At 60.9% G+C, this 98,184-nt stretch carries 62 protein-coding genes and 1 rRNA gene (1 of these 63 cut by a window edge); 21 read left to right on the forward strand and 42 right to left on the reverse strand.

Annotated elements, in window-relative coordinates:
• The 5 genes in view from PseuLF5_RS20260 to PseuLF5_RS20280 are tightly spaced (at most 28 nt apart) and all read left to right on the forward strand, a layout consistent with a single transcriptional unit that may run on beyond the window.
• Nucleotides 1-1,209, forward strand: the 3' portion of a protein-coding gene (locus PseuLF5_RS20260) for a type I restriction-modification system subunit M (RefSeq protein WP_340134545.1). Its footprint begins 315 nt before the window's first position; only the last 1,209 of its 1,524 coding nucleotides appear in the window; the start codon falls outside the window, past its left edge; its stop codon occupies nt 1,207-1,209.
• Nucleotides 1,199-2,431 carry a restriction endonuclease subunit S gene (locus PseuLF5_RS20265; RefSeq protein ID WP_340134547.1) on the forward strand — a complete coding sequence of 411 codons (1,233 nt, stop codon included), beginning with the start codon at nt 1,199-1,201 and terminating at the stop codon, nt 2,429-2,431. The genes PseuLF5_RS20260 and PseuLF5_RS20265 overlap by 11 nt, the downstream gene beginning before the upstream one ends.
• The gene (locus tag PseuLF5_RS20270; protein WP_340134549.1) at nt 2,432-3,436 is read left to right on the forward strand and encodes a virulence RhuM family protein; all 1,005 of its coding nucleotides are present in this window, start codon (nt 2,432-2,434) and stop codon (nt 3,434-3,436) included.
• Between the two features lie 28 nt (nt 3,437-3,464).
• A complete protein-coding gene (locus PseuLF5_RS20275; RefSeq protein ID WP_340134551.1) occupies nt 3,465-6,740 on the forward strand; it encodes a type I restriction endonuclease subunit R in 3,276 nt (1,091 codons plus the stop codon).
• Complete coding sequence (locus PseuLF5_RS20280; RefSeq protein WP_340134553.1) at nt 6,737-7,531, forward strand: M48 family metallopeptidase; 795 nt, start codon at nt 6,737-6,739, stop codon at nt 7,529-7,531. The genes PseuLF5_RS20275 and PseuLF5_RS20280 overlap by 4 nt, the downstream gene beginning before the upstream one ends.
• 266 nt (nt 7,532-7,797) lie before the next feature.
• Here PseuLF5_RS20280 and PseuLF5_RS20285 read toward each other — a convergent pair whose 3' ends face one another.
• The 5 genes from PseuLF5_RS20285 to PseuLF5_RS20305 form a co-directional block, all read right to left on the reverse strand.
• Nucleotides 7,798-8,070: a hypothetical protein gene (locus tag PseuLF5_RS20285; RefSeq protein ID WP_340134555.1), complete on the reverse strand. Its 273-nt coding sequence runs from the start codon at nt 8,068-8,070 to the stop codon at nt 7,798-7,800.
• A 20-nt stretch (nt 8,071-8,090) separates the two neighbouring features.
• On the reverse strand, nt 8,091-8,687 hold the full coding sequence (locus tag PseuLF5_RS20290) for a hypothetical protein (protein ID WP_340134556.1): 597 nt from the start codon (nt 8,685-8,687) through the stop codon (nt 8,091-8,093).
• Nucleotides 8,684-9,265: an RNA polymerase sigma factor gene (locus PseuLF5_RS20295; RefSeq protein WP_340134612.1), complete on the reverse strand. Its 582-nt coding sequence runs from the start codon at nt 9,263-9,265 to the stop codon at nt 8,684-8,686. The genes PseuLF5_RS20290 and PseuLF5_RS20295 overlap by 4 nt, the downstream gene beginning before the upstream one ends.
• Before the next feature lie 29 nt (nt 9,266-9,294).
• The gene (locus PseuLF5_RS20300; protein ID WP_340134557.1) at nt 9,295-10,974 is read right to left on the reverse strand and encodes a vWA domain-containing protein; all 1,680 of its coding nucleotides are present in this window, start codon (nt 10,972-10,974) and stop codon (nt 9,295-9,297) included.
• A gap of 86 nt (nt 10,975-11,060) precedes the next feature.
• Nucleotides 11,061-11,621, reverse strand: coding sequence for a YbhB/YbcL family Raf kinase inhibitor-like protein (locus PseuLF5_RS20305; protein WP_340134558.1), 561 nt, complete (start codon nt 11,619-11,621; stop codon nt 11,061-11,063).
• 139 nt (nt 11,622-11,760) lie between these two features.
• Here PseuLF5_RS20305 and PseuLF5_RS20310 point away from each other — a divergent pair, with 139 nt between their 5' ends.
• The gene (locus PseuLF5_RS20310; RefSeq protein WP_340134560.1) at nt 11,761-13,284 is read left to right on the forward strand and encodes an FAD-dependent oxidoreductase; all 1,524 of its coding nucleotides are present in this window, start codon (nt 11,761-11,763) and stop codon (nt 13,282-13,284) included.
• 66 nt (nt 13,285-13,350) lie between these two features.
• Here PseuLF5_RS20310 and pgaD read toward each other — a convergent pair whose 3' ends face one another.
• The 13 genes from pgaD to PseuLF5_RS20375 all read right to left on the reverse strand — a co-directional run bounded on the left by pgaD (nt 13,351) and on the right by PseuLF5_RS20375 (nt 28,547).
• Nucleotides 13,351-13,884 carry a poly-beta-1,6-N-acetyl-D-glucosamine biosynthesis protein PgaD gene (pgaD, locus tag PseuLF5_RS20315; protein ID WP_123470414.1) on the reverse strand — a complete coding sequence of 178 codons (534 nt, stop codon included), beginning with the start codon at nt 13,882-13,884 and terminating at the stop codon, nt 13,351-13,353.
• Complete coding sequence (gene pgaC / locus PseuLF5_RS20320; protein ID WP_123470412.1) at nt 13,881-15,236, reverse strand: poly-beta-1,6-N-acetyl-D-glucosamine synthase; 1,356 nt, start codon at nt 15,234-15,236, stop codon at nt 13,881-13,883. The genes pgaD and pgaC overlap by 4 nt, the downstream gene beginning before the upstream one ends.
• A gap of 1 nt (nt 15,237) precedes the next feature.
• Nucleotides 15,238-17,235, reverse strand: a complete 1,998-nt coding sequence (gene pgaB, locus PseuLF5_RS20325) for a poly-beta-1,6-N-acetyl-D-glucosamine N-deacetylase PgaB (RefSeq protein ID WP_123470411.1) — start codon at nt 17,233-17,235, stop codon at nt 15,238-15,240.
• 12 nt (nt 17,236-17,247) lie between these two features.
• The gene (gene pgaA, locus PseuLF5_RS20330; protein ID WP_222833922.1) at nt 17,248-19,728 is read right to left on the reverse strand and encodes a poly-beta-1,6 N-acetyl-D-glucosamine export porin PgaA; all 2,481 of its coding nucleotides are present in this window, start codon (nt 19,726-19,728) and stop codon (nt 17,248-17,250) included.
• Between the two features lie 257 nt (nt 19,729-19,985).
• On the reverse strand, nt 19,986-21,491 hold the full coding sequence (locus PseuLF5_RS20335; protein ID WP_123470406.1) for a YdgA family protein: 1,506 nt from the start codon (nt 21,489-21,491) through the stop codon (nt 19,986-19,988).
• 317 nt (nt 21,492-21,808) lie between these two features.
• On the reverse strand, nt 21,809-22,444 hold the full coding sequence (locus PseuLF5_RS20340; protein ID WP_123470404.1) for an NADH:ubiquinone oxidoreductase subunit N: 636 nt from the start codon (nt 22,442-22,444) through the stop codon (nt 21,809-21,811).
• Between the two features lie 93 nt (nt 22,445-22,537).
• A complete protein-coding gene (locus PseuLF5_RS20345; RefSeq protein WP_123470401.1) occupies nt 22,538-23,980 on the reverse strand; it encodes an efflux transporter outer membrane subunit in 1,443 nt (480 codons plus the stop codon).
• Nucleotides 23,977-24,864 (reverse strand): efflux RND transporter periplasmic adaptor subunit, encoded by an 888-nt coding sequence (locus PseuLF5_RS20350; RefSeq protein WP_123470399.1) that lies wholly within the window; start codon nt 24,862-24,864, stop codon nt 23,977-23,979. Before PseuLF5_RS20350 ends, PseuLF5_RS20345 begins: the two co-directional genes overlap by 4 nt.
• Entirely contained in the window at nt 24,861-25,070 is a 210-nt protein-coding gene (locus PseuLF5_RS20355; RefSeq protein ID WP_027611129.1) for a DUF1656 domain-containing protein, read from the reverse strand. Before PseuLF5_RS20355 ends, PseuLF5_RS20350 begins: the two co-directional genes overlap by 4 nt.
• Nucleotides 25,067-27,130 (reverse strand): FUSC family protein, encoded by a 2,064-nt coding sequence (locus PseuLF5_RS20360; protein WP_123470397.1) that lies wholly within the window; start codon nt 27,128-27,130, stop codon nt 25,067-25,069. Before PseuLF5_RS20360 ends, PseuLF5_RS20355 begins: the two co-directional genes overlap by 4 nt.
• The gene (locus PseuLF5_RS20365; RefSeq protein ID WP_177490613.1) at nt 27,127-27,555 is read right to left on the reverse strand and encodes a MarR family winged helix-turn-helix transcriptional regulator; all 429 of its coding nucleotides are present in this window, start codon (nt 27,553-27,555) and stop codon (nt 27,127-27,129) included. Before PseuLF5_RS20365 ends, PseuLF5_RS20360 begins: the two co-directional genes overlap by 4 nt.
• Nucleotides 27,556-27,686: 131 nt before the next feature.
• Nucleotides 27,687-27,932, reverse strand: a complete 246-nt coding sequence (locus tag PseuLF5_RS20370; RefSeq protein WP_123470395.1) for a DUF2789 domain-containing protein — start codon at nt 27,930-27,932, stop codon at nt 27,687-27,689.
• Between the two features lie 153 nt (nt 27,933-28,085).
• Nucleotides 28,086-28,547, reverse strand: a complete 462-nt coding sequence (locus PseuLF5_RS20375; protein WP_123470393.1) for an aminoacyl-tRNA deacylase — start codon at nt 28,545-28,547, stop codon at nt 28,086-28,088.
• Nucleotides 28,548-28,721: 174 nt separating this feature from the next.
• Here PseuLF5_RS20375 and PseuLF5_RS20380 point away from each other — a divergent pair, with 174 nt between their 5' ends.
• Together PseuLF5_RS20380 and PseuLF5_RS20385 are read left to right on the forward strand one after the other, a co-directional pair.
• Entirely contained in the window at nt 28,722-29,252 is a 531-nt protein-coding gene (locus tag PseuLF5_RS20380) for an NfeD family protein (RefSeq protein WP_340134567.1), read from the forward strand.
• A gap of 2 nt (nt 29,253-29,254) precedes the next feature.
• On the forward strand, nt 29,255-30,013 hold the full coding sequence (locus PseuLF5_RS20385) for a slipin family protein (RefSeq protein ID WP_003220464.1): 759 nt from the start codon (nt 29,255-29,257) through the stop codon (nt 30,011-30,013).
• Nucleotides 30,014-30,079: 66 nt separating this feature from the next.
• Here the strand turns inward: PseuLF5_RS20385 and PseuLF5_RS20390 are convergent, their stop codons facing one another.
• The 6 genes from PseuLF5_RS20390 to PseuLF5_RS20415 all read right to left on the reverse strand — a co-directional run bounded on the left by PseuLF5_RS20390 (nt 30,080) and on the right by PseuLF5_RS20415 (nt 42,402).
• The gene (locus PseuLF5_RS20390) at nt 30,080-31,024 is read right to left on the reverse strand and encodes a sulfotransferase family protein (RefSeq protein ID WP_128615441.1); all 945 of its coding nucleotides are present in this window, start codon (nt 31,022-31,024) and stop codon (nt 30,080-30,082) included.
• Nucleotides 31,012-31,797: an aspartyl/asparaginyl beta-hydroxylase domain-containing protein gene (locus PseuLF5_RS20395; protein ID WP_340134570.1), complete on the reverse strand. Its 786-nt coding sequence runs from the start codon at nt 31,795-31,797 to the stop codon at nt 31,012-31,014. The genes PseuLF5_RS20390 and PseuLF5_RS20395 overlap by 13 nt, the downstream gene beginning before the upstream one ends.
• A gap of 15 nt (nt 31,798-31,812) precedes the next feature.
• Nucleotides 31,813-33,333 (reverse strand): TolC family protein, encoded by a 1,521-nt coding sequence (locus PseuLF5_RS20400; RefSeq protein ID WP_123470385.1) that lies wholly within the window; start codon nt 33,331-33,333, stop codon nt 31,813-31,815.
• Between the two features lie 46 nt (nt 33,334-33,379).
• On the reverse strand, nt 33,380-39,769 hold the full coding sequence (locus PseuLF5_RS20405) for an Ig-like domain-containing protein (protein WP_340134572.1): 6,390 nt from the start codon (nt 39,767-39,769) through the stop codon (nt 33,380-33,382).
• Nucleotides 39,770-39,825: 56 nt separating this feature from the next.
• Nucleotides 39,826-40,671, reverse strand: coding sequence for a sulfotransferase family protein (locus tag PseuLF5_RS20410; RefSeq protein WP_123470381.1), 846 nt, complete (start codon nt 40,669-40,671; stop codon nt 39,826-39,828).
• 150 nt (nt 40,672-40,821) lie between these two features.
• Entirely contained in the window at nt 40,822-42,402 is a 1,581-nt protein-coding gene (locus PseuLF5_RS20415; protein WP_340134575.1) for a glycosyltransferase family 39 protein, read from the reverse strand.
• Nucleotides 42,403-42,640: 238 nt separating this feature from the next.
• On the opposite strand from PseuLF5_RS20415, the gene PseuLF5_RS20420 reads away from it, so the two are divergent.
• The 6 genes from PseuLF5_RS20420 (at nt 42,641) to PseuLF5_RS20445 (ending at nt 49,681) form a co-directional block, all read left to right on the forward strand.
• Nucleotides 42,641-43,228, forward strand: coding sequence for a phage tail protein (locus tag PseuLF5_RS20420; RefSeq protein ID WP_186748088.1), 588 nt, complete (start codon nt 42,641-42,643; stop codon nt 43,226-43,228).
• A gap of 53 nt (nt 43,229-43,281) precedes the next feature.
• The gene (locus PseuLF5_RS20425) at nt 43,282-43,593 is read left to right on the forward strand and encodes a DUF6916 family protein (RefSeq protein ID WP_340134578.1); all 312 of its coding nucleotides are present in this window, start codon (nt 43,282-43,284) and stop codon (nt 43,591-43,593) included.
• 201 nt (nt 43,594-43,794) lie between these two features.
• Entirely contained in the window at nt 43,795-45,861 is a 2,067-nt protein-coding gene (locus PseuLF5_RS20430) for a type VI secretion system Vgr family protein (RefSeq protein ID WP_340134580.1), read from the forward strand.
• Nucleotides 45,858-46,715 carry a DUF4123 domain-containing protein gene (locus PseuLF5_RS20435; protein ID WP_340134582.1) on the forward strand — a complete coding sequence of 286 codons (858 nt, stop codon included), beginning with the start codon at nt 45,858-45,860 and terminating at the stop codon, nt 46,713-46,715. Before PseuLF5_RS20430 ends, PseuLF5_RS20435 begins: the two co-directional genes overlap by 4 nt.
• A 35-nt stretch (nt 46,716-46,750) precedes the next feature.
• A complete protein-coding gene (locus PseuLF5_RS20440) occupies nt 46,751-47,485 on the forward strand; it encodes a hypothetical protein (RefSeq protein WP_340134584.1) in 735 nt (244 codons plus the stop codon).
• A 12-nt stretch (nt 47,486-47,497) separates the two neighbouring features.
• Nucleotides 47,498-49,681 carry a lipase family protein gene (locus PseuLF5_RS20445; protein ID WP_340134586.1) on the forward strand — a complete coding sequence of 728 codons (2,184 nt, stop codon included), beginning with the start codon at nt 47,498-47,500 and terminating at the stop codon, nt 49,679-49,681.
• A gap of 138 nt (nt 49,682-49,819) precedes the next feature.
• Here the strand turns inward: PseuLF5_RS20445 and PseuLF5_RS20450 are convergent, their stop codons facing one another.
• The 14 genes from PseuLF5_RS20450 to PseuLF5_RS20515 form a co-directional block, all read right to left on the reverse strand.
• Complete coding sequence (locus PseuLF5_RS20450; protein ID WP_123470361.1) at nt 49,820-50,317, reverse strand: GNAT family N-acetyltransferase; 498 nt, start codon at nt 50,315-50,317, stop codon at nt 49,820-49,822.
• A gap of 11 nt (nt 50,318-50,328) precedes the next feature.
• Entirely contained in the window at nt 50,329-52,425 is a 2,097-nt protein-coding gene (locus PseuLF5_RS20455; protein WP_186748083.1) for an efflux RND transporter periplasmic adaptor subunit, read from the reverse strand.
• The gene (locus tag PseuLF5_RS20460; protein WP_340134589.1) at nt 52,426-53,745 is read right to left on the reverse strand and encodes an efflux RND transporter periplasmic adaptor subunit; all 1,320 of its coding nucleotides are present in this window, start codon (nt 53,743-53,745) and stop codon (nt 52,426-52,428) included.
• Nucleotides 53,742-54,518, reverse strand: coding sequence for an efflux RND transporter periplasmic adaptor subunit (locus tag PseuLF5_RS20465; RefSeq protein WP_123470355.1), 777 nt, complete (start codon nt 54,516-54,518; stop codon nt 53,742-53,744). Before PseuLF5_RS20465 ends, PseuLF5_RS20460 begins: the two co-directional genes overlap by 4 nt.
• Nucleotides 54,519-54,794: 276 nt before the next feature.
• Nucleotides 54,795-56,357 (reverse strand): efflux transporter outer membrane subunit, encoded by a 1,563-nt coding sequence (locus PseuLF5_RS20470; protein WP_340134591.1) that lies wholly within the window; start codon nt 56,355-56,357, stop codon nt 54,795-54,797.
• Nucleotides 56,354-57,424, reverse strand: coding sequence for an HlyD family secretion protein (locus tag PseuLF5_RS20475; RefSeq protein ID WP_222833937.1), 1,071 nt, complete (start codon nt 57,422-57,424; stop codon nt 56,354-56,356). The genes PseuLF5_RS20470 and PseuLF5_RS20475 overlap by 4 nt, the downstream gene beginning before the upstream one ends.
• A gap of 26 nt (nt 57,425-57,450) precedes the next feature.
• On the reverse strand, nt 57,451-58,989 hold the full coding sequence (locus PseuLF5_RS20480; RefSeq protein WP_340134593.1) for an MFS transporter: 1,539 nt from the start codon (nt 58,987-58,989) through the stop codon (nt 57,451-57,453).
• Between the two features lie 219 nt (nt 58,990-59,208).
• Nucleotides 59,209-60,126, reverse strand: a complete 918-nt coding sequence (locus tag PseuLF5_RS20485) for a LysR family transcriptional regulator (protein WP_186748078.1) — start codon at nt 60,124-60,126, stop codon at nt 59,209-59,211.
• Between the two features lie 199 nt (nt 60,127-60,325).
• The gene (locus PseuLF5_RS20490; protein WP_128615455.1) at nt 60,326-61,192 is read right to left on the reverse strand and encodes an ABC transporter permease; all 867 of its coding nucleotides are present in this window, start codon (nt 61,190-61,192) and stop codon (nt 60,326-60,328) included.
• A gap of 20 nt (nt 61,193-61,212) precedes the next feature.
• Nucleotides 61,213-62,073 (reverse strand): ABC transporter ATP-binding protein, encoded by an 861-nt coding sequence (locus PseuLF5_RS20495; RefSeq protein WP_340134596.1) that lies wholly within the window; start codon nt 62,071-62,073, stop codon nt 61,213-61,215.
• Between the two features lie 22 nt (nt 62,074-62,095).
• On the reverse strand, nt 62,096-62,992 hold the full coding sequence (locus tag PseuLF5_RS20500; RefSeq protein WP_123470344.1) for a TauD/TfdA dioxygenase family protein: 897 nt from the start codon (nt 62,990-62,992) through the stop codon (nt 62,096-62,098).
• Nucleotides 62,993-63,362: 370 nt separating this feature from the next.
• Nucleotides 63,363-64,730, reverse strand: a complete 1,368-nt coding sequence (locus PseuLF5_RS20505; RefSeq protein WP_123470341.1) for an HlyD family type I secretion periplasmic adaptor subunit — start codon at nt 64,728-64,730, stop codon at nt 63,363-63,365.
• A complete protein-coding gene (locus PseuLF5_RS20510; RefSeq protein ID WP_123470339.1) occupies nt 64,720-66,876 on the reverse strand; it encodes a type I secretion system permease/ATPase in 2,157 nt (718 codons plus the stop codon). Before PseuLF5_RS20510 ends, PseuLF5_RS20505 begins: the two co-directional genes overlap by 11 nt.
• Before the next feature lie 34 nt (nt 66,877-66,910).
• Nucleotides 66,911-68,263: a TolC family outer membrane protein gene (locus PseuLF5_RS20515; RefSeq protein ID WP_123470337.1), complete on the reverse strand. Its 1,353-nt coding sequence runs from the start codon at nt 68,261-68,263 to the stop codon at nt 66,911-66,913.
• Between the two features lie 357 nt (nt 68,264-68,620).
• On the opposite strand from PseuLF5_RS20515, the gene PseuLF5_RS20520 reads away from it, so the two are divergent.
• Nucleotides 68,621-85,159 (forward strand): LapA family giant adhesin, encoded by a 16,539-nt coding sequence (locus tag PseuLF5_RS20520; RefSeq protein ID WP_340134599.1) that lies wholly within the window; start codon nt 68,621-68,623, stop codon nt 85,157-85,159.
• A gap of 147 nt (nt 85,160-85,306) precedes the next feature.
• Nucleotides 85,307-85,645 (forward strand): hypothetical protein, encoded by a 339-nt coding sequence (locus PseuLF5_RS20525; RefSeq protein WP_038369138.1) that lies wholly within the window; start codon nt 85,307-85,309, stop codon nt 85,643-85,645.
• 155 nt (nt 85,646-85,800) lie between these two features.
• Here the strand turns inward: PseuLF5_RS20525 and lapD are convergent, their stop codons facing one another.
• Both lapD and lapG read right to left on the reverse strand, forming a co-directional pair.
• Nucleotides 85,801-87,747, reverse strand: a complete 1,947-nt coding sequence (gene lapD, locus PseuLF5_RS20530; protein WP_123470332.1) for a cyclic di-GMP receptor LapD — start codon at nt 87,745-87,747, stop codon at nt 85,801-85,803.
• Between the two features lie 14 nt (nt 87,748-87,761).
• Nucleotides 87,762-88,454, reverse strand: a complete 693-nt coding sequence (gene lapG, locus PseuLF5_RS20535) for a cysteine protease LapG (RefSeq protein WP_064117407.1) — start codon at nt 88,452-88,454, stop codon at nt 87,762-87,764.
• 197 nt (nt 88,455-88,651) lie between these two features.
• Here lapG and PseuLF5_RS20540 point away from each other — a divergent pair, with 197 nt between their 5' ends.
• The 5 genes from PseuLF5_RS20540 to PseuLF5_RS20560 all read left to right on the forward strand — a co-directional run bounded on the left by PseuLF5_RS20540 (nt 88,652) and on the right by PseuLF5_RS20560 (nt 95,704).
• On the forward strand, nt 88,652-89,362 hold the full coding sequence (locus tag PseuLF5_RS20540; protein ID WP_123470331.1) for a GntR family transcriptional regulator: 711 nt from the start codon (nt 88,652-88,654) through the stop codon (nt 89,360-89,362).
• 743 nt (nt 89,363-90,105) lie between these two features.
• On the forward strand, nt 90,106-90,882 hold the full coding sequence (locus tag PseuLF5_RS20545) for a DUF3050 domain-containing protein (protein WP_123470329.1): 777 nt from the start codon (nt 90,106-90,108) through the stop codon (nt 90,880-90,882).
• Nucleotides 90,879-91,808 carry a diiron oxygenase gene (locus PseuLF5_RS20550; protein WP_128616474.1) on the forward strand — a complete coding sequence of 310 codons (930 nt, stop codon included), beginning with the start codon at nt 90,879-90,881 and terminating at the stop codon, nt 91,806-91,808. The genes PseuLF5_RS20545 and PseuLF5_RS20550 overlap by 4 nt, the downstream gene beginning before the upstream one ends.
• Nucleotides 91,809-91,821: 13 nt before the next feature.
• A complete protein-coding gene (locus PseuLF5_RS20555; RefSeq protein ID WP_340134606.1) occupies nt 91,822-95,214 on the forward strand; it encodes an amino acid adenylation domain-containing protein in 3,393 nt (1,130 codons plus the stop codon).
• Nucleotides 95,215-95,236: 22 nt separating this feature from the next.
• The gene (locus tag PseuLF5_RS20560) at nt 95,237-95,704 is read left to right on the forward strand and encodes an SRPBCC family protein (RefSeq protein WP_222833946.1); all 468 of its coding nucleotides are present in this window, start codon (nt 95,237-95,239) and stop codon (nt 95,702-95,704) included.
• Nucleotides 95,705-95,852: 148 nt separating this feature from the next.
• Here PseuLF5_RS20560 and PseuLF5_RS20565 read toward each other — a convergent pair whose 3' ends face one another.
• Nucleotides 95,853-97,733 (reverse strand): methyl-accepting chemotaxis protein, encoded by a 1,881-nt coding sequence (locus PseuLF5_RS20565; RefSeq protein ID WP_123470324.1) that lies wholly within the window; start codon nt 97,731-97,733, stop codon nt 95,853-95,855.
• 330 nt (nt 97,734-98,063) lie between these two features.
• Nucleotides 98,064-98,179 (reverse strand): 5S ribosomal RNA (gene rrf / locus PseuLF5_RS20570).
• Nucleotides 98,180-98,184 lie beyond the last annotated feature (5 nt).

Here is a 98,184-nt window from a genome sequence, read left to right on the forward strand (position 1 = left end):
GAAGAAGCCAACGGCACCAAGCTCAAGGACGCTGGCAAAAGCGTGTTCCAAGACATCTCCTTCAACACTGATCGTCTCGGAGAGGAGAAGCAGAAGAACACCATTCTGCGCGACCTACTTCAGGAGTTCGCCAAGCCTGAACTCAATCTCAAACCGTCTCGCGTCGGCAGTCTCGATGTGATCGGTAATGCTTACGAATACCTGATCAAGAATTTCGCAACCAACGGCGGACAAAAAGCGGGTGAGTTCTACACCCCGCCAGAGGTTTCCGAGTTGATTGCCGAACTGCTTGATCCGCAACCGGGTGATACCATTTGCGATCCGGCCTGCGGTTCTGCCTCGCTTCTCATGAAGTGCGGACGAAAAGTACGCGAACACCACAACAGCAAGAACTACGCCCTCTATGGACAAGAAGCCATTGGTTCCACCTGGTCCATGGCCAAGATGAACATGTTTTTGCATGGCGAAGACAACCACAAGATCGAGTGGGGCGACACGCTGCGTAACCCAAAATTGCTCGACCCAAATGGGCAGTTGCTTAAATTCGATATCGTTACTGCCAACCCACCATTCTCTTTGGATAAGTGGGGACATGACACCGCAGAGCACGATAAATTCGCTCGATTCGATCGTGGTATTCCACCGAAGACCAAGGGCGACTATGCATTCATCTTGCATATGATCGAAACACTAAAGCCTAAAACCGGACGCATGGCAGTTATCGTTCCTCATGGGGTGCTATTCCGAGGATCAACCGAAGGCAAAATCCGCCAAAAATTAATTGATGAAAATCTGCTTGACGCAGTTATTGGACTTCCGGAAAAACTATTTTATGGAACAGGCATCCCAGCCGCAATTCTGATTTTCAACAAGGGCAAAGTTGACGAAACTGTATTGTTTATCGATGCAAGCCTAGAGTTTAAATCCGGAAAAAACCAAAACCTCTTGGACAAAGAGCACATCAGCAATATTTTAACAACTTATCGCCACCGCATTAATTCAGAAAAGTATAGTTACCGTGCAAATTTAAAAGAGATCCAAGCCAACGACTACAACCTTAATATCCCTCGATACGTTGATACTTTCGAGAAAGATGCTGAGATAGATTTGGTCGCGGTGCATGAAGAACGGAAAAAAATTTCAACAAAACTTGCCGAACTTGAAATAACAATGGAAAAATACTTGAAGGAGCTTGGGTATGGTGCCTGAAGGCTGGATTAAAGCTCCTCTAAAATCCCTTGTTGAAATAAAACATGGATTTGCGTTCAAAAGCGAAAATTTTTCAGATCGGGGTCATCACATACTTATGACACCAGGTCATTTCCATGAGAAAGGAGGGTTTCGACCTCAAGGATCCAAAACCAAACATTATGTAGGAGAAATACCGAAAGGTTACATCCTTAGTAAGGGGGATGTAGTTGTAGCGATGACAGAGCAGGCAGCGGGCCTTCTAGGCAGCGCAGCTTTCGTCCCCGATGATGGAAAATATTTGCATAATCAAAGACTTGGACTAGTAAAAGCCGTCGACGAGTCTGTCACAGACATAAATTTCATCTATTGGCTTTATAACTCAAAAGAAGTCAGAAAGCAGATATCAGAGCAAGCTTCCGGAACTAAGGTAAAGCATACCTCGCCCGAGAGATTGGTGAGTGTAGTCGCTCTGCTTCCACCTATACTTGAGCAGAAAAAAATCTGCGAAATATTATCCGTATGGGACAAGGCAATCACTACAACCGAAGAGCTCCTGAGAAACAGCAAGGATCAAAAACAAGCATTAACGCAAAAGCTTCTTACGGGAGCAATTCGACACCCTGAATTCAATAGCGACTGGAAAACATTAAAGATTAGCGAGCTATTTTCTCGAGTTACGACCAAAAACAATAAAACAAGCACCAATGTATTAACAATTTCTGCGCAGCTCGGCCTAATACGCCAACAGGATTTTTTTAATAAGACAGTAGCTTCGGAGATACTCGACAACTACTACCTTCTAAAAAAAGGCCAATTTGCATATAACAAAAGCTACTCTCATGGCTACCCAATGGGTGCTATAAAACGCCTAAACAATCATGACGACGGCGTAGTGACCACACTTTATATATGTTTTGAACTACGAAACAAAAATATCTGCTGCCCGGAATTCTTTGAGCACTTTTTCGAAGCAGGGCTATTGAATCAGGGGTTGACCAAAGTAGCTAACGAGGGTGGACGTGCTCACGGCCTTTTAAATGTAAAGTCTTCAGATTTCTTTGGATTAGAGATAACCATACCTTGCCTAGAAGAGCAGAAAAACATTACTAAAGTTCTTTCTGCAGCTGACCAAAAAATCAACATGCTTTATCAGAAGTTAACTTGCTTAGAGCTAGAGAAGGAAGCCCTGATGCAAAAACTCCTCTCCGGCAAACTCCGAGTCAAGGTCGAGGCCGCATAAATGACTATCAATGACCTGATCCTCTACAGCACTGAAGACGGTTTGGCGCAGTTCACGCTGCGTGAAATGAACGGTCAGGTCTGGCTCACTCAACTCGAGCTTGCCGAGCTGTATCAGTCCAGCAAGCAGAACATAAGCAAGCACATTCAGGCGGTTTTGGCCGATGGCGAGCTGGCCGAACCGGCAGTTGTCAACTCTAAGTTGACAACTGCCGCTGACGGCAAGGAATACCTGACGCAGCTCTACGCTCTGCCTATGATCATCGCTATTGGCTACCGAGTCCGTTCAAGTCGCGGCTCGCAATTTCGCCAATGGGCCACGCGAACCCTGAGCGAGTACATGCTAAAAGGCTTCGTGATGGACGACGCCCGTCTGAAGGAGCCCCGCTGGGACTACTTCGATGAACTGCTGGAACGCATCCGCGACATACGGTCGTCGGAGAAGCGTTTCTATCAGAAGGTTCGTGATCTGTTCTGCCTGGCCGAGGACTATCGCGCCAATGAGCAAGACACTGCACGGTTGTTCGCCGAAGTGCAGAACAAACTGTTTTTTGCCGTGACCGGACATACCGCAGCCGAACTGATCGTACGCCGCGCCGATGCCAGCGTGCCTAACATGAACTTGCTCAGTTTCAAGGGTGACCGCGTACGCAAAGCGGATGTGGTGGTCGCCAAGAATTACCTGAACGGCGAAGAACTGGATCAGCTCAATCGCTTGGTCAGCATGTTCCTGGACTTCGCTGAACTGCGTGCCAAGCAGCGCCAACACCTGAAACTGGAAAACTGGCGACAGTACATCGACAGCTTTATGGCGTTCAACGAGCAGCCGCTGTTACGTACAGCGGGCACAGTTAGCCACGAACACATGAAACAAGTCGTGCATGAGCGCTACGAAGATTTCGATCAGAAGCGCCGAAAAATAGAAGCCATAGCAGTCGACACTCAGGAACTTCAAGAACTGGAAGACCTGGAAAAACGCTTGCGTAGCAGCAAGAAGCCCCAATGAAGTCAGTGCCACACAAGGAATTTGCCCGATGATTAGCGGCCCGAAATTTCAGGAAGAATACAGCGCGAAATTGCCTGCGCTGACCCTGCTCAGCAACCTGGGCTGGGACTTTCTGTCGCCAGAACAGGCGCTGGCCGCTCGATCCGGCAAAACCGATGAAGTGGTACTGCGTGACCGTCTTCGCGAACAACTGAGTAAACGTCGATTCACGTTTGCGGGTAACGAATACCCGTTGTCGACCAAGTCCATTGATAACCTCGTCAGTGAGGTCTGCAGTCCAGCGCTCAATGAAGGACTGCAAGCGGCCAATGAAAAGCTCTACAACCACTTGCTGTATGGCATTTCGGTGACAGAGTTCGTTGACGGTAAACGGGCGAATCCGACCATTGCGCTGATTGACTGGCAGGATCTGTCCAACAACAGTTTTGTCTTCACCGAAGAGTTCCGCGTGCTGCGCAGCGGTGGAGTGGATACTCGGCGGCCGGATATCGTTTGCTTTGTTAACGGTATCCCGTTGGTGGTGATTGAAGCCAAGCGCCCGGATGGTCACGCCAAAAAAGGCCCGACCATTGATGCCGGGATATCACAAAGCCTGCGCAACCAGCGCCACGATGAAATTCCACGACTGTTTGCCTACAGCCAACTGCTGCTCTCAATCAATGGCAGTGACGGCCGCTATGCAACGTGCGGAACCGATCAGAAGTTTTGGGCAGCCTGGCGCGATGAAGATCTCGGCACAGCCAAACAGCACGCCATCAAGAATCAGCCGCTGAGCGCTGAACAGAAAAACGCACTGTTTTCCCATCGCAATCCCGATGACCTTACTTGGTATGAAGGCTTACTGGCGGGTGGAGAGCTGGCAGTGACGGGACAGGATCAATTGTTGATTGGTCTGCTCTCCCCTACCCGCTTGTTGGAGATGACGCGTTACTTCACGTTGTTCGACCAAAAGGCCGGCAAGATCGTCGCGCGCTATCAACAGGTTTTCGGTATCAAGCGATTGATTGAACGCGTGCGCCTTAAGCGCAAGGACGGCGGCCGTGAGGGTGGGGTGATCTGGCACACCACGGGTTCAGGCAAGTCCTTCACCATGGTGTTCCTGAGCAAGGCGTTGATACTTCACGACGACCTTAAACAGTGCCGAATCGTGGTGGTGACCGACCGTATCGACCTGGAAAACCAGTTGAGCAAAACCTTCGCCTCAAGTGGTGAGCTCTCCGGCAAAAGAGACTGGGTGTCTGCCATGGCGACCTCAGGCACTCGCCTCGCCGAACAGATCGGTCGCGGTCATGAGCGCATCATTTTTTCGCTGATCCAGAAATTCAATAGCGCCACCAAACTGCCGGAGTGCATCAATACCAGCTCCGACATTATTGTGTTGATCGACGAAGGTCACCGCAGCCAGGGCGGTGAGAACAACATCCGCATGAAACAAGCGCTGCCGAATGCAGCGTTCGTGGCGTTCACCGGCACGCCCCTGTTGAAAAAAGACAAAACCACCAACAAGTTCGGCCCCATTGTTCATGCCTACACCATGCAGCGAGCGGTGGAAGACAAAGCGGTAACGCCACTTCTCTATGAAGAGCGTAAACCTGATCTGGATGTAAACGACCGAGCGATAGACAGCTGGTTTGCACGTATTACCGAAGGTCTGACGGAAGAACAGAAGACAGATCTGAAGCGCAAATTTGCCAAAAAACAGCGCATCTACTCCGCTGAAGACCGTATTCGGCTGATTGCTTTGGACATCGCCAACCACTTTGTAAAAAACGTCGACAACGGTCTCAAAGGGCAACTCGCCTGTGAAAGCAAGGCTGAGGCCGTCAAGTACAAGAAGTATCTGGACGAGGCCGGTTTATTCGAAAGCGCTCTCGTGATGAGCCCGCCGGACAGCCGTGAGGGCAATCTGGAGGTCGACGAGTCCAACATTCCGGAAGTGACCCAATGGTGGAACAAGAACGTTGGTAGCACTAACGAGCAGACCTATACCAAGCAGGTAATCGAACGCTTCGAAAAGGATGACTCGCTCAAACTATTGATCGTTGTAGACAAACTGCTGACAGGATTCGATGAACCAAAGAACAGCGTTTTGTACATCGACAAGCCGCTTAAAGAGCACAACCTGATTCAAGCCATTGCCCGCGTAAACCGGTTGCACCCACTGAAGAAGTTCGGCTTGCTGATTGACTATCGCGGCATCCTCACCGAACTCGACACCACGATTCAGAAGTATCAGGACTTGGCATCCCGCACCCAGGGTGGCTATGACATCAATGACATTGCCGGTCTCTACGATCCGATGAGCAGTGAGTACAAACGCCTGCCCTCTCTCTACAAAAATCTATGGGCAATCTTTGCCAACGTTAAAAACAAAGGTGATATCGAGCAACTGCGTCATGTGCTGGTGCCGAGGATGCAAGAGCTTGATGGTGAGTTCGTGGATATCAACCTCAAGGTTCGCGAGGATTTCTACGACGCACTGACCGAGTTCGCGTCTTGCTTGAAGGTAGCGCTGCAATCGGCTTCGTTTTTCGAAGACAGCAGCTTCAGCGAGGCGGATCGAACGCACTACAAGGAAACCCTTCAGCAGCTATCCAGCTTGAGAATGCTGGCCAAGCAAGACGCGGGCGAAACCATCAGCTACGACGAATACGCCGAACGGGTGCGTAAGCTGCTGGATAAACATGTGGTCGGTGTAGAGGTGCGAGAGCCCAAAGGCACATATGAAGTCGGCAGAATGGGGCAGAAGCAGCCTGAGGACTGGCCTGAGGAAAAAACCCGAAACGAGACTGACATCATCAAGACTCGGGTGAGCAAGATGATTGAGCAGGATCTTAAAGACGATCCCTATGCTCAAGAGGCCTTTTCCAAACTACTGCGACAGGCTATCGAGGAAGCAGAGAAGCTCTTCGATCACCCACTCAAGCAGTACATGTTGTTTCACGAGTTCGAACAACAGGTGCAGTCGCGCAAACTGGATGAGCTACCGGATGCGTTTTCGGGTAACAAGCATGCGCAGGCCTACTACGGCGTGTTCAAGAAGACTCTGCCTGATACGTTTGCGGCACTGGATGCACAAGCTCAAGACATGTGGGTCAAGCTAGCCTTCAGCCTTGAGGAAATGGTCACCGCGTCCGTCGCCGAACATTCGATTAATCCACAAAACATTGAAGCGGATATTCGCAAGAAACTGCTGCCGCTGATGTTCAAGGAGTGCAAGGCAATCGGTGCCGGAATGGATCAAGCAAAAGTCATCGTTGAAACGGTGGTTCAGATCACTCGCGTAGGACTGGGAGCTGCATGAGCGTTCCCATCCTTCTGCCGGAAGCTCATGGACGCGCTGCAAAACACTGGCTTAGCTTTCACTACGCCGACGAACTCATTGTCGTGGAGCGCGCACCCAAAGCACGACAAGTGCCGCGTCTGTTGATCAAGGTCGACCCAGACTGTCGAGTATCCGTGCAGGCACCTGCCAGCGCAAACGATGAGGAAGTGCTGCAAGCGTTGAAGAAACGCGGGCGTTGGATCTACCAACAATTGCGGCAATTCCGAGCCAATTCGGCTCACGTGACCCCACGCCAATACATCAGCGGAGAAAGCCATTACTACTTGGGCAAACAACACGTGCTCAAAGTGATAGAGGCCCCTGCTGCTGTGCCGCAAGTACGCTTGCTGAGGGGAAAGCTGGAAATCTCTGTCAGACAGAAGAAGGCCGAGACTGTGCGTGAGCATCTCAGAGCCTGGTACAGGGTCAGGGCTCGTGACGTGTTCAGTCGGCGCCTACAAGCTGTACTTGAGCAAACGCTATGGGTCGTGGACGAGCCGCCCTTACGTATTCAGACGATGCAGACTCAGTGGGGCAGTTGCTCACCCAATGGTCGGATCACCTTGAATCCTCACCTGGTTAAAACGCCGCGTGAGTGCATTGACTACGTGATTCTCCACGAGCTTTGCCATATCGCAGAACACAATCACAGCGAGCGGTTTTATCGACTGATGAGGCAGGTCATGCCGCATTGGGAAAAGGTCAAAGCTCGGCTGGATGGGATGGCCGCGCTTGTACTTAGCGACTTAGCAACAGTTGAACAAAAATAACCGTATGCATTCATGACCTAAAGCCACGCCTGCGGCTATCACTGATGCTCAGGCTCTCAAGCGATGCTCAACAGGGCAACTATGAAGTAAAACTTGACGCTTCGATCAGCTAACTTGAGTGGGGTCGAGAGCTTTCTTGGGTAGTTTTCTTGGGTAGTTTTTTTCTTGGGTAGTCCAAGAAAAATCGACTGATATTCGTCCAGCATCAACATCCAACCACTTTAGCACTCGTTCATTTGAAGGTGATGGCGCTCCACGAACAACCATCACTCTGTCGTCCAATCAAACTCATCGTAATCCTCATCCTCGGCGTCTTCCTCCTCAACCTCCTCCTCAAAGACGTCCTCTTCCTCAAGTACATCCTCTTCCTGCTGGTTCAGCAGAAACTCCTTGCGAGCTTCGGTAATCGCGCGCCGCATCTCCTCACCCTTCTGTGGGCAGTTGAGGAGTTGGGCGATGCGGTCGATTTTTGGTGCCACGGTGTTCTCCAGCGCTTCAGCTATGGCCCGATAGTGCGCGTTTTTGCGGGTCGATGCCAAATGGCTGAGAGAACACGCGGTCAGTTCTTGCGGATTTGTTCGAGGCGGATGTCGAGATCCACGTCGGGATAACGTTTGTGCAGGTTGTTGAACAGGCTGTCGGCGGCTTGGGATTGACCGGATTCGCGCAGGCGCAGGACTTCGCGCAGTTGTGTATCGAGGCCGTTGGCCGGGGCGGCGGCGCGTTTGCTGACTTTGGCTTCGTCGGTGCTGATCGCGTCGCTTTGCATCGGCGCCGCCATTTCCATCATCGGCGCCGGTGCCGGCATGCCGCCAGCAGGGGCTGCCAGCGACTGCGCTTCAGGGGCTTGTTTGCGCGCCAATGGTGCGGCGGGCTTGGCGGCTGGGGCGAAGTCGAACCGGGGCTGCGGCTCGGGCGCACGTTGCACCAGTGACAGCATCAGTGCCACACCGACCAGGCTGGCGAAGGCGACCTGCCAACGCGGCTTCTGGCAGGCTTGCAGCCAGCGTTGCCACAGGCTTGTTTTCGGTACCGGGGCGTTGTGGCGGGCAGCCGAGAGAATCGACGAATCGAGGTGCGCCGGTGGTTCGGCGTCGTGTTGCTCGCGATAGTGCTTGAGCAGTTGCTCTTCGGGTGTCTGGCGGGCGTCAGTCATGTCAGTACCTCCTCGGCCAGCAGCCGACGCAGTTTTTGCTGGGCGTAGCGCAAGCGGCTTTTGACGGTTTCCAGCGGTGTGTCGGTGAGGCTGGCGATTTGCGCCAGGTCGAGGTCGCCGTGGGCACGCAGCAGGAACACTTCGCGCTGGTCGGCGGGCAAGGCTTGCAGGGCGCTTTCCAGGCGCTGGCTGTCGCGGCTGAGGTTCAGCAATTGTTCGGGATCGTTGGTCTCGTCGCCAACCGCATGCAGCTGTTCGTCGTAGCTGTCGTGCAGCGGCTGGTGAGCGCCGTGTTTGCGCCAGTGATCGATCAAGCGATTGCGGGCAATCTGGAACAGCCACGTACGAAAGGTCGCCCGGCCTTGTGGCTGACTGGCGCTGCGGATCAGGCTCAGCCAGGTCTCCTGAAAGACTTCGTCAGCCAGTTCCGGTTTACCGCTCAAGCCGAGCAGAAACCGATACAAACCCTGGCGATGGCGGGCGTACAGGATTTCGAACGCCGCGCCGTCGCCCTCGCGGTAACGCGCCAGCAACGCGTCATCGCTGCTGGCGCTTGAACGGTCTGGCGCAGCAAACAGCTGACTGATGAAGCCTTTCAGACGACTCACTATTCAATCCGTCGCTCAGTGGCCAGCGTATTGGATGCGGTCGAGGTGCGCAGGCTTTGCGCCAGTTCGACCAGTTGCACAAACTCGCTACGCAGGCCGAAGCGGTCGTCACCCCGTGCGCCACGGGCCAGGGCTTCGGTGTCTTTGAGGCTGAAATCGCCGGTGTAGCGGCCGTCCTTGAGTTGCTGGGAAAACGCCGCAACCGCAGCAGCAAATCGCAGGTCCTCACTGGCCGGTGCGACCTGATTGGCAATCGGCCGCTCGATCAGCAGACTTTTCCCACCTTGGGGCGGTTGATAACGCACACGCAGCATCGCCAATTCCCCATTCTTCTCGGAAACCGCTGGCGCCGATTTAGCGTAACGCAACGGCTCGAGCCAGCCCTTCTCACCCGCCGGGACAATTTCATACAGCGCCGTCACGGTGTGTCCTGCGCCGATCTCGCCGGCATCGACCTTGTCATTGCTGAAGTCCTCACGCTTCAACGCGCGGTTTTCGTAGCCGAGCAGGCGATATTCACTGACCTGCGCAGGGTTGAACTCCACCTGCAATTTGACGTTTTGCGCCACCACGGCGAGGGTCGAACTCAACTGATCCACCAACACCTTGCGCGCCTCGCGCAGGTTGTCGATGTAGGCGTAGTTACCGTCACCGGCGTCGGCCAGTTGTTCCATCAAGTGTTCATTGTAGTTATCCACACCAAAACCCAGGGTGGTCAGGGAAATCCCGGTTTTGCGTTTATCCACAGCCATTTGCTTGAGGCTGTCGAAGTCGCTGATGCCGACATTGAAGTCACCGTCGGTGGCCAACAGGATGCGATTGATGCCCTTGGGGATAAACGCCTGCTGCGCCATTTGATAGGCCAGTTCAATGCCCGACGCGCCAGCGGTGGAGCCGCCTGCGGTCAATTGCTCGATGGCTGTACGAATTTTCGCTTTCTCGCGTCCGGAAGTCGGCTCCAGCACCACTCTGGATTCGCCGGCATACACCACCAGTGACACCCGGTCCTGCTCGCGCAACTGATCGACCAACAACTTCAGCGTGCTTTTGACCAGCGGCAGGCCTTCGCGGCGATCCATCGAGCCGGACACGTCCACCAGAAACACCAGATTGGCCGGGGCCAGTTCCGCCACGGCATGGTCAGAGGCCTTGATGCCGATGCGCAGCAAACGCGTGTGCGGGTTCCACGGCGAGGCCGCCAGTTCGGTGGTCACACCGAAAGGCGAGCCATCGCTGGGCAACGCGTAGTCATAAGGGAAGTAATTGACCATTTCCTCCAGTCGCACCGCACCCTCCGGTGGCAGTCGGCCTTGATTGAGCAAACGGCGGACATTGGCGTACGCACCCGTGTCGACATCAGCGCTGAAGGTTGAAACCGGGGTTTCGGCGACACTGTGGATCGGGTTGTCGGCCAGCGCCTGATACTGCTCGCGCGACTCATCGCGATAGCCCTGTGGATAACTGTCTGCGCCGGGCATCGCGGCGAAACTGGCGATCGGCGCCGGCCGGGCCATACGCTTGGCCATCGCCCCACCCGCCATCGCGGCTTCCTGCTGAACCAGCACTTCAGGCTGTGCCGCCGGTGGTACCGCAGCGGAATCGGGTGTGGGCGAAGCACCGCAACCGGCGAGCGCCAGCAGCACACCGACCGCAACAGGACGCAAAAGAGAATGAGACATGGGGGCTGACCTCGGGATGAAAGTGATCATTCATCCCCTGAGACGGGCAGCCCGTTCAGTTCGGGTTAAACGCCGCAAAAAAATCTTCAGCGGTGATAACGCCGCACCGCACTGCTGTTGCGCAGCACATGGCCTTTGATTTTTTCCATCAGCTCGGCGCGGGTCAGACCGGCCGGTAGTGCATCCGGCGCCAGATCCAGGGCGTAGATCTGGATGATGTAGTGGTGCGCACTGTCGCCCACTGGCGGGCACGGCCCCATGTAATGGGTGTTGCCCTTGCTGTTGGTGCCGCCAACGCCTTCCAGCGCGGATTTGGCACCGACGCCTGCCGCAATCTGGTGCGTGGTGGACTTGATGCCGTAATGAATCCAGTGATCGACGCCCAGGCCTTTCTGGCCATCCGGATCGTGCATGACGATCGCATAGCTCTGGGTACCGGCAGGGCCGGCGTTCCAACTCAGGGCTGGCGACTGGTTCTTGCCGCCGCAACCGGGCGCATCGCTGGCCGCCGCCGAGGTGAACAGCCGGTTATCGGAAACACCCGGGATGTTCAGGGTAAAGCGCTCCTGGGCCTGCGCCGTAAACTGCACGCAAAGGGTGACGGCGAGGGCCGCCAGCCATGGGTTGAGAGAGGTCAATCGGGTCATTCCGGGAGCACCTTGTGCAGTTGGGCCGTCGTCGGCCTGCAAACTATAGCTGTACCGTTCGTGCCGTGGCAGTAGCAAATGGCTGAACCTCGCACTGATGCGCAAACTCGTAAGAGAAATGCCTGCGAGGAAGCCGAACATGTCCCTGCACCGTGTCGCCCGTATCGCCGATGTCCCTGAAGACCGTGGCCTGCCCGTCGAAATCGGCGACTGCAAGATCGTCCTGCTGCGCGCCAGCGGCCAGCTCCGCGCCTTTCAGGGCGAATGCCCGCATGCCGGGGCGCCGCTGGCTGACGGTGCGTTGTGTCACGGACGCCTGATCTGCCCATGGCACAAGGCCGCTTTTCGCGCCGAGGACGGCGCGCTGTGCGAGCCGCCGGCGCTCGACAGCCTCAAACGTTATCCGCTGGAGGTGCGCGGCGACGAGGTGTGGGTCGATGACCAGCCGCTGGCAGATCCACACACGCCCCCGGCCGATGACCCGCGCCTGTTCGTGGTTGTCGGCGCAGGGGCCGCCGGCACAGCCTGTGCGGCGGCGCTGCGGGAGAAAGGCTTTGGTGGCCGGATCATCCTGATCGACCGCGAACCGGACGCCGGTTACGACCGTACGGTGCTGAGCAAGTTTGTCCTCGCCGGGGAAACGCCGGCAGCAGAAACCCCGGCGTTGCGCGATGAAGTTTTCTATAAAGAGCAGCGCATCGAACGCCTGCACAGCGAAATCACCGCACTGGACGCCCAGGCCAAAACCCTGCAGCTCAACGATGGCCAGACCCTGAACTATGACGCCGCCGTACTGGCCACGGGTGGCGAACCCAACCCGCTGAAGTTACCCGGCGCTGAACTGCCCCACGTGTTCGTCCTGCGCTCAAAAGCCCAGGCCGAACAGATCATGCGCACTGCCAGAGCGGATCAGCGCGTCGTCATCATCGGCGACAGTTTCATCGCTCTCGAATGCGCCTCGGCCTTGCGCCAGCACGGCCTCGACGTCACGGTACTCGCGCGCCACGCCATCCCTTTCGCGGCCCAGTTCGGCGAGGCCGTAGGCCTGGCCATCCGCGCACTGCACGAACAGAACGGGGTGAAATTCATCACCGAGCACACCGCCACCGAGATCATCGGCGATGGCAAGGTCGAAGCCGTATTGCTGGACAATGGCCTGCGTCTTTCGGCAGATCTGGTGCTGGCCGGGGTCGGCGTGCACCCGGCCACCGAGGCGTTCGCGTCATTGCCGAAAGAAAAAGATCAGTCATTGCGCGTTGATGGCGGCATGCGCGTCACCGAAGGGCTGTGGGCCATCGGCGACATCGCCACGTTTCCGCTGAACGGCCAGTTGCAACGCATCGAACACTGGCGCCTGGCCCAGCAACACGCACGCATCGCCGCTGCCAATATGCTCGGCGGTGAAGAGCATTACCTCGACGTGCCGTTTTTCTGGACCTGGCATTTCGGCAAGAATTACGACTACCTTGGCCACGCCGAACAGTGGGATGAGGTCGAGTTCATGGGCGAACCCGAACAGCCACCCTTTATCGGCCTGTTCGCAAAGAATGGCGTGGTGGTGGCGGCCGTGGCCTGCGAAAAAGAGCGGGCGATGGCGTTACTGGCGGAGCGGATGAAGCAGCCGCTGCCCATTGCGGAGGCCTGGACCCTGATCCGCGATTAACCTCGTCAACGCTCCCTGCGTGGGACGATCACCCCCTTCGGCAGCGCCTGCAGGGGTATTTCCAGCTCAGGTCAGGCGGCTCACCGGTTCGCGATTATCGTCATCTTCAGCATGCAGGAAGATCACCCGCGGGTGCTCCAGCGGTGCCAGCGGCGGTGGCAAATCCTGCTGCTGAACCGGCCAGAAATGCGTCACCACATGGCTGATGTCCCCTTCCTGATCGTTATGGATGGTCATGACCCCAGGGGTACGCAGCTTCTGCAAGCGGTCATCGCACAGACGAAAACTCTTGGTCAGCCCTTCATCATCGACCACCGGCGCGGGCAAGCGGCGCTGGGCGAAGCTTCTGCTCTTGCGCTGCTGATAACGCGCCCAACCGATCAGAATCACCGCGTTGACCAGCGCCACCCACAGATAAATCTGCAAAGTGCCCAGCGCTTCGAACGCCGAATTGTCGATGCGTGGCCCGCCCGCATGAGTTTCGATCAGCGGCCACAGTCCGCGTATCAGCAAGAACAGCAGCCCCACCCACGCCACCACAGTAAGAATCACATCGACCACGACCAGAAAAGGCCGCTGGCGGGTCCGGATGATTTTCATTTGATGACCTCCTCTTCGTCGTCCCCGATCGGTTTGATGCCGCGGTCAGGGCTGACCCAACGCGCCCGTTTCTGATGCTGGCCGAACAACACTTTGGGGAAGCTGACCAGCGTCGTCAGCAGGCTGACCAGCCAGAATGCAATCGGATACCAGACCACCCAGAACATGGTCTTGCCCAACCCCGGCTCGTAGCGCCGGTCGATGATGATGCTGACCGCGAACTGCACCAGACAGACGAACGCCAGCAACAGCCCGGTAAACGCCGGCGGCATCAGGTGATGCACGGCAATCGACTCTGGCATGACCACAAACTTGCCGACGCCCCAGAAAATCACCGACAACAGGAAAGTAAACGCCCAACCGGTCGACAGGCAGTATTCGAACAGCAGCGGCCACAGATAACGGTGACGGTACTGCCAGATGCCGCGGATGTTCTTGAACAGCACTTCGGCACCACCCTGGGCCCAGCGCAGGCGCTGCTTCCACAGACCGCCGAGGGTTTCCGGCATGAGAATCCAGCACAGCGCGCGCGGCTCGTAGAAGATGCTCCAGTGATCGAGTTGCAGCTTCCAGCTGATGTCGATGTCTTCGGTGATCATGTCCGGGCTCCAGTAGCCCACCCGATTCAGCGCCGTACGGCGGAATGCGACAATCACCCCCGACACGGTAAAGATCCGTCCGAACACCCGTTGCGTACGTTTGATCAAGCCGATGATCGAGGAGAACTCGCCGACCTGAACCCGCCCGACCAGCGTCGAGCGCGTACGAATTCGCGGGTTGCCGGTCACCGCGCCAAGGCGTGCGTTATCCAGCATCGGCGCGACCAGATAGGCCGCCGTATTCGGCGCCAGCAACGCATCACCGTCGATGCACACCAGATATTCACTGCGCGCGGCAATCGCGCCCATGCGCAGGGCGACCGCCTTGCCCTGGTTTTCCGCCAGATGCAGCACGCGCAGGCGTGGGTCTTCCTTGGCCAGGCGGTCTAGGACTTCGGCGGTGTTGTCCTTGGAGCCGTCGTTGATCGCGATGACTTCGATGTTCGGGTAATGCTGGGCCAGCGCCGCGTGGATCGTATCGGCGGCGTTGTCACCTTCGTTGTAGCAAGGGATCAGGATCGAGATCAGCGGTTCGCCCGCCAGGGGCGGTGGCAGGGTGTCGTCCTTCCACGGCCAGTGGCGTTCCCAGTGCAGCCAGAAATACAGGCCGCCGGCAATCCACAACCCGGACATGAACAACGGGTAGAAAAACACGAAGTCCATCAGGAACTGCCCGGTGACCAGGAAGATCAGTCCCAGCGGCACGCCGAGGACGAGCGCCAGAACAAGCAGGGCTAACAGTCTATCCAGCATGTCATGGGTTCCATTTGTTGGAGAGTGCAGGCCTTACGGTTTTCAGGTCCGGCAGGTTGTCGAGGAAGTTGTCCGGGTAGTAACCGAAACTGGTCGCGCCCTGACGCTTGAGGCGGCCCATCCAGTCGGCGAGGTGCGCACCGTCGATGTCGGCCTGATCTTTTTTCGTCCAGTCGCGGGCCTGCAACTCGAACACCGTGCGGTTCAGGGCACCGGGGCGCTTGCTGACGGTTTGCACCAGGGTTTCCAGCCACGGGCCGGACTCGGCCTGGGTCTGTTTTTCCATCAATGGCATGGCCATCGGCGCGGTCCAGTCGTAGGTCTGCAAGAAGTCGTCGAGGTTCTGCGCGTACCAGGCTTCGCTGTCGGGATTGAGCATCGGCTCGGCGAAAATATTGCGCGCGGTCAGCACCTGCGGGCCCCGAATGGCGCGGACTTTGGCGGTCAGCTCGTTGGTGAAGTCGATCAGGTAGCGGCTCTTGAACCGCGTCCAGCGCTGCATTGCCGCCGGATCATCGCGCAGGGCGGCAATCGAACCTGGCAAACCGTGGGCGACGTAGGCTTTCAACGCCTCGGGGCCGGCATCCTCGAAGTCCGACAGAATCGCGTCGTCGTGATAAAGGATGCCGTTGACCGACGTCAGCCGTGCCACGTCTTCATAGATTTCGCCGATGATCCGTCGCACTTCCGGATCGAACGGCGACAAGCGTTGGTACTGATCCGGATCCACCGAGGTGATGCCGGTTTTCGGGTCCCACCGGGTCACGCGCGGCAGTTTCGAGTCGAGACCAAAACTCAGCACCGGCATCCACGCAAAGACCTTCACGTTAGCGCGGGTACGTAGTTGCCAGGCGACGCGGTTAAAAATATCCGCACGTACCGGCAAGTGACGGTTGGGGAAGTACAGCGAGTGCACCAGACCATCGCCCTTCGGGTCGGCAAAGGCTTGCAGGAACACCGTGTTGGCGCCCATGTCGGCCATGCGCTGCACCAGTTTGCCGAGGTTGATGTCCTGTTGTGCCGGGTCCGGGTCGTAGACGTTGTCCAGATCGACGTGCACCACACGCATGACGAAATCCGACTGCACGTCGACGATGCTATTGGAGAACACCTCGCCATCGGGATCGGAGGAAACCAGGAAGCGCGGGCTGCTCATCAGGTTGTCGAGGGCATCGAGACCGTCGTCGAGGGTCAGGGCCATTTCGTAGCCCTGGTCGCCGATCACCGCCAGCGAAGTACCGTCCGCCGCGCCGTAAGGCCAGACCCAGATGCGCGGCTTGTAGCCCGTGACCTTGCGAATCTTTTCCGAAATGGTCGCGACGTCGTTGCGGATCCGTGCACGGAAATCCTCTTCGGACTCGTAGCGTTTGGTCACCGGATCGTAGCGTCGGGTGGCCGCTGCCGGCTGCATGTTGCCCTGCGGGTTGGCGAGGATGCCTTTGTGACTGGCGTCGGTGTGGGCGGCGATTTCCACCAGACCGGATTGCGAGATTTCGCGGATCTGATCCCAGGTCAGGAAATCGGAACGCGCGCGCGGGGCGCCAGCGAAGTCCACCGGTTGATTGAGCGGCGTGTCGATCCAGACGCCGACCGGGGCCAGCAAGGCGTGCCAGTTGTAGGCGCGCAGCACCGGCAGCACGCGGGTATAAAAGCTCGAATAACCGTCGTCGAAACTGAGCAGGATCGCTTTCGCCGGCAGCTCCGGGCCGCCCTTGCGCGCGGCCATGATCTGGTCGACCGTCACCGGTTTGTAGCCATTCTCGCGCAACCAGGCGAGCTGCTCGATCATGCGCTCGGTGCGCACCGCCACCACCGCCTGATCAGGGTCGCGGTCTTCGACGTCGTGATAAGCAATGCCGAGCACGTGATTTTTCGGCCACGGTTTTTCACTGGCCGCCAGCGGGCGTTCGGCCGGTGGTGCGAAGGCCGGGGCTTGCTGGGCGCAGGCGCTGACCAGCAGCACTCCCAGCAGAAGGATGAAACGCGAAATCAAAGGCATCTTCAAACTCTTCTAGAAGCGGAAAGTGAGGTCGACGAGCAGACGCAGATCAGTTTCCCGATCACCGTCGTAGGGCCGGTTGATCACACTGAACAAGCCGCCCACCTCGAACACGTCGTTCCAGGCATAACGCTGGCCGTAACCGAGCAGCGCCATGCCGCCGGTGCCGTGATCACGCTGGCTGTACGTGCCCGCACCGGCCTGGAACTGCTGGCTCCAGGAGGTTTCGTAGCGGTGGTAGAGCACGTGATTGACGTTGACCAGCGGCATCACGCTGAAGTCGGATTTCGGGTTGAAGTACGGCACATCCTCGGAATTGGAGTTGTGGCTGGTGCCGACTTCCAGGCCGGCGTCGACCTGCACGTTCGGTGCGCTGTAGACGCCCTCGCGCCCGGTGAGCAAGGCCTCGACGCGGTTGTTGCCGTCGCTGAAGTGCGACGGACTCACCGACAGGCGCCACTCGCGGCTTTCGTTGGCGCGCCAGCGAATGAAACCGCTGCCACCGTTGGCCTTGATATCGCTGTTGAGCGCGCGCAGCGGTGTCTCGGCCGACAGGTATTCGAGGCTGCCGCCGTATTGCCAGTGGTCATTGATGTCGCGGGCGATCGCCAGTCGTGCGCCCTGCTTGTCACCAAAACCGTAGGAATGGTTGGAGACTTCCGCTTCGAGGGTCATGTCGCGGGTACGCCGCTCCAGGCCCACACGCTGGAAACGGTGGTTGCCGGTGCCTTCAGCAAAATCGCCAGTGGCGTAGCCGACGCCGGCGAACACCCGCCAGTCTTCGTCGATCGGCGGGCTGTACAGGGTGCTCTGAATGCCAAAATCGCGGCTGCCACTGACGGCTCCTGCGTCGCCACTGCCGCCACCGTTGGCCTTGCCGCCGTAGGCTTCGACGCGCAGTTCGGACATGTCATGCACTTCGCGCTCACGCGCTGCACGCTGGACCTGACGGTTATCAGGGAATCGCGCGACCACGTCATCGGTCAGCGCATCCATCTGCCGCCATTCCTGCAGCGTCATCGCCGTGCGCGCCTGCGCGACTTCCAGGCCCATGTTGCGCGGCACCATGCTCTCGGTTTCCTTGAGCTGGATTTCCGCACGGCGTGGCCATTGCCGCGCCAGATACAGGTCGGCCTGGGCCAGACGCAGGCCGACATTGCCGGGGGCCTGATCGACCAGCGTCTGCAGGCGTTCTTCGCTGTGGGGCAAGTCGGAACCATAGGTGCCGGCCTGCGCGGCCAACTGCTGGGCGTCCATCCATTCATGGTTGGGGTTGCCGATCGGCAAGCCCTTGAGTTCGATGCGCGGACGCTGGGTCTTGGCCAAGTCTTCGGCGACCTTGCGGGCCTCTTCGGCGCGGTCGCTTTCCAGCAACGAGTAATACAGCGCGGTGGAATCTTCGAGGCGATCACCGACATCCGCGTCGGGTGCCGACAGCACTTGGCGATAGAGGTCGGTGGCGATTTCCGGCTCACGCTGGTCCAGATACGCCGCCGCCACCCAGCGCAGGGCATAGGTCGGAATGTTCACGCCTTCGGCGTGCAGCTTTTGATATTCAGCGATGACGTCGGCGGTGCGCGCCCGGGCCTTGAGCGCGCCCATGCGGTCGATGCGCCAGCGGATCACGTCATCGTGTGCAGTCGCGTCGGGCGTCCAGGTAGCGAGGAGTTTGTCGTAGTCGGCCAGCGCCCGGTCGGCGATGACGTAGTGCTCTTTCTCACTGCGGGTGGCGAGCTCGGCGAGGCGCACGCGTTCGGCGGCCAGATCGCCTTCGAGGCGACGCAGGATGACCGGATCGATCAGCCCAGGGCGTTGATTGGCCAGGCGCAACGCCGGCTCCGGCAGACGCGCCTTTTGCAGGGCGACCACGTATTCTCGGGCAACTTCCGGCTTGCTGCCGGCGCGGATGAAGGCCTGATCGTATTCGAACAAAGCGTCGTAGGGTTTGTTGTCACGGGTCAGGGCGTACCCCAGTGCCAGACGACGCGCAGGGTCATCGGGTCTGGCCGCCACCAGCGCTTTGGCGCGGGTCACCGCTTCGTCGGGTTTGCCGGCGTCGGCCTGAGTCAAGGCCAGACCGAGTTGCAGATCAGCGTTATCCGGCTCCAGCGCCAGGGCCTTGTTATAGACCTGAGTGGCTTGATCCCAGCGCTTGAGGTTGCGGTAGGCGCGCGCCGTGGCGGTCAGCGCCTGAACCGGCAGGACGCGGTCGCGGCCCTGGGTCTCATAAACCTGCACCACTTCGGCATCGAGACCGGCCCAGCTGGCGATTTGCAGGTGATCGCTGACCTGCCCGGTCGTCGACTGGCCGGGAGGCACCTGACGCAATACCGTCAGTGCAGGCGTGTACTGCCCGGCACGGGCGTCGCGCACCATTTGATCGTAGGGTGTGTCGGCAAACGCCAGTGCCGGCCAGAGCAATTGGCTGCACAGCGCGACACGAAACAATGGGCGTAAACCACGATGTAATACGGGAACATCAATACGCGGCATTCGTCAGCATCCTTACATGGCTAGCCGGGTCGCAATGCCCTCCTTGCCCATTCGTAACGATGGCCGCGATCAACCATCCACGGCCAAGCTTAGTCAGGCAGTCTTGCACGCAAGCGTAGACCAGGATCCGCAACGCAATAATTGTTCAGAATCGTGCCGGCGATTCCATCGTGGCACCGAAACCCCGAACGCCAGACAGCAAAACGCCCGGCGTCTGCGCAATGCAGAGGCCGGGCGTTTTCATTTAGCGCGCAGTATTACTGCACTTGCGTGACGCCGGCGAATTTGCTCATCAGGAAGCCGACGAACTGCTCAACGGTCATTTTCTGGCCGTTGAACTCCACTTGATTGGCGGCGTAATGCAGCTTGGTCACGACGTTGGTGCCATCCAGGGTCGCCAACTGCGAACCGACGGCCATGCCGGCAAACATGTCGGCCGCCTCTTTGGACTGATCGACAATCGCTTTGGCGTCGGTCTGGCCATCCAGTTGCGCCTGCACGCTGAGCAGGTCGATCAGCATCGGCTTGGACACCTGGATATTCAGGTCCAGCAGGGCAATCAGTTGCTTGCCCAGCTGATCCGGCGGCAGGTCCATCGACTGCGGCTTGGTCAGGTCGACCACGAGATTGGCGCGGCTCTCACCGTTGGCGGTTTTCAGCGACAGGTTTTCCAGCGCCACTTGCGGCCCGGCGGCCAGCAGTTTCTGCAGGTCGGCTTTGACTTGCGCATTTTCCGCTTCGGTCAGATTCAGCTCGGGAGCCGGCAAGCCGGCTTCGGCAGCTTCGGCGGCGGCTTTTTCATACGGCTGCAGTTTGGTCTGGTAGATCTGCATCAGCGACATGGTCGACGGGATATCGAGGTTTTTCAGGCTCATGGCCATGGCGGCCGAGCCGATTTTCTTGTCGTTGAGGCTGATTTCGCCAATTTTGTAATCGGCGCGGCCCGAGGCATTGCTGCCGCTTTCTTCGGTGAGGTTCTTCATTTCGAAGTTCTTCACGCCGAGCACCGACTGTTGGGTGCCGAAGGTGGTCTTGCTGTTGGTCAGCTCCAGGGTGTTTTCGCCGGTGTAGTAGCCATAGCTGCTCTTGGCGAGGTTGCTGGCCAGGGTCAGACCGTTGAGCTCGACCTGCACGGGCGCCTGATCTTCGGCGACGGTGACCAGTTTCAGGTTGTCCATATAGCCGTCCGCCTTGACCTTCTGTGCCTGGGCACTGGCGGAGATGTTCAGGGTCAGGCCGGAGAACTTCAGGCTGGACTGTTCATCCAGCGCGGTTTCCAGCGGCAGCAGGTCGACGGTGCTGGTGGTGGATTCGTCGTAGCCGATGTTGGTCACGCCTTTGAGCGGTGCAGCGCCCTTGGCGGCGGCGAACCATTTTTCAGTGGCGGCGTTCTTTTCCAGCTCATAGTTGCTGGTGGCCATGACCGGCAGCCATTTCAGCGACACCAGGCGCGAGAACGGCAGCGGGCCGTGCTCGATGTGGTCGACAAACAGCAGCTCGACTGGTTTGTCACCGAACATCTCGCCTTCGCCCTTGAGGCGGTAGTGCGCGGTGCTGGTGAAGGTGTGACGCTCCAGCGACACCAGCTCCAGCGACGCGGTGCCATTGGAGCCGGCCATCGCGGTCTGCAGCTCTTTGTTGGCGTTGGTGACGGCGTTGTTCAGCACGCCTTCGATCTTGGTCCCGGTATACCAGGCCCCGCCGGCGCTGATGGCGCCGATCGCAACAACAATCCCGAGTAGCACGCCTGCTGATTTATTCATGAATGACCTGATCGATTTCCGTGGCTGTGAGTGTGGTTGTCTTCCCTGAACCCGTGATCGGGTCGCGGCTCGACTGCGCTGAATTCAGCGGTGGAGATTAGCACCGGGCACGCGAGGAGGCCCAATGTTTAAAGGTTAAAGAGTGTCTATAGGCGGAATGGACAGCTGACAGGCCGGGAGAGTTTCGCTGTTGGCACAGACGCTATCGCTGGCAAGCCAGCTCCCACAGGATTGGTGGGTGTCCACAAAATTCGAGAACACCACAAAAACTGTGGGAGCTGGCTTGCCAGCGATGAGGGCGGAGGATTCACAGAGAATCAGGAATACTGAACCTCGATTTCATCGAGTTGATGATCAAAGCTCTTCAGCCGTGCGGTCCAGGTGTACACCAGCACTTCAAAATCCCGGTCAATCACCGCCCCGCCCGGCCCGTCGGCGCGGGGGTCGCAGAAGTCCAGTTGATAGCGCTCACGGGCCATGGCCGTGGCGACATCGGACAATTCCCGGGCGTTGTTCAACCAATGCCAGCCCTCGCCATCAATTTGCTTGTCGAGTTCCAGGCACTGCTTCTTCAGCGCTTCGAGGCTTTTTTCCAGCGGCGTGCCGGTGAGTTCGCCCATGACTTCGGCGAAGGTGCGACCCGGCTGCCAGTAGCTGCCCCAGAAATACCGGTCGAACACGGTTTCGACCCGACGCAGGGCGACTTTGGTGTCCCAGATCAGCACCAGGGTCCTGCCCTGTTCAAGCTGTCGTTTCTTGACCCGCTGCACCTGCACCGACGCCCACGCCACCACGACGATCGCCATGACCGCGATCAGCGCGGTCGCGCTGTCGAGGAACACCATCGCCTTGTCGATCTGGTGGGCCAGCATGATGCCGTAGAAATAGGTGGCCGAGAGCAGCACCAGCGCTGCGATGGCGCACCAGAAGCCGAGAGCGTAAGGGTTTTTCATTATTGGTTTCCCCTAGACCAGCGCTAGCAATGTGCGCTGAAGGGGCGCCTTGCTCGGGGCGCCCTTCCAACACTTCAAAGCATAGCAACGGCCTCAGGGTTTGCTGGCGGTTGTCGCTTGCGTTCGTCCGCTTTCCCAACCGCCGCCCAGGGCGAGGAACAAATCGATCTGGCTCATCGCGACCTGGGTGTTGGCCGCGGCCAGTTGCGCGGTGACGTCGGTGTAAGTACGGGTCGCTTGCAGGTCGGCGAGGAACGACTCGCGCCCGGCCTGGAAGAAGCGGTGGGTCTGGTCGGCGGCCAGCTTCGCCGACTGCTCGGCATCGGCCAGCGCATCGCGCCGTTGCAGCAACGCGCTGTACTGGGCCAGACCGGTCTGGGTCTCGCGGATGGCGTTGAGCACCACGCCGTCGAAATGCGCCAGCGCGCCTTGGGTCGAGGCTTCGGCTTCACGAATGCGCGCGCGGGCGCCGTTGGTCGGTACTTTCCAGCTCAACGACGGGCCGAAGCCCCAACGGTTGGTCGACGGATCGCCGAGGTCGGAAACAATGCCGACGGTGCCGATGGTCGCGCCGATGCTGATGTCCGGGTACAACTCGCCCGTGGCGATGCCGATCCCGGCGGTCGCGGCGGCGAGACGACGTTCGGCCTGACGTACATCGGGACGGCGCTTGAGCAGCGCCGCACCGTCGCCGACCGGCACCCGTTGGGCGATTTTTGGCAATTCGGCGCAGGTGGCGGTGCCGGCCGGCAATTGCTCGACCGGTTTGGCCAGCAGCATCGACAAGCGGAACAAACCGGCCTGACGCGCCGCTTCATAGCGCGGCATGTCGGCGCGCAAGGATTTGAATTGGGTTTGCGAACGGGTGACCTGGGTTTCATCGCCACGCCCGGCATCGCGCAGGCGCTGAATCAGCGTGGTGCTCTGCGATTGCAGGTCGAGGGAATGCTGGGCGATTTCCCGCTCTTCATTGGCGGCGCAGACTTGCGTGTAGGCGCGAACCACGTCCGCCACCAGGGTGATGCGCGCGGTGTCGGCCGCCGCTTGCGTGGCATCAGCGTTGGCTTGCGCCGCTTCGATGCCGCGTTGCAGCGTGCCCCACAGGTCGAACTGGTAAGAAGCACTGATGCCGATGTCAGCGACGTTGGCCACCGGCACTTTTTCTGGCAACAGGAACGCCTGACCGGATTCCTGCAAGCGCTGCGCGCCCATCTTCACACCGCCGCTCCAGCCACCGGCCGCTTTGGCTTCATCGACCTGCGCACGGGCCCGCGACAGGTTGGCCGCAGCCACGCGCAAATCGGTATTGGAAGCCATGGCCTGCTGCACCAGTTGGTCCAGACGCGGGTCTCGATACAAACGCCACCAGTCCGCCGGCACCGGTGCTGAAACCACCGGTTTGCCCTCCACGGCCAATTCGCCCTGAAAATCCTTGCGCTGCACCGCCGCGTCAGCGGGCAGGTGATAGTCCGGCCCGACCATCTGACAGGCCGAGAGCATCACGCCCAACCCGGCGATCATCAGGGCCCTGTTCATTGCGCAGGCTCCTGCTTTTGCTCGTCGATGATCGACACGGTCGCGGTGCGGCCGGCGATCATGCGGAAGTCTTCCGGCACATCATCAAAGGCGATACGCACCGGAATCCGCTGCGCCAGGCGCACCCAGCTGAACGCCGGGTTGACGTTGGGCAGCAGGTTGCTGCCGCTGGTGCGGTCACGGTCTTCGATACCGGCGACGATGCTTTCGACATGCCCGCGCAGCTTCGCTTTGTCGCCAATCACACGGATGTCGACAGACTGGCCGACATGGATGCCGTCGAGTTTGGTTTCTTCAAAATATCCGTCGATGTGGAACGAGTTGCTGTCGACCACCGACAGCACTGGCCGCCCGGCCGTGACGAACTCTTGCGGACGCGGTGCACGGTCGTTGACGTAGCCGTCCACCGGACTGCGGATCACCGAACGGTCGAGGTTGAGCTGGGCGCTGTCCACCGCCACCAGCGCTTCAGCCAGCGCCGATTGCGCACGGGCGACCTTCGACAGGCTTTCTTCCAGCTGTTCGGCCGGCACCAGATTGCCCAGGCCACGGTTACGCTTGGCCTCACGCTGGGCCTGGGCGAGGGTTTCTTCGCGATCGGCAACCGTTGCTTTAGCTTGACGCAGGGCCAGTTTGAAGCGGTCCTGGTCGATGCTGAACAGCACTTGGCCGCGTTTGATCAACTGGTTGTCCTTGACCTCGACCTGCTGGATCAGCCCGGACACGTCCGGGGCAATCTGGATGATGTCGGCGCGGATATGGCCGTCGCGGGTCCACGGCGCAAACATGTAATACATCACCATGCGCCAGACGAGGACGACAGCGAAAGTCACGATCAGCAGGGTCAGGACCACGCGACCGATAGTCAGAAACGGTTTTTTCATGTCATCAGGTATCGACTGAGTGAGTCCACGCCATACAACAGCACGGCGTAGAGAGCCACGTTGAACAATGCCCGGTGCCAGACCAGACGGTAAAAGTGCAGGCGTGTGAGCACGCCGTGCACCAGCAAAAACAACACATAGGTGATGCCCATCAGCACCAGCAGGGTCGGCAGGAAAATGCCGCTGATATCCAGATCACCGATCATAGGGGCGCTCCATCGGGCAGCGGTTCTTCGGCATCGCCGGTGCTGACAAATTCCACACCGGGCAACAGCGCCAGGCGCAAACCGCTCAAGGCATGCAACAGGTTTAACCGGGTTTCCTCGTCGCCGTGCCCTTTGAGCGCACGGCGCGCGCGGTCCATCGTCATCAATAAAGGACTCGGCGCCGGCAAGCGCTCGCCGGCCTTCAGACAGGCGCGGAAATACTCGCCAACCTCAGCCACCACTTGTTGCAGCAGGACCTGCGGCGCGCCGCTGACGCGTGGGGTGTAGGCCAGCAGATCGAGCAGGTTCAGGCCCACGCGCACTTCCCGCATGGCAATGCCGGTGTCCTGACCGGTCATGGCCAGGCGTGGCAAGTGCTGCATCAAGCGGTCGAGCAGTTGCACGCCCAAGTGCCGGTGTTCAGCGAGGTTGGCCGGCTCAGTCATGTGCACGATGTCCTTCCAGCTGAAGCGGGTCAGGCGTTTGGCAGCCAGTTCGACGCCGAACGGGCGGGCGATCAGCGTCCAGATAAACGCGAACAGCAAACCGATGGGGCCGGCCAGGTTGGCGTTCACAAAGGCAAAGAAGTCCGCGTCGTACGCGCCCTGAATGCTGATGAACGACGAGGTGTTGACCAGCGTCAGAAGCATGCCGAGGTAGAACCGCGGCTGTACCGTCAGGGTGCCGACACAGATGAACGGAACCGCAAACGCCAGCACCAGCATCGGAAAGTCGTGCAGGTTCGGCAGAATCAGAAACAGATAGAGGCTGGCAAACAATACCGACATCCCGGTCCAGAAAAAGAACCGGTAGATCTGCGGCGCCGGGTCGTCCATCGAGGCAAAGAAACTGCACGCCACCGCCGCCAGAATCACCGCACTGCCGCCATCCGGCCAGCCGAGCAGAATCCACAGTACCGAGGCGACGATGATCGCCAGAATGGTCGAGGCCACCGAATACAGCATCATCCCGCGATCGAGAAACGGCGTCAGACGCCCGAGGCGCCAGTGCCGGTAAACCGCGCGCCAGCTGTCCTGCCGTTCGCAGAGAATCGCGTCCTGCAGGCTGCGGCAGTCCTGCCACAGATCGATGAATTCACCGAGGCGATAAATCGCGTTGGAAAACAGCAATTGCTGGCGGTCTTCCAGCGCCTCGCAGCTTGGCTGCAAGGCCTGAAGCTGATCCTTGAGCGCCTGCCAACGCGCCAGGTCGGCGTCGTTATGGCCGAGCCATTGCTGGGTCGCAGTCAGCAGCGGGGCAAACTTTTCCACCAGTTCCGGCGTGCGTCGTTCGAGGGCGTAGAGCGAGTCTTCGAGGGCGTCGATCACCGGCAACAGGTGGATCATCCGCCCGCGCAGCTCCTTGGTGTTGCGCACGGTTTGCGGCCTCGCGCCTTCGTGGGGCAACTGGCCGATCATCAATTCGAGGCTGTTGAAATTGGCGACCATGGCCATGCGCAAGGCCGTGATCTGCTCAGGCTGCACGTCGCGGCCGAGAAATTTCAGGCTGTACGTCGTGGCATCGGCGAACCACTTGCCGACGGCGTCGTTGAACACCGGCGCCAGACGGCGCGGCCAGAACATCGCGCCGATCACCGCAGCCACGGCGATGCCGAGGAAAATCTCTTCGGTGCGCGCTTCTGCCACGTCCCACACCGCCAGCGGGTTATCCACCGTCGGCAAGGCAATCAGCGGCAAGGTGTAACCGGCGAGCATCAGCGCGTAGTTATTGGCGGTACGCAGGTGCAGCGACAGGAACAGCAAAATCCCCGTCCACAAGGCAATGACCACCACCAGCACATACGGGCTCTGCACGAACATCGGCACGAACAGCACTGCCGCTGCGGCCCCGAGAAAGGTGCCGATGGCGCGATACAGTGCCTTGGAGCTGGTTGGCCCGAGAAACGGACTGGAAACGATATACACCGTGGCCATCGCCCAATACGGACGTGGCATTTGCATGAGCAAGGCGATGTACAGCGCGATCATCGACGCTGCAAAGGTACGGACCCCGTAAAACCAATCACGGGCCGGCGGAATGCCAGAGAAAAAACCGTTCAAGACTTGATCACCACAGGCGGATGGGCCACCTCAAAAGCGCGCAGTACCCGAAGCGCAGCCTCCAGATCACTCTGGTCGATGCCTTCGAGTACCTCGTGACGCAGGCGCACCAGTTCGGCTTCCACCGCTTGCACCAGCTCGCGGCCGGTATCGGTCAGGCTCAGACATTTGGCCCGACGATCCTGGACATCTTCGGTGCGGCAGACGTAACCGGAATGGCACAACTGATCGAGCAGACGCACCAGCGACGGACTCTCCATCCCGGCCGCCTGCGCCACTTGCACCTGACGCACGCCCTCACCCAGCCGGCCGATCATCAAGAGCGGCACGGCGCAGGCTTCGGAGATGCCGTAGTTGACCAGCGTGGTCTGGCAGATTTTCCGCCAGTGTCTGGCGGCCACCACCATGGCACTGCTGATGTTCATCTGGAGAGCGTCGAGGGAATTCGGCACGGGGCAATGCACACTGTTAGTTTGCTAACTATCAATATCGCATTGGCAGGGAATTTCAGTCAAGTTTTGAAACAAATGTTCCTTGAAGCGTTTCTGCACAGCTCCTACGTATCGCGTCCCTTGCGCAACATCACATCCAGCTGATCTACCACTTCCGCCCAATCGGCATCATCGAGAATCTCGCCACGCAAAAAATCGGCCTGGCTCTTGCTCCAGAAAAACGCGTCCGCCAGGTGCAATTCCGGCTTGAGTGGTGAATGGGTGGCGATGAATTGCTCGATGCTGGTGGGGTCGCTGCGCAGTCCCAGTTGGTCGAACAGGCACGGCAGGCTGTGGATGGGCTGTTCCATGGAGGACTCCTTGAGAAAACAGGTGTGTGGAAGAGCAATCGCGGACAAGCCCGCTCCCACCGTGTTTTCGGGTGAACACACTATTGGTGAACAACCCAATACCTGTGGGAGCCTGGCTTGCCCGCGATAGCGCCAGCCCGAGCGCCGCCAACATTAATGGCTCAACTCTCGTACCTCGGCATGCGGCACCATCTTCAAAAACTCGGGCATGCTCATGTGCAGCAGATAGTTGTGGTTGCCGGCCTCCAGGTAGATGTCTTTCTGCCGGGTCAGCAGCGGGTCGATGACCATGTCCAGGCCATAGGAATCACCCAGCGGTGGCACCGCACCGCGTTCGCAGTCGTCGAAGATGTGCGCCAGATTGCTTTCGCGGGTCAGTTGCCATTCACCGCTGGTGCGCACCTTGCTCAAGTCCAGATGCCGGCTGGCCGGCAGCACGGCCATCAAATAGTGCCCGTGATGGTCATCGAGGATGACCGACTTCGCCACTCGCTCGGCAGGCACCCCGCTAACCCGCGCGGTCTCCAGGCTACTGGACGAATGCCGGTGGGCGACGATGTCGTATTCGCAATGCGCCCGGGTCAGGCTGCTTTGCACCTTTCTTGCCATACGCATGATGCACCTCGGTGTCGCGCTGAACGGTTATTGCCGTGTTTTGAGTCTAGTCCGGCGGGCCGCTGGCAGCGGGAAATCCGCTCACTGGACAGCTGCGCACGTTGATCAACATTCGTCCCGCCCCAGCCTCAACTAGACTGAAAGAACCAGCCCATGACGCTCGCGGAGGGTCACGTGAACAGCCGATGTTGTACGTTTGCCGTATTACTGCTGCTGAGCGGCTCAGCCCTCGCCGCCGATACGCCGTTGCCGGCCATGAGCCCGGTCGGCCTGTGGCTGATCACCCTCGGCATTGTCTTTCTGATCGCCGAAGCCGCGCTGCCCAACTACGGAGTGATCGGCCTGGGCGGGATCATCATGTTCGTGATCGGCGCGCTGATTCTGGGCAACGCCGAATTGCCAGTGCCGACGATCATCGGTCTCGGCCTGCTCAGTGCCCTGTTGCTGAGCGCATTGATCGTCCGCGCCATGAAAACCCGGCCACGTCATGCCGTCAGTGGCGATGCCGGGCTGGTCGGCAGCGTGACGGCGGTGACCACCGTGCAAGCGGAAAACGTCCACAACGGCTGGGTGCAACTGCAGGGCGAACACTGGCAAGTGCGCAGCGCGACACCCCTGCACACCGGGCAATCGGTGCGCGTGGTCGGGCGTAGAGGCTTATTGCTGAAAGTTGCCGCGACTGACGCGGTGCGTCACGGAGAGTGATCATGGGTCTGCAAATCGGTTTTGTCGCGCTGCTGCTGTTGGTGATCGCCCTGGCCGGATCGACGTTCCGCATCCTGCGTGAATACGAACGCGGTGTGGTGTTCCAGCTCGGGCGCTTCTGGCAGGTCAAAGGGCCGGGGCTGATCCTGCTGATTCCGGTGGTGCAGCAAATGGTCCGGGTTGATCTGCGCACCGTTGTTCTCGATGTGCCGCCGCAGGACGTGATCACCCGCGATAACGTCTCGGTGAAGGTCAACGCGGTGTTGTATTTCCGCGTGCTCGACCCGCAGAAGGCGATCATTCAGGTCGAGGACTTTCTCTCCGCCACCAGCCAACTGGCCCAGACCACCCTGCGCGCAGTGCTCGGTAAACACGAACTCGATGAACTGCTGGCCGAGCGCGAACAGTTGAACATCGACATCCAGCAAGTGCTCGACGCGCAGACCGACGCGTGGGGCATCAAGGTCGCCAACGTCGAGATCAAGCATGTCGATCTCAACGAGTCGATGGTCCGCGCCATCGCCAAACAGGCCGAAGCCGAACGGGAACGGCGGGCCAAGGTGATCCACGCCGAAGGTGAGTTACAGGCGTCGGAAAAACTCATGCAGGCCGCCGAAATGCTCGGGCGCCAGCCTGGCGCCATGCAATTGCGCTACATGCAGACCTTGAGTTCGATTGCCGGCGACAAGAGCTCGACGATTGTCTTCCCGTTGCCGATCGAGTTGCTCAAGGGCATGGCGGATCTGTCGGGCAAATCATGAACAGCAACAGATCGCAGCTTTCGGCAGCGCCTGCAGAGCAGGCATTTCCCGGCAGGCTGCGATCCTTTAAACGCCGCGCATTTTCTCCAAAGCCGCATAGGGTGCACACGCGCAAGCCTGCAACCGCGCCCGCAACAGCGGCGACGCTTCACGCCGTTTGGCCTCGCCATCGGCCACAAAGGCCTGCGCGGGCTGCTTCGCGTGCTGCGCGGCGGCCAGCCATACCTGTTGGCGCTGTTCGGCCGTCAGCTTGAAAAACCGCGCCAAGCGCCCCGCCATCGCATCGGGCAGTTCGCTGTAGTTGACCAGCGCACCCGCCGAGTCACGGCAGTGCACCACACCGGCCTCGAGCAATCGTCCCAGGCGCCGGGCGATGAAGTCCTCGCGTCCCACGAACGGCAAACCGTCTTCGAGCACGCAATCCCCCAGCATGCCCGGCACCATGTGCATCCCGGGACGACGCAGGTGCGAAACAGCAATTTCCACAGGATCGCGATACAGAAACAGCCACGGCGTGTCGGGAAAACAGGCCTGCAACAGCGGCCATTCGCCGATACTCCAGGCATCGAGCTTGATCACCAGCCGTTGCTCGATACCACGACGCCGCTGTCCATAGGCCGAAAGCAATCCGCAGATGGCCGCGCGCCGTTCGCCGGCCGGCAGGTCGCTGCGCAACAGCGCATCCAGCGGTGGCGGTTCGGACACCACGATGTGATCGTCGAGCCGCGCGAGCATCTGGCTGATCAGCGTCGAACCACAGCGAGAGGCATGCAGAATGAACGCGCTCGGTGCCAGGCCCGGGCTTTGCGCCTGCCAATCGCTGAGCGCCGCCAACGGCGTCTGCCGGCGAAAGGCCTGATTGAACGGTAGCCGCAACGCATCCTCCACCGCCTCGCGGAAAAACGGCTGATGCAACGGCGTATCCGCGAACCAGCACCAGTCCACCTGCCATTGCCCGGCGACCGGCCAGACGCGGATCGGCAACCAGCCGTCGAAGCTCAGCCGTGCCATTGTTCGTTCCACTGCCGGCGACCATTGCGCATTGCCGCGCGCAGCTCTTCACGGGTCAAGGCCAGACCTTGGGCAGCAGCCAGTTGCAGGGTGCGCTCGATGAACGTTTCCGGGTCGCCGATGGCCTGCAATGTCGCCGCCAGCTGCGCATCACCGTCGAGCACACGCTGCAATGGTTGCAGCGGCGAATCCGCTGTCTGTGCTGCCGGGGTATCGCGCAAGCCTTCGGCAATCTTTTCCAGTACCCAGGCCGTCGGGCGGCAATCGAGCACCAGATGAATCCTCGCCGAGGCGTCGCGGTTGTCCACGCGATGGGCTCGGGCAAGATCGAGAAACCAGCATTCCCCCACCGTCATCGGTACACGCCGGTCTTCCAGCCAGAAGTCCACAGCGGGTGGGCTGAGCAGCGGAATGTGCAGCCGCAGATCCGCTTGCGGGCCGTCGAGATCGTAGTCGCGGTGTTCGTGAATGCGCCCGCCAGGGCCCAGCCGTAACAGGCGCGCACTGACAATTTCCAGCGACAACGCATGCAGCCCGCGTTGCCAGCGCTCATCCCGCAACCAGGGCGCACGAGGCACCGGCGCAGCCTGCCCGGGGGACAATTCGGTCAGCGCATCGGCTGACGAAATCAGCGCCACGCCGCTCCAGTCGCCGGTGAAATAGTCGCTGTTGAAATGCCCGCGCCAGGCCTGCTCATCAATCGCCGCCAGCGCTTGCAACAACAACGGCAAATCCACCGTCACCGGCAGGCGCGAACATGCCGGCCGGCTCACGAGCCCACCCGGCGCTTACCGGGCCGGCGCCGCAGCATGCGCCACCGGCACCGAAATATCACCGGCCGCCCAGGCCGATTCTCGATTGGCCAGAGCGGTGGCGATCGACTGCACTTCGGTCGATTGCACCTGATCCGGCAGTGGATCGAGGCCGGCACTGGCGAAGATCTGTCCGTACGCATTGCGCAGATCGGCGTAGGACAGGTCGCGGCGCAGGTCTGCTTGCAGGTTGTTCAGCTCGCCCTGAATCAGTTCCAGTTCACCAATGCCCGCCGCCTGATGACGATTGCGCAACTGGCCGACGATTTGCCCGTCGATGTCCGACAGTTGCTGGCTCGTCTTGAACTGGCGCAAGGCCTCTTGATAGTTGGCGTTGGCCACGTAGAGCTGCGCCAGCACCGCAATCGACATGGCCTGACGCCGCGCGGTGGCCACTTCCTCGCCAGCCTTGGCGACATCAATGGCCGCCGGAGCGGAGATCACGTTGAACAGGTTCCAGGTGACTTTCACGCCATAGTCGGCCCAGCCCTGTTCGACCAGGAACGAGTTGCTGTCGTAATGCCCGCCGGCGGAAAACTCCAGGCCCGGCAACAGACGCAGCATGGCCTTGCGGGTTTCAGCGGCGCTGATGCGGGTCTGGTAATCCTGCTCACGCAGTTCCGGACGGCTGGTCAGCGCCTCCTGTTCCAGTTTCGCCAGATCGACCTTGAGTTCGGGAATCTGATAACCGTCATCGGTGGCCAAGGTCAGGTTGGTACCCAGCGGCAGGTTGATCAGGGTCGCCAGTTCGGTTTTCGCCAAAGACAGGGCACGGCGCTGCTCTTCCAGTTGCCGGGTGGCTTCGATCAGCGAACGTTGGTAGCTGAGCGATTGCACCGGGTCGCCAATGCGCTGGTCGCTCATGCTCTGACTGTTGCGCCGGGCGGTGTCGACACGGGCCATCAGGCTGTCGATCTGTTTGAGCAGGCGCTCGGCGGCCATCGCTCGCCAATAGGCCGAACGCACATCCTGAACGATGGTGTTGATCACTTTGCGGCGCCGTTCCTGGACGATCAGGCGCTGATCGCCCTGCTGCTTGGCGCTGATGTAGCTGACGCCGAAGTCGAGGACATTCCAGACCATGGTCAGGTCGGCGACCTCGCGGTCGCGATCCTGCGAGGTCGACGGTTCCAGCGACTGGGTGCCGGTGCGTACGCTCTGGCTGCTGGAGGCGTTGACGTTGTTGCGCCCGACGTAGCCGGCGTCCAGCGCCATGCGCGGCAGCATGTCGAAACTGGCGAGGTCGAGCTGCCGCTTGGCCAGCGCTTCCTCCATGATCTTCAAGCGGCCTTCGAGGTTATATTTCACCGCGCGGGCCATGGCCTGATGCAGGGTCAACGGACCGCGCAGCGGTTCCTGATCCTTGTACATGCCTTGCAGGTCGCTTTTGGCACGCTGTTCACTGACGCTGCGCTCAATCGGTTCACTGGTCACTGCACATCCGCTGATCGCCAGCGCCAGCAGGCTGGCGCCGAACAACTTCTGACTTCTCTTCATCCCTGGATCGCCCCTAGGTCCCGCACAGTGTTGAGTAATGGTTGGTTCAGGCCGATATTTCGCTGATGCCGACCTGTTGCAGTGCTGCCGCCAGGTTGTCGACCCGGTGCTGTTCGTTGTCTTTGAGTTGTTGCAGTTGCTGGCCCAGCGTCGGCGCACCAAACACGCCGCGCAGGCCTTGAGAAACGTCGCCAGCCTTGAGTGACTGGCTGCCAAACGCATTCAACGAATCGCGGCCGGCGGCACTGTCTTGATTGAACAGGCTCGATAACGTGCTGGTACCGAATACGCCACCATCACCGCCGCCAAAGCCGAGGAAGCCGTGACCGGATCCATCACCGCCGTTGTCACTGCTGCTGAACACTTGCGCAATGAAGCTCGGGCTGAGGGCACCTTGATTGATGAAAATATCGCCCAGCGGGCGGATGCCGTTGCCAATCACCCGTTGTTCGAACAGCGGCGCAAAGGTCAGCGGTGAGCCGATATCGCCGGTGGGGGCGGTGAAAATGATCGGTTGCAGCGGGATGTTCGGCGGCGGTGGCGACACCACCGGATCGCTGCTGCGAATCAGTGGATCGGGAATCACCACGCTGGTTGGTGTCGTGGGTGGAACGACCGGCGGCACGGTATTGATCACGTAATTGTTCGAGCTGCTGACATCGCTGCCACTGTTGCCGGAGGCATCGCTGACACCCGCGCTGTTGACGCTGATCGCATTGCTGGCACTGTTGACGTTGGCATTCGGTGTCAGCGTCGCGGTCCAGGTCTTGCCGCCGTCGCTGCTGCTCAGGTTGGACAAGGTGCCGTTACCGACGTTGATGTCTGCCAGATCGAAGCCGCTCACCGCCTCGTTGAAGGTGATGGTCACCGCCGATGTCTGGCCGATGCCCAGGTTCGGGTTGGCAATCACCACCGTCGCCGTTGGCCGTTCGCTGTCGAGACCATAGTTGTTCGACACCGCCACCGTGCTGCCGACGTTACCGGCCAGGTCAGTGACGTTGCTGGTGTCCAGCGCGATGAAGTTGCTCGGATCGGTGACATTCGCGGTCGGGGTGAACGTCGCGGTCCAGGTCTTGCCACCATCGCTGCTGCTCAGGTTACTCAGATCACCGTTGGTCACGCTCAGGTCGGACAGGTCGAAATTGCTCACCGCCTCGCTGAAGGTGAAGGTCACCGTGGTGGTCTGACCGATCCCCAGATGCGGGTTGGCGACCACGATGTCCACCGTTGGCCGGGTCGCGTCGAGCGCGTAGTTGTTGGAAATGGCGATGCTCGCACCAAGGTTGCCGGCCAGATCCTGCACGCCGGCAGTGTCGACGATGATCAGGTTGGTCGCATCGTTGACGTTGGCGGTTGGTGTCAGCGTGGCGGTCCAGGTGATGCCGCCGTCGCTGCTGATCAGGTTCGACAAGGAGCCATTGGCGACGCTGATGTCCGACAGATCGAAACCGCTCACGGCTTCGCTGAAGGTGATGGTCACCGTGGTGGTTTCGCCAATGCCCAGGCGATTGTCGGCGACCACGATAGTGGCGGTCGGCAACGCGGTGTCGATGGCAAAGTTGTTGGAGTCGGTGGTGCCGACGCCACTGTTGCCAGAGGCGTTGGTGACCCCGCTGTTGTCGAGGGTAATCAGGTTGCTGGTGTCGGTGATGTTGGCGGTTGGCGTCAGCGTGGCGGTCCAGGTGATGCCGCCATCGCTGGAGCTGACGTTGCTCAGGGTGCCATTGGCGATGGTCAGGTCCGCATTGCTGAAACCGCTGACCGCCTCGCTGAAGGTGATCGTCACGATCGAGGTTTCCCCGGCCTTGAGCGAGCTGTCCGCAACGACGATGGTCGCGGTCGGCACTTCGGTTTGCACCGCGTAGTTGGCCGAGTTGGTGGTGCCGGTGCCAGTATTGCCGGCCAGATCGCTGATGCCGGTGTTGTTCAGAACAATCAGGTTGGTGGTATCGCTGATGCCGATGGTCGGAGTGAACGTCGCCGTCCAGGTGATGCCGCCGTCGCTGGACGAGACGTTGCTCAACGTGCCGTTGGCGACGCTCAGGTCGGCATTGTCGAAACCGGTGACCGCTTCGCTGAAGGTGATGGTCACGGTCGCTGTTTCACCAGGACGCAGATCGTTGTCGCTCATGACAACCGTGGCGGTCGGACGCTGACTGTCGACCGCGTAGTTGTTCGAATCGGTGGTACCGCTGCCAGTGTTACCGGCCCCGTCGACCACTCCAGTGTTGTCCAGGGTGATCAGGTTGCTGGTGTCGGTGACGCCGGCCGATGGGGTAAACGTCGCGGTGTAGGTGATGTTGTCCGAAGTGCTCAGCGCGGAAAGTGTGCCGTTCTCGACGGTCAGGTCTGCCAGGGTGAAGCCAGTCACCGCCTCGCTGAAGGTAATAGTGACCGTGGTGGTCTGACCAACGCCCAGCGCCGTGTCGGCCACCACAACGGTCGCGGTCGGGCGCTGGGTGTCGATGGCGTAATTGTTCGAATCAGTGGTCCCCACTCCCACGTTGCCGGACCCATTCTGCACCCCGGTATTGTCCAGGGTGATCAGGTTGGTCGCGTCGGTAATGTTGGCGGTCGGCGTGAAGGTTGCCGTCCAGGTGATACCACCATCACTGCTGCTCACGGCGCTCAGCGTGCCGTTGGCGATGGTCAGATCGGCGTTACTGAAACCGGTCACGGCTTCGGAGAAGGTGATGGTCACCGTGGTGGTTTCGCCGATGCTCAGGCTGTTGTCGGCAACCACGATAGTGGCGGTCGGAACCATGGTGTCGATCACGAAATTGCCGGAGTTGGTGACGCCGGTGCCGGCGTTACCGGCCAGGTCAGCGATGCCGGTGTTGTTCAGGCTGATCAGGTTGCTGGTGTCGTTGATCCCGAGAGTGGGCGTGTATGTCGCCGTCCAGGTGATGCCGCCGTCGCTGCTGCTCACGGCGGTCAACGTGCCGTTGGGTATGTTCAGATCGGCGTTGGTGAAGCCCGTCACCGCCTCGGAGAAGGTAAAGGTCACCAACGAGGTTTCACCGGCGCTGAGGCTCGTGTCGGCGACCACGATGGTCGCTGTCGGACGTTGGGTGTCGATGCTGTAATTGTTCGAATCCGTAGTGCCGCTGCCAGCGTTGCCGGCCAGGTCAGCGATGCCGGTGTTGTCCAGCGTCACCAGATTGGTGGTGTCGCTGATGCTGGCGCCCGGAGTGAACGTTGCGGTCCAGGTAATACCTCCGTCACTGCTGCTGACTGCGCTCAAGGTGCCGTTGGCGATGGTCAGGTCGGCGTTGGTAAAACCGCTGACCGCTTCACTGAAGGTGATGGTCACCAGCGATGTGTCGCCGATTTTCAAGGCCGTGTCTGTGAACACAATGGTGGCCGTTGGGCGCTGGTTGTCGATGGCGTAGTTATTGGAGTCGGTGGTGCCGCTGCCCTGGTTGCCGTTGACGTCACTGACCCCACTGTTGTCGAGGGTGATCAGGTTGGTGGCATCGGTAATGTTGGCGGTCGGCGTGAAGGTTGCCGTCCAGGTGATGCCACCATCACTGCTGCTCACGGCGCTCAGCGTGCCGTTGGCGATGGTCAGGTCGGCATTAGTGAAGCCGGTCACGGCTTCGGAGAAGGTGATGGTCACCAACGACGTTTCGCCGATTCTCAAGGCGTTGTCGGCAACCACAATCGTCGCCGTCGGGCGCTGCGTGTCGATGGCGTAATTGTTCGAGTCGGTGGTGCCGCTGCCGGTATTGCCGGACAAATCGGAGAGGCCGGTATTGGCCAGGGTGATCAGGTTGGTGGTATCGCTGATGTTGTTGGTTGGCGTGAGGGTGGCCGTCCAGGTGACCCCGCCGTCACTGCTGCTCAAACCGCTCACGCTGCCATTGGCCACGGACAGGTCGGCGGTGGTGAAACCGGTCACGGCCTCGCTGAACGTGATGGTCACCAGCGAGGTTTCCCCTGCCTTGAGCGCGGTGTCCGCAACGACAAGGGTGGCCGTCGGGCGCACGGTGTCGATGGCGTAGTTGTTGGAATCGGTTGTACCGCTGCCGGCGTTACCGGCCAGGTCAGCGATCCCGGTGTTATCCAGCGTCACCACGTTAGTGGTGTCGGTGACACTGCCACTGGGCGTAAACGTCGCCGTCCAGGTAATGCCTCCATCGCTGCTGCTCACGGCGGACAACGTGCCGTTGGCGATGGTCAGGTCGGCGTTGGTGAAACCGCTGACCGCTTCACTGAAAGTGATGGTCACCAGCGACGTTTCACCGATTTTCAGGGCCGTGTCAGCGACAACGATAGTGGCCGTCGGGCGCTGGGTATCGATCACATAATTGCTGGAATTGGTGGTACCGACACCCACGGTACCGTCAGAGACCGCCGCCACACCGGTGTTGTCCAGAGTGATGACGTTGGTGGTGTCGGTAATCCCGTTGGTCGGCGTAAAAGTCGCGGTCCAGGTGATCCCGCCATCGCTGCTGCTCACGGCCGTCAACGTGCCGTTGGCGATGGTCAGGTCGGCATTGGTGAAGCCAGTGACCGCCATGTTGAAGGTGATGGTCACCAGCGAGGTTTCGCCAATTTTCAGCGCACTGTCCGCCAGGACGATGGTCGCGGTCGGTGGTTCGACGTAATTGGTATTGAGCGTGCCGCCGATACTGTAAACCGTCGCAGTGGCACTCGGCGAGCTACCCGTCGCGCCGCCGTTTGACGGGCCTCCGACACCACTGGCCGCAGCGTTGCCGGTGATCGCCGCGAAGTTGGCAGCGGTGATCAGTACCGTGCCGCCGTTGTTCCAGATGGCCCCGACACCACGGCCACCGTCACCGCCGTTGGCAATGTTGCCGCCGCTGCCACCACCGCCGCCGCCACCGCCCGCCGCGAGGTTATTGCTGATGACCGATGTGCCGATGACTTTCAAGGTGCCGGTCGAGGCGTTGTAGATACCGCCGGCCGCATTGCCACCGACGCCGCCAACCGAGTTCCAGCCCGAACCACCGCCGCCGCCACCAATGGACAACGTGCCGTTGGTCGCTGAGCCGCCGTTGCCGCCCTGACTGTAACCGGCGGCGCCATTGCCGCCGAGGCCGCCAGTGCTGGTACCGCCGCGCCCGCCCATATCGTTCGAGGTGTAGCCGCCGCCATAACCACCGGTATTCGCTGTGCCGACCCCACCGGCATAGGTTGAGATGCCCGGGCCTGTCGAACCACCATGGCCACCGTTACCGCCGCCGATCCCGCCACCACCGCCACCGCCGCCGCCGGAATAACCTCCGGCCACCCCACCGCCGCCGCCACCACCGGAAGCGGCGTTGGCAGTCACCGTGACGTTATTGAGCGTAAGAATGCCGGCGTTGAAAATCCCGCCGCCCATGGCGCCTGCCGCCGCCGCGCCACCGTTGCCGCCATTGCCGGCCACCAGCCCCTTGGTGATCACCAGTCCGTCCAGCGTCACGGTGGCGCCGGAAGTGATTTCCACCACGCGGGTCTTGTATTGCCCGTCGAGGGTCACGTCGGCCACGCCGTCGTTGTTCAGATCGCCATCGACGGTGATGTTCTTGTTGATCAATAACTCGGAGTTGAGTTGCACGGTCATGCCGGCGTTGAACGTGACGATGTCGCCGTTTTGCGCAGACGCCAGAGTCGTACGCAACGAGCCGACGCCCGAGTCGAGGTTGTTAGTCGCGGTCCAGGTGGCAAGGCCCCATTGATATTCACTCATCGCCTTGGTCGACAAGACGTTGGCGCTCTCGATGCTGCCGGTGGCAATTTCCAGATCCCAGTCGCCGCCGACACCGGTGCGGTTATTCGAAGCGGCTACATCACGGCCGGTCAACTGCGCCAGCGAGTCGACGAAACTCAAGCCGCGATCGCCCTCGGCGGTGTAGCAGCCGTAGATCAGGATGTCGCCGCCAGCGCTCATGTCCTTGCCGATTTCGCCGAGGATGGCGCTGCGTTGCGCGACGTTGTCCGCAGACAGATAACTGTTGCCCAACCACAGATCGCCAGCGTTGCCGTGGGCAATGATCTGCACTGAACTGACGCCATGATGTTGATCGAGGTAATCGGCGATCTGTTGCAAACCATCCTTGGTGGCGTCGAGTTTCACCACCTGGGTGCCAGGGGCAACGCCCTGAACCAGGCTGTCGGCATCTTTCACACGCGAATCGACGAACACCACGCTCTGGCCCGGCACCGCCACCGGGCTGGCGGCCGGTGTGGCATCGGCCTGACCATGGGTGTCCTTGCTGGCGACCGGGTGATCGGCGGTCGGCGCCTTGGCGGCATCCGCCGCAGGGTGGCTGTCAGCCTGTGCAGCCGTATCGGCCACGGTGGCAGCCACTGCGCCGTCGAACAGCATGCGCGGTTCCAGCGACATGATCATCGGCGATGCCAGCGAACGCTGACCCTCGGTTGTCCGTGACTTGACCTTCGCACTGCCAAAAAGAGACCACCACATGTTGCTCACCCGAACTCGAACGAATGTACGTGACGCATCAATAAAAAACGCCGCGATCAGTTGATCGCAGCGTCGGACTTCATACGAATGACATTGGCGGCGCTGGCTGAGCCATCGAGCCAAAAGGACAAATCGGCGTATTGCTTGAACAGGTCCGGCGGCAGGATCGTGCGCCGAGACTGCAAGGCGACCTTCGGCTTGACCTTGTGCAGGCCGGCCAGGCCCAGGCCCTGATCGAATTCTGGTGCGTCGTAGGCCAGGTGCTCGAAATCGTGCTCGAACCAGGGTTCGTCGATGAAGTCGTAAACCAGCCGCAGCACCCGCTCAGGCGCCTGAGTCAGCAAATCGTAATCAACGATCAGCAGCGAATCGGCGTGCTCGCCGTAATAGGCTTCCTTGAGCGCTGCCCAGGCAAAACCCACCAGCCGGTTACGCTGAGCCAGGGTTTCGCAGCGGCTGTAGACCGTGTTGCGCTCGACGGCGTCGCCGAACAGTTTGGTGTTTTCATAAGGATTGGCGCGGTACAGCCGCTCAAGGCTGTCCATCACCCACGCGACGTTGCGCACACAAGCGATGACTTTGGCTTTGGGAAACAGGTCATTGAGTGCCGGCAGCCGCGAGCTCCACTGCCGATTGGTGTCGAACACCACCGGTTTATCGACTTTGTCGGCGTAGTAGGAGTCGAACAGACCGCGCAGCAAACGGCGGCGCATGGGGATGTCGATCACTGCGCCGAACTCGCTGCCGGCGCCGCATTGCTCAAGCACGCTGGAAAACAGGGCGCCAACCGGGCTGGTCATTCCGGCGTGAAAGCGCGGGTTCTGCAAAAGGATCGCAGAAAGCAGGGTCGAGCCCGAGCGCGGCAAGCCGGAAATAAAGTGGAACTGCTGCAATCCATTCACCGTAGTCGGAAGTCCTTTTGTCCGACAGAGCGTAGTCCAACAGTAACCTTGCGACTAGTAGTGTTTTGATATCAGGTCAGAGCAAAAAGGACTAACCAGTTAACTTTTTATCGCGATTTCAAAGGTGAAACGATTGAGTCGTGACCGCGCTTAATCACTTGGCGATTTGAACGTGATCAACCGCGCTTGCGCGCCGCCGGCATGGACCTCACCCGCGATGCGCCAAGTGGCAGGCAACGGCAAAAATTCCTGCGGATCATCCAGCGTGCCAATAAGCCATACCCGGCCGTTAACGGGCAGTTCGGCAAGGCTGTCCAGATAGACATCGGCGGCCACCAGCGTGCCGAACCCGTAGTCATTGGGCCGCGTCGAACGGCCATCCGCTGCCGGTGGCGTGTACAGGCGAACCCGTGCGCCGCTGCGATCGCAGTAGACGTAGCTCAAGTACCAGAGCATGTCGCTGGTGACGATCCGGTCGCCTGCCTGGAAATGCTGGTTGACGTAGTTCACCACGCGGTCGAACTGGTCATTGCGGTCCACCGTGGCGTTTGTGTTCACCCCGACCATTTCGACCCCGATCAGTGCCACCAGCACTGCCAGCGCCAACAGCCGCATGCGACTGTACAAGCGGTCGATGGCCATCCCGGCCAGCATCGGCAAACCCATTGCGTACGCGGTCAGGTAGCGCTCGATGAACACCGGGGTGATAAACGACACCGCGAACACCAGCAGCAAGGGCAGGCCGGTGTACAACGCCAGCAGGACACTGCCACGGGACACGCTGCGATCACGCATCACGGCCACCGCAACCAACAGCAGCAACGCCAGCGGCAAGGCGCTGAAGATCAACAGCGAGCGAGCATCGCCATCATCCTGGGTCAGCCACGCCCAGATCATCGAAGGCAGCGATGCCAGGGTGACCGGGTCTTCCCAGCCGACATCGCCGCCGGTCTTGAGCTGCTCCATATGTTGCAGCAGGTCGAACACGTTGGGCAGCCAGGGCAGGTACAACACAACGATGGCCAGATTGGCCAGCCACCAGTCGGCGCGCTGAATGTGGCGAAAACGGTAGCCGCGCTGCAGGCGGATCACCCCCAGATAAATCCAGTGGCACAGCGCCGCGAACACGGCGAAGTAGTGAGTGTAGAACGCCGCCGTCATCAACAGCGCATACACCACCAGATAGCGATGCCGTTGCGGCCGCCTGATCCAGTAGATCAGCGCCAGCATGGCCGCGATCAGCAACAACCCGAGCAGTGAGTACATGCGCACTTCCTGGCTGTAGCGCACTGCCGTCGGCAACAGCGCCAGCAACACCCCGGCGAAGATCGCGGCGCGGCGCGTGGCCAGTTGATCCACCAGACGGATGCCCAGCCCCACTGCAGCAATGCCCGCCAGTGCGCTGAGACAGCGGATCGCGAAGATGCCGTCACCGAACAGCTCAATCCAGCCGTGCAGCAACATGAAGTACAGCGGCGGATGCACATCGCGCCCGGCGTGGTGCCAGATTTCGCCTAACGAGTAACGCGCCAGCAACAGGCTGGACCCTTCATCGCCCCAGATCGCCGCAGCGCTCAGATCGTAAAAACGCACGGCCGCCGCCAGCAGCAGGATGGGCAACAGCCAGTGTTCTCTGGCCCAGCGAAGCAGGCGCAAACGGCCAAACCATGAGCCCGGGGTTGCGTGTGGATCCTGCGTGTCACCCACCGGCGTTACTCTGTTGAGCGCCATTGCTGCCTCTCGCTGTACTGCGTCACCACGGATATGGGTGCCAAATCCTGCCCGTCACTTTAGGTCAGGCGCAGGAGAGCCGTCGATGCCGGCCGGCGTTTTCACGACATCCGGCAACCTTGCCAATCCCGGTCTACGCTCTGGCGTGGCGTGACCTGGCCACGAAGTGCCAAGGCAATTGCAGCAGCCTGAATTCACTTGCGGCCCGCCGACCACCAATCAGAAGGATGAGGACTTTATGGACGTTTACATGGGCACGGTTATGACGTTTGCCTTCAACTTTGCGCCCACCGGCTGGGCCTTGTGCAACGGTCAGATCATCGCAATCCAACAGAATCAGGCACTGTTCGCATTGCTGGGCACCACCTACGGAGGCAACGGCACCACCAACTTCGGCCTGCCCAACCTGCAAAGCCGCATGCCGGTCTGCCAAGGTTCCGGCGGGGGGCTGACAACACGGATCATGGGAGAAACCTCCGGCACCGAACAAGTCATCCCGACCCTCAGCAACCTGCCCGCTCATACCCACACCCTGGCCGGCCTCACCGCCACCACCACGGTGCAACTGGCCAACCCGGCCAGCAATCCGCTCGGCACCCCCAGCGCGACCAATGCCTATATCGGTGCATCGGGCACCGGGCCGGGTCTGGCGAATATCTTTTCCGATGCCCAGGGCGCCTCAGCCGTTCCTCTCAAAGGCGCCGCGACCACTATCACTGGCACCATCTCGCCGGCCGGTAACGGCTTGCCGCTGCCCATCATGAACCCGTATCTGGTGCTCAATTTCAGCATTGCGCTGAACGGCATCTTTCCTTCGCGTAACTGATCGACCGCCGGGGGATCACCTCCCCCGGTTTCCTACCTTGCCGGAGCACAACCATGCTGCAATCGGTTCAAAGCCAACATTTCCAGGCCTTGCAGGGGCGCATCGGCACCCTGCACCTGCCCGACGGCAGCACCCTGCAAGTCCATATCGGGCAACTTGAGGAAAACCCCTCGGCAAAAATGCGCTACAGCGAACGCATGCCGTTCAGCGTCGAACTGAACAGCGTGGAGCCAACCGAATTCGTCGATGGCCTGTGCGCGCTGGAGCTGCCGGAACTGGGGCGGGTACAGGGCATATTTGTCTCGCGGGTTCCGCCGATGGGGCGGGATCCGCAGTTGGCGTATTTCCACATCACCTTCAACTGAAAATCCTGGATTTCCGCGTGCCGGTTTAATGTGTAACTGCAATTTGGGAAGCGTCTGACATCAATTCTTCGGCGGCCTTGTTAGCGTTGCACGAAACTGGCTCCGGAACGTTCGTTGCGCGCAAGACCAAGGAAGGTCTGCGCGCAATCGTTGCATCGACGTCCGAGAGCCTGTGCCCCGTCACAGGACAAGGAATAAAGGATGTCGACCGCCCATGCCCGCTTCAGCCTCTCGCTCAACGACGTTAAACACGACCTGCAAGTCCTCTCCTTCAGCGGCCACGAATCGATCAGCCAGCCCTACACCTTCGAGGTCGAGCTGGTCAGCGAACGAGCAAATCTGCGCCTTGAAAGCCTCATGCACCAGCAGGCGTTCCTGGCGTTCGACCTCGAAGGCCATGGCATCCACGGCGTGATCAATCGCGTCGCCCGTGGCGACAGCGGCAAACGCCTGACGCGCTACAGCCTGACACTGGTTCCGCGCCTGGCGTATCTGCAGCATCGTTGCAATCAGCGAATATTCCAGCAGATGACCGTGCCACAGATCATCACCCGGATTCTCGCGGACAACGGTATTCAACGTGACCTGCACCGGTTTCATCTCGGTGCCGACTATCCGCCGCGCGAATACTGCGTGCAGACGGAGTCGGATCTGCACTTCATCCAGCGTCTGTGTCAGGAAGAAGGCATTCACTACCACTTCGAGCACAGCCGGGAGAAACACTTGCTGGTGCTGGGCGACGACCAGACGGTCTTCCCCCGTCTGGACCGCCCGACGCCCTACCGCCAGGACAACGGCATGGTTGCCGAAACGCCGGCAATCCAACAATGGCAGGTACGGGTGGAAACCCGCCCGACGGCGACCGTGCGCCGCGATCATGATTTTCGCAAGACGCGCTTTCTGCTGGAGGCGACCCATCGGCCCGACAGCAACACGGCGCGGCCGGCGCTTGAGGATTATCGCTATCCGGGGCGCTTCCGCGACGGCGCACGGGGCAAGCAACTGACCCACCGCGCCCTCGAAAGTCATCGCGCCGACTACTTACAGGGCTGTGGCCACAGCGATCAGCCCAGCCTGGTGTCCGGCCATTTCCTGTCGATCACCGAGCATGCCTGCGAGGAAAACAATGGACTGTGGCTGCTGACCGCAGTCAACCACCGCGGAAAACAATCAGCGGTGCTGGAAGAAACGCTGGGCGAGGCCAGCGCCGGCGCTGCCGACGGCTTCGTTGAAGGCTACCGCAACGACTTTGTCGCCACGCCATGGGACGTGATCTACCGCCCGCCGCAATCATTCGTGAAGCCACGAATCTTCGGTAGCCAGACCGCTGTGGTCAGCGGTCCCGTCAACGAAGAGATTCATTGCGATGCGTATGGTCGGGTCAAGGTCCAGTTCTACTGGGATCGCGAAGGCAACCACGACGACCACAGCAGTTGCTGGCTGCGGCTGGCCTCTAACTGGGCCGGCAACGCCCATGGCAGCGTGATGCTGCCGCGGGTCGGCATGGAAGTGTTGGTCAGCTTTCTTGAGGGCGACCCGGACCACCCGGTCGTCAGCGGCTGCCTGATCAACAGCGCCAACCCCGCCCCCTATGAATTGCCGGAACACAAGACCCGCAGTGTGTTTCGCTCACGCAGTTCACCGGACAACGGCGGCTTCAACGAATTGCACGTGGAAGATCGTGCCGGCCGCGAACTGATTTACCTGCGCGCCCAGCGCGACCTCGAGCACAAGGTGGAAAACGACAGCCGTCTGGACGTCGGCAACGAGCGCCACGAGACCATCAAGGGCAACAGCATCAGCGTGTTGCAGGCCGAAGAACAGCGCACCGTGCACGGCGACCGCAAAACCCGGCTCCACGCCAGCGACCACTTGCACGTCAGCGGTGACAGCCACAGCCGGGTCGATCAGTTGCAGGCGATTGAGGCCGGTCGGCAAATCCACCTCAACGCCGGCGATCATCTGGTACTCAACGCCGGCAAAAGTATCAGCATCACCGTCGGCGGCGAGCACCTGGTGATCGGTCACGGCGGCATTTTCAGCAGCAGTGCCATCCAGGTCGGCGGCAGCCCCAAAGCGGTTGCGCCGGCGCGGGCCGCGATGCCCGATGGCGTCGACGACCTGGCGGCGCCAGCGCCATTGCCCGCCGTGCTGGCGTCCACGCAACGCGCGCTGATGAACGCCAGCCATGCCATGGGCGCGACCTTCTGCCCGCTGTGTGAAGCCTGCCGCGAGGGCATCTGCCAGCCACGGGAGAACGCCGCATGAGCGAAGCCTTTGCGCGCCAGTGGATGACCCGCCAATTCGCTTCAGGGCATGGCCTGTATCTGCTGCTCGACTCACAACCACAGCAACGGGAAATCCGTCAGTGGTTACTGCAAACCAGCGACTTCGAGCACTACCGCATCCTCTACAAGGACACGCCCGTCGCCGAACTGGCGGATAACGGGCCGTTTGTTTTCGCCCTTGAACGGTATGACGACAAACGCATCGCGCCGCTGCTCGCCCGTCCGGAGGACAACTGGGGATGGTTGTTCAGCCTGCCTCAAGCCTGCTTGTCCGCTTGGGTCGAACACTGGCAGCAACGACTGATCATCGGCGCCCGCCCGCATCAGGCGCTGTACCGCTTTCACGACAACCGCGTGCTGAGCCGGACACTGGCGCATCTGCCCTCCGAAGCCATACCGGCCTACCTCGGCCCGACGCTCAGCGTGTGTTACTGGCAGGGCACGCAATGGGAGAGCAGCGACAACCCGACGCCCGGCCGCTACCCAGTGCCGGAGTCCCCGCCGTGGCTGCAAGCACCCGCACCTGCGGAGCAAACCCGCGAGATTCGCCAGCTCAACGCTCACCGTTTCCTGCTGGCCGAACACGAACAGGCCTACGCCGACCTCGCGCGAACACAACCCCCGGAAATCTGGCTGCGTGAACGTCTCGAGCAGGCAGATGAGTGGGGTTGGCAGACACCGCAGCAGCTGGCGTTTCTGCTGATCCACAGCGTGCGAATGCCTGCTCGTGGGGTCGATGCGCAGTGGCAAGTGCGTCCGGGGGAAACACCGCTGGAGCATTTCGAACGGGTGAGCCATTGGGTGAAAACGATGGGTGGAGGCGCAGCGCAGTGAAACGATTTTTTCGACAAGCCGGGTGGGTGGCCTGCATGGGGATGTTGTTCGGTTGTGTGGCGAGTCCGCCCGACAGCTTCACCTTCACGGCAGATCTGCCGCCGGGATTCGCCTATGAAGCCATCGCCAAATACGTGCCCGCCAAAGGAGAAACCTGCACCGTCCCGGACGGACGAAATACTGCGGTTGGCTACAACCTGAAGTGGCGTGAGCACTACGAGCCGGTTTCAGAAATTGCGCTCCACCGGACGGTCAAAGGTTGTCCGTTGGTGATCTGGAAGATTGATATTGAGATTAGGGCTGCATATGGCAAAAGCCGAAGAGACGCCAGTGGTGACAGTGCCGTTATTGCTCTTCGCGATAACTTGGAGGCGAAGTACAAGGGTGTTTTTGACCGATCTGGCGAAAGCACTTTCTTTGGCCAATGCCAATGGCTGTTTCGCACCATTGGCAAGCCACGCATCCTGCGAAAACTCCTCGACTGCAAAAAAACCGATGAGCTTGGCGCGCTCGCACGAGGTCGCCCGTTTGCCGCCTACACCCTCGACCAACTGCCGGGCAAAACCGTGCGGATGAAGATCGATTTGGCGGCGGAAGAGAGGCCTGGTTGGGGAGACACCTGGGTCAAGTTACCCAACGGCTGGAAGCGCTGCATGGGCGAAAACTTTGAAGACCAACATGCTTACTGCAACGGTAATTACACCGATTTCAGCACCTTCCAAATGGTTGATGGCCGTATCTGCACCATCTATCCCGGCTGCACGGAATAAGGAGTGTTCCACATGACGTCACTGGAAAACGAACTGCAATCACCATTGAACGACCGGATGCTGAATTGCCCCACTCAAGGGAACTGGAGCAGTTTTCAGTTGATTGATGAATTCGGAATGGCAGAAGCCTATGCAGGGCTGGCCTACGATGCAGTCGATTCCGAGGGGCAGACTTACAGCGGATACCTGGACGCCGAGGGTTTTGGCCGGGTGACCAATTATTGTGCCGGCCCCATCGCACTTTCATTCGATCGCACTTACGAAGGATCTGATGAACCCTATAAAAGTTTGATCACCAGACCCCACTACCCCCTGAAAATCACCGAACTCCAGGTTCGCGCCGAACAAACCCGTTACCGCAATCCGGACGCCACCCGTAACCGCGAACAACCCGTTCCGGACAGCGACGAATACATCCAGGTAGAGGTGCGCCATCTGGTCCGGCATGTCGCTCATCTGCCGCCCGAGGTCTATCGCCACTACCCCGCCAACAGCGGCCTGTCAGCGATCATGGGCAAGCATGCACAGGTCGGCGTCGCCCTGGCCTCGCGCAAACACTCGGTGCTGGAAGTGCGTGCATTGCGGGCCTTGCGCCCGATGCTGTCGACGGCGCCGGAGTTCTGCGCACTCAACCTTTACCAACTAGCATTGATGGCCACCCTGAGTTACTGCCCTTTTGGCCAGAAACCCGCCACCGCGCCGATCAAGGGACCCTGGGTGACCTTCCCCACACAACCCAGCGTGGGCAACTGGTTCGCCGATGCCCTGGCCAAGTCCGACGAGTTGTGGCGCGTCGACGCCGCGCAAAGCACAGCCTATTACCCCCTGTATGAAGACGTGGCGTACTCCAAAAGGCTGGAAATCGTGCCGTTCGATCCGACGCTGTATGAGGTCAATGATCCGGCTCTGGGTACGGAACAGGAGCACCCCGAGAAAGTCCACTTCCTGGACGACAGGCTGCTCGGGAAAGAAGCGACCGACACCCAGGCGTTCATTACTCACAATGACGAACTGATCCTGATCGCCGTGCGTGGCACCCTTGAAATTATTCCTGACGGATTACGGGATGCTGACGCTCTGCAAGTGCCATTTGAGGAAGGAGACGGACAGGTTCATCGGGGGTTCTATGATGCTGCAAAAAAAGCAGAAGCTTTTGTAGCGAGCTATCTGGACAAATTCTATGCAGGCCAAAAACTAATAATCTGCGGGCACAGTTTGGGCGGAGCGATCACTTTGCTCCTTTCAGAAATGCTTCGGCGCAACCCGGAAGACTACAACATCCAGCTCTACACCTACGGCGCCCCCCGCGCCGGCGACACCGTCTTCATCAAAGCCGCCGCCCCGCTGGTGCATTACCGCATGGTCAACCACAACGACCCGGTGCCCAGCGTGCCGGGCAGCTGGATGAACACCAAGACCGGGGTCTACGGGGCGGGCGCGGCGCTGATGTTTACCAATGTGCCGGTCGGTCTGTCGGTATTCGTCGCGGGCATTACCAACTGGACGGGGGAAGCCTATGCCCACCACGGCACCCTGCATCACGCCATGCCGGTGGAGTTCGGGCGTCAGCAGGTGTCTTCGATCCTGTGGGAGCCGGGCTGCGACACCATCACCCAGCACGCCGCGTGCACCGTCGCGCTGCAGCAGAAAAACGGCCTGCCGGATCGTCCGGGCTTGTTGCGGCAGATCTTCAACGCCGGGCATCACTCGATGGTCGGCGGCTATGTCCCGGCGTGCTGGGCAGCCTTGCGCCGCTGGCAGCAGGCCCATGAAGCGAATCGCACGCGGGTCACCGACCGCGAGTTCGAATGGGTGGACGAGGCGCTGCTGCGCATTACCCGGCAATTACGCGCCGCCCGCAAGGATCTGCTGGCCCGGCCAGCGGCCTACGTGCGCACTCAGGAGCGCACGATCGAGGCGATCAGCCACGAAGTCAGCCGCATCGAGACCACCCATGCGCGCCTGAGCGCTCTGCGGTATAAACGGGTCAGGGCCACGGACGTCTATGGCCTGTTCGCCGCACAGCCGGAGCTGCTCGCCGAAAGCGTGCAACGCTGGCGCGCGCACCCGGAAAACCTCAAGGAAGAACAACTGGCGCAGGCACCGGACAACGCCAGCAACGACGCGCTGCTGACCTCACTTTACGGGCATACGATTGGCGCGCCGCATACACTCGATATCGACTCGATCATCTAACGCAACCTCACCTTCAACTGACTGCACATCCCCCTGTAGGAGCGAGCCTGCTCGCGAAAGCGTCCTGTCAGCCAACAACGATGCTGGATGAATCGTCGTCTTCGCGAGCAGGCTCGTTCCCACAGGGTTTGTGCAGGCCTAGCCCTGCGGATACCAGACCAGCCGCTCCGCCGCAGGATTGCTTTGCTCCACCGCGAAACCCAGGGCCAGGTAATGCCGGCGCGCATGCGGGTTGCTGGTCCAGACCACCGTCGCCACCGGGCAGCGGATCTGTTGCGCAGCTTTCTGCACGCCTTGCAGCACAGCGCGGCCAAAACCCTGGCCGCGGGCCTGCGGGACGAAGGCCAGGTACAGCACGCGAATCTCGTTGGGGCCGAAATCGGTGCTGAGGGCACCGATCGCCGTGCCGAGTTTTTCCACCACGTAGTGCATGGCGTTGGGGTAGTTGTCGCCCATGCCCTGTTCCTGCACCTGGAACTGCTGGGCGACCACTTGCTGCACCTGTTCCGGCTCGCCGTCGATCCACTGCAGATCCGGCCGCGCGGTTTGATACAGGCTTTGTAGAAACGGCCCGTCGGTTGGTCGCGAAGGTCGCACCACCAGTCCTTCTGCCGCCACTGCTGCGTTGTCCGCCATCGTGCTCTCCGTTAGAAACCGCTTTCCCTGACCCCCAGCGCCGCCATCCGGCGCCACGCCACACCGAGCAACGACTCACCGTTGCCCTGCACCACCACCACGCCGCGCAATGGCTGCACCGGCGTCGCTGGCGCATCGACAGCGCTCAGGCGCACGCCGTACTGCGCCTGCACCGGTTCTGCGCGTTGCTGTTGATCGCGACGCACGGCGATCGGCCCGTGGTGATCGGAGGTCAGCGCCTCCTGATCGACATAGGCCACGCCGTTGCTGTCGATTTCGTTGAGTTGCACGGCGAGCGCCGGGTGCATTGGATCGTCTGCAATGAAGCGCCCGCTGGCTCCCGGTTTGACTCGCCACAATTCGGATTCGGCCAGATAACCGCGCAACCGTGTGCCGTCTTCAACCACTCGCGCCAGCGCATCATGGGTCGACAGCCAGCGCCCGGGCGTCAGGTTCGGCAGCAGATCACGCACACGACCGGCATGCGGGGCACGCAACAGCAGACGTTCACGCTGTGCGCTCAGACCGCGATATTGCGCCACCGCTTCGGCCAGTTTCTGCTCGATGATACTGGCGTCGGCGGCGGTTTCGCTGCGGCCGGCCTGACGGCGCATGAGCAATTGCTGGATCTGGATTTCCCGGCGGACGATGACCAGTTTCGAGTCAAGATCCGGGGATTCGAGCTCGATCAGCACGTCGCCCTGGGCGACCGTTTGCCCATCTGCAACCTTTACCGATTTCACCCGCGCCGACGCCGGTGCGTGCAGGGCACTGGCGCGCCCAGCCTCGAGCATCGTCGGCAATTCCACCGAACTGCGCCACGGCACAATCAGCACCAGCAACAGCCCGAGCACCGCGAGACTGCTGAGCAGCACCCGTGGACCGTGTGCCTGTTCGCGGCGGCTCCACCACTGGCGCCACTCACTCATGATCGGCAAGAAGATGAACCACACCAGTTCCACCAGCATCAGGAAGATCCCCAACACCTTGAAGAACAGGTGATAGACCGCCAGCGCGATCCCGAAAAACAACGCCGCACGCCACAGCCACGAGCCATACCCCCAGATCAGCAAACGCCGTTGCATCTTCGGCGACCATGGCTCCGGCGCCGGCGCGCCATAACCGAACAAAAATTCGCGCAAACGCCAGCGACATAAGGCAAAGGCCCGGCCCTGAAGGTTGTCGACTTCCCACAGGTCACTGAGCAGAAAATAGCCATCAAAGCGCATGAACGGATTGAGATTGACCACCAGCGTGGTGATCCACGTGGCGCTGGCGAGCATGAACGCCGCCGTGCGTCCCGGGCCGTCGGGCAACAGCGACCAGGCCAGCAGCGCGATACACGCCAGCAGCAGTTCCGCGAGCACCCCGCCAGCGCCGATCAGCAAGCGCGCGCGACGGTCATTGACCCGCCAGGCATCACTGACATCGGTGTAAAACATCGGCAGCAGCACCATGAACGCCACGCCCATGCTCTGCACCCGACACCCGGCGCGCTTGGCCATGAACGCATGGCCGAATTCGTGGCACAGCTTGGCGAAGAACAAGGCCACGCCAAACGCCAATGCACCGCCGAGGCTGAACAGGTGCGGGAAGGTGCCGACAAAACGCTGCCAGTCCCGCGACACCAGAAACACCCCAAGGCCGAGGGTCGCCGGCAAACCGTAGCGCAACAAACGCGGACCGAAGCGCTCCAGCCACGGCCAGGCACGGTTGAGAAACGCATCGGGGCGCCACAGCGGAATGCGGAAGAACAGGTATTGATGCAGCAGGACTTGCCACAGGCTCTGCTTCTGCGCCAGAGCCTTGAGCCGGTAGCTGGCGCGCTGCTGATCATCCATGGCGCTGATCAAGTCGTGCCCACGGAGAAACCCCAGCAACTGCTCAAGCTCATCGCCGTCCAGCGGCAGGCCCGGCTCGCGATTGGCGGCGCGCAAGACTTGCTCGGCGTCGCCCAGCGACCAGTGCCGCAACAGACGCATCGCCGCCGTACCGAGCTTGAAATAGCGACCGCGCACCGGATCGGCGAGGGTCCAGCGCGGTGAACCGTCCAGGGCCGGCGCCGCGGGCGACAGTTGCAGATCGGCACGCAGGCTCGGCAGGTTCATTTACAGGCCCACGCTCTGGCGCAATCCGGCCAGGGGTCGGCGCAACAGATACAGGGCCAGCGGCGCACGATCGCCAAAGATTTTTGCCGTGCCGCGCAGGCCGATGCGCGGTGGCGCGTCAGCGAAACTGGCGTCGAGCCGATACGCCAGTTGCCCGCCCGCTGTCGGCTGCGCCTCGTAGGCCGAGCGCTCCAGCGTGGCGAGATGGCGCTTGAGCGGATCGCTGTCGAGAAACAGTGAGACTTCAGCACCCGGCGCCAGCGCAATCGCATCACCCACTGCCAGTTCGATACGCAGTTCAGCCTGATTCGGGTCGGCGATTTCCATCAGCCGTTCACCGGTCTGCACCGGCTTGCCGGTCAGGCGCTCGGCATCGGCGAACACCGCAATCCCGTCGCGTTCGGCACGCACTTCGCTGCGCGCCAGTAACTCGCGGGCGTAATCGCGCTCGGCACGTTTTTGCTCGGCACGGGCGGCGAGCAAATCGACCTTGGCGCTGGACTCGGCATCGGCAAACGAACGTTGTGAATTGGATTTCAACTCCGCTTCGGCCACGCCCAAGGCGCGCTCGGCGACATCGGCCTGGGCCTTGAGCGTGGTGCTTTCAAAACGCAGCAGCACGTCGCCGGTTTTCACCGCCTGATTGGGTTTGACCAGAAACTCGGCAATCACCCCATCCAGCGGCGCCGCCACCACACGGCCGCCCAGCGGCACCACTTCGGCCGGGGCCAGCACCGATTGACGCACCGGGATCAGCAAACCGAGCAGCAGCACCGCGAGCAGCGCCACCTGACGCTTGCGCGTCCAGCGCAGGCGCCACGGCTTGCGCGGTTGCAACGCCAGCCAGGCATGACTGTAGGTGTCGCCGAGTTGCGACAGCAGGACTTGTTCGGAAGGATTCCACGGCACATCGCGGGCCAGCCACAACCCGCCGAACACTTGTCCGTCGCGATCAATCAGCGGCAACCAGAACACTTGCGCGGCGGACAGGCTGCGCCAGTCAGCCTGAATGCTGTCGTTGAGCAGTTCAGGAGCAATCACCCGCGCCTGCTTCAGAACATCCTGTTTGAACAACTGCGCCACGGCCTGCTCGACAAATGCCACGAACGGCGCATTCGGCTCGACGGCGCTGACGCCGGTCACGGCCTGCACTTTGCCGGCGATCAACAGTGCCGCATGACGGAAGCCGAACAGCAACTGACCGTCATTGACCAGGCTGTAGGCCAGTTGCGAGGTATCGTGAGCGGCGCGGGTCTGGCGTTCGAGGTCGAGAAAGCGGGCGAACACCTGTTCGGCGCCGCCGCTCACCGGGGCGTTCACTTCAGCTCCGGGAAACGTGCGGTGCCGCTCATGCCGGCCAACAAGCCTTTCGCTTCCGGCAGTGTTGCTACCAGCAACAGTGTTTGACTGCCTTCGTCGATACGCGCGCCAAGGCGTTTGACCGTGGCAGCGATCGGCTGCCCGGTTTCATCGGGCACGAAACTGAAGGTCTGGCCGGGCTTGAGCTTCGCCATCCAGCGCGACGGCACCAGCAAATGAATTTCGAGGGTGCGGTTATCCACCACATCGAGCAGCGGCGCGCCGGCCGACACGCTCTCAAAGCGCTGCACCTTGCGCTCGACCACCTGCCCGTCGAACGGCGCGATCACGCTGCAGCGTTTGACCTGCACCTGATACACCTGGGATTGCGCCTGGGTCTCGCTGACCTTGGCCTCGGCCCGCGCCACTTCGAAACGCCCGACGGAATTGAGTGCGGCCAGTTGCCTGTTATGCGCCAGTTCTTCACCGGCACCACGGCTGGCCGCCTGCGCCGCATTGAGTTGCGCCTGATAGGCCGAGCAATCGAAACGTGCCAGCGTGTCGCCCTTTTTGAACGACTCACCCTCGCTGAACGGCAACTCGACAATCCGCCCGGACAATTCGCTGGCCAGCACGGCCTGATCCCGTGCGCGCAACACACCGCGCGCCTCACTGCCGGAAGCCTGCGCAGGCGCTCCGTTATCCAGCAGCGGATCGTCTGCACCGGGCGTTTGCGCCTGAACTGCACACGCCACCAAGGTCAATCCCACAACCCAACCACGAAAACGCCGCATAACCGCTACTCCCTGTCGGATGTGCGGAGTCTACGACAGCAGAGGTTAGCGTCAAGCAAAAGGCCAGCATTGCTCTGAAATGTGATGCTGCAAAAGAGCAGACCGGTTCGAATTTGTTTAAACGCCGCAGGCTCGCGCTATTGTCCTGCGAAACGTACAGACGCTTTCGCTCGCGCAGAAAAGAAAGGGACGGTAGACAAAAGCTCTCCAAGAATAAGGTGCGGCGTATTCTCCATCAGTTCCCGCTTCGCGTCCCCACCCCTGAAAAACCTGCGATCAAGCCGGATTATTGGTAGCGACTGCTGCCGGATACACCGACTCCCATCCCCCACCCAGCGCCTTGTACAACCCGACCATGGCCAGCGAAACGCCGGTCGAACTCTCGACCCACTGCTCCTGCGTCGCCAGCAACGCGCTCTGGACGGTGAGGACATTGACGAAATCGACCACGCCTTCGACGTATTGCTGTTGCGCGGTGCGCAGGGCGATCTGGTTCTGGCGTACGGCTTCGGCGAGGCTGTCGCGGCGGCGTTGGCTGGCGTTGTAAGCCGTGAGTTGATCGTCGATTTCATGCCAGGCACGCAGCACGGTTTGCTGGTAGGCGATGGCCGCTTCCTGTTGTTGGGCTTCGCGCAGTTGCAGCATGCCGCGCAGGCGCCCGCCGTCGAACAGCGGCAGGCTGAACTGCGGGCCGATGCCGAACGCGCGTGAGCCCCAGGAGCCGAAATCACTCAGCTGCATGGCTTGCGAGCCGACGTTGCCGGACAGGGTGATACGCGGATAGAAATCGCCCTTGGCCACGCCGATGTTGGCGGTGGCCGCGTGCAGGCGCGCTTCGGCCTGGCGGATGTCCGGGCGACGCTCGGCAAGCTGTGAAGGCAGGCCGATGGCGACTTGCTGCGGCGACTGCGGCACGGCGGCGTCTGTGGATAACGCCTTGGCCAAGGCTTGTGGCGGTTCGCCGATCAACAGGCTGATCGCATTGATCAGTTGCGACTGGCGCTGTTCAAGCGCGGGCAGACGCGACTCGATGGCCGCGACTTGCGCGGCGGCTTCGGCGACGTCCAGATCGGTCGCCACACCATCGTTCAGGCGCAGTTGCGAGAGTTTCAGGCTGTGCCGGGCGACATCGAGGTTCTGCTCGGTGACCGCGCGAGTGTTCTGCACGCCGCGCAGCTGGATGTAGTTCTGCGCGGTGTCGGCAAGGACCGCCAGCAACACACCGCGACGGTCGTTTTCGGCGACTTCGAGACTGGCGTCGGCGGCTTCGGTTTCGCGGCGCACGCGGCCCCAGACATCCAGTTCCCAGGCGGCGGAGAAACCGGCGTCCCACAGGTTGAAAGCGGAATCGCCGTTGTGCCCGGACGGATCACTCAAGCCTGCGCCGCTGTTGCGTTTGCGTGCGTAACTGCCGGTGGCGGCGGAGTTCGGATAGCGATCCGCAGTGATCACCTGGCGGGCAGCGCGGCTTTGTTGCAAGCGACTGCTGGCCAGTTGCAGGTCGAGGTTGCTCTTCATCGCCCGCTGCGTGAGGGCCGAGAGCTGCGCATCATGGAAAACGTCCCACCAGCGTTCGGTCAGCGCTTCACTGACTGCCTGGCTGGGGGCGGATCTGGCGGGTTTGGCCCAGTCGGCGATTTGTGTGGCTTCGGGCTTGTGGAAGTCCGGGCCGACGGTGCACGCGCTGAGGCTTACTGTGAGCAAGACACTCAAGCCGAGCTGCTGGCAAGCCTGCTCCCACGGAGATCTCTGTTTGAAGCGAGGATCCTGGACAGCCTGCACAATCCCTGTGGGAGCTGGCTTGCCAGCGATGGCGCCAGCCGATTCAACAAAATTCATCGCTGAGTCACCTCGCGCTCCGCCGGCGCCGAACTGCGTGTATCAATGCTCGCCTCCACCGACATCCCCACCCGCAAGCGCTCGGCCAATGGCTGGCCCGGTTCCAGCAGGATTTTCACTGGAATCCGCTGCACGACCTTGGTGAAGTTACCCGTGGCGTTGTCCGGTTTAACCGCCGCAAAGGTCACGCCGGTGGCCGGCGCGATGCTCTCGACGCGTCCATTCAGCGCTTCGCCGCCAAGACTGTCGACGCGCACCTGCACGTCCTGCCCGGGCTGCACGTCGGTCAGTTGGGTTTCCTGAAAGTTGGCGACCACATACGCCTGCTTCAACGGCACCACTGCCAGCAACTTGCTGCCCGGCGTCACATAGGCGCCAACGCGCACCGCGCGCTCCCCGACCATGCCGTCCTGCGGGGCGGTGATGCGCGTGTAGGAGAGTTCGAAACTGGCAATTTCCAGCGCTGCCTGCGCATGTTTCAAACTGCCTTCGGCGGCATCGCGCTGCGCCGTCAGAATCTCCACCTGCTTGCGCTCGGCGGCCAGTTTCGCGCTGGCGGTATCGAGCCGTGCGCTCGCCTGATCAATACGCGTACGCGCCTGTTGCGCGTTCTGCACCGTGCCGGCGCCGACACCGGCCAGGTGGTTGTAGCGATTGAGTTCCTGCTGCGCGAAAGCCATTTGCGCCTTGGCCGAGACCACCGAGGCCTGGGCCTGGGCGATCACCGAGGTCTGCCGTTCCAGCGTCGCCCTGGCGTTTTGCAATTGGGCGCGGGCGACCAGGGTCTGCGCGTCGGCGGCCTCGGCGGCGGCGCGCAAATCACGGTCATCGATCAACGCCAGCAACTGCCCGGCCTTGACCTGCTGGTTGTCTTCCACCAGCACGTCCTTGATGAACCCGGCCACGCGCGGCACCACCAGGGTGTAGTCGGCAGAGACGAACGCATCATTGGTGTTCTGCTGAGTACGTTTGCCGAACAGGCCTGGCATCGCCAGATACATCAGCACGCCGACCGCCAGTGCGGCAGCCACGGCCACCGCGAGTTTCTGTTTTGCTTGAGTCGTCATAAAAACCTTCTGTTTCAGTACAGCCGTCAGGTCGGTGCGCGCGGTGGGAAGATCCGCGTCGGCAGCCAGAAAATCAGCAGGATCAGCGCCACTGCGACGCCCGCCATGCACACATAGAGGTCGGACGAAGTCAGCACCACGGCCTGTTCGTGCAGGCGATGGGCGAGCCCCGGATCGCTGCGATCAGCCAGAGGCGAATTGCCAAGGTTGTCGATCAACATGGTCGAGTGGAAATGCAGGCGCGCCGTGGTCAGCGCTTCGATCACACCGGTGGCGACCACCGCCGCCAGGCCCTTCACCGTGTTGAACCACGCGGAGGCGAACGGCCCGTCCTGCGGCTGGATGCTGCCGGTGGACAACATCAACAGCGGCAGCACCGACATCGGCTGACCGAAGATCTGCAGCCATTGCAGGAGGTAGAAATTGTCGCGAATCCACTCCGAGGTCAGCAGCGAGCCGCCCAGGCAGGACAGCGTCAACAGGCTCAAGCCGATGCCAAGCACCCAGCGACAATCGACCCAGCGCAGGTTGCACAGCGCCGCCACCAGCGGCAGCGCGAGCAACTGCGGCAAAGCGGCGATCAGCATGATCGGCGCGGTCTGCACCGGGCGATAACCTTGTACCTGCGCCAGATAGCTCGACGGAATCAACACCACGGCCTGCAACACCACCAGCACCCCGGCGAGGGTCATCAGTGCGAACGACAGGTTGCGGATGCCGAGCATCTGCAGCTTGAAAAACGGAATCGGCTGCGACCACTCGTTGATCAGAAACGCCACCAGCAACAGCGAGCCGGCGCCGAGCAAACCGCAGATCAGGTCCGACTCGAACCAGTCCAGCCGGTTGCCCTGGAGCAAGCCGATCACCAGCATGCAGATCGCCGGAAAACCTAGCAGCAGGCCCTTCCAGTTGAACGTCTTAAGGCGCTCCAGGCGCAGCGGGTCCTGCGGAATGCCCCAAGCGATCATGGCCATGGCAATCAGGCACGGCACGATGATTTGCCAGAACGTCCATTGCCAGCCGACGTATTCACTCCATAAGCCGGCCAGCGGCGTGCCGAGGCCCGGGCCGAATGTCGCCGTGAGCGCGTAGCCGGCCAGGCCATACAGTTTGAAATTGGCCGGCAAAAAGCGCAGGGCCACGGTCATCAGCATCGGCGGCAACGCGCCACCGGCCAGCCCTTGCAAGGTGCGCATCAACAACAGGCTTTCGTAGTCGGGGGCGAACGGGCACAGCAAGCCGAGCAACGTGAACAGACTGATCGCGCCGAGGGTGAAACGGCGCAGCGAAAAGGTCACCGAGCACCACGGTGCAAACGCCATCGCCGCCACCGAGGTCGCGGCGTAGCAGGCGACCAGCCAGGTGCCTTCGTCGTAGCCGATGTTCAGCGCGCCCCGGATATCAGCGAGCGCGACTTTGGTCACCATCTCGTTAAGACCCGAGACCAGCACCGCCAGCAGCACACCGACCAGACCGGTGATGATCCGCGCGCCGAACAGCGGGGGCGTGGCCGCCGTCGCCGGACTGGCCGCAGCGATGGGCGCCGGAGCCGTCAGGGAAGTCATGAATGCACACTCCGGAGGGAAAAATACCGGAGCATCTTAGTCGGGCTTACTACTGACGAAAATTGACTTATTGGCAGGATATAAGTGCGTCAGACACAACTATTTCGCTGTAGGCGTGAGCCTGCTCGCGATGGCGCCGTTTCGGTCGATATTTTCGCCGACTGATACACCGCTGTCGCGAGCAGGCTCACGCCTACAGGGTTTGTGTGGTTTTCGGAATCAGGGCTGGGCGGCCAGCCAGGTTTCGTCGCAACAGGCCTTGAGCGTCTCGCGCAGCCAGCGGTGCGCCGGGTCCTTGTCGAAGCGCGGGTGCCAGGCCTGGGTCAGCATCAGCGTCGGCAACGGGATTGGCAGGTCGAATGAGCGCAGCTTCAGACCCAGTCGGCGCACACTCAGCAGCGCTTCCTTGGGCACCGGCAGGATCAGGTCGGAATCAGGCAAGGCAAACATCGCCGCATGGAAGCTCGGCGCGATCACCGCCACCCGCCGCTCCAGCCCCAAGGCGTTCAGCGCGGTATCAATCGGGCCACGGGCAATGCCACGACGCGACATGCTGATGTGGGAGAAACCGGCATACCGCTCGGCGGTGATTTCGCCGTCGAGCAAAGGATGGTCCTCACGCACCAGACCGACAAAATGCGTGGAGAACAGGTTTTGCACTTTGACTTCCGGGGTCACCGGCCGGGTATTGCTGACACTCAGGTCGATCCGCCCTTCGCGCAACGCTTCATCGTCGCCGTCGCCTTCCGGGACAAAGCGTAATTCGCAATGCGGGGCCTGCTGGTCGAGGGTGTCGAACAGTTTTCCACCGTACACACCGACGAAAAAGTCGTTGGCGCGGATGCTGAAGCGGCGGCGCAGAGTGCCCAGTTCGACGGCGTCTGCCGAGCGGAACAACAGCGCGGCGTGTTCGACCACATCGCGCACCTGCTCGCGTAATTCCAGGGCTTTGGGTGTGGGCACCAGGCCACGGCCGGCGCGCACCAGGATCGGATCGCCGATGGCTTCGCGGATGCGCGTCAGCGTGCGGCTCATGGCCGCCGGGCTGAGGTTCATCCGCCGCGCAGCACCGACCACGCTGCCCTCGTCGAGCAAGGCGTCGAGGGCGACCAGCAGGTTCATGTCCGGTAATTGCATACAGAGCACTCGTGGCTGATCAGGATTGATCTGCGCGCAATGCTAGCAAACATCTTTTAAGTAAGGAGGCGCCCGACAGGACGCCATCGCTGGCAAGCCAGCTCCCACATTGATTCAGGGAGCTCACAAAGTCTACGGCCACCGCAAAACCTGTGGGAGCTGGCTTGCCAGCGATGGGGCCAGCCGCAACGCCACAGAATTACCGCTGCATCCCCCACCGCTTAACGGTCACCCGCTCCAGCGTATCGAAAACCAGATTCTCAACGAGCAACCCGATCAAAATCACCACCGCCAACCCGGCAAACACCTTGTCGGTATACAGCTCATTGCGATTCTGAAAGATGTACCAACCCAGCCCGCCCTTGCCACTGGTCGCACCAAACACCAGTTCTGCCGCGATCAATGTGCGCCAGGCAAACGCCCAGCCAATTTTCAGCCCGGCAAGAATCGACGGCAGCGCCGCCGGGATCAGGATGAACAGCACCAGCCGCAAACCCTTCAAACCGTAATTGCGCCCGGCCATGCGCAGAGTTTCCGAAACGCCGAGAAACCCGGCATAGGTGTTCAGTGCCAGCGCCCACAGCACCGAATGCACCAGCACGAAGATCAGGCTGTTCTGCCCCAGGCCAAACCACAGCAGCGCCAATGGCAATAAGGCAATCGCGGGCAACGGATTGAACATCGAGGTCATCGTGCTCAGCAGATCACGGCCCAACTGCGTCGATACCGCCAATGTGGTCAGGGCAAATGCCAGCACGATGCCGATCAGATAACCCTTGAGCAACACCACCAGCGATATCCACACCTTGGCCAGCAACTCGCCACTGAGCAGGCCGTCGAACAGCGCATGGCTGGTTTGCAGGAAACTCGGCAGCATCAGGTCATTGTTCTGAATCCGCGCGACCACTTCCCACACGACAGCGAGCACAATCAGGATCAGGCCTTTACGCAGCCAGCCCTGTTGCCACAGCTGCGTGCCGAGGGACAACTCGCGCTCGACCGGCACTTCGGTCAGCGGCTCCAACTTGATTTCGAATTCTTCACGCACGGATGATGAATGGCTCATCGGGTAGTCCTCCTGGCCGCTCAATAAGCGATGCGAATGTCGTTGAAGTCGTGGTCACGCTCGGTTTCCGGCGACTGGCCTTCATCGAACAGCAAGCGATGAATGCGCCGCGCCGATTCCTGAAACGCCACGCCGCCGAGGCTTTGCAGATCGTATTGATGGCTGTGCACTTCAGCGCGCACCCGCCCCGGGTGGGGTGACAGCAGCAGGATGCGATTGCCGACCACCAGTGCCTCTTCGATCGAGTGCGTGACGAACAGCAAGGTGAAGCGCACTTCTTCCCAGAGCAGCAGCAATTCTTCCTGCATCTTGCGCCGGGTCAGTGCATCCAGCGCGGCGAACGGCTCGTCCATCAAGAGGATTTTCGGCTGCATCGCCAGCGCCCGGGCAATCGCCACCCGCGCCTTCATGCCGCCGGACAACGTGTGTGGATAAGCATCGGCGAACGCCGCCAGGCCAACTTTTTCCAAATAGTGCAGCGCGCGTTCTTCGGCTTCTTTCTTCTTCAGAGTGCGCGACGCGAGGAGCGGGAACATCACGTTCTGTTTGACGGTTTTCCACGGTGGCAGCTGATCGAATTCCTGAAACACCACAATCCGGTCTGGGCCCGGTGCGTCGACGCGCTGGCCTTGCAGGCGGATCTCGCCTTCGCACGGTTGAATGAACCCGGCCACCGCTTTGAGCAGGGTCGATTTGCCGCAACCGGACGGGCCGAGCAGCACGTAGCGATCGGCCGGGTCGATTTCAAAACTGACCTGGTGAGTGGCGCGCACCACGCGTTGCGGCGTGCGGTATTCGAGGCTGACATGATCGACCGCCAGCAGCGCTTCGCTGCGAGCGATCGGGTTGCTGGCCGCGTGGCCTTGCAAGGGAGCGTTCATTATTTGATCAATCTCCGGCGAATCAGAAAGGCGCGTCGCCCTGAATGGTCGTGCGATACAGCTTGCGGCGCAGATGCGCAGGGCATCCGGCGGCGAGGTGGATCAGCGAACGGTTGTCCCAGAACACCATGTCGTGGGGCTGCCACTGGTGGCGGTAGATGTTTTGCGGCAGCACGCTGTGGGCATAGAGCTCGGCGAGCAGCTGTTTGCTCTCGTCTTCCGGCAAACCGACGATGCGCGTGGTGAAACCTTCGCTGACAAACAACGCCTTGCGGCCATTTTCCGGGTGGGTACGGACGATCGGGTGCACGACTTCGGCGACCTGGGCCAGTTGCTCCGGGGTCAGCGTCGGACGCCAGTTACCTTCGAATTTGGTCTCGCTGTAGCGCGCCGTGTAGGAGTGCGCGGCCGAGCGACCTGCGACCGCTTTGCGCAGCGCTTCAGGCAGGTGGTCCCAGGCTTTGTGCATGTCGGCGAACAAGGTGTCGCCGCCCTCGGACGGCAGTTCTTGCGCGTGCAGCATCGAGCCAAGGCTCGGCAGCTCTTTATAGGAAAGGTCGGAGTGCCAGAACTTGCCGGCATCGCCGAGGCCGATGTTCTGGCCGTTTTCGACGATGTTGGAAACGATGAGGATTTCCGGGTGATCCGCCAGCAGGAACTGCTTGAGCACGTGGATCTGCAACACGCCGAAACGGCGGCTGAAGTCGATCTGCTGTTGCGGGGTGATGCGCTGGTCGCGGAACACCACAACGTGGTGATCCAGATGCGCGCGGTGAATGCGGGCGAAGTCCTGGTCGTTGACCGGGCGGGTCAGGTCCAGGCCGATGATTTCGGCACCGACGGCACCGCTGAACGGACGAATCTCGAAGGTTTGCGGCGCGGCAGTCGCGGCGCTTGGGGTGGCAGTAGCTGCGGACATCTTTCAATCTCCCACGCACGACGCGCTCACGGGCGCGCTCGTCGATCAGACACTCACGCTGGATTGCGTGTTGGTTCAGGTCGTGCGGCGCGCCGATTGGTCGGCAGGTACGCAGGGGGATGACTTTAAAGCTATAAGAAGTGGAAATTAAATACCGTTAATGAATAACGATATGGCGGATGGTGAGGAATGGACTGGATGGTGAGTGACGATTAGTGTCACTTTTGGGCGTAATGCGGCGATTTATCGGACGCCATCGCTGGCAAGCCAGCTCCCACAGGTTCTGATGTCGATCACATGATCGTGTTCCAACCAAGAACTCTGTGGGAGCTGGCTTGCCAGCGATGAGGCCGGTCAGGCCACTAGAGAATCAACGTTCGTGCAACGCCTCGGCCCGCGCCCGAATGATCGGCTTGAGCAGGTAACTCAACACCGACTTCTTGCCGGTGATGATGTCCACCGACGCGACCATCCCCGGAATGATCAACAGCGGTTTCTCATCGGTACCCAAGTGGCTGCGCTCGGTGCGCACCTTGATGATGTAGTAGGTGGTTTTCTTGTCTTCGTCGGTGATGGTGTCGGCACCGATCTGTTCCAGCTTGGCTTTCAACCCGCCATAGATGGTGTAGTCATAGGCGGTGAACTTGACGATCGCTTCCTGCCCCGGGTGCAGGAAGGCAATGTCCTGCGGACGGATCTTGGCTTCGACCAGCAAGGTGTCATCCAGCGGTACGATTTCGACCATGTCGCTGCCCGGCTGAATCACCCCGCCGATGGTGTTGACCAGCAACTTGTTGACGATGCCGCGCACGGGCGAGGTAACCAGCGTCCGGCTGACCCGATCCTCCAGCGCCTTGCCGGTGGCCTGGGCCTTGTTCAGGTCGGTGCGCGCTTCATTGAGCTGGGTGAGCGCATCGCTGCGGAATTTGCCGCGCGTCTCGTCGATCTTGCGCTGCACTTCCTTGATCGCCGATTCCGCACGCGGGATTGCCAGGGTGGTGGCGTCGAGCTGACCACGGGTTTCCACCTCGGCACGCTTGAGGCGCAAGACTTCTACCGGGGACACCGCGCCCTGCGCCACCAGCGGCTCGGACATGTTGATTTCCTGACGTTGCAAGCCCAGTTGCTGACGATACTGCGCCTGCTTGGAGCTGAACTCGCGCAGCTCTTGCTGACGCTGGATCAACTGCTCCTGCAAACCACCGATCTCGTCGTGCAGTTGCTGGCGGCGGCTGATGTACAGCGACTCTTCGCTTTTCGCCTGGCCCGGCACGGCTTTGAGCACGTCTTCAGGGAAATTCAGCGGGCGGTCATCAACCTCGGCACTCAGACGCTCGACGCGCAGCAGCATCGACAGCCGATCGGCCTCGGTTTCGCCGACGTTGGAGGCAAATCGCGTATCGTCGAGGCGAATCAGCGGTGCACCCGCTTCGACAATCTGGCCTTCCTTAACGAACAGTTCGGAGATGATCCCGCCCTCCAGGTTCTGGATTTTCTGGATCTTCGACGACGGAATCGCCTTGCCGTCGCCCTTGGTCACTTCGTCGATCACGGCGAAGTTGGCCCACAGCAGCAGGAAGATAAAGAAGCCGATGATCGCCCAGATGGTCAGACGCACGACGCGCGGGGCGTCCTCGATCAGCGCTTTGTTGACCTCCGGCAGCGGCTGGCCCTGCAACGAAGCAGAGCCCTTGAAGTAGCGACGGATCGAATCCTTGACACCCGACTTAAGCAACACTGATCTGCCCCTTCTTCAACGCTTCCATCACCGCCGCTTTCGGACCGTCAGCGAGAATCTGCCCACGGTCGACCACCAACAGGCGATCCACCAGCGACAGCAGCGACGCCCGGTGCGTCACCAGCACCACGGTCTTGTTTTCTATCACCGCCGCGAGGCGTTGCTTGAGGCGTTCTTCGCCAGTGTTGTCCATGGCGCTGGTGGGCTCGTCCATCAACAGGATCGGTGGATTGAGCAACAGTGCCCGCGCAAGGGCGACGTTCTGCCGCTGGCCGCCAGACAGGTTCTGTCCGCGCTCGCCGACTTGCAGTTCATAACCTTGCGGGTGCAGACGGGCGAACTCGTGGACACCGGCCAGTTCGGCGGCTTGCAGCACCAGTTCGTCCTCGACATAACGTGCGCCGGACACCAGGTTGTCGCGCAGGGTGCCGGACAGCAGTTGGATGTCCTGCGGCACGTAGCCGATGTTGTAGCGCAGTTCGCTGACGTCGATCTGGCGGATATCCACACCGTCGACCAACAACGCGCCGTCGTCCGGCTGATACAGGCCCACCAGCAGTTTCGCCAGCGAACTCTTGCCCGAGCCGCTGCGGCCGATGATGCCGATCTTCTCGCCGGGACGGATCACCAGGTTGATGTTCTTCAGCGCCGGGTTCTGTTGTTCCGGGTAGGTGAAGTTGAGCTGGCGGCATTCGATCGCGCCCTGCAGGACCTTGCGGCTCAGCGGGCGTTCTTCGAAATTGCGCTCCTGTGGCAACTCCATCATCTGATCGACCGAGGTCATGGTCACCCGCGCCTGCTGGTAACGCGTCAGCAGGCCGGACAGCGAGGCCAGCGGGCTGAGGGCGCGGCCACTGAGCATGTAGCAGGCAATCAGACCACCCATGCTCAGGTTGCCGGCGATGATCTGATACACACCGAAGACAATCATGATCACCCCGGCCAGTTGCTGGATCAGCAGGGTGATGTTCATCGCCAGACCGGAGAGCATTTTCACTCGCAGCTCGAGGCGGCTGAGGGTGCCGATGGTCTGTTCCCACTGGTATTGGCGTTCGCTTTCGGCGTTGTTGACCTTGACCGCGTCGAGGCCGGCGAGGGTTTCGATCAGGCTCGACTGGCGCTCGGCACCGAGGGCCATGGTGCGCTCCATCGTCGCGACCAGCGGCTTCTGCAAGGCATAGCCGATCAGCAGGGCAATCGGGAACGCCAGCACCGGAATCCACACCAGGTGCCCGCCGAGAATGGCGATGACGATGAAGATCAGGATGGTAAACGGCAGGTCGATCAGGCTGGTCAGGGTCAGCGAAGCGAGGAAGTCGCGCAGGCTCTGAAACTCATGGATGTTCTGCGCAAAGCTGCCGACCCGCGCCGGGCGGTATTTCATCGCCATGCCGACAATGCGTTCGAACAGCGTGGCGGAGATGATCAGGTCGGTTTTCTTCCCGGCCAGGTCCAGGCACAGACTGCGCAGGCTCTTGAGGATCAGGTCGAAAATATAGGCCCCGGTGATGCCCAGTGCGAGCACCCACAGGGTCGCTTCGGCCTGGTTCGGCACCACGCGGTCGTAGACGTTCATCACGAACAGCGGCGCGGCCATGGCAATGATGTTGATCAGGAAACTGGCGGCGATCGCATCGGCGTACAGCCAGCGCGAACGCTTGAGGGTATCGCGGAACCACGAGCGTGCACGCGGGATCAGCGTGCCGTGGTTGACGTCGAATTTGTGCTGCGGCTGGGCGAAGAAGACTTTGCCGGTGTAGTCGTCGGCCAGCAGTTCGCGGCTGACCACCGATTCGCCGCCGTCGCTTTCGCTGAGCAGCACCCGGGCTTCGTTCTCGCCTTGCCAGCCGAGCAGGACGGCGCTGCGGCCGTCCTTGAGCAGCAACAGTGCCGGCATGGCGATCGCCGGAATTTCTTCCAGCTTGCGTTGCAGTACCCGGCCCTGGAGCCCTGCGCGAGCGGCTGCGCGGGGCAGCAACTCGACGCTCAGGCGTTGCTTGGGCAGCGGCAGGCCGGTGGTCAGCATCGCCGCGCTGGCGGGTTTCTGGTGCAGCATGCAAAGGGCGAGCAGACCGTCCAGTAACGGATCGTCGTGCAACGCGCGTGGATCATGACTGAGTTGAACTCGACTGACTTCTGATTCCACGCTCGACACTCTTTGACAGTTGAAAAGGGATAACTCAATTCATCCCAGGCAGCTGGACCTTGGGCTTCACGTCGTTCTGCACAACGGATGCCAATGGCGCGACCACTCCCTGGCTTCTGAGCAACTCGCCCATGGTCGCCTTGATTCGATACTGAGTAAATAACTGAATGTTTTTGATTTCAGCCAGACGCCGCGAAGCGGTGAACAACTCGTTTTCGCTGTCGAGCAAGTCAAGCAGAGTGCGCTCGCCGAGGCTGAACTGACGCTGGTAAGCGGTGCGCACCGAGGTGCTGTGGTCGACGTACTGCTGAGCGATCGGCACCTGAGCATTGGCGTTGTTCAAGGCGTTCCAGGCCAGACCGAGTTCTTCGTTCAACTGACGCAGGGCGTTGTTGCGGATGTCCAGCGCCTGGTTCGACAGGTACGACTTGGATTCCAGGTCGGCCTTGTTGCTGCCGCCCGAATAGAGGTTGAAGCGCATGCGCAGCATGGCCTGCCATTCGTTGTTGTGGCCGTTCTGGCCGTCGAGATCGTTGTCGGCGGTGCGACCCAGTTCGGCGTCGAAACGCGGGTAGAAAGTCGACTTGGCGGTTTCGTACTGTTTCTCGGCGGCGGCGATGTCCGACTCGGCCGAACGCAGGATCGGGCTGTTCTCCAGCATCTGTGCGCGGGCTTCATTGAGGTTGGCCGGCATCATCGCCATGAACGGTGCCGGGCGCTCCAGTTGATCGGGCATCTGGCCGACGGCGCTGAGGAAGTTGGTCTCGGAGTCGGCGAGGTTGGTCTGTTCGGTGATCAGGTTGTTGCGCGCCTGGGCCATCCGCGCTTCGGCCTGATCGAGGTCGGCGCCGCTGCCGACGCCACGCTGGGTGCGCAACTGGATCTGGTCATAGATGCGCTGGTGGCTCTTGAGGTTTTCCTCGGCCAGACGCACGAATTCGCGGCGGGTCAGCACGTCCAGATACACCTGGGCAACGGTCAGCGCGGTGCGCTCGGAAGTGCCAAGCAGCGAGTAGGCGCGGGAGTTGACGGTGGCTTGTTGACGCCCGACTTCGCTGGATGTCGCAAAACCGTCGAAGACCATTTGCGAGAGACGTAAACTTGACTCGCTGCGGTTCAGGGTCTCCCAGTGATTGCCACCGCCGTTGGCGCGGGTGGTCACGCTGTCGGTGCCCTCACGACCATAACCGCCGAGCAGATCGACCTTGGGCAGGTATCCACCTTTTGCTGCCTTTAACTGATAATCCGCGGCCAAACGACTGTTGACCCCTGCCTGGATTTCCGGATGGACATCCAGTGCCTGCTGCATGGCTTCTGGTAAGGATTGTGCTTGTACAAACGAGGCGGCGAGAGCGAAGGGTACGGCGAAAAGCAGTGGCGAACGCATGATAGGAATTTCCCAGAACTTCTTGTCTTGAATCACAGCAAAACGTGGCGCTGCGTCGGATGATGGCAACCAGATTGACCGTATGTCGGAAAGTTCAAAACAGGAACTGGATCACACGCTAAAGGACAGGTCGCCGCGGAAATATCAATGTGACATTAGTGGGGCGATTGTTTAGGATGGCACCCATAAGGTCAATAGTTTGGCATAAAGTTAATCGCGAAAGAATATAGCCAAATTATTGACGAAAACATGCGTCAATCTTGATTCGCAAATTTTAAAAGTACGTCCAGACTGAATCGGCGCCCGAGCCATCAGGTGTATGGAAGTCAACTGAACGTGACACCCGGAGAGTCTTCAATGAGCAGTGTTGTTGCCGTCGTCAAAAGCATTGTCGGTCAGGTATTCGTGGTGTCCCCAGAGGGCGTACGCCGCGTACTCGTTGAAGGCGATCGACTGTTTGTCGGCGATCAGATTGACACTGGCCTCTCTGGCGCCGTGTCGCTGGAACTGGCTGATGGCCGCACCCTGGACCTGGGCCGCGAAACCCAGTGGAGCGCCAACGCGCCCGACTCCAGCACTGACCTGGCCGAAGCCACCGCGCAGGCCGCACCCTCTGTAGCCGAGTTGCAGCAGGCCATCGCCGCCGGTGCCGACCCGACCACCGCCCTTGAAGCCACCGCTGCCGGCGCCACCGCCGCAGGCACTGGCGGTGCCGCTGGTGGCGGCCACAGTTTCGTGATGCTCGACGCCACCGCTGGCCGCGTCGACCCGACCATCGGCTTCCCGACGGCGGGCATCAATGCCGGCGCACAAGCGGCGCAGAACATCACCGGCGGCCAGACCACCGACACCACCACCAACGCCCTGCGTGAGTCGACCCTGAGCCTCAGCGCCACGCCGACCATCACCGAAGCCGGCGGCGTGCTGGTGTACACCGCGACCCTGACCCAGGCGCCGCTGACCGACCTGACCATTACCCTGTCCAACGGCTCGGTGATCGTGATTCCGGCTGGCTCTACCACCGGCACCGTCAATGTGCCGCTGGCACCGAACGACACCGTTTATAACGACCCGACCCAGATCGACGTGACCGTCACCGGCACCACTGGCGGTAACGGCATCACCGTGACCCCGCCGACCACCCCGGCCACGACCCAGGTCACTGACACCATCGACACCACCACCGTCACGCTGACCGCTGGCAACAGCGTCACCGAAGGCGGCCAGATCACCTACACCGCGACGCTGACCAACCCGGCGCAGACGCCGGTGACTGTCACCCTGTCGAACGGTTCGACCATCACCATCGAAGCCGGCCAGACCACTGGCACCGTCAACGTGCCGACTCCGGCCAACGACGTTTATAACAACGGCAGCACCGTCACCACGACGATCACCGGCGCTACCGGCGGCAACTTCGAAAACCTGGTGCCGAACACGACACCAGCGGTGACCACCATCACCGATTCGATCGACACCACCAACCTGACCCTGACCGCTACCGGTACCGTGGTCGAGGGTGGCCAGATCACCTACACCGCGACCCTGACCAACCCGGCGCAGACGCCGGTAACGGTCACCCTGTCGAACGGTTCGACCATCACCATTGAAGCCGGCCAGACCACCGGCACCGTCAACGTGCCGACCGCACCGAACGACGTCTACAACAATGGCGGCACCGTCAGCACCACCATTACCGGCGCCACCGGCGGCAACTTTGAAAGCCTGGTGCCGAACACCACGCCGGCGACCACCACCGTTACCGACTCGATCGACACCACCAGCGTGAGCCTTACCGCCACTGGTACGGTCGTCGAAGGTGGCCAGATCACTTACACCGCGACGCTGACCAACGCCGCGCAAACCCCGGTGACGATCACCCTGTCGAACGGCTCGACCATCACCATTGACGCCGGCAAGACCACAGGATCGGTCAACGTGCCGACTGCGGCCAACGACGTTTACAACAATGGCAGTACCGTCAGCACCACCATCACCGGTGCTACCGGCGGCAATTTCGAAAACCTGGTGCCGAACACGACGCCAGCGACCACCACCATTACCGATTCGATCGACGACACCAACCTGTCGCTGACAGCCACCGGCACCGTGGCTGAAGGCGGTTCGATTGTTTACACCGCAACCCTGACCAACCCGGCCGGCACACCAGTCACTGTGACCCTGAGCAACGGCTCGGTAATCACCATCGAAGCCGGCAAGACCACCGGCACCGTGACCGTTCCGGCGCCAGCCGATGACGTCTATAAAGACGCCGGCAAAGTCGAAGTCACCATCAAGGACGCCACCGGCGGCAACTTCGAAAACCTGGTGCCGAGCACCACGCCAGCCGTTACCGAAGTGACTGACACCATCGACACCTCGACCGTGAAACTCACGGCTGACACCACTGTGGCTGAAGGTGGCACCGTCACCTACACCGCCACCGTCGGCGCGCCGGTCACCGGCTCGCCTGTCATCGTGACCTTGGCCAACGGTCAGAGCATCACCATCGAAGTCGGCAAAACCAGCGGCACCGTGACCACCACCGCGCCTAACGATGCGTTGGCCGGCAATGCGCCGCTGACCAACTCGATCACCGGTGTTTCCGGTGGTAATTACGAAGATCTGGTCGCCGACAAGACACCGGTTTCGACCACTGTTACCGACGTCGCCGACACCACCAACCTGTCGCTGAGCGCGACCGGTTCCGTGGCCGAGGGTGGTTCGATCGTTTACACCGCGACCCTGACCAATCCGGCCGGCACGCCTGTCACCGTGACCCTGTCGAATGGCTCGGTAATCACCATCGAAGCCGGCAAGACCACTGGCACCGTGACCGTTCCTGCGCCAGCCGATGACGTCTATAAAGACGCCGGCAAAGTCGAAGTGACCATCAAGGATGTATCCGGCGGCAATTTCGAGAATCTGGTGCCAAGCACCACGCCAGCCGTTACCGAAGTCACCGACACCATCGACACCTCGACCGTGAAACTCACGGCTGACACCTCGGTCGCTGAAGGTGGCACCGTCACCTACACCGCCACTGTTGGCGCGCCGGTCACCGGTTCGCCGGTGGTCGTGACGCTGGCCAATGGTCAGAGCATTACCATCGAAGTCGGCAAAACCAGCGGCACCGTGACCACCACTGCACCGAACGATGCGCTGACCGGTCAGGCGCCGATCACCAACGCGATCACGGGCGTGAGCGGCGGCAATTACGAAGACCTCGTGGCCGACAAAACCCCGGTCAGCACCACCGTCACCGACACCACTGACACCACCGACCTGACGCTGAGCGCGACGGGGACCGTGGCCGAGGGCGGTTCGATTGTTTACACCGCGACCCTGACCAACCCGGCTGGCACCCCGGTAACCGTGACTCTGTCGAACGGTTCGGTAATCACCATCGAAGCGGGCAAAACCACTGGCACCGTGACCGTTCCTGCACCAGCTGATGACGTCTACAAGGACGCCGGCAAAGTCGAAGTGACCATCAAGGACGCCACTGGCGGCAACTTCGAGAACCTCGTTCCGAGCACCGTTCCAGCCGTCACCGACGTGACCGATACCGTCGACACCACCACCGTCAAACTGACCGCCACCGAGTCGGCGGCTGAAGGTGGCACCGTCACTTACACCGCCACTGTTGGCGCGCCCGTGACCGGTTCGCCGGTCGTGGTGACCCTGGCCAACGGCCAGAACATCACCATCGAAGTCGGCAAAACCACCGGCACCGTGACCACCACTGCGCCGAACGATGCGCTGACCGGCCACACCCCGCTGACCAACGCGATCACCGACGTTTCCGGCGGCAATTACGAAGACCTCGTTGCCGACAAAACTCCGGTCAGCACCACCGTCACCGACACCACTGACACCACCGACCTGACGCTGAGCGCGACCGGCACCGTGGCTGAAGGCGGTTCGATCGTTTACACCGCAACGCTGACCAACCCGGCCGGCACCCCGGTAACCGTGACTCTGTCGAACGGTTCGGTAATCACCATCGAAGCGGGCAAAACCACCGGCACCGTGACCGTTCCGGCGCCAGCCGATGACGTCTACAAGGACGCCGGCAAGGTCGAAGTCACTATCAAAGACGCCACCGGCGGCAACTTCGAAAACCTGGTGCCGAGCACTGTTCCGGCTGTGACCGAAGTCACCGATACCGTCGACACCACCACCGTCAAACTGACCGCTACCGAGTCGGCGGCTGAAGGTGGCACCGTTACTTACACTGCCACCGTTGGCGCACCCGTCACCGGTTCGCCTGTCGTCGTGACCCTGGCCAACGGCCAGAACATCACCATCGAAGTGGGCAAAACCACCGGCACCGTGACCTTCACCGCGCCGAACGATGCGTTGACCGGCCACACCCCGCTGACCAATGCGATCACTGACGTAAGCGGCGGCAACTACGAGAATCTGGTCGCCGACAAAACCCCGGTTTCGACCACGGTCACTGACACTGTCGACACTACCAACCTGTCGCTCACTGCGACCGGCACCGTGGCTGAAGGCGGTTCGATCGTTTACACCGCGACGCTGACCAACCCGGCTGGCTCGCCGGTGACTGTGACCCTTTCGAACGGCTCGGTCATTACCATCGAAGCGGGCAAAACCACCGGCACCGTGACCGTTCCTGCACCAGCCGATGACGTCTATAAAGACGCCGGCAAAGTGGAAGTGACGATCAAGGACGCCACCGGCGGCAACTTCGAAAACCTGGTGCCGAGCACCACGCCAGCCGTGACCGAGGTGACTGACACCATCGACACCTCGACCGTAAAACTGACCGCCACCGAGTCGGCCGCTGAAGGTGGCACCGTCACCTACACCGCTACTGTTGGCGCGCCAGTCACCGGCTCGCCTGTCGTAGTGACCCTGGCCAACGGCCAGAACATCACCATCGAAGTGGGTAAAACCACCGGCACCGTGACCACTACTGCACCGAACGATGCGCTGACCGGTCAGGCGCCGATCACCAACGCGATCACGGGCGTGAGCGGCGGTAATTACGAAAACCTCGTGGCTGACAAAACCCCGGTCAGCACCACCGTCACAGACACCACTGACACCACCGACCTGACGCTGAGCGCGACCGGCACCGTGGCTGAAGGCGGTTCGATCGTTTACACCGCAACCTTGACCAACGCCGCTGGCTCGCCAGTCACCGTGACTCTGTCGAACGGTTCGGTAATCACCATCGAAGCCGGCAAAACCACTGGCACCGTGACCGTTCCTGCACCAGCCGATGACGTCTACAAGGACGCCGGCAAGGTCGAAGTCACTATCAAAGACGCCACCGGCGGCAACTTCGAAAACCTGGTGCCGAGCACTGTTCCGGCCGTCACCGAAGTGACTGACACCATCGACACCTCGACCGTGAAGCTGACGGCCGACACCACTGTGGCTGAAGGCGGCACCGTCACCTATACCGCTACTGTCGGCGCGCCGGTCACCGGTTCGCCGGTCGTGGTGACCCTGGCCAATGGTCAGAGCATTACCATCGAAGTCGGCAAAACCACCGGCACCGTGACCTTCACCGCGCCGAACGATGCGCTGACCGGTCAGGCGTCGCTGGGTAATTCGATCACGGGTGTAAGCGGCGGTAACTACGAAAACCTGGTGGCCGACAAGACCCCGGTTTCGACCACGGTCACTGACACCGTCGACACCACTGACCTCTCGCTCAGCGCCACCAACTCGGTCGCCGAGGGCGGTTCGATCATCTACACCGCGACGCTGACCAACCCGGCCGGCACCCCGGTGACCGTGACTCTGTCGAACGGGTCGGTAATCACCATCGAAGCGGGCAAAACCACCGGCACCGTGACCGTTCCTGCACCAGCCGATGACGTCTACAAGGACGCCGGCAAGGTCGAAGTCACTATCAAAGACGCCACCGGCGGCGACTTCGAGAATCTGGTACCGAGCACCGTGCCGGCTGTGACCGAAGTCACCGATACCGTCGACACCACCACCGTCAAACTGACCGCTACCGGATCGGCAGCTGAAGGTGGCACCGTTACTTACACTGCCACCGTTGGCGCACCCGTCACCGGCTCGCCTGTCGTAGTGACCCTGGCCAACGGCCAGAACATCACCATCGAAGTGGGTAAAACCACCGGCACCGTGACCTTCACCGCGCCGAACGATGCGTTGACCGGCCACACCCCGCTGACCAATGCGATCACTGACGTAAGCGGCGGCAACTACGAGAATCTGGTCGCCGACAAAACCCCGGTTTCGACCACGGTCACTGACACTGTCGACACTACCAACCTGTCGCTCACTGCGACCGGCACCGTGGCTGAAGGCGGGTCGATCGTTTACACCGCAACCCTGACCAACCCGGCCGGCACCCCGGTGACCGTGACTCTGTCGAACGGTTCGGTAATCACCATCGAAGCCGGCAAAACCACTGGCACCGTGACCGTTCCTGCGCCTGCCGATGACGTCTATAAAGACGCCGGCAAAGTGGAAGTGACGATCAAGGACGCCACCGGCGGCAACTTCGAGAACCTGGTGCCAAGCACCGTTCCTGCAGTGACCGAGGTCACCGACACCATCGACACCTCGACGGTCAAACTGACCGCCACCGAGACTGCCGCTGAAGGTGGCACCGTCACCTACACCGCTACTGTCGGCGCGCCAGTGACCGGTTCGCCGGTGGTCGTGACCCTGGCCAACGGCCAGAACATCACCATCGAAGTCGGCAAAACCACCGGCACTGTGACCACCACCGCGCCGAACGATGCGCTGACCGGCCACACCCCGCTGACCAACGCGATCACCGACGTTTCCGGCGGCAATTACGAAAACCTCGTGGCCGACAAAACCCCGGTCAGCACCACCGTCACCGACACGGTCGACACCACCAACCTGTCGCTGAGCGCCACCGGTTCGGTGAACGAAGGCGGCCAGATCACCTACACCGCGACCCTGACCAATGCTGCTGGCTCGCCGGTCACCGTAACCCTGTCGAATGGTGCCGTGATCACCATCGACGCCGGCAAAACCACCGGCACCGTCACCGTCGACGCACCGAAAGACGACGTCTACAAAGATGCCGGCACGGTTGAAGCAACTATCAAAGGCGCGACTGGCGGCGACTTCGAAAACCTGGTCACCAGCACAGCGCCAGCGGTCACTACCGTCAACGACACTATCGACACCTCCACCGTGTCGCTGACCGCCACGGCGAACGTCGCTGAAGGCGAAACCGTGGTCTACACCGCAACCGTGACCGCGCCAGTGACTGGCTCGCCGGTTGTCGTGACCCTGTCCAACGGCCAGACCATCACCATCGCTGTCGGTGAAACCACCGGCTCGGTGAACTTCGTTGCACCGAACAGCCCTCTGGCCGGCGGCAGCTCGCTGAGCGTGACCATCGACGGCGCCACTGGCGGCAATTTCGAAAAACTGGCGGTCGACGGCAAGTCCGCTGACACCACAGTTTCGGACACCACCGACACCACCAACCTGAACCTGACCGCGACCGATTCGGTGGCTGAAGGCGGGTCGATCGTTTACACCGCGACGCTGACCAACCCGGCCGGCACCCCGGTAACCGTGACTCTGTCGAACGGTTCGGTGATCACCATCGAAGCGGGCAAAACCAGCGGCACCGTGACCGTTCCTGCGCCAGCCGACGACGTTTACAAAGACGCCGGTAAAGTCGAAGTCACGATCAAGGAGGCAACGGGCGGCAACTTCGAGAATCTGGTGCCAAGCACCGTGCCGGCCGTGACCAACGTCACCGATACCATCGACACCACCACCGTCAAACTCACCGCGACCGAGTCGGCGGCTGAGGGCGGCACCGTAACCTACACCGCGACCGTGGGCGCGCCGGTGACCGGTTCGCCAGTTGTCGTGACTTTGGCCAATGGTCAAACCATCACCATCGGTGTCGGCCAGACCACCGGCACCGCGACCACCACCGCACCGAACGATGCGTTGACTGGCCATGCTCCGCTGACTAATGCGATCACTGACGTAACAGGTGGCAACTTCGAGAACCTGGTGGCCGACAAAACCCCGGTTTCGACCAATGTCACCGACACCGTCGACACCACCAACCTGTCTCTGAGCGCGACTGGCTCGGTGGCCGAAGGTGGCTCGATCGTCTACACCGCAACCTTGACCAACGCTGCTGGCTCGCCAGTGACCGTGACCCTGTCGAATGGCGCGGTAATCACCATCGAAGCCGGTAAAACCACCGGCACCGTGACCGTCCCGGCTCCGGCTGACGACGTCTACAAAGACGCCGGCACCGTACAGGCGACCATCAGCACCGCCACCGGTGGCAACTTCGAAAACCTGGTGCCGAGCACTGTTCCGGCCGTAACCAGCGTCACCGACACCATCGACACCTCGACCGTCAAACTGACGGCTGATACGTCGGTAGCTGAAGGCGGCACCGTCACTTACACCGCGACTGTTGGCGCTCCAGTGACCGGTTCGCCAGTTGTCGTGACTTTGGCCAATGGTCAAACCATCACCATCGGTGTCGGCCAGACCACCGGCACCGCAACCACCGCAGCTCCGAACGATGCGTTGACCGGCCACGCGCCGCTGACCAACTCGATCACCAACGTGACTGGCGGCAACTACGAAAATCTGGTCGCCGACAAAACCCCGGTTTCGACCACGGTCACTGACACTGTCGACACTACCAACCTGTCGCTCAGCGCGACCGGCTCGGTGGCTGAAGGCGGTTCGATTGTTTATACCGCTACCCTGACCAACGCTGCTGGCTCGCCAGTGACCGTGACCCTGTCGAACGGCGCGGTAATCACTATCGAAGCCGGCAAAACCACTGGCACCGTGACCGTCCCGGCCCCGGCTGATGACGTTTACAAAGACGCTGGCAAAGTCGAAGCAACCATTTCGACCGCCACCGGTGGCAACTTCGAAAACCTGGTGCCAAGCACTGTTCCGGCCGTCACCGAAGTCACCGATACCATCGACACCTCGACCGTCAAACTGACGGCCGATACCTCCGTGGCTGAAGGCGGCACTGTTACTTACACCGCGACCGTGGGCGCTCCAGTAACCGGCTCGCCTGTCGTGGTGACCCTGGCCAACGGCCAGAACATCACCATCGAAGTCGGTAAAACCACCGGCACCGTGACCACCACTGCACCGAACGATGCACTGACCGGCCAGGCGCCGCTGACCAACTCGATCACCGGCGTGACCGGCGGCAATTACGAGAATCTGGTCGCCGACAAGACCCCGGTATCGACGACGGTCACCGACACCGTCGACACGACCAATCTGTCGCTGAGCGCTACCAATTCGGTCGCTGAAGGCGGTTCGATTGTTTACACCGCAACGTTGACCAACGCCGCTGGCTCGCCAGTCACCGTGACCCTGTCCAACGGCGCCGTGATCACCATCGAAGCGGGCAAAACCACCGGCACCGTGACCGTCCCGGCACTGGCTGATGACGTTTACAAAGACGCCGGCAAAGTCGAAGCAACCATTTCGACCGCCACCGGTGGCAACTTCGAAAACCTGGTGCCAAGCACTGTTCCGGCCGTCACCGAAGTCACCGATACCATCGACACCTCGACCGTCAAACTGACGGCCGATACCTCCGTGGCTGAAGGCGGCACTGTTACTTACACCGCGACCGTGGGCGCTCCAGTAACCGGCTCGCCTGTCGTGGTGACCCTGGCCAACGGCCAGAACATCACCATCGAAGTCGGTAAAACCACCGGCACCGTGACCACCACTGCACCGAACGATGCACTGACCGGCCAGGCGCCGCTGACCAACTCGATCACCGGCGTGACCGGCGGCAATTACGAGAATCTGGTCGCCGACAAAACACCGGTCAGCACCACCGTGACCGACACCGTCGACACCACTAACCTGTCTCTGAGCGCAACTGGCTCGGTGGCTGAAGGCGGTTCGATTGTTTACACCGCAACCCTGACCAACGCTGCTGGCTCGCCAGTCACCGTGACCCTGTCCAACGGCGCCGTGATCACCATCGAAGCGGGCAAAACCACCGGCACCGTGACCGTTCCTGCGCCAGCCGACGACGTTTACAAAGACGCCGGTAAAGTCGAAGCAACCATTTCGACTGCCACCGGTGGCAACTTCGAAAACCTGGTGCCAAGCACTGTTCCAGCCGTCACCGAAGTCACCGACACCATCGACACCTCGACCGTCAAACTGACGGCCGATACCTCCGTGGCTGAAGGCGGCACCGTCACTTACACCGCGACTGTCGGCGCACCGGTAACCGGTTCGCCAGTTGTCGTGACTTTGGCCAACGGTCAGAACATCACCATCGAAGTCGGTAAAACCACCGGCACCGTGACCTTCACCGCTCCGAACGATGCGTTGACCGGCCATGCTCCGCTGACCAACTCGATCACCAACGTCAGCGGCGGTAACTACGAAAACCTCGTGGTCGACAAGACGCCAGTCAGCACAAACGTGACCGACACCGTCGACACCACCAACCTGTCGCTGTCCGCGACTGGCACCGTGGCCGAGGGCGGTTCGATTGTTTACACCGCAACGTTGACCAACGCCGCTGGCTCGCCAGTCACCGTCACCCTGTCCAACGGCGCCGTGATCACCATCGAAGCGGGCAAAACCACCGGCACCGTGACCGTTCCTGCGCCAGCCGACGACGTTTACAAAGACGCCGGTAAAGTCGAAGCAACCATTTCGACTGCCACCGGTGGCAACTTCGAAAACCTGGTGCCAAGCACTGTTCCAGCCGTCACCGAAGTCACCGACACCATCGACACCTCGACCGTCAAACTGACGGCCGATACCTCCGTGGCTGAAGGCGGCACCGTCACTTACACCGCGACTGTCGGCGCACCGGTAACCGGTTCGCCAGTTGTCGTGACTTTGGCCAACGGTCAGAACATCACCATCGAAGTCGGTAAAACCACCGGCACCGTGACCACCACTGCACCGAACGATGCATTGACCGGCCAGGCGCCGCTGACCAACTCGATCACGGGTGTCACTGGCGGCAACTACGAGAATCTGGTGGCCGACAAGACCCCGGTATCGACCACGGTCACTGACACTGTCGACACCACTAACCTGTCGCTCAGCGCTACCAATTCGGTCGCTGAAGGCGGTTCGATTGTTTACACCGCAACCTTGACCAACGCTGCTGGCTCGCCAGTGACCGTGACGCTGTCCAACGGCGCCGTGATCACCATCGAAGCGGGCAAAACCACCGGCACCGTGACCGTCCCGGCACCGGCTGACGACGTCTATAAAGACGCCGGCACCGTGCAAGCGACCATCAGCACCGCCACCGGTGGCAACTTCGAAAACCTGGTGCCGAGCACAACGCCGGCCGTGACCAGCGTTACCGATACCATCGACACAACCACCGTGAAACTGACGGCAACGGCCACAGCGGCTGAAGGCGGCAACGTCGTCTACACCGCCACTGTCGGTGCTCCAGTAACCGGTTCGCCAGTCGTGGTAACCCTGGCCAACGGCCAGACCATCACCATTGGCGTTGGTCAGACCACCGGCACCGCAACCACTACCGCACCAAACGACGTATTGACCGGTCACGCACCGCTGACCAACGCGATCACCGACGTCAGCGGCGGTAACTACGAAAACCTCGTGGCGGACAAGACGCCGGTCAGCACTACGGTGACCGACACTGTCGACACGACCAATCTGTCGCTGTCCGCGACTGGCTCGGTGGCTGAAGGTGGCTCGATCGTCTACACCGCAACCCTGACCAACGCTGCTGGCTCGCCAGTGACCGTGACGCTGTCCAACGGCGCCGTGATCACCATCGAAGCGGGCAAAACCACCGGCACCGTGACCGTCCCGGCACCGGCTGACGACGTCTATAAAGACGCCGGCACCGTGCAAGCGACCATCAGCACCGCCACCGGTGGCAACTTCGAAAACCTGGTGCCGAGCACAACGCCGGCCGTGACCAGCGTTACCGATACCATCGACACAACCACCGTGAAACTGACGGCAACGGCCACGGCGGCAGAGGGCGGCAACGTCGTCTACACCGCAACCGTCGGCGCACCAGTAACCGGTTCGCCAGTCGTGGTAACCCTGGCCAACGGCCAGACCATCACCATTGGCGTTGGTCAGACCACCGGCACCGCGACCACTACCGCACCAAACGACGTATTGACCGGTCATGCACCGCTGACCAATTCGATCACCAACGTGAGCGGTGGTAACTACGAAAATCTCGTCGCCGACAAAACTCCGGTCAGCACGACTGTGACCGACACCGTCGACACCACCAACTTGACGCTGTCCGCGACCAGCACCGTGGCCGAGGGTGGCCAGATCACCTACACCGCGACCCTGACCAACGCCGCTGGCTCGCCAGTGACCGTGACGCTGTCCAACGGCGCCGTGATCACCATCGACGCCGGTAAAACCACTGGCACCGTGACTGTTCCTGCGCCAGCCGACGACGTTTACAAAGACGCCGGCACCGTACAGGCGACAATCAACACCGCCACCGGTGGCAACTTCGAAAACCTGGTCACCAGCACAGCTCCGGCCGTGACCAGCGTCACCGACACCATCGACACCACCACGGTGAAACTGACCGCGACCGGTACAGCGGCTGAAGGCGGCAACGTCGTCTACACCGCCACCGTCGGAGCGCCGGTAACAGGCTCGCCAGTCGTGGTGACCCTGGCCAACGGTCAGACCATCACCATTGGCGTTGGCCAGACCACCGGCACCGCAACCATTACCGCACCGAACGATGCGTTGACCGGCCATGCGCCGCTGACCAATTCGATCACCAACGTGAGCGGCGGTAACTACGAAAACCTCGTGGCCGACAAAACACCGGTCAGCACTACCGTGACCGACACCGTCGACACCACTAACCTGTCGCTGAGCGCGACCCCGGCGGTGAACGAAGGTGGCCAGATCACCTACACCGCAACCCTGAGCAACGCCGCCGGCTCGCCGGTGACCGTGACCCTGAGCAACGGCTCGGTAATCACCATCGACGCTGGCAAAACCTCCGGCACCGTGACCGTTCCGGCTCCGGCTGACGACGTCTACAAAGACGCCGGCACCGTGCAGGCGACCATCACCGGTACCAGCGGCGGCGGCTTTGAAAACCTGGTCACCAGCACGACACCGGCCGTGACCAGCGTCGCCGACACCATCGACACCACCACCGTCAGCATCACTGGCAGCAGCTCGGTGACCGAAGGCCAGGCCGCCAGCTACACGGTCAGCCTGAACCACCCGGCGCAAACCGAAGTGACTCTGAAAATCGTCTACAGCGGCACCGCCGCCGACGGTTCGGACTTCACTGGCGTGTACACCGTGAAGATCCCGGCGGGCGCCAGCAGCGCGCAGTTCAACGTCGCGACCATTGATGACAAGATCACCGAAGGCACCGAAAACTTCGTGGTCAAGATCGACTCGGCCACCGGCGGCAACTTCGAGAACCTGGCCGTCAGCAGCACCAACGGCAGCGTCAGCACCTCGATCATCGACAACGATGCGCCACCGGTCATCGACCTCGACGCCAACAACTCCAGCGGCGCCACCGGTGCCGACTACAAGGTGACGTTCACCGAAAACACCCCGGGCGCCGGCGTGTCGATTGCCGACACTGACCTGACCATCACCGACCCGGACAGCACCATGCTCACTGGCGCGACCATTGTGCTGACCAACCGTCAGGACGGCGATGCGCTGAACCTGGGCAACAGCGTCAATGGCATCACCATCAATGCCAACAGCACCAACGGCACGGTGACCCTGACCCTGTCGGGTAATGCGACGCTCGCCGACTACATGCAGGCGATCAAGAACATCAGCTTCACCAACGGCAGTGAAAACCCGAGCACCGTGCCGCGGATCATTACCGTGACCGTGACCGATGGCGGCAACTACTCCAACACGGCGACCACCACGGTCAACGTGGTGGCGGTCAACGATGCGCCGGTCGCAGCCCCGGTCAACGTCACCGGCACCGAAGACACGCCGCTGATCCTCGGCTGGTCGACCTTCGGTGTGACCGACGTCGACAGCCCGGCCAGCAGCCTCGGCATCAAAATCACCCAACTGCCGGGCGAAGGCAAACTGCAGTATCTGGACGGTTCGACCTGGAAAGACGTCGCCAACAACCAGACCTTCAGCAAGGCTGACATCGACGCCGGCAAACTGCGCTTCATGCCGGATGCCAACGAATCGGGCGTCAATGGTTACGGCGGCACCGGCGTGGGCAACAACCAGGCCGACTACGCGCAGATCAAGTTCCAGCCAACCGACGGCCAACTGCTGGGCAACACCGGCACCGTGAAGATCGACATCACGCCTGTGGCCGATGCCCCGACCGTGAGCGTGGCCGACAACAGCGTGAATTCCACCGGGCTGGTCAAGGAAGTCTGGACCGGCCTGTCGGGTCTGGGCACCAGCGGCGCAGGCGCGGACTCGACCACGTTGAAAACCGTCATCGACGGCGCTGGCACCCCGAACTCCAGCGGCACCGTGACCAACGTGCAGTCGGACGGCAGCGTGACCGCCGGCACCGCGTCGAAAACCTCGGGCCTGATCTACCTGGAAGCCGGCAAGACCTACAGCTTCAGCGGTGTGGCCGACGACAGCCTGCTGATCACCATCGGCGGCAAGAGCGTGGCGTCGGGTACTTGGGGTGCGGGTGGTGCGATCAGCGGTTCTTTCACCCCGACCACCAGCGGTTACTACACCCTGGACATCTACCACCACAACCAGAGCGGCCCTGGCAGCTATGACGTGAACCTGTCGGTCAACGGCAGTACGCCAATCGACCTGAGCAGCGCCGGCGTGCCGATCTACACCGGCGTGCAGGATCTGGTGAACGCCGGTGTGACCGTCTCCGATCTGCACGGCACTAACGGCGAAGGTTATTACGACGGCTACAAGCTCAACACCGGCGCTGAAGGCACCACGGTGAAACTGTCGGCGATCAACACCGCCCTGACCGACACCGACGGCTCGGAAACCCTGAGCGTGAAGATCAGCGGTGCGCCGGTCGGCTCGGTGCTCTCCGACGGTAACGGCCACAGCTTCACCGTCACCGCGAGCAACGGCGAAGCCAATGTCACCGGCTGGAACCTGGGCAGCCTGACCGTAACCCCGCCGACCTACTACAACGGCCAGTTCAACCTGACTGTGACCTCGACCTCCACCGAGATGGTCGGCGGTTCGGCCAGCAGCACCGCGACCATTCCGGTCACCGTGGTGCCGGCGGTCTATAACGCGGCGGTCGCCACCTCCGGTGATGACACCTTCAATGGCACCGATGGCAACGACATCATGGTCGCCGACATCGGCGGTCTGACCGTGGTGCCGGGCACCAACTACAACATCGCGTTCATGGTCGACAGCTCGGGCAGCATGAGCACCTCGTCGATCAACGCTGCCAAGGACTCTCTGACCTCGGTGTTCAACACCCTCAAGCAGAGCCTGGGCGGCACCAACTCGGGGACGGTGAACATCTTCCTGGTGGACTTCGATACCCAGGTCAACAAGTCGGTGTCGGTGAACCTCAACGATCCGAACGCACTGACCAAGCTCAAAGCCGTGCTCGACTCGATGTCGTCCGGCGGCGGCACCAACTACGAAGACGTGTTCAAGACCACGGCCAACTTCTTCCAGAGCGCGGAAGCCGTGGCCAACACCGGGGCGAAGAACCTTACGTACTTCATCACTGATGGCCAGCCGACCTACTACCAGAGCGGCGAGCAGACCAACCCGACGCTGTACGGCAACGTGAAGTTCGACAGTGTGGTAACGACCAGCAACTACAAACTGGGCGATACTTTCAGCACCTACATCGACAACACGCATTACCTGAGCATCAGTGCCAACGGCAGTGTGCAGCTGCAGGTCTACACCAGCCGTTACGGCTGGACCGCGACCAACCTGGGCACCGTTCATGCCCAAGGCGACGGGACCTACGAGTTGTCGAGCCTGGCGGGCACCGGTAACAGCACCACATCGGCTACCACCGATAACTCCAGCAGCAGCTTCACCTTGCTCAGCGGTCTGTCGAACGTCGAAGCCATCGGTATCAACAGTGGTGTCAGCCTCAACGACCTGAAACCGTATGACTCGGATCACTCGCCGCAAACCAACATCGACCCGAAAGACCTGGCCAACTCGATCATCGGCCATACCGAAGCGACGCTGCCGGGCAACGACACCGTCAGCGGTGGCGACGGCAACGACATCCTGTTCGGCGATCTGGTGAGCTTCAACGGCATCGCCGGTGAGGGTTATCAGGCGATGCAGGCGTTCGTAGCGCAGCAGACCGGCGTCGACGTCAGCAAGGTCACCACCAGCAACGTGCACCAGTACATCACCGAGCACTATCAGGCGTTCGATGTGTCTGGCGCGCATGACGGCAACGACACCCTGTTGGGTGGCGCGGGCAATGACATCCTGTTCGGCTCGGGCGGCAACGACCTGCTCGATGGCGGCAAGGGCAATGACATTCTGCTCGGCGGCACCGGCAACGACACGCTGATCGGCGGTCAGGGCAACGACATCCTGATCGGTGGTTCCGGCGCCGACACCTTCGTCTGGAAGGCTGGCGACACTGGCAACGACGTGATCAAGGACTTCAATGCCAATGAAGGCGACCGCATCGACCTGCGCGATCTGCTGCAGGGCGAGACCGGCAGCACCATCGACAACTTCCTGAAGATCACCACGGTCGACGGCGTGTCGTCGCTGCAAGTCAGCTCGGCGGGCAAGTTCAACTCGGCCGATGCCGCCGCCGCGACACCGGACGTGACGATCAAACTGGAAGGCAACAACTGGTCGAGCGCCAACATCCATAACCTGATTGCCGGCAGCGACCCGACCATCAAGGTCGACCACAACAACAGCTGATGCGTGAGCAAAACGGCCGCCCTCAGGGGCGGCCGTCGCGTTTACCTGCACCGTACCGGTGACGATCTCGTCGTCGCACCGCATACTTGCCCGCAGTTGGCTATGCTGCTGACAGCATGACGCTGGTTCATTTCCGAGGGATGCTCAATGTTTTACGTGCAACGCGATGCGCAAGGTCAGTTGATTCGCGTGGAAGCCGCGGCCTACGCCGAGGCCACGGAAACGCTGCCGGCCGACCACCATGAAATCCAGGCGTGGTACGCCAACGAAGCGGTGGAAAACAGCCTCAAACAGCTCAAGCAGAGCGACTTTGAAATGATTCGGGTACTCGACGACCTGATTCAGGTGCTGACCCAGAAAGGCGTGATCCGCGTCACCGACCTGCCGCCGGCAGCCCAGGCCAAACTGATGGACCGGACCCAGGCGCGTGAAGCATTGGGCGGGTTGAGTCAGTTGATCGATGAGGATGAGGGCGGGTTGATCTGATCCCCCCGTAATCAAAAGCCTACCCTCACCCCGAGGGAGAGGTAGCCGACCAAGGTGTCAGGCGTATACATCGACCTGAGAAACGTCGGCGTCTCCCCCAATCAGTCCCCTCTCCCTCTGGGAGAGGGCTAGGCTGAGAGCGGGTTTGCAATGACTCACCGCCAAGGCTTCGGCTCACCCAACAACTGTCCCTGCACCCCATACAAGCCCATCTCGCGAATCACCGACAACTCCCCTTCAGTCTCCACCCGCTCGGCAATCAACGGCAGGTCGATGCTGTGCGCCGCACTCTGGATCGCCTCGATAAACAGGCGCTTGTCGCTCTCCTGATCGATCGCGCGAATGTAACTGCCATCAATCTTCAGGTACGCCAGCCCCAGCCGCGCCAGGTTGCCGATCATGCTGAAGCGCCCGCCGAAACGTTGCAGACTCAGGGAGAAGCCGAGTTCCCGCAGACGTCGGGTCAACTGTTCCAGCACGGCTTGTTCGGGCAACTGTTCTTCACCGATTTCCAGGGTCAGCCGCTCGCCCAGATTGGAATGTGCGCGCAGAATCTCGAACACTTTATTCAAGGCCTGCGGGTCGCCCAGGGTCGCTGAAGACAGGTTCAGTGCCAGCGAGTCTTCATGCGTCTTCATCTGCTCGAGCACGCGCTCAAGCATCAAGCGGTCCAGCCGCGCCGTCCAGCCGAAGCGCTCAAGCCAAGGCAGAAAGCGGCCGGCGGGGATGGTCTGGCCCTGGTCATCGAGCAGGCGCGACAGCACCTTGTAATGCAACACCAGTTGCGTGTCCTGCGCGGCCACCACCGGTTGGAAATACAGTTCGAAGCGCTGCTGACTCAAGGCCTGATCGAGCAAGCGATGCCAGGCGTGGTGATCGTCGCCGACATCCGCCACCAGGCTCTGGTCGATACACGCCCAGTTCTGCTCGCCCTGCCCTTCGGCCTGCGCCAGCGCCTGATCGCCGAGGGTCAGCACCGCTTGCGGTGAATCGCCGTGAGCGAACGGGGCGAGGCCGATAGAGGCCACGGCCGGCACATCGGTGGCGCCAGTGGCGTGCAGGCTGCTCAAGGCACTGTCGAGGTTCTGCGCCAGTTGCAGCGCTTCTTCGCGCACCAGCCCCGGTGCCAGCACGGCGAATTCGCCACCGCGAATGCGAGTGACGAGGTTCTGGGTTTCCGGGTATCTGGCGCACTCGCGGGACAGCTGTTCGCCAACGGCTTTCAACAGTTCATCGGTGCGCTGCCCGCCCAGTCGCTGGTTGAGTCCGGCCAGATCCTTGACCCGCAACAACAGCAGATAACCGGAACTGGCCTGCTCCGGGTTGCTCACCCGGTTATGCAGCTGCATCTCGAAATAACGTCGGTTGGCCAGCCCCGTGAGGTTGTCCTGATACGACTCGGCGCGCAGCTTTTCACTGCGTTCGGCCTGCTCCTGGAACAGCGCTTTAAGCTTCTCGACCATCTGGTTCATCGCCTGCACCACCCGTCGCAGTTCAGGGGTGCGCGGCAGTTCCGGCAGGCTGAGGAATTCGCGGCGGGCGATGGCGTGGGACTGCTGGACCATATAATCCAGCGGTTTCAATTGCCGGCGCAGCAGCAACGCGCCGAGCACCGCACTCACCGCGCCACAGATCAGCAGCCAACCCAGACTGCCCAGCGCGCTCTGCCACAGCTTGGCCACGGCGAACATCGGGTGGCTGACCACCTCGACCCGCGCCGCCTGCTCCCAGCCACGGCTGACCAGCGCATCGCCACCGGCCGGTTCAAGGCCGATCAGTTTGACGAACCAGTCCGGCACATTGGTAACGGCCGGTATGCCACTGCGCTCGACGATGGTCTTGTCGGTCTTCAGATCAACCACGCGGATGCTCGCGTAGTAACCGCTGTCGAAAATCGAGCTGACCAGCAGCTCGACCATCGCCGGGTCGTCGATATTCGGTGTCAGCGACAACGCCAGCGCCGTGGCGGCGTCCTGGGCGTGGGAGCGCAACTGATTGACGTACTGGGTGCGCGAGCTCTCCAGACTGACCATGAAGCTGCCGGTGAAGGCGACCACCAGGAACAGACAGATAGCGATCAACAGCTGTTTGAACAAAGACATCTGAGCGCGTGCTCCTAGTTAGTCGTCTCGACCGGAAAACCTTCGGCCTGCATTTTCTTCAGCACATCCTGCCAGCGCGACAGGCGTTTGGTGTCACCCACCTTCTTGTTGCCCTTGGCGCCCGGCAGGTACAGACCTTCGGCATTGAAAGAGTAGACCGGCAACAGGTCGGTTCGCTGGGACGCCGGCTGGATCGGATCGATCAAGCTGTCGAGCACCAGCGGCATGGCGTCGGGGGTGGCATAGTACGTCAGCACCATGTGCGCGCGATTCTGGCGCAGTGCCTTGACGTAGGTGATGCGCAGCTTGTCACTGGAAACACCGAGATGGCGCAGGCTGAAATACTTGGCGATCGCATAGTCTTCGCAGTCGCCGGCGCCCTTCCATAAGGCTTCGATCGGTGTCTCCCAATAATCGACCTCGTGCCACAGGTCGATGTCTTCTACATAACGCACCTGTTTGTTGAAAAACAGGTTCACCACCTTGAGCTTTTCCATCTCGCTGACCTGTTTCTGCGTGGCCAGCAGGTTTTGCCAGGCGTCGATCCGCTGCTGTCCGGCGCCCAGCGGCCCGTACAGCGCCGTGGCTTTGCGGCTGATCGCGGAAAAATCCCAATCGGCATGCAGGCCGCCCAGCATGACGCCAGCCAGCAGCAGTGCGCAGCCTAGCCAGCGCAGTGTCCGGGGGATTGCGAAACGTACCGCCACAGCAGGTTTCCAGAGAGCAGGGAGGAAAGCGTTTGATGGTGAAGCTTAGCCCGGCAAAAAACAATGGCACCATGAGATCATCGCCGGCACGCTAAACTTCACCAATGACAGGGTTCCTCTATGCGGTTTGACATCCGGTAGAGCAATCACTAGTGTCATTTGGATCCAAATTAAGTCGACAGACAGGGTGCGTAGTCGTGACACAGAAGCCCAAACCACTGCAGAGCATCAAAGTCGATGGGCCGATCCCCGCGCACCTGGCCCGCTCGATCATCGAAGAAACCCTGCGCGCCGCCATCCTCGATGGGCGCCTGCCCTGCGGCACCGCCCTGCGCCAGCAGGATCTGGCCGATCTGTTCGGCGTCAGCCGCATGCCCGTGCGCGAGGCCTTGCGCCAGCTCGAAGCGCAGGAATTGCTGAGTGTCACCGCCCACAAAGGCGCAGTGGTAGCCCCACTGATCCAGGGCGATGCGACTGAAACCTACGAGTTGCGAATCCTCCTCGAAACCGCCGCATTGCGGCAGTCGATTCCGCGACTGAGCGCCGCCGACTGCCAACGCGCGGCCGGTTACATCGAAGAACTCGAAGCCCAGCACGATTACACCGAAATCGGTCGGCTCAACCGGTTGTTCCACATGGCGCTGTATAGCAAGGCCCCAAACCGCCGCCTGTTGCGTCTGGTGGAAGACGGCCTCAACGAAGAAGAGCGTTTCCTGCGTTTCAATCTGGAAGCGATGGGCTTGGGCAAACTGTCCCAGGAAGACCATCGCCAGTTGCTCGAAGCGGCGCAGGATCGCAATGTCGAGCTCTCGGTAAAACTGCTCGAGCAGCATCTCAACCGCGGTGTCGAGGTCATTACCCGCTACCTCGCCAGCCCCGCCGCACAAAACCGCAAAGCCGTGCGCTGAATCCGCAACGCCGGGATCAGGCCCCGTGCCTGCCCGGCGAATAACCCGCTTACAAATCCCCGCCCCGATCTGCTGCGCAGCCGCTGGCAAACCCCTGCCTTCCCTCTACCCTCCGTGCGCCGGTCAGCCTGACTCGGTGGTGAAACGGTAATAGCCGTCGCGCTGATTTACCCTCACTCTTGAACGGCCAACCCCATAAAGAACGGGCGACGCCCCGCATCGTCGGCGCCGTCCCCGCACCAGGAACCTACGGAAGGAGCCTTGTCACGGGAAAAAGGAAGTCCAGGCGCCGGTCCCGGCCAATTTCCGCCCCTTTAAATCAATCAATTCATTTCATTAAGAAAGTTGCTTCGAGTGAGGCATTCACTCTTGTTAATCAATTTTGGCCAATATTGACCGAAAGGAGCAACTACGCCCAAATAAAACTTCAGCCAAAAGTTTTATCGGCACTTCTCATACTTGAAAAACAGCAAACTTAAAATAATTAAAAATACACTTGTTAAATACTTTCCCGGTGTATTAGTTTTTCTTCGCCGAGTTTGAACTTCGGCACTCACCCCGGAGTCTCGCCCCAATTCATAAGGGCGGCTCACCGGGACCAGCGCTAAAACCGTAGATAACGCCTGACGCTTATTCACCGGCAATTGTGGCTTCGCCCGATATCCAGGAAACAACTAACTGCGGCGCTATTGATTGCACAGTTGAAAGAGACGTTGCACTTCATATCAATGATAAAGGACATCATGATGCCCACTAAGAACCAACTCGCCCTGAAGAAAGCCGAACTCAGTATTCACCCGATCTTTTCCGAGATCACTTCACTGTCGGTCTTGCGTCGTTTCATGGAAACCCACGTCTTTGCCGTGTGGGACTTCATGTCACTGACCAAGCGCCTGCAGCAGGAGCTGACTTGCACGCGCTTGCCTTGGCTACCGCCGCGTGACCCTCACGCGGCGCGGCTGATCAACGAAATCGTCCTCGGCGAAGAATCGGACGATCGCCTGGCCGAAGGTCACTACAGCCACTTCGAGTTGTACCTGGATGCGATGCGCGAAATCGGCGCGAGCACGACGGCGGTGGAGCGCTTCGTCGCGCTGCAGCAGGAAGGCGTGAGCTACGACATCGCGCTGCAAAGCGTCGCGGTCGACCCGGCCGCCGCGCAGTTTGTTCGCGACACCCTGCGCACCGCCTTGCATGCACCGGGGCACAGTGTCGCGGCGGCGTTTCTGCATGGTCGCGAAAGCGTTATCCCGACCATGTTCCAGCGCATCCTCGACGACTGGGGCATCGGTATCGAGCAGGCGCCGACCTTTCGCTATTACCTGGAACGGCACATCGAAGTCGACTCCGAGGATCACGGCCCGGCGGCCGAGCAGTTGCTGGAACGTCTGGTCGATGGCGATCCTCAACGTGAGGCCGAGGTCTACGCCAGTGCCATCGCTGCCGTGGAAAGCCGCATCGCCCTGTGGGACGGCCTGCGCCTGAGCATGCGCGAGCCGTTGGCGGAGGTGGCCCAATGAACGCCGCTGACTACCAATCCTTCGCTGACGCCTGGGAGAGTCGCGCGACCATTCGCACCCGTCCGCGCCGTGTGCTGGAAAACGACGAGCGTCTGATCTATCCGCTCAGCCGCCAGCCGCTGGTGCTCAGCGAAACCTTTCTGCGTGAATGCCCGCAGCAGCGCGATTTCGCCCTGGTGCAGACGCTGTACAAATTCATCAACGACGTGGTGATTTTCGAGACCGAAATCGTCGACAAGACCGCGCGCAGTATCGCCAAGAATCGCTTTGCCGTGGGCTTTCCTTTCGCCTGTCGCTACGACGCGATGACCGTGGTGGTCGACGAGGATTACCACGCTCTGGTGGCGATGGATTTCATGCAGCAAACGGTGGCCATGACCGGCATCGAACCGATTCAGCTGCCCGATGAAATCGAGCTGAGCCGGGCGATTCCTGCCGCCGTCGCACTGGCGCCGGAGCACTTGCGCAGCGCCGTGGAGCTGATTTGCGTGGCCATCGCCGAAAACACCGTGACCGGCGATGTCGCCGCGTTCGCCCGCGATGACACGGTCAAGCCGTCGATCAAGGGACTGATGGCCGATCACCTGCTCGACGAGGGTCGTCATTCGAGTTTCTGGGCGCGGATGGTGCGCATCTATTGGCACACCGCCAGCGCGGCGGATCGCGACGTCATCGCGCAGATCCTGCCGGTGTTTATCGGCCATTACCTGACCAATGACATCCAGAAATCCTTCGACCTGCGCCTGATCAATGCGCTGCCAGTCAGCGAGGCCACACGACGCTCGCTCAGGGACGAAATGGCCGGACTGGCATTCCCGATCAATCGCCACCATCCGTTGGTGGGCAACATCGTCAAGTTCTTCCACAACAGCTCGCTGCTCGACACGCCTTGCGTGCAGCACGCCCTGCGCGACTACCTGGTTTGATGAGGAGGCCGACATGAAACGTCTCGACATTTTGCTGATGGGCGCCAGTCAGGCCATGACCGACCTGGCGCTGGAACTCGAACAACACGGTCATACCTTGCAGCGCAGCGGTGCCACGCACTCGAAGGTGGATTTGATCATCGACGATGGCTTTATTGCCGCCGGCGACTTTTGTCGCATCCCGCACCTGCATCTGCGTTTGGGTGTCGGTGCACAGAGCCGGTCAGGTCTGCCGACACTCGACCTGCTGTGCTTTCTCGGCTCGACGCTGATCAGCCGTGTGCCGATTGGCGACGAGCCTTCCGGCAATGGTCAGGCGCTGCGCCAGCGCGTGCTGGCGCAGGTGGTGGACGAAGTCGCGCTGCTGGTCAGCCGTTTCTCCCGTGACGCCGACTATCTGAAGGACGTTGCCTCTGTGAGCGCACCGGATTTCGAACGTCTGGAGAACCTGCTGTTTCTCGACAGCCTGGCGTACGTCCATCGACTCAACGACACGGCCAATCCGGCGTTGCTGGCGCAAGCGCGGATGCCGGTGATCGAGCGTCTGCAACAAAGCCTGATCAAGCATGCCGATCGGCCGGCGCTGCACCTCGCCGAACAGTCGATCAGCTACCGCCAGTTGCACACCCACGCCCAAGCGATCCAGCAGCGATTGCAGCCACTGCTCGCCGCGCATCCGCAACCGTGGATCGTCGGCATCTGCCTGTCGAAAAGTCCGGCGTTGTTCGCCTCGATTCTGGCGACGCTGGGCAGCGGCGCGGTGTACTTGCCGCTGGAGCCGAGACATCCGTTGCAGCGTCAGCAATACATTCTGCAGAACGCCGGCGCCGTGTTGTTGCTGCATGACGGCGAGCATCCGCTCAGCGAAACCATGGCCGGGCTGGATGTCAGCCAGATCGACACGGCGCACGTTGATCAGCACCTGCCGTTGATGCGCCAGCGCCCGGCACTCGACGCACCGTGCATGGCCTTGTACACCTCAGGCACCACCGGGCATCCGAAGGGTGTACTGCTCAGCCAGGCCAACCTCGCCCACTTCACCGCGTGGTACGCCGATTACGTGCAACTGCGGGCCGAAAGCCGGGTGCTGCAGTTCTCCTCGCTGAGTTTCGATTCGTCGCTGATCGACATCTTCCCGACCCTGCTCGAAGGTGCCGAACTGGTAGTACCCGACGACACGCAACGGCGTGATCCGCTGCAACTGGTGGCACTGATCCGGCGCCGCCAACTGACCCACGCCTTCCTGCCGCCGGCCCTGCTGAGCATCCTGCCGCTCGAGCAACTGGAGGGCGTGCAAGTGATGACCGGCGGCGATGTCTGCGAGCCGTTCGTCATCGAGCAACTGACCCGCCAAGGCACCTTGCACAACCTCTACGGCCCCACCGAAGCCACGGTGTTGATCACCGCGCGGCAGCTCAGAACCGGCAACAGCAACCGCACCCTCGGCGCGCCGATCGCCAACAGTCAGGTGCTGATTCTCGATGACGAACTGCAGCCGGTGCCGGAGAACACCGTCGGCGAGTTGTTCATCGTCGGCCCCGGCGTCTGCCTCGGTTATCTAAACAATCCACAGCAGACCGCCGAGCGTTATCTGCAGCTGGATCTACCGGATGGCACTCAACTGCGCGCCTATCGCAGCGGCGATATGGCCAAGTGGGGCGCGCACGGCATCGAACTGTGCGGGCGCCGCGACAATCAGGTGAAGATCCGTGGTTTTCGGGTCGAGCCGGAAGAGATCGAACGTTGCCTGCGCGAGAGCCAGTTGTACCGACAGATCGCGGTGGTGATCGACAGCCAGCGGCGGATTCTGGCGTTCCTCGCCCAGCCGCAATCGGAGGTTGCTCGTGAAGCGCTGAAAGCTCACGCGCAACAATTCCTCCCGGACTACATGCAACCGGTGGCGTGGACGGAACTGCCAGGCATGCCCTTCGCCAGTAACGGCAAGGTTGATCGCAAAGCCTTGCTGGAGCTGCCGGTGAGCGTGCAGGACGGCGGCCCGAAATGCCTGCCGGCAAACGCCGACGAAGCCTTGCTGCTGGAGATCTGGGCAGAGTTGCTGGAGCTGCCCACCGGTGACATTTCCACCGACGAGAGTTTCTTCAACCTTGGTGGCCACTCGATTCTGTTGTCGCGGATGTTGCTGCGTTTGCGTGAAGAGTTTGGCCGCAGCATTTCGATCAATCGCTTCATTGAACTGCCAACGATCAGCAAACTCGCCACACTGGTGCGCGGTACCGATGACAGCGCCGTGCTCAGCGCCCAGGCCATGGCCGACGCCGAGCGACCGCTGGATATCGAGCCGTTGCCGATCAGCCGCATGGGCGATGTGCACAAGGTCATCGTTACCGGCGCCAACAGTTTTGTCGGCGTACATATCGTCGAAGCGCTGCTGGGTTGGGGGGCCAGCGAAGTCGCATGCCTGGTGCGCGACGGCGGCGGGCAAACGGCGGCGCAACGCTTTGCCCATGCCTTGCGCGAGAACCGTCTCGATCATCTGGACCTGAGTCGGGTACGGGTTTACGCGGCCGACATCACCCGACCGCAACTGGGCCTGGCTGAAGCGGATTATCAGCGCCTGGATCGCGAATTCGGCGCGCTCGTGCACAACGCCGCCAACGTCAATCACGTGCTTGATTACGAGTCGCTGGCAGCAGACAACGTCGAGCCGGTTTTCCAGTTGCTGCACCTGTGCGAAGGGCAGAGCAAAAAAGTCTTCAACTTTGTCTCGACGCTCTCGGCGTCCAGCACCGTCGATGACGCGGGTCAGGTCCTGGAGCTGCCCGCCGCGCCGACGCCGCCGATCTACATTCGCAACGGCTACAACCTGTCGAAGTGGGTGGGCGAACGCATCCTTGAACGGGCGCGCGAGCGCGGTGTGCGGATCAATCTGTATCGCCCCGGCAACATCAGCTTCAACAGCTTGAGCGGCGTCTGTCAGCCGCATAAAAACCGTTTGATGCTGATGCTCAAGGGGTCGATCCAGCTCGGTCAGGTACCCGCCTTTGCGCTGAATTTCGACCTGATGCCGGTGGACTTTCTCGCCCGCTTCATCGCCTTTCACGCCAGCCGTTATTGCGCCGAACGCGCGGTGTTCAACCTGCACAACCCCGAGCCACTGAGTTGGGACGCCTACGTCGCTTCGTTCCGCGAAACCGGCAGCGAGTTCTCGCTGGTCAGCGTCGCCGACTGGCAACAGCAACTGAGCCGGGTCGATGCCGACAACGCGCTGTTCGGCGTGCTCGGTTTTTACCTCAACGGTTTCGAGGAAGACATTGGCGACATCTCCCTGATCGGCCACGCCAATGCTGAGGCCGGCGTGCAGCAGATGGGCGCGCACTACCCGGAAAAATCCCCGGCGCTGCTGCGCCGCGGCTGCGATTACCTGAAAGAAATCAACTTCATCTGATCCATCAACAAGGAGCTACACCATGAGCACTCTGCAACCCGACACCCTGATCAAAAACCCCCACGGCTGCCACGTCGTATCGTCGGTGGAAGTGCCGGCAGACGCCAAGCAGGTCTGGGCCGTGGTCGGCGACTTTGGCGGTTTCGAGCGATTTATTCCGGCGCTGTCGCACATCGAAATGACTGGCGAAGGCGTGGCTTCGCTGCGCAAGAAATTCTTCAAGGATGGCAACGTGGTGGTCGAGCAACTCAACTCCCGCGATGAGCAGGCGCGGAGCATGACCTGGACGACGATTTACAACACCCTGGGCGTGGCCAATCTATGGGCGGCGATGAATGTGGAATCGCTGGGGGCGGGAAAAGCACGGGCGACCTGGACGATCATTGCCGAGCCGGCCAGCGGCGGTGAGGAGGCGCTACCGGGGTTCAAGGACTTTGTGCAGGGGTTTGCCGATGATGCAATGGGGAATGTGCTGAAGCTGTTTGTTTAAGGCTTTGCACAGGCGGTGAGTGAACCACCGCTTTCGCTGGCAAGCCAGCCCCCACAGGATTCGAGTCGTTCACACATATTGTGTTCGCCAAAAATCCTGTGGGAGCGGGGTTGCCCGCGATTGAACGATAACGCGGTCTGACGGGTGGTCAGATCTTGAAACTGTCGACCAACTGCTTCAACCGGTTGGCCTGCTGCGACAACGCATCACAATCCTTCAACGTTTCGTTGAGGTTGGCCACGCTCTGCTGGTTCAACAGGTTGATCTGATTGACGTCAACGTTGAGGGTCTCCACCACAGCCGTCTGCTCCTCGGTCGCGGCGGCCACCGACTGGTTCATGCCGTCGATTTCACCGATACGCTGGGTCACGCTGACCAGACGCAAGCCGGCCTGGTTGGCCACCTCAACACTCTGCTCGCTGGATGCCTGACTGGCATTCATGGTGGTCACCGCTTCACGGGAGCCGACCTGCAGCGACGTGATCATCTTGTGGATTTCTTCTGCCGACTCCTGGGTGCGATGGGCAAGGTTGCGCACCTCGTCCGCCACCACCGCAAAACCACGGCCAGCCTCACCGGCCCGCGCGGCTTCGATAGCCGCGTTGAGTGCCAGCAGGTTGGTCTGCTGCGAAATGCCTTTGATCACATCGAGAATGTGGCCGATGTTGTCGGTGCTGGCGTTCAGGGTTTCGATCTGCGTGCACGACAGGCTGATTTTCTGCGACAGCTCGGTCATCGCCTGAATGGTCTGCTCCACCACCTGACGACCGTCATCGGCCTGTTCGCTGGCGCCGCTGGCGTGCTGCGAAGCATCGGCCGCGTTGCGGGCGATTTCCTGGGTGGCGGCGCCCAACTGGTTGATCGCGGCAGCGACGCTGTTGGTGCGCGCACTTTGTTCGTCGGAACCGACAATGGACGCATTGGACGACGCCATTACCCGCTGCGACAGGTCGTGTACGTGACGGGTTGCCGACGACACTTCGGAAATCGACGCGTGAATCCGTTCAACGAACTGGTTGAACGCACTGCCCAGTTCGCCAAATTCGTCTTTGCTCTCAACCACCAGACGACGGGTCAGATCGCCTTCGCCCTGAGCGATGTCCTGCATTGCGCGACCCATGGTGGTCAACGGACGCATCAACACATTGATCAACAGGCTCAACAGCAGCGCAATCGCGGCCACCGCCACAAACATTGCGATCAGTGCCGAGGTACGGAACTGACTGAGGGCTGCGTAGGCTTTATCGTGATCAATCGACAGACCGATGTACCACTGCGCATTCGGCAGGTCGCTGACCGGGGTGAACGACAGGATGCGTTCCTGACCGTTGAGCACCACGTTCTGATTGCCCTTCTCGATGCGCACACCGGCATTGGGGTAGATGTCTTTCAGGTTTTTCATCACCTGATCTTTATCCGGGCTGACGATTACCTGACCGTCGGCGCTGACCAGGAACGCGTGACCGAGGCCACCGAAGTCCACCGAGTTGATGATCTTTACCAGGGTTTCCAGGCTCAAGTCACCACCGACCACACCGAGCAATTCGCCGTTCTTTTTTACCGGCATGGCGATGGTCACCACCAGACCACCGACAGCGGCCATGTACGGCGGCGTCAGCATGGTTTTATCGGCGGCGACGGCTTGCTTGTACCAAGGGCGCTGGCGCGGGTCGTAACCGTCCGGCATCTTCGCGTCAGGGCGTTGGGTGAATACACCATTGGCCTGGCCGACGTAAGTGAACTGGAAGTTGGAGGTGAAGGCCGGCTGATCGACCAGACCGGGGAAGTCAGCGTCCTTGCCCTGGTGGGCGACGTTTTGCGCAAGGTTTTCCAATACCAGAATCCGCCCGCTCATCCAGTTCTGCACGCTGCTGGCAGTCAGGTCACCCGCCTGCTGTACGGAGGACTGGAGGTTCTGGCGAATGGTGTTTCGCTGCAGATAGTCGTTGTAGAGGGTGAACAGAGCGAACGCCAGGACCACGACGCCCGAAGCGGCCAACAGGATTTTATGGCTGAACTTGAGATTCATTTCATGGGACTTCTTATGCCAAAAGTGGGGATGCGTTCCGGATGCAACATTCCATGTACAGAGCAGGCAGCGTTCTTCTTGGCCGCTCTACTTTGGTGCACGCATGTCTCACCAGTCTTTCGGCACGGTTCAGAGAAATCTTAGGGTTGTATGGGAAATGGACGGCATTTAGGTCAGATTCCCGCCGAACGGCGCACTAGAGCGTTTGCCGCACCTTGCGATGAGCGTTGACCGGGCGACAATTGAACATTCTTTGATCGCCTGATCTTGGCAGGCTCTTAAACGACAAAACCCCTGTCTGCGTTAGCAGACAGGGGTTCTGAAATTGAATCTTGACGATGACCTACTCTCACATGGGGAAACCCCACACTACCATCGGCGATGCATCGTTTCACTTCTGAGTTCGGGATGGGATCAGGTGGTTCCAACGCTCTATGGTCGTCAAGAAATT

Source organism: Pseudomonas sp. LF-5, from assembly GCF_037626295.1.
Taxonomy (GTDB): Bacteria; Pseudomonadota; Gammaproteobacteria; order Pseudomonadales; family Pseudomonadaceae; genus Aquipseudomonas; species Aquipseudomonas monsensis.

Coding starts and splice junctions, on each gene's coding strand:
- PseuLF5_RS20475 (WP_222833937.1), bottom strand. CDS start 57,424: ATGACGACTCAAGCAAAACAGAAACTCGCGGTGGCCGTGGCTGCCGCA.
- PseuLF5_RS20485 (WP_186748078.1), bottom strand. CDS start 60,126: ATGCAATTACCGGACATGAACCTGCTGGTCGCCCTCGACGCCTTGCTC.
- PseuLF5_RS20340 (WP_123470404.1), bottom strand. CDS start 22,444: ATGAAAAACCCTTACGCTCTCGGCTTCTGGTGCGCCATCGCAGCGCTG.
- PseuLF5_RS20465 (WP_123470355.1), bottom strand. CDS start 54,518: ATGCGGCGTTTTCGTGGTTGGGTTGTGGGATTGACCTTGGTGGCGTGT.
- PseuLF5_RS20500 (WP_123470344.1), bottom strand. CDS start 62,992: ATGTCCGCAGCTACTGCCACCCCAAGCGCCGCGACTGCCGCGCCGCAA.
- PseuLF5_RS20560 (WP_222833946.1), top strand. CDS start 95,237: ATGAGCACTCTGCAACCCGACACCCTGATCAAAAACCCCCACGGCTGC.
- PseuLF5_RS20525 (WP_038369138.1), top strand. CDS start 85,307: ATGTTTTACGTGCAACGCGATGCGCAAGGTCAGTTGATTCGCGTGGAA.
- PseuLF5_RS20515 (WP_123470337.1), bottom strand. CDS start 68,263: ATGCGTTCGCCACTGCTTTTCGCCGTACCCTTCGCTCTCGCCGCCTCG.
- PseuLF5_RS20555 (WP_340134606.1), top strand. CDS start 91,822: ATGAAACGTCTCGACATTTTGCTGATGGGCGCCAGTCAGGCCATGACC.
- PseuLF5_RS20455 (WP_186748083.1), bottom strand. CDS start 52,425: ATGAACCTGCCGAGCCTGCGTGCCGATCTGCAACTGTCGCCCGCGGCG.
- PseuLF5_RS20565 (WP_123470324.1), bottom strand. CDS start 97,733: ATGAATCTCAAGTTCAGCCATAAAATCCTGTTGGCCGCTTCGGGCGTC.
- PseuLF5_RS20375 (WP_123470393.1), bottom strand. CDS start 28,547: ATGCGTATGGCAAGAAAGGTGCAAAGCAGCCTGACCCGGGCGCATTGC.
- PseuLF5_RS20490 (WP_128615455.1), bottom strand. CDS start 61,192: ATGAGCCATTCATCATCCGTGCGTGAAGAATTCGAAATCAAGTTGGAG.
- PseuLF5_RS20390 (WP_128615441.1), bottom strand. CDS start 31,024: ATGGCACGGCTGAGCTTCGACGGCTGGTTGCCGATCCGCGTCTGGCCG.
- PseuLF5_RS20350 (WP_123470399.1), bottom strand. CDS start 24,864: ATGAAAAAACCGTTTCTGACTATCGGTCGCGTGGTCCTGACCCTGCTG.
- PseuLF5_RS20290 (WP_340134556.1), bottom strand. CDS start 8,687: ATGACTGACGCCCGCCAGACACCCGAAGAGCAACTGCTCAAGCACTAT.
- PseuLF5_RS20440 (WP_340134584.1), top strand. CDS start 46,751: ATGGGGATGTTGTTCGGTTGTGTGGCGAGTCCGCCCGACAGCTTCACC.
- PseuLF5_RS20425 (WP_340134578.1), top strand. CDS start 43,282: ATGCTGCAATCGGTTCAAAGCCAACATTTCCAGGCCTTGCAGGGGCGC.
- lapD (WP_123470332.1), bottom strand. CDS start 87,747: ATGTCTTTGTTCAAACAGCTGTTGATCGCTATCTGTCTGTTCCTGGTG.
- pgaB (WP_123470411.1), bottom strand. CDS start 17,235: ATGCCTTTGATTTCGCGTTTCATCCTTCTGCTGGGAGTGCTGCTGGTC.
- PseuLF5_RS20470 (WP_340134591.1), bottom strand. CDS start 56,357: ATGAATTTTGTTGAATCGGCTGGCGCCATCGCTGGCAAGCCAGCTCCC.
- pgaD (WP_123470414.1), bottom strand. CDS start 13,884: ATGAAAATCATCCGGACCCGCCAGCGGCCTTTTCTGGTCGTGGTCGAT.
- PseuLF5_RS20365 (WP_177490613.1), bottom strand. CDS start 27,555: ATGAACATCAGCAGTGCCATGGTGGTGGCCGCCAGACACTGGCGGAAA.
- PseuLF5_RS20480 (WP_340134593.1), bottom strand. CDS start 58,989: ATGACTTCCCTGACGGCTCCGGCGCCCATCGCTGCGGCCAGTCCGGCG.
- PseuLF5_RS20430 (WP_340134580.1), top strand. CDS start 43,795: ATGTCGACCGCCCATGCCCGCTTCAGCCTCTCGCTCAACGACGTTAAA.
- PseuLF5_RS20385 (WP_003220464.1), top strand. CDS start 29,255: ATGGGTCTGCAAATCGGTTTTGTCGCGCTGCTGCTGTTGGTGATCGCC.
- PseuLF5_RS20305 (WP_340134558.1), bottom strand. CDS start 11,621: ATGACCCGATTGACCTCTCTCAACCCATGGCTGGCGGCCCTCGCCGTC.
- PseuLF5_RS20420 (WP_186748088.1), top strand. CDS start 42,641: ATGGACGTTTACATGGGCACGGTTATGACGTTTGCCTTCAACTTTGCG.
- PseuLF5_RS20445 (WP_340134586.1), top strand. CDS start 47,498: ATGACGTCACTGGAAAACGAACTGCAATCACCATTGAACGACCGGATG.
- PseuLF5_RS20400 (WP_123470385.1), bottom strand. CDS start 33,333: ATGAAGAGAAGTCAGAAGTTGTTCGGCGCCAGCCTGCTGGCGCTGGCG.
- PseuLF5_RS20550 (WP_128616474.1), top strand. CDS start 90,879: ATGAACGCCGCTGACTACCAATCCTTCGCTGACGCCTGGGAGAGTCGC.
- PseuLF5_RS20415 (WP_340134575.1), bottom strand. CDS start 42,402: ATGGCGCTCAACAGAGTAACGCCGGTGGGTGACACGCAGGATCCACAC.
- PseuLF5_RS20265 (WP_340134547.1), top strand. CDS start 1,199: ATGGTGCCTGAAGGCTGGATTAAAGCTCCTCTAAAATCCCTTGTTGAA.
- PseuLF5_RS20275 (WP_340134551.1), top strand. CDS start 3,465: ATGATTAGCGGCCCGAAATTTCAGGAAGAATACAGCGCGAAATTGCCT.
- PseuLF5_RS20300 (WP_340134557.1), bottom strand. CDS start 10,974: ATGTCTCATTCTCTTTTGCGTCCTGTTGCGGTCGGTGTGCTGCTGGCG.
- PseuLF5_RS20435 (WP_340134582.1), top strand. CDS start 45,858: ATGAGCGAAGCCTTTGCGCGCCAGTGGATGACCCGCCAATTCGCTTCA.
- PseuLF5_RS20545 (WP_123470329.1), top strand. CDS start 90,106: ATGATGCCCACTAAGAACCAACTCGCCCTGAAGAAAGCCGAACTCAGT.
- PseuLF5_RS20355 (WP_027611129.1), bottom strand. CDS start 25,070: ATGATCGGTGATCTGGATATCAGCGGCATTTTCCTGCCGACCCTGCTG.
- PseuLF5_RS20310 (WP_340134560.1), top strand. CDS start 11,761: ATGTCCCTGCACCGTGTCGCCCGTATCGCCGATGTCCCTGAAGACCGT.
- PseuLF5_RS20370 (WP_123470395.1), bottom strand. CDS start 27,932: ATGGAACAGCCCATCCACAGCCTGCCGTGCCTGTTCGACCAACTGGGA.
- pgaC (WP_123470412.1), bottom strand. CDS start 15,236: ATGCTGGATAGACTGTTAGCCCTGCTTGTTCTGGCGCTCGTCCTCGGC.
- pgaA (WP_222833922.1), bottom strand. CDS start 19,728: ATGCCGCGTATTGATGTTCCCGTATTACATCGTGGTTTACGCCCATTG.
- PseuLF5_RS20520 (WP_340134599.1), top strand. CDS start 68,621: ATGAGCAGTGTTGTTGCCGTCGTCAAAAGCATTGTCGGTCAGGTATTC.
- PseuLF5_RS20405 (WP_340134572.1), bottom strand. CDS start 39,769: ATGTGGTGGTCTCTTTTTGGCAGTGCGAAGGTCAAGTCACGGACAACC.
- PseuLF5_RS20280 (WP_340134553.1), top strand. CDS start 6,737: ATGAGCGTTCCCATCCTTCTGCCGGAAGCTCATGGACGCGCTGCAAAA.
- PseuLF5_RS20450 (WP_123470361.1), bottom strand. CDS start 50,317: ATGGCGGACAACGCAGCAGTGGCGGCAGAAGGACTGGTGGTGCGACCT.
- PseuLF5_RS20270 (WP_340134549.1), top strand. CDS start 2,432: ATGACTATCAATGACCTGATCCTCTACAGCACTGAAGACGGTTTGGCG.
- PseuLF5_RS20345 (WP_123470401.1), bottom strand. CDS start 23,980: ATGAACAGGGCCCTGATGATCGCCGGGTTGGGCGTGATGCTCTCGGCC.
- PseuLF5_RS20335 (WP_123470406.1), bottom strand. CDS start 21,491: ATGAATAAATCAGCAGGCGTGCTACTCGGGATTGTTGTTGCGATCGGC.
- PseuLF5_RS20495 (WP_340134596.1), bottom strand. CDS start 62,073: ATGAACGCTCCCTTGCAAGGCCACGCGGCCAGCAACCCGATCGCTCGC.